This window comes from Pseudomonas sp. FW305-E2 (genome assembly GCF_058782925.1).
Window position 1 is genome coordinate 53,875 of sequence record NZ_JBYSYE010000008.1, and the last position, 114,403, is coordinate 168,277.

Sequence of the window (114,403 nt, forward strand, 5' to 3'; positions counted from 1 at the left end):
CGCTTTCCATTCAGCCAGATTGAAACTTCTCTGATTTGGGCGGGCGACTTGGTTATCCCTGACACGCTTTGCAAAAGTCATCGAAACTCCTTGATTCATGATCACGCTGTAGAGCAACGGCCTTAGCGATATGCAAATAGCCGTGATCAAGAATTCCCCACCTTGGGTAATGGCATTGATTTTAACCCCTGCCTAAGTCGAAACGGGAGCCTGCTTGGCGGGCTTACTGAAACAATCCGCGCACGACTTCCCTCAACCATCGATTTCCATTGTCCTGATGATAGCGGGCATGCCAATGCTGTTTGACCGTGAATCCCTCCACTTCGAACGGGCAGTCATGGACCTGTAGCCCATGCATATCGGCCAGTGTCTGCCCGATATGCCGCGGCAAGGTGCCCAGGAGATCGGTAGTCCCGATTATCATCCCTAACCCGAGAAACGCTGGCAGCTCGAGCATGATCCGCCGTTCGATCCCGGCCCGCGCCAACCCTGCTTCCAGCAGCTTCTGCCCGGTGCCGAAACTGATCTGCACATGCCCCTCGGCCCGATACCGCTCCAGGCTCATGCCATCGCCCAGGCGCGGATGCTGCGGGTTGCTCAGGCACACCCAGTCCTGCTCGAACAGCACCTGCTGATACATCCCCCCTCCCAGCCAGGGCACGAAGCCGATGGCCAGGTCCACTTCGCCCGACTCCAGCGCGCTCTCGGTATTGCCGTCGATCCGCGCCGCCTCCAGGCGGATACCCGGCGCATGGCTGCGCAGATGGTTGAGGATGCTTGGCAGCAAGGTGATGTGGCTGGCATCGCTGACACACAGGCGAAAACGCCGCTGCGCTGTGGCGGCGATGAACTGCGGCTCCCAGGCGGTCAGCCGGCGCAGCGATTCCAGCACCTCGCGGCACGGCCCTATCAGCTGATCGGCGCGGGGGGTAGGGGCCATGCCGCCCGGCGTACGCACGAACAGCGGGTCGTTCAATTGCTCGCGCAGGCGCGCCAGCCAGATGCTGATGGTCGGCTGGCTCTGCCCTAACTGTTCGGCGGCACGGGTCACGCTGCGGCATTGGTACAGCACGTCGAACAGCTGCAGCAGCTTGGGTTCGGGCAGGGGCTCCAGGGTAGTCATTATTGAAATACTCAATAGCTGTATTGAGGTCATTGTATAGCGCAAATAAACCCCGCTGCATAAGGTGATCGCAAATCACAGGAGGTCTGCGACGTGAAAATCTGCATTCTGGGCGCCGGTGCACTGGGGTGCGCCATTGGCGCAGCCCTGAGCGAGGCAGGGCATGAAACCTGGCTGCTGAACCGCGGCCGCGCGCACGTCGAGGCGATGAACCAGCATGGGCTGCGGGTACAGGACGAACGGGGCGAGCGCTATGTACCGGTCAACGCGGCCATCGAAGCCGAAGACGTTGGCGTGACCGATTTGGTGGTGGTGCTGGTGAAGTCGTTTCACACTGCCGAGGCCATCGCCGGTGCCCTCGCGCTGATAGGCCCACAGACGCTGGTGCTGTCGCTGCAGAACGGGCTCGGCCACGAGGACATCCTGGCCGAAGTGGTGGGTCGCGAGCGGGTGCTGGCTGGCAAGACCTATGTCGGCGGCGTGCTCCTCGCACCGGGCTCGATCCGCGCCGGTGTGGCCGGCAAACAGACTTTCATCGGTGAGCTCGACGGCCAGCTGACGCCCCGCGTGCAGGCCATCGCCGAAGCGTTCAACAATGCCGGGCTGGCCACCACGGTCAGCGACAACATCCTCGGCACCATGTGGGACAAGCTGCTGGTCAACGTCGCCACCGGTGCATTGAGCGGCATCACCATGCTCAGCTACGGCCAGCTGTACAGCGAGCCGCTGCTGGAAAGCACCGCCAAGGCCGCCGTGGCCGAGGCCATTGCCGTGGCCGAGCGCGCCGGCATTCGCTTGAGCCTGACCAGCCCCGAGGCTGCCTGGTCACTGGCCGCCGAGGGCCTGCCGGCGAGCTTCCGCACCTCGATGCTGCAGAGCCTGGAAAAAAACTCGATCACCGAAATCGACTTCATCAACGGCTCCGTCGTGCGCTGGGGTCAGCGCCATGGCGTGGCCACGCCGGTCAACGCGACCCTGGTGGCCTGCATCAAGGGTATCGAGCGCGCCATGGCCGATCACCAGAAGAGGGAAACCCCATGAGCCAGTCAAAAGCCTACCTCGAACACGTGGCGTTCTGGGTGCAGGACATTCAGTGGCATATCCGCTTTTTCAGCGAGGTGTGCGGCATGACCATGCGTGAAGTGCAGGGTGACGTCGAGCAGCCGGCACAGTACTGGACCCTCGGCGGCCTGCAGTTCATTCACCAGCCGGACTTCGCTGGCCCGGAAGGGCGCCTGGCGCACCTGGGCATCATGTGCGAAGACCTGGAAGCGGCACTGGCCGCTGCCCAGCGCTTTGGCGTCAGCGAAATGCCCCAGGGCCGTAACTGGTTACGCCTGCCTGATGGCCTGGCGGTGGAGTTCATCCAGGCGCTGCCGGCCAAATGCGTAGCCCAGGCACTGGCCATCGACCCGCGCGCGGAGGTGCAGGCATGAGCGTGATTGAAAAGTACTGGGACGATGCCCGCGAAGGCGATGAGTGCATCAGCCCGACCTACACCGTGACCCGCGAACGCATCCTGGCCTACGCCGACCTCACCGGCGACCACACCCCGGTGCATGTCGACGAGGCCTACGCCAACGCCAGCCACTTTGGCTGCCTGGTTGCCCACGGCCTGTTCGGGCTGTCGATCGCCGACGGCCTGAAGACCCAGTGCGAGTACCGCTTCCTACCGGGCATGTCGCTGGGCTGGACCTGGGACTTCGTGCTGCCGATCAAGGTCAACGACGTGCTCCACGTGCGCATGCGGGTGGGGGCGATGCGCCCAAGCAACAGCCGACCTGGCTGGGGCATCGTGGTGCTGCCTTCGGAACTGATCAACCAGCACGGCGAAGTCGTGCAACGTGGCGAGCACCGGTTGATGGTGCCGCGCAGGGCTGCAGCATGAGCCAGGCATTGCCATTGGCGGGTATCCGCGTCATTGACTACAGCCACTTCCTCGCCGGCCCCTATGTCGGCCGTTGCCTGGCGGCGCTCGGCGCAGAGGTGATCAAGGTCGAGCGGCCGGGTAGCGGCGACGCTGGCCGCCAGCATGCGTTCACCCTGGACGACCAGCAGAGCGGCTATTTCCTGCAGCTGAACATGGGCAAGCAGGGCGTCAGCGTCAACATGAAAGACCCGCGCGGCAAGGCGTTCATGCAGCGCCTGACCGATTCGGCCGACGTGTTCATCGAGAACTACCGCCCCGGCGCCCTGGACAAGCTGGGCCTGGGCTACGCCGAGCTGTCGGCGCGCAACCCGCGCCTGGTGTACTGCTCGATTTCCGCCTACGGCCATACCGGGCCGGACGCCCACCGCGCCGGCTTCGGCCTGATCGCCGAGGCCAAGAGCGGGATCATGCAGATGGTGGGCGTGCCGGGCGAGGCACCGCCGCTGCTGCGTATTTCCCTGGGCGACATGTACACCGGCATCCACGCGGTGGCGGCGATCAATGCCGCGCTGCTCGGCCGGGTGAGCAGTGGCCGAGGCCAGCACATCGACATGGCGCTGTACGACACCCTGGTGTCGATGCACGAATACGCGGTGCAGTGTTACACGCTGTCCGGTGGCACTGTGTTGCCCCAGCAGACCGGCCACGACATGCCCACTTCGACCCTGTACGGCGTGTTCCGCGCCACCGACGGCGACCTGGTGATCGCCGCCCAGGTCGACGATGCCTGGCAGCGCTTCGCGGCCATGCTCGAAGCCAACGGCGGCCCGCCCGGGTTCGGCAGCGACCGCCGCTACCACAGCCTCAACGGCCGCAATGCCCACCGCGAGGCGATCCTGGCGGTGGTCCGCGACTGGGTTGGCGCGCGTCGGGTGGCCGAGATCCTCGCGTTGCTCGATGGCATCGACATCCCCAGTGCCAAGGTTCAACGCATCGACGAAGTGCTGGCCGACCCGCAGATCCAGGCACGCAACATGGTCATCGAGCAGCAGCACCCACGCTACGGCACGCTGCGCCTGGCCAACCTGCCGTTCCGCTTTTCCGACTGCGATACCACGATTCACCAAGTAGCCCCGGACCTTGGTCAGCACAACGCCGAAGTGGCCGCCGGGCTTGGCTTCAGTACTGAAGAAATCATTGCCTTGCAGGCGGATGGCGTGTTGTTTACCCACGGAGATGCACGATGAGCGACCGCTACGCAGTGATCGGCCGACCGATCAACCACACCAAGTCCCCGCTGATTCATGGCCTGTTCGCCCAGGCCAGCAACCAGCAGCTGGAATACGGGGCTATCGAGGGCTCGCTGGACGACTTCGAAGCCCAGGTACTGCAGTTTCGTAGCGAAGGCGGGAAGGGCATGAACATCACTGCCCCGTTCAAGCTGCGTGCCTTCGAGCTGGCCGACCGGCGCAGCGAGCGGGCGCAATTGGCGCGGGCGGCCAATGCGCTGAAGTTCGAGGATGGCTGCATCGTCGCCGAGAACTTCGATGGCATCGGTTTGCTGCGGGACATCGAGGAGAACCTTGGCGAGCCGCTGCGCAACCGCCGTGTGCTGCTGCTGGGCGCTGGCGGCGCGGTGCGCGGGGCGTTGCTGCCGTTCCTGCAGGCGGGCCCACGCGAGCTGGTGATCGCCAACCGGGACATGGCCAAGGCGCTGGCGCTGCGTAACGAACTCGATCACCCGCGTCTGCGCATCAGCCGCTACGAAGCGCTGGAAGGGCAATCGTTCGACATCGTGGTCAACGCCACCTCGGCGAGCCTGACCGCTGACTTGCCGCCACTGCCGGCTGATGTGCTGGGTGAGGCGGCCTTGGCCTACGAGCTGGCCTATGGCAAAGGCCTCACGCCTTTCCTGCGCCTGGCCCGCGAGCAGGGCCAGGCGCGCCTGGCCGATGGCGTCGGCATGCTGGTGGAGCAGGCCGCCGAGGCGTTCGCCTGGTGGCGCGGGGTGCGGCCCGACACACGTGCCGTGATCAATCAGCTGACGATTCCCCTGGAGTAGGTCGATGGTCGCCAATGTACTGATGCTGCATGGCATCAACCACAACATGTTCGGCAAGCGCGACCCGCGCCAGTACGGCACAGCGACCCTGGCCGACATCGACCAGGCGTTGCAAGCCCTGGGCGAAGAGCTGGGGGCGCAGGTCGTGAGCTTCCAGAGCAACTTCGAGGGCGCCCTGTGCGAACGCATCCATCAGGCCCATGAGGACCGGGTGGATGCGGTGCTGATCAATGCCGGTGCCTGGACGCATTACAGCTACGGCATTCGTGATGCATTGGCCATTATCGAAGTGCCGGTGGTAGAAGTGCACATGTCCAACATCCATGCCAGGGAGCCGTTCCGCCATCACTCGGTATTTGCCGAGGTGGTGCGCGGGCAGATCTGCGGGTTTGGTGTCGAAACCTACCTGCTGGCGCTGCGTGCGGCGATGAGCATGGTCTGAGCAGGGGAGCGGGTTTACCCGCGAAGCAGGTGACGCGGGGCATGGCACCGGCTGCGCCGGTGTTCGCGGGTAAACCCGCTCCTACAATCGAGACTCTCCTTTTGCAGAAGGAACTGAACCCTTGGCCACCCCCGCAGTCCCCACCACCGGCATCGCCTTGCTGGTCGCCGTCACCTTCTTCATGGAAAACCTCGACGCCACCGTCATCGCCACCGCGCTGCCGCAGATGGCCCGTGACTTCGCCGAGAACCCGGTCAGCCTGAACATCGGCATCAGCGCCTACCTGCTGGCGGTGGCGGTGTTCATCCCGCTCAGCGGCTGGGTCGCCGACCGCTTCGGCGCGCGCCAGGTGTTCGCCGGGGCCATTGGCCTGTTCACCCTGGCCTCGTGGCTGTGCGGATTGGCACAAACTTTGGAAACCTTCGTCGCCGCACGGGTGCTGCAAGGCATCGGTGGCGCGCTGATGGTACCGGTCGGGCGTCTGGTGGTGCTGCGCACCACCGAGAAGCAGGACCTGGTGAAGGTGCTTGCGGTGATCACCTGGCCCGGGTTGGTGGCGCCGGTGCTCGGCCCACCGATTGGCGGGCTGATCGTCACCCACCTGTCGTGGCCGTGGATCTTCTACCTGAACATCCCGCTCGGCCTGCTGGCCATCGCAGCGGCGTGGTGGCTGGTCCCCAATACGCGTGCCAGTGAAGCGCGCCGTTTCGATTGGCTCGGCTTCGTCTTCCTCGCTTCGGCCTGCGCGACCTGGTTGCTGGGCCTGGAGATGCTCGGCTCGCTGTCGGGCGGCAGCCTCGGCACAGGCGCTACACTGGTGGCCGTGGGGGCTCTGCTGACCTGGCTGTCGATCCGCCATTGCCAGCGTCACCCGGCGCCACTGCTACCGCTGGCTACCCTAGGCATCGCCACGTTCCGCGCCAGCATCATCGGCGGCACGTTGTTCCGCCTGTCGATCAGCGCCTTGCCGTTCCTGATTCCGCTGTTGCTGCAGATCGGTTTCGGCTATTCGCCGGTGGATGCAGGGTTGCTGGTGCTGGCGATCTTCGTCGGCAACCTCGCGATGAAACCGTTTACCACCGGGCTGCTGCGCCGCCACGGCTTTCGTCGAGTGCTGCTGGTCAATGGCTTGATCGGCGTCGGTTGCATTCTCGCGTGCTTACTCCTTCAGCAAGACATGCCGTGGTACTGGGTGGCGCTGGTGCTGTTCATCGGCGGGCTGTCTCGTTCCATGCAGTTCACCACCTACAACGCCATCGGTTTTGCCGAGGTGCCAAAAGCACAGATGGGCCAGGCGTCGACGCTGTTCAGCATGTTCTTCCAACTGGCGATGGCGCTCGGGGTTGCGATTGCGGCCCTGCTGCTGAGGGTCTCGACGATGCTGCGTGGGGGTGAAAGCGAGATGACGGTGGGCGACTTTCGCTGGGCGCTTGTCGGTATCGGCCTGATTGCTTGCGCCGCGTTGGTTGATGCAGTACGCCTGCCGGCCAATGCTGGTGAACAGGTATTGCGTACTTAGCTATGTTGGGTTCACGGCCACGTCATCAGGGGGACAGGTGTTGGGATCGGGATCCTTTGGGCCATTAACGACCTACAGCGAACGGACAACCGATAACGGGTCGATAGCGGTCATTCACGATCGGCAGCTTTTCGCCCCAAAGCGCACGGGCGTAAAGGGCAGCGGGCACTGAACAGGACGACGCAGATCAAGGCCGTAAGCGTTCCGCCGCCAGCGACGGCTCTTGAAGTGACCGTAGGTGTGACGGCTGTCGTGCTGCCTACCCATCCAGCATGGATGGAAAGCCAGTAGCGACTTCCGTGACTGCATAGTACGGTCCGCCTTCAACAAGCCACCCGGTTCGTTGCCTTCACCCCCACGGACCGGGGCTCTCATGACCTGGGAGGTCGAATGGAAGTCGTTACAACGATCAGTCAACAAGAACTGGATAACGCATTGGTCGCGTTTGCACGCTACAAAATCGGAGAGATCAAGATCTTCGACCTGGAGCAGGCAATGCGCTTCGAAGCAGGCCAAGCCTTGTCCCAAAGCGGGCTGGTCCGGTTCTCAATTACCAAAATGGTGTCAGGACGTTATCGCATCAGCGATGAAGGGGAGAACGCCATCACAGAGGCTGGGCGGGATCGCCTTGAGGTGATCCGCGGCTGACCCTGGCTTCCAGCCTTGCGAAGGCCGCAGTCATGTTCTGCGGCCCTTTCGTGTCATATCACTTTCACCGCGCGACCAATGAACTTCACCGGCCCTGTCGGCAGACCGGTCGGCGAGCCACCGGCTTTCTCCAGCGTCAGCTCGAACAGTTGATTGGCCTCCAAGGGTGGCAAACTTTCCAGCGGAACTCGATAGGGTTCGCCCGGTTTGACCAGGCCAAGCGAAACCGGAGCACGCCATTGCTCGCCCTTGGTCCAGAACTGCAGGGCCATGCCGTCGGGGACCGTGTCCCGGCCCAGCGGCAGCAGTTCGATCATGTGGCTGTCGCTGGCCTGCACCACCCAGCCGGGGGCCTGGCTGTTCGGCGCCACCAGCACCACCAGGTATTGCGTGTTAGAGGGGGGCGTTGTCAGCAAGGTAAACGCCAGCAGCAGGCTTGCAGCCAGCCCTGCGGCGCTGAGCCCTTGCCACAGGCCGAGGCGTTGCCACCAGCGAGCCTGCGTGTGCGGTGCGGGCAGCTCGTCGAGGCTGCGCTGGATACGGCGCCACAGGCGGGGGCTTGGGGGCTGCGGGGTAGACAGCGCGGTCAGCTCCAGCAGCCGGGCCTCCCAGGCATCCACGGCGGCGCGAAGCGCGGGGTCGGTACGCAGGCGTTCGGCCGCCGCGGCATATTGCTCCGGCGACAAGGTCCCCAGCACATATTCCCCGGCGAGGCTGTCCAGTTCTTCGGCAGAATCGGGCTTCATTCCAGGCACTCCCGTAGCGCTTTGAGGCTGCGTTTGATCCAGGCCTTGACAGTGCCCAATGGCGCGCCCAATAAACCGGCTATCTCGGCGTGGCTGCAGCCGTCCACGTAGGCGTGCAGGATGCAGCGTTGCGGTGCGGGCTGCAGTTGTTCAAGGCAGCGGTAAATCTTTGCTGAGCCGGACCAGAGCTCAAGGTCATCAATCCTCCCGTGCAATGTTGACGCAGTTTCGGTGTCGGCATCGGTCAGTACAGTTTCACGGCGGGTATCACGTATCGAATTCAGCGCCAGGTGGCGGGTAATGCTGTAGATCCAGCCTCGAGCCGAGCCGCGCGCCGGGTCGTAGCTGGCAGCGCGGGTCCAGATGCGGATGATCGCATCGTGGACGATGTCTTCTGCGGTGGCGTCGTCACGTGCGATACGCCGGGCAACGCCCAGCAGGCGCGCGCTTTCGTGATCGTAGAGCGCCTGCAGGGCCCGCCGGTCACCCTGTGCACAGGCTAACAGGCAGCGGTGGAAGTCGAAGGGAGTGGCCGGCGAGTTCAACGTGTGTGGCTTCCTTGTGTAAGGCAAGTACCCCGGCCATCCAGCCGGGGGGCTTGCCATCGAGCGTAGATCATCACTCGCAGGGCGTTGGGTCAGGTGCGTGTCACTTGGCTGTCCAGAACACATAGTCAGCCTGGTACTGGACGACCTGCCTGGCACCTTTGTTCTGCGCCGTGCAGTCGACTGAAGGCGCCACACCGCCGCGGGTGGCCAGGCGCTGGATGTAGCTGACCCCCTGCATGGCGCCTTTGCCTTCGGCCGGGTTGGCCTTGACCAGTTGATAGGGGATGGCGCCTTTGTCCGCCGGTGCCACTGCCAACTGGGTGCCGGTGACTTTCGAGCCATCCTTGGCCTGCCAGGTAGCGGGTGGGCCAAAGTAGTCGCCCACCTGTTTACCGCCACGGTCATTGAGCACTGCCTTGGGGCCGACGAAAGTCCATTCGGTCTGACCGGGGGTGTTGGCCTTGTCGCGGCACTCGTAGGTGATCTCGCCGACGCCGACGGTTTCGAGCAGGACGCGATGGCCATCAGGGACTTTGACCGCTTCTGGCAGCGTGGTCTGGGCGTGGGCGGGCGGCAGCGCAAGGGCGAGGCTGCAGGCGAGCAGGCAGGCGGAGTATTTGAAGTTCATGGGCAGTGCTCCTGAAAGTCATTGGGCTGGGCAGTCAAAGGCCGCCCACTAGCAATACCCGCCAACGGGCGGACTGGATGCACTGAATGAAAAAAAATGCGTAGCGAGATGAGCCTGCATGTGCTTGCCTACCCTCTCGAACGCGCGATGAGCCTCTTTGCTATCGCAGGACTGCTTTAACGCGCGCACCCCCGACAACCCCACGAGGACACTGCAAATGAAGCGTTTGTTACTGGGCCTGTTGCTCGCCGCATCGGGCGCTGCCCACGCCGGTATTCCGCTGTTGAACGCAACATGCCCCGGCAATATCGAGGTCCATGCCGATAAAGGTGGGCCTGTCTATATCAATGGCAAGGAAGCCACGCTGAAAAAATTCAATGACAACTATTTCGAGGCCAAAGGTGGCGGGGTAACGGTATCGTTGTCGATCAACCCGGACGGCTCGCCTGACGTCTCGTATACCGGTAAGAACAAAGCCAATGGCGTATGCCAGATCAAGGACTGACTGCGCGATTGCGCTGTTTGGCTGGCGCGGTGTCAGCGGGCTGCACCTGGGCGCTGGAACGAGAATTGCTGTGACCCCTGAGACATTGATCATGCGGAGTACGCAGAGATGACTCAGGATGACCGCTATTACATGATTTTCAGCGTGGTTGCTGTGCTGGTACTGGATCTGGCGGCGACTTATGTGTTTCTCAATGCCATTCCCTGACCCCGGTTATGGGTCAGGCCTTACGCGTAATCGGGGCCAACGCAGGGTGTGAGGAAAACGCCCCGAACCCTATATAGCAAACAAACCTGATGCCCTGTTGTCGTTGAGCAGTAACATGGGCAGGACAAAAACCAAAAAAGGGCAGGCTGCTTGGCAACATTTCCCAGTTTTTGAGGGGGCTGCAGGAGCGTGTCGCGTGAAAAACTCAAGTTCGCGAGCAGGTGCAATACTGGTAATCGGGGCAGCCTCGTTGTTCGTCGCAGGCTGCGCACAAAACCCGGATGTGCGTGACAGCCACGATTATACCGCTGGCACTACCGTGAAAAGCCCACCCGCCTATCTGGGCTGCGTCAAAGGCGAGCTACAAGGGAATGTGAAAACCTATGAAGTCGAGGGTGATAACGCGGTCAGGCTTTTCGTCGAAAGCACTGACCCCGACAAGGCAGAGGGTCTTGTAGAGTTGCGGGGCACGGGAAGCGAGCGCCACTTCACGGCCTATCAACGTGATGCCTGGTACGACCATGGCAGGTTGCTGGATGCTGCACTGATGTGTTCAAAAGCGTAATCATCCAACCCAACACCAATAGCCCGCCGTCGAGAGCGGGCTTTTTGTCTGCCGATCGCCTGCCCGGCAACGTTCAAAAAGGGCGGGTGGAGCCGGTATGTCCTGAGCAGCGTTGCTTTGCATTTGCCGGCCCCGCCCGTAATAATCGTTGTATTTGGATGGAGAGTCGCAGGTGGAAGCAAGAAGCGTAGTCGCCGAAATGTTCATTGGGATGCCGACGCATTTCTGGGTTTTGCCTGTTGCCGGCCTGGTTGCCTACTACGGGCTGAAGTGGTCCGCCAGATCCAGTAATCGTGCCACCCTGCTACAAGCCTCGACATACCTGTTACTGCTGGCACTGGCAGTGCTGCCCAACGGCTTTTATGCACTGTTTCCTCCTGCGCCCGAGCCAGATGTGCTGTTGAATCAAACGCCGTTGCCCAACTATGCAGGGCGCTTCTACCTGGATGCGTTCTATGTCTTCAGTGGCTGGGCGCTGAGCAAAGTGGTCAAGTTGAAGTTCAGCTGAGTCGCAGCTCGCTACCTGATGCGCTGACGGGATCAGTAATTGCATACCCCATTGAAACCAGCGCATCTGGGGGAAACGGCAATGCTCTCTGAAGATCTGTACATCATGTTCCTGGTTGTCGGCAGTGTGTTGGCCCTGGATATAGCAGCCATCGTGTTGTACAGGGGAGCCAAGCCCTGACCCCGGGTTTGGCTCGCAATGGCGCCGGAGTGTCCTCAGGGCTTCAGCTTTTCTCCTGTACCTGCAGCACCGACCCCTTGTCGTCAGTTGCCAGCAATCCGCCGGCGTCGGTGTCGTCTGATTGTCGCTCGGCAAGGGGTACGTCCGGCGAGCGAAAGATACTATGGCCCTGTTCACCGGTTTTAAGGGTGACGAGTTTGCCGTTTTGATAGAAGAACTGAGTGTGGTTGGCGTTCGTTTGCATGGTATGAAGCCCCTGCCGAGTCATGGTGTGATGTGCCATGGGTAGTTTCACTGTTGCAGCGTGACCCTGCTACTGGCAGAAATATCAGGTGCGCTGAACGGATCCCGCTTTGGCGTCGTCCTGCAGCAAGACTTTGGTTGATTAGTAACGCGGCGTCACGCCCGTTAGAATGCAGCGTATCCATAACGGTCGATTGCAAATGCCTGACATTCGTATTTTTATCGCCACTGTGTTGGTTGCCAGCCTCGCCGGTTGCGCTACCCCCGGCAAACCCACTGCCAGCAAACTGACCCAAAAATCGCCGCAGCAGTACGCCGCCTGTGTCCTGCCAAAATGGCAGGCGCTGGCCCCACAGGCCACGCAGAAGTCGATAGCCCATGGCTACCGGCTCACGGCGCCAAGCGCCGTGGCAAGCGACGATGTGCTTGATGTGGTTGACGCTCACGAGGGCAGCCGCGCGACCTTCTACAAGGGCAGCTTTCTGTCTGGCGACAAATTACGCCAGGCTGCCAAGCAATGCCTGGATTGAACCCGTGCCCCGAGCGGGTTGAGCCGCCCCGATCTCCTGCAGTTACCCCAACTCATCCCGCTTGTTCAAATGCTCGCATTTCACCTGCGCCTCCGTGCGGCTCGGATAGCTCGGCTTGAGCCGCTCCTTTGCCTGATTGTCATAAATGTCGAACCCTCCACACACGGTAGCGGCGTAGTAGCGGCTGCCAACGCGGAACGATTCCTTTTCGATCGGCACAGCGGGAACGATAACGAATCTTGGTTGCATTTTTCGTGCCTCCCCAGGCAGAGATTTAAGTATTAGTCTCGCAAGAGGTAACCATCAAGCAGCCTCATGAATTAAGGCGCTGGTCCGAACACCGGTGCGTCGACACCTGCTGTCATCAAATGAAAACCCGCTGTCGTCCGATGCGAAGCACCCCGCAAGCCAAGGGCATACAGTCCAATCACCCAACACTGACGCCTGACGTCCAGATCGATGATTGGAGAGACAAGCATGTCCAAAGTGGTACGTTTCCATCAGACCGGTGGCCCCGAGGTATTGCGCTACGAGGACGCCGAGGTTGGCGAGCCCGGCCCCGGGCAGGTTCGTTTGCGCCAGGTGGCGGTGGGCCTGAACTATGCCGACACCTACTTTCGCAACGGCACTTACCCGATCGCGCTGCCCAATGGCATCGGCGTCGAAGCTGCCGGGGTGGTGGAGGCGGTGGGCGAAGGCGTGACCCAGGTGGTGGTCGGTGACCGGGTCACCTATACCGGTTTCCTCAATACCCTGGGAGCCTATTGCACCGAGCGCCTGATCCCCGCTGCGGCGCTGATCAAGCTGCCGGAAACCATTGCCTTCGAGACTGCTGCCGCCATGACCATGCGCGGCCTGACCTCGGCCTACCTGTTACGCCGGCTCTATGACTTCAAACCCGGAGACAGCGTGCTTCTGCATGCGGCTGCTGGCGGGGTGGGCCTGATTGTCGCGCAGTGGGCGCGGCTGCTTGGGCTGAACGTGATCGGCACAGTATCCACCGAGGCCAAGGCCGAGGTAGCCCGCGCCCATGGCTGCAACCACATCATCAACTACAGCGTCGAAGACGTCGCCAGCCGCGTGCGCGAACTGACCGACGGGGTAGGGGTGAACGTCGTGTTCGACAGTGTCGGCAAGACCACCTTCACCGGCTCGCTCGATTCGCTCAAGCGCCGCGGGCTGATGGTTTGCGTCGGCACGGCGTCGGGCACCATCCCGCCGTTCGACCCTCAGTTGCTGGCAATCAAGGGTTCGCTGCAGCTTACCCGCCCGGCACTGGCCGACTTCATCGCCGATCCGGCAGAAAAGGCTGACCTGGCCGGCGAATTGTTCGACCACGTCAGCAGCGGGCGCATTCGTATCGAAATCAATCAGCACTACGCCCTGCAGGACGCGGTACAGGCCCACCGTGACCTGGAAGCCCGCAAAACCACGGGCTCGTCGATCTTCGTCATCTGAAGAGGGCAACAGCATGCACATTGAACAACTGACCTGCGCGATCGGTGCTGAGGTGAGTGGCGTCAACCTGGCCGATGCGATTCACGATGACGAACTGTTCGCCCAGTTGCGCCAGCAGTTGCTCCAGCACCGTGTGCTGTTCCTGCGCGACCAGCACTTCAGCCGTGCCGAGCACGTGGCCTTCGCCCGTCGCTTCGGCGAGCTGGAGGACCACCCGGTGGCCGGGAGCGACCCGGAGCACCCGGGGCTGGTGCAGATCTACAAGCGCCCGGACCAGCCCAACGACCGCTATGAAAATGCCTGGCACACCGATGCCACCTGGCGTGAGGCTCCGCCCATGGGGTGTGTGCTGCGCTGTGTGGAATGCCCGCCGGTAGGCGGCGACACCTTGTGGGCGAACATGGTGCTGGCCTATGAGAACCTGCCAAACGATGTAAAGGCCAGAATCGAAGACCTGCGCGCCCGCCACAGCATCGAGGCCAGCTTCGGCGCTGCAATGCCGCTGGACAAACGGCTGGCACTCAAGGCGCAGTTCCCCGACGCCGAGCACCCGGTCGTACGCACCCACCCGGAAACGGGGGAGCAGGTGCTGTTCGTCAACGCCTTCACCACCCACTTCAGCAACTACCACACCCCGCAGCGGGTGCGTTTCGGCCAGGATGCAAACCCGGGCGCCGGCGACCTGCTGCGTTACCTGATCAGCCAGGCCTATCTGCCCGAATACCAGGTGCGCTGGCGCTGGAAGCCCAACAGCGTGGCGATTTGGGACAACCGCAGCACCCAGCACTACGCCGTCATGGACTACCCGCCATGCCATCGCAAGATGGAGCGTGCCGGGATCAGGGGCAGCCGCACGTTCTAAGCCTGCCGCCGTCCCTGGCGGTAACCCCACAATAACAATAGCGAGGACTACAGCATGCAATTCTTCGACGATTCGTTGCACCCGGAAAACATGGAAAAGGTGGTCATCACCGTCGCCCCTTATGGCCCGGAGTGGATGCCCGAAGACTTCCCTGAAGACATTCCGCTGACCATGGACGAGCAGGTGCAGAAGGCCGTCGACTGCTACGAGGCAGGTGCCACCGTGCTGCACTTGCATGTGCGTGAGCTGGACGGCAAAGGCTCCAAGCGCCTGTCCAAGTTCAACGAGCTGATCGCCGGGGTACGTGAAGCTGTGCCGGAGATGATCATTCAAGTTGGCGGTTCGATTTCCTTCGCCCCGGAAGGTGAAGGCGAGGCGGCCAAATGGCTGTCGGATGACACCCGGCACATGCTTGCCGAGCTGACGCCGCGGCCCGACCAGGTGACCGTGGCCATCAACACCACGCAGATGAACATCATGGAGTTGCTGTACCCCGAGTACCTTGAAGGCACCTCGCTGGCCAGCCCCGCAATCCATGCTGCCTACAGCGAAATGACCGTGCCGGCCGGCCCGGCCTGGGTCCGCGAGCACTTGCGTCGCCTGCAGGCCAGCCATATCCAGCCGCATTTCCAGCTGACCGGCATGCATGCCCTGGAAACCCTCGAACGCATCGTGCGCCGGGGTGACTACATGGGGCCGCTGAATTTGACCTGGATCGGCATTGGCGGCGGTTTCGACGGCCCCAACCCGTTCAACTTCTTCAACTTCATCCACCGCGCGCCGGACGGCTGCACCCTGACTGCCGAATCGTTGCTCAAGAACGTGCTGCCGTTCAACACCATGGCGCTGGCCATGGGCCTGCACCCGCGCTGCGGCAATGAAGACACCCTCATCGACCAGCACGGCAAACGCTTTACCTCGGTGCAGCAGATCCAGCAGACCGTGCGCGTGGCCCATGAGCTGGGGCGCGAGATTGCCAGCGGCAAGGAGGCCCGCGCCATTTACCGCATCGGGCAGCAGTACGACAGCATCGAGCAGACGCTGAAAGCCAATGGCATGGCGCCGAACCGCCAGGCGGGTGAGAAGGGCGTGCCGCAGCGCACTTGAGGCGGTTATGGCAGGCCCGGTCTCTTCGCGGGCATACCTGCGAAGAGGCCACAAAAAGCAACGTGAGTTCTGGCGGTTACCCATAACAACAAAAACAACACCCACGCTTCACACCCAAGGAGGCAACATGGCCACCTATCTCGTCAGCGCCGAAGACTCCGGCACCGACACTGCCAACAGCATTCCCCGGCGCTATGCCTGGGTCGTCTTTGCTTTGACCTTCGGCCTGTTGATCTCCGACTACATGTCGCGCCAGGTGCTCAATGCGGTGTTTCCGCTGCTCAAGGGCGAATGGGCATTGACCGACAGCCAGTTGGGCTTGCTCAGCGGCATCGTCGCGCTGATGGTCGGCCTGCTGACCTTCCCGTTGTCGCTGCTGGCCGACCGTTTCGGCAGGGTACGCAGCCTGGTGCTGATGGCCGTGCTGTGGAGCCTGGCCACGCTCGGCTGTGCCCTGGCGGAAAACTACCCGCAAATGTTCATTGCGCGCTTTCTGGTCGGGGTCGGCGAGGCCGCCTATGGCAGTGTCGGCATTGCCGTGGTGGTCGCGGTATTCCCCCGCGACATGCGGTCGACGCTGGCCGGGGCGTTCATGGCGGGCGGCATGTTCGGCTCGGTGCTGGGCATGGCCTTGGGCGGGGTGTTGGCTCAGCACCTGGGCTGGCGCTGGGCATTTGCCGGCATGGCATTGTTCGGCCTGGTGCTGGCGATGCTCTACCCCCTCATCGTTAAAGAGGGGCGCATTGCGCCCAAGTGCGCGCAGCAGGCGCTGGACAAGGCCAGCCACCCGCTGCGCACCCTGTACAACAGCCGTTCGGTCATCGCCGCCTATGTCGGCAGTGGCCTGCAGTTGTTTGTCGGCGGCACCCTGATCGTGTGGATGCCCAGCTACCTGAACCGCTATTACGCCATGGGCACCGACCGCGCGGGGGCGATCGCCGCCGTCATCGTGCTGTGCAGTGGTATCGGCATGATTCTCTGCGCCATGCTCTGCGATCGCCTTGGGCGGCAGCGCCCCGACCGCAAGATCAGCCTGGCCATCGGCTATTGCCTGGGCAGTTGCGCGCTGCTGAGCATAGCCTTTGCGTTGCCTGCCGGTACCGCGCAACTGGTGCTGATCTGCCTGGGCATGATGATAGCCGCCGGCACCAATGGCCCGTCCAGTGCCATGGTCGCCAACCTGACCCACGCCGCTGTGCATGGCACGGCATTCGCCACCCTGACCTTGGCCAACAACCTGCTGGGCCTGGCCACCGGGCCGCTGATCACCGGTCGGGTGTCTGACCTGATCGGGCTTCAGGCGGCGCTGCAGTGGGTGCCACTGACAAGCATTGCAGCGGCGGCCGTGTTCTGGGTTGCCAAACGTCACTACCACCGCGACATGGATCGTCTGCGCTGCAGGAGTTGAAACCGTGAAACAGCAATTGTCCGTCGAGGTGTTCTTCGATTTCGTCTGCCCCTGGTGCCTGATTGGCCAGCGGCACTTGCAAGCTGCGCTGTTGCTGTTGCAGCGTGAGCAGCCACACGTGCAAGTGCAGGTTCACAGGCAGGGCGTGCAGTTGCTGCCGGGGCTGCCAGCCAATGGGGTACCCTTCAAGCAGTTCTACCTTCAACGCCTGGGCAGCGAGCAGGCAGTGCGCGAGCGCCAGGCTCAGGTGCGCGCCGCTGCCCGTGTGGTGGGCGAGGACATCGACTTCTCGCGCATCTGCCGCATGCCAAACACCGGCAACGCCCACCGGTTGATGCAGCGCGCCGGCAGTCTGCTTGGCGCGTCGCAACAGCAAGCGTTGCTGGAGCGGCTGTTCATTGCCTATTTCCACCAAGGCCGCGACCTCGGCGATGGCCGCACGTTGCTCGGCATCGCCGCGAGTTGCGGGCTCAAGGCCGCGCAGGTAATCGATTGTTTGCGTGATGATGGCAGCCCGTTTCTCGACGGTGCAGGGCGTGCAGGCAGTGCCGTGCCACGTTATCGCTTCAACCTGGGCCCTCTGATTGCCGGGGTGCGGCCAGCCGAGGCGCTGTTTGCGGCGATGACCGACGCCTTGTCAGAGGGGGTGCAGGCATGAGCCTGCGTATCGCCCTGAATCCCAGCCAACTGCCGGAGCGCAATGGTCGGGCGCTGCTGGCCTGCGAGGGCCGCAGCATAGCCTTGTTCAATGTCGCCGGTGCGCTCTATGCCATTGACGATAGCTGCCCGCACCAAGGGGCGTCGCTGTGTGGTGGGCGCCTGGAAGGGCGGGTGATTCAGTGCTGTGCCCACGGCCTGCGCTTCGACCTGGCCAGCGGGTACCTGGTCAATTCCAAGGCGTTGAAAGTTACCTGCTACCCGGTGCAGCAGGAGGGTGATGCGGTGTTCATCACCCTCGATAGTGACGGGTTTGGGGAGCAGGGCTGACACTGCTTGCCCGCCAGCTGGCCGGCGGCATGCCGTACTGGGCGATGAACCAGCGGGTGAACGAACTGGGCATCGAGTAGCCGAGCATATCGGCAATGCGACCCAGCGAATAGCTGGGGTTCTCCAGGTAGCGCATCACCAGGTCACGTCGCACGCTGTTGATCAGGTCCTTGAAGGTCAAGCCGCTGTCTTCCAGCCGCCGCTGCAGGGTGCGTACGTTCATGCCCTGGGTTTGCGCCACTTGCTCGAGGGTGGCCCGCCCCATGGGCAGCAGCAGGTAGATGGTCTTGCGCAACTCCAGCTCCAGCGATGGTTCGCTGCCTGCTGGCAGCGTGTCCAGGTAGCGCCGCGCCAGGCGGGCCATGGCTTCGTTGGCTTGCGGGCTGGCACTGTCGAGGTCGGCGGCAGGGCAGACGATGCCGTTGAACTCGCTGCCAAACACCAGCGTGCAGCCGAAAATGCGCCGGTGAATGGCGGGGTCGGCGGGGGCCGCATGGGTGAAATTGGCGCTGATCGGGTGCCAGTGCGTGCCTAGCAGCGCCGCGCACAAGCGCATCATCACGCCGATAGCCAGCTCGGTGGCCTGGCGGCTACAGGGCGCGCGCTCGCTGATCACCTCTTCGCGAATGACCACGGTCTTGCCAGCTTCTTCGATATGAATGGCCAGCGCGTCATTGAGCAGATGGCGGTACTGCACGATCACCTGCAGCGCATCGCGCAGGTTGCGTTGGTGGCTGAGCAGCAGGCTGATTTCGCCGAAGTCCGACAACTGGCGCAGTTCGGCCATGCGCAAGCCGAAGCTCTCGCATTGGCTGGCGCTGGCGGAAGCTTCCAGCAGGTTGATCACGCTGGCCACCGGGATACGCCGGTTGGGGTCGTTAAGCAACGCCGCGCTGAGGCCCACCTGTGCCAGCAGTTTGTGGGGGTTCAGACCCAGGTGGCGAGACACCTCCAGGTAGTTGGTCAAGCTGGCGGCGCGGACGAGGGCAGGCATTTTTTATTGTTATCCCTATTGTTCAGGCAACCTGGCGCTTTCAGGCAGCAGCACAAGGCTGTTGCTACAAAAAGCACTTGGCTTGCAGGTGCACGGGTTTTATAGCCTGCGTGTCATCAATTGAAAAGCAAAGCCCTGTTCGAGCCATTGTCATCAAATGAAAAGTACCTGACGCCCAATGTGAAGCACCCGGGGGGAGGGCTGTTTACTGTGAACCTCAACAGCTACACCGCACACGAGGTTCACCGTGGAAAAACTGCAAACCACTGCCACCGTGTTGATCGTCCCTGGCCTGCGCGACCACGTTGCCGATCATTGGCAGACGCTCCTTGCCAGCCGCCTGACGAAGGTGCGCAGCGTACCGCCGCTGAAGGTTGACGGCCTTTGCTGCAACGCCCGGGTAGAGGCGATCCAGCGCGAACTGGAGCAGATCGACGGCCAGGTGCTGCTGGTGGCGCACAGTGCCGGCGTACTGATGGTCGCCCACTGGGCCGCACGTTACGGGTGGCCGATCAAGGGGGCTTTGCTGGCTGCACCGCCAGACCTCAACGCCCAATGGCCGGCGCACTACCCAAGCCCAGCCAGCCTGGCTGCTCAGGGCTGGTCGCCGTTGCCAACCACGGCGCTGCCGTTCCCGAGCATTGTCGCGGCCAGCAGCAATGACCACCTGGCCAGCTACGCCGCCGTTAGCGAACTTGCCCACCGTTGGGGCAGTGAACTGGTCAACCTGGGTGCCGTCGGCCATCTCAACCCGGCTTCCGGTTTCGGCCCTTGGCCGTTGGCCGAGGCCCTGATCCGCCGTCTGGACGCCGAAACCCTGTAGTAACGCATGGACGCCCCAGCCACGCCCGCAACAGACGGGCGGCGTAAAAAACAATAACAATACGTGGAGCCATCGTAATGCCAGAACACCGCATTCACCCTGCCGTGAAGCCACAGCGCTGCCTGCTCGCCTGCGCCGTCGCCCTGCTCACGCTGCCCGCCGCCCAGGCCGTCGAAGTCCAGACCGGCAATGAAGACTGGGCCGTGCGCTTGGACAATACCGTCAAATACAATTATGGCGTGCGCACGGAAAGCGCCGACAAGCGCATGCTGGGCACGCCCAACAGCAACGACGGTGACTACAACTTCCGCAAAGCCGGCACCAACATCACCAACCGGGTCGACCTGCTGACCGAGCTGGATGTGGTGTATCAGGGCAACACCGGTTTTCGCGTCAGCACTGCCAGCTGGTACGACAAGGCCTACGACAACACCGGTTCCAACAGCAACCCGTTCGTCAATGGCAACGGTGATCAGTCGGGCATCAGCCCCAGCCTCAATGGCCTGCCGGGTACTGGCATACCCCTGGGCAGCCCGCACCTGAGCAACTACGCCCAGCGATACTACAGCGGCCCATCAGGCGAAGTGCTGGATGCGTTCGTATTCATGAGCCGTGACGTGGGCGAAGCGTCGCAGGTCAGCGCCAAGCTGGGCCAGCACAACCTGTTCTGGGGGGAAACCTTGCTCAACCCCGTGCATTCGCTGAGCTATGGCCAGTCCGGCCTGGACCTGGCCAAGCTGGCGGCATCGCCAGGCACCGAGGCCAAGGAGCTGTTCGTCCCTCGCAACCAGCTGTCGACCTCGTTCCTGGTCAACTCCGAACTCACCCTCGGGGCCCAGTACTTCTTCGACTGGGATGCTGCCCGCTTGCCCGAAGCGGGTACCTACTATGGCGGCGCCGATGTGGTAGGCGAGGGCGCGCAGAGCTTCCTGCTCGGCCACACCGGCACCCCGGGCTTGATCCCGGTGCGCGGAGCGCTGACCACCCTCCGTCGCGGTCATGACCTGACACCCGGCAAGAGCGGCGACTGGGGCATCATGGCCAGGTGGTCGCCGCAATGGCTGGGCGGCACCCTCGGTTTCTACTACCGCAAGACGTCCGAGATTCTGCCCCAGGCCTGGCTTGATGCGCGCGGCATGACCGTGGCCAGTGGCCCTTTCGGCAACCCGCCGGGCAGCCGCCAAGGGGCGGTCGGTAACCTGTACAACTCGCTGCAAAGCACCACTTACCAGTTCGCCTACGCTGACAACATCGACATCTATGGCCTGAGCCTGTCCAAGGATGTGGCCGGCATCAGCGTCGGCAGCGACCTCAACATCCGCCACAACATGCCGCTGGCGAGTATCCCGGCAATCGTCAGTGCCCCCGGCCAAGGTGGCCTGGGTGGGGGCTTCGGTTTACTGCCGGCGCGCCTGCCCGGCAGCGGGGTGGTCTACGACGTGCCCAAGGATGGCGACAGCCTGAGCGCCACTGGCGACACCCTGCATTTCACGGTCAACGGCCTGATGACGATGGGGGACACGCCGCTGTTCGACTCGGCAACCCTGCTGGGTGAGCTGTTCTACAGCAACCTGCTCAAGCTCGATAGCCACAACGAGGCTTTGTACAAAGGCAAGGGCAGCTACCGCGGCATCGACAAGGCGACCCGCGACAACTGGGGTATCGCCGTCAACTTCACCCCCACCTGGTACCAGGTGTTGCCGGGCATGGACCTGAGCATGCCGTTGTCGGTCAACGTCGGCCTGGACGGTGTATCGCCGGTGCAAGGCGGCGGCGCCGAAAACACCGGCAATTACGCGGTGGGCTTGAGCGCTGCGATCTACAACCAGTACTTCGTCGACCTCAAGTACGTCGACAGCTTCGGTGAGACCAAGGGCTGCAAGGACGGCCAGACCGACGGCAGCACCCCCAATGCCCTGGACGGCGAACAGGATTACACCTGCTACGGCGGCGGCTACGCCTCCTTCTCCGGCGGTGGCGCCACCACCGAAGACCGTGGCGCGCTGTACCTGACCGTCAAGACGACCTTCTGAGCCCTGTTTCCTACCGCCTACACAGGAAGACAACCATCATGACCTTCGTACGTACCCTGCTGGCCTCGTGCCTGTCGCTGGCCGCGCTCAACGCCGCCCAGGCTGCCGTTTCCCCTGACCAGGCTGCACACCTGGGCACCAACCTGACCACCCTCGGCGCCGAAAAGGCCGGCAATGCCGACGGCTCCATCCCGGCCTACCAAGGCGGCCTGCTTACCCCGCCGGCCAGCTATCAGAGCGGCGCCAGCATGCGACCCGACCCGTTTGCCAGCGAGAAGCCGTTGCTGGTCATCGATGGCAGGAATGCCGATCAATACAAGGGGCAACTGACCGCCACTACCCTCGAACTGCTCAAGCGCTACCCCAGCTACCACGTTGACGTGTACCCGACGCACCGCAGCGTTGCGCTGCCGCAGGCGGTGCTGGACAACACCCGCAAGAACGCCACCGGCGCCAGAAGCCAGGAGGGCGGCACTGCCGTGGACAACGTGCTGCCGGGCATTCCGTTCCCCATTCCGCAGAACGGCGCCGAGGCCATGTGGAACTTCCTGCTGCGCTACCAGGGCGTGAGCATGACCGCCAAGTACGACTCCTGGAACGTCGATGCTGCCGGCAAACCGTCATTGTCGACCACCGGCCAGGCGCACATCAGTTACCCGATCTACGAGGACATGACCAAGCCGATCGGCGCCAAGGACACCTATTACCAGATGAAACTGGTGTACACCGGGCCCGCACGCCGTGCTGGTGAAGCAATGATGCTGCGCGACGCTGCCAACCCGCTGGTGCAACCGCGCAGCGCCTGGCAGTACCTGCCGGGCCAGCGCCGGGTCAAGCTGGCACCTAACCTGGCCTACGACACGCCCAACCCGGGCACCTCCGGCTCTGGCACTTACGATGACGTGTTCGTCTTCAACGGCGCGCTGGACCGCTACGACTGGACCCTGGTCGGCAAGCAGGAGATGTATGTGCCTTACAACACCTACCAGCTGACCTACAACACCGATGTCAAGCAGTTGATCACCCCCAACCACTTGGCGCCGCAGTTTGTACGTTGGGAAAAACACCGCGTGTGGGTGGTGGAAGGCAAGCTCAAGGACGGCGCGCGTCACATCTACCACAAGCGCCGCTTCTACCTCGATGAGGACAGCTGGATCGCGTTGGCCTCGGACCAGTACGACGCCCGTGGCCAGCTGTACCGGGGGTCGTTCGCCTTCCTCACCCAGAGCTATGACAAGCAGACCCCGGACGCCACGCCGTTCATGATCTACGACCTCATCGGCGGCACCTACAACCTCAACGGCGTGGTCGGTGCCTACGGCGGCATCCGTTACATCGACCCGTTGTCGAAAACCCAATGGTCGCCCGGTTCGCTGGCCGGCAACGGCATTCGCTGAACGCACGGAGCAGAGGTTCCAATGTCTGTCTTCAAACGATGCAGCGTGGTGATGCTGGCCCTGGTTGCGCTGCAGGGTGCAGCCTTGGCTGCGCCATTCACCGATGTGCTGGATGTGCCCGCCATGCCCAGCGCCCTTGCCAGCAGCAGTGCCCTGCGTGATGTGACCTTGGCCGGGCAGCGCCTGGTCGCGGTCGGCCCGCGCGGGCACATCCTGTATTCCGATGACCACGGCGGGCACTGGCAGCAAGCCCAGGTGCCGGTCAGCGCCGACCTGAATGCGGTGAGCTTCGCCACGCCCGAGCTGGGCTGGGCGGTGGGCCATGACGGTGTGGTCCTGCACAGCCGTGACGGTGGCATGCACTGGCAAAAACAGCTGGACGGCCGGGTACTGGCCGAACAGCTGCCAGGCGCGGACACCGACAATGCCTTGCTCGACGTGTGGTTCGGCGATGCCCGCACGGGCTACGCGGTGGGGGTGTTCAACCTGCTGCTTCGCACCACGGATGGCGGCAAGCACTGGCAGCCGTGGCTCGACCACAGCGATAACCCGCAAGGCCTGCACCTGACCAGCCTGGCCGCGGTGGGCGACGAGTTGTTCATCACGGGCGAGCAGGGCCTGTTGCTGAAGTGGGACGGCAAGCGCTTCGCTCGCGTTGGCACACCCTACGCCGGCACCCTGTTCGGTGCTGTCGGCAAGCCCGGCGTGCTGCTGATATACGGCCTGCGCGGCCACGTCTATCGCAGTACCGATGGCGGCCAGCAGTGGCAACTGATCGACACAGGGATCAACACCAGCCTCACCGCCGCCGGTATCGACCCTGATGGGCAGCTGTGGCTTGCCAGCCAGGCCGGTGACCTGCTGCTCAGCCGTGATGACGGCGCCAGCTTCAGCCCGGTAGCCCACAGCCCCCGCAGCCCAGTCACCGCACTCGTCAGCGATGCCGGTAACGGCCTGGTGCTGGTGGGCGAGCGTGGCGTGCGCAACCAGGCCGGTAACCCCACGCAGCACCCCTGACAAGAGAAGACCCTGATGGCCGCTACCCGCCAAGATACGCTTCCGGTAATCCGCAACCTCGCCGATTTCGACCCACGCTCGGGCAATTGCCTGGAACGCCTGGTGTTCAACCATCGCTGGCCATTTCTTCTGTGCATGCTGCTGGCAACCTTGGTGCTGGGCTTCATGGCGGCGACGCGCCTGGAGCTGCGCCCCAGCTTTGACAAGATGCTGCCGCAGAGCCACCCCTACATACAGAACTACCTGGAAAACCGCGCTTCGCTGCGCGGATTGGGCAATGCGGTCCGGGTGGTGGTAGAGAACACCCACGGCGATATCTTTGACCCGGGTTACCTGCAGACCCTGCGCCATATCAACGACGAACTGTTCCTCAGCCAAGGCGTGGACCGGGCATGGGTGAAGTCCTTGTGGAGCCCGGCGGTGCGATGGACCGAGGTAACCGAGGAGGGTTTCCAGGGCGGCCCGGTCATGCCTGACGGGTATCAAGGCGCAGCCGGTGATATCGAACAGCTAAGGCAGAACATCGAGCGTGCCAACATCGTCGGCAGCTTGGTAGCGCGCGACTTCAAGTCGAGCATGCTGGTGGTGCCGCTTCTCGACCAGGACTCAGCCACCGGCAAAGGCCTGGACTACCATGCCTTTTCGCAAAAGCTCGAACAGTTGCGCAGTCAGTACCAGGCCAGCGGCCAGTACCGCATTCATGTGATCGGCTTCGCCAAGCTGATGGGCGACCTGATCGACGGCCTGATCCAGGTGATGGCGTTCTTTGCGCTGGCTGTGCTGACCAGCCTGGTGATCATCTATTGCTATACCCGCTGTGTGCGTAGCACCTTGCTGGTGGTGGTGTGTTCGCTGACTGCGGTGGTATGGCAGCTGGGTATCGTCGCCTGGCTGGGCTATGCCATCGACCCGTATTCGATCCTGGTGCCGTTCCTGATCTTTGCCATCGGCGTGTCGCACGCGGCGCAGAAGATGAACGGCATCCTTCAGGACATAGGCCGCGGTACGCACCGGCAGATTGCCGCCCGCTACACCTTCCGTCGCCTGTTCGTGGCCGGGGTCACCGCATTGCTGGCCGATGCCGTGGGCTTTGCGGTGCTGATGCTGATCGATATTCCGGTGATCCAGGACCTGGCAATCACCGCCAGCATTGGTGTGGCGGTGCTGATTTTTACCTCGTTGCTGTTGATGCCGGTGGCGCTGTCCTATGTCGGTGTGGGCCGCAAGGCTGCCGAGCGAGCGCTACGTATCGATGCTCGCGCGGATCAGCACCGTGGCTTCGGCCGGCTGTGGGCGCTGCTTGACCGATTCACCGAACGCAAGTGGGCCAGTGCTGCACTGCTGGCTGCCCTGGCGTTGGCCGCCCTAGGCACCTGGGGTAGCCTCCAGCTGAAGATCGGCGACCTCGACAGTGGCGCCCCCGAGCTGCGTGCGGACTCGCGCTACAACCTCGACAACGCTTACATCACCCAGCACTACGCACTGTCCAGCGATACCTTCGCGGTCATGGTCAAGACGGCCCCCGAAGGCTGCCTGCAATACCAGACACTGATCCTCGCCGACCGCCTGGCCTGGGAGCTGCAGCAACTGCCGGGTGTGCAGACCACCGTGTCGCTGGCAAACGCGGTGCGCCAGATCACTGCGGGTACCTACGAAGGCAACGCGCGCCTGAACAGCCTGCAGCGCAACCAGGACGTGCTCAACTACGCCGCCCAGCAAGCCTCGGTCAACGCCCCGGAGCTGTTCAACAACGACTGTTCGCTGATGCCGGTGATCGCCTACCTCAAGGACCACCGCGCCGACACGCTGGCCCAGGTGGCTGTAGCGGCTGAGCGTTTCGCCCAGGCCAACAGCAATGCTGACCACCAGTTCCTGCTGGCCGCCGGCAGCGCGGGCATCGAGGCCGCCACCAACGAGGTGGTGCGCGAGGCCAACCACCGCATGCTGTTGCTGGTGTACCTGGCGGTGACCCTGTTCTGCCTGGTCACCTTCCGCAGCTGGCGAGCGACGCTGGTGGCAATCCTGCCGCTGATGCTTACCTCGGTGCTGTGCGAGGCGTTGATGGTGGCCATGGGCATCGGCGTCAAGGTCGCCACCTTGCCGGTGATCGCCCTGGGGGTGGGCATTGGCGTGGACTACGCGCTGTACCTGCTGAGCGCGCAGTTGCACTACCAGCGCGCGGGCCTGAGCCTGGCCCACGCCTACCAGAAAGCCCTGGCCTTCACCGGTCGGGTGGTGGGGCTGGTCGGTATCACCTTGGCCGCTGGCGTAGCCGGCTGGGCCTGGTCGCCAATCAAGTTCCAGGCCGACATGGGCCTGCTGCTGACCTTCATGTTCCTGTGGAACATGCTCGGCGCGCTGGTGCTGATACCCGCGTTGTCGCACTTCCTCCTGCGCGGCCAGGGCGCCCCGGCAGCTGCCGATGCCCAGGCGCCGGCGCTTTCGCAAACCCAAGAAACCGAGTGCTCGCCTCATGTCTGATTACCTTGCGCCACTGCGCGACATGGATTTTCTGTTCAACGAAGTGTTCGACATCCCGACCTGGTGGGCGCAAACGCCCATACTGGCCGAGGTGGTCGATGGTGACACTGCCCGGGCCATACTCGAGCAGGCCGGCAAGCTGATTGCCGAGCGAGTGGCGCCGCTCAACCGCAGTGGCGACGTGCAGGGCTGCCGCTGGGAGGCTGGCCAGGTAAGCACGCCCGACGGTTTCGCCGATGCCTACCGGGCATTTGCCGCTGACGGCTGGGTCGGTGTGGCCGGTGACCCGGCCTACGGCGGCATGGGCATGCCGAAGGTGATCGGCGCCCAACTCGAAGAGATGCTCAATGCCGCCAACCTGTCGTTTGGCCTGTACCCGATGCTGACCGCCGGGGCCTGCCTGGCACTGCTCAACCATGCCAGTGAGGCATTGCAGGCGCTGTACCTGCCACCCATGTACCAAGGGCGTTGGGCCGGTTCGATGTGCCTGACCGAGCCCCACGCCGGCACCGACCTGGGCCTGATCCGCACCCGGGCACAACCCCTCGCCGACGGCGGCTACCGCATCAGCGGCACCAAGGTCTTCATCACTGGCGGCGAGCAGGACCTGACCGAGAACATCATCCACCTGGTGCTGGCGCGGCTACCGGATGCACCGGCCGGCCCCAAAGGCATCTCGCTGTTCCTGGTGCCCAAGGTGCTGGTCGGCGCCGACGGCGTGCTTGGCGAGGCCAACGCAGTGAGCTGCGGCTCGATCGAGCACAAGATGGGCATCAAGGCCTCGGCCACCTGCGTGATGAACTTCGACGACGCCATCGGCTACCTGGTCGGCGAGCCGAACAAGGGCCTCAATGCCATGTTCACCATGATGAACTACGAGCGCCTGGGCGTGGGTATCCAGGGGTTGGCGCTGGGCGAGCGGTCTTATCAGGGAGCCATCGCTTATGCCCGTGATCGTCTGCAAGGCCGCGCGCCGTCGGGTGTTGAAGCGCCGTCGCAGTATGCCGACCCGATTATCGTTCACCCGGACGTACGCCGCATGCTGCTGACCATGAAAGCGCTGAACGAAGGCGGGCGGGCATTTTCCACCTACGTGGCGTTGCAGTTGGACATGGCCAAATACAGCGACGACCCGGCTACACGCGCCAATGCCGAGGCCAAGGTGGCGTTGCTTACGCCGGTCGCCAAAGCCTTCCTCACCGACATGGGACTGGAGACTACCCTGCACGGCCAGCAGGTGCTGGGTGGCCACGGCTATATCCGCGAGTGGGGCCAGGAGCAGTTGATTCGTGACTGCCGCATTACCCAGATCTACGAAGGCACCAATGGCATCCAGGCGCTCGACCTGGTAGGGCGCAAGCTGCTGGGTGATGGCGGCAAGGCCTACCGTGGCCTGTCTGACGAAATCGTCAGCTTTGCCCAGGCGCTGCCAGTGGCGCACGCCGAGTTCAGTGCGCCACTGCTGGCTGCCGTGCACAACCTTGACGAACTGAGTGCCTGGCTGCTCGACCGCAGCCAAGGCAACCCACGCGAGCTTGGCGCGGCGGCGGTGGAGTACCTGCACGTGTTTGGCTACACCTTCTACGCCTACCTGTGGGCGCGCATGGCCGTGGTGTGCCAGGGCCAGGCGGCACCAGAGCCGTTCCACCTCAGCAAGCTCGGTACCGCGCGCTTCTACTTTGCACGCCTGCTACCACGCATCCACTCGCTCAGCGCCAGTGTCAGGGCCGGCAGCGATAGCCTGTACCTGCTCAAGGCCGAGCAACTGTGATGGCCGCCAACATGCTCACCACTCGCGTCATGCCCCGGGCCGAGCAGGCCTATGCGTATCCGTTGCTGATCAAACGCCTGCTGCTGTCGGGTGTGCGCTACCAGCCCAACCAGGAAATCGTCTACGCCGACAAGCTGCGCTACAACTACACCACGTTGCTGGAACGCATCCAACGGCTGGCCAACGTGCTGACCACAGCCGGGGTCAAGCCTGGCGACACGGTGGCATTGCTCGACTGGGACAGCCACCGGGCACTGGAATGTTTCTTTGCCGTACCAATGCTGGGCGCGGTCTTGCATACGGTAAACGTGCGGCTGTCCAGCGAGCAGGTGCGCTACACCATGAACCACGCCGAGGATCGGTGGGTACTGGTGCATGACGACTTCCTGCCATTGATGCAGCAGCTATGCGCCGACCTGCCGGCAGTCGAGGGCATCATCCGCCTCAGCGACGGCGCTGCCGACGCGCAGACAGTGCCTTTGCTGGGCGAATACGAAGCCATGCTGGCAGCTGCAGCGCCGCAGTTCGAATTTGCCGACTTCGACGAAAACTCGCTGGCCACACTGTTCTACACCAGCGGTACCACCGGCAACCCCAAGGGGGTGTACTTCAGCCACCGGCAACTGGTGCTGCATACCCTGGTCGAGCAGGGCACCTTGGCCGCGTGTGGCGAGGTACCGCTGCTGCGCACCGGCGATGTGTACATGCCGATCACGCCCATGTTCCACGTGCATGCCTGGGGCGTGCCCTATGTGGCCACGGCGCTGGGCATCAAGCAGGTCTACCCCGGGCGCTACGAGCCCAACCGCCTGGTGCGCCTGTTCCATGACGAGGGGGTGACGTTCTCCCATTGCGTGCCGACGGTGCTGCAGATGATGCTCGACAGCGAGCAAGGACGCTGCACCGACCTGACCGGCTGGAAGATGCTGCTGGGCGGCAGCGCCCTGACGCTGAGCCTGGCCCAGCGTGCCAGCGGGCGCGGCATCAGTGTGCATTGTGGCTACGGCATGTCGGAAAGCTGCCCGCTGCTCAGCATCACCCACCTGAGCACCGACTTGCTGGCACAGCCCATGGCGCAGCAACTGCCGCTGCGCATCGATGCCGGTGTGCCGATTGCCTTGGTGGACCTGCGTATCGTCGATAGCGAGGGCAGGGAAGTACCGCACGATGGCGCAAGCCTGGGCGAAATCGTGGTGCGCGCGCCTTGGCTGACCCAGGGTTACCTGCACGAACCGGAGCAAGGCGCGGCGCTGTGGTTGGGGGGCTGGATGCACACCGGTGACCTGGCCTGTATCGACTCGCTGGGCGTGGTGCGCATCCGCGATCGCATCAAGGACGTGATCAAGACCGGTGGCGAGTGGGTCAGTTCGGTGGCGCTGGAGAACCTGATCAGCCAGCACCCGTCCGTCGCCTCGGTCGCGGTAATCGGTATTCCTGATCCACAGTGGGGGGAACAACCTTTGGCCTTGGTGGTCTGTCATGACGGTGTGCAGTTGGACCAGCCGGCATTGGCCAGGCACCTGCAGCCGTATGTTGACAGCGGGCACCTGGCCAAATGGGCGATACCGCGGCAGGTGCGGTGTGTGGACGAGATCCCCAAGACCAGTGTCGGCAAGATCGACAAGAAACGCATTCGCCAGACTGCAATATAGATGTGGCTTGCGATGCCTGGGGGCGCCTTGCGCCCCATCTTGTTGCTGGCGGGGGCTTTGCCCGCGCGCTCAGCAGCCCCAAAACCCCGCCAAACAAGGGAATGGCGGTTGACTTGAGTTCACCCAGGTAAAGTTAGGTAAAAGCGGCCACGGCATATACACGGATCAGTATTGTGGTTTGTACTGTCCAGTTAAAGATGCCATTGATGAACACACTTCCGTCGCAGCCAAGCGCTGAACGCGGGGCGTTCTCCGGTTTCGAGGCGTGTCGCAATTCCCAGCAGGGCCCCGTGGTGATCCTTGCCTCCGGCGCTTCTGCCAAACATTTTCCGCTGGGCGAGTTTGCGCACTTGCCCATCATCGCCATGAATGGGTCGGTCGCCATGACCGCCGAACACGGCATCAAACCCTTCTTCTACGTGTGCACCGACAAAAGCTTTTGCCAGCAACAGCCGGCCTTGTTCGCCACTGCCGTGCGCGACAGCGAACGCCTGGCCCTGTGGCCAGAGCAGTATGCGCGTGCCGATGTGCCAGCCCACACCCAGTGTTATGCCTTGCACAAAGCCGACATGCCGAGCCTGCTGGACGGTTTGCGCGGCCATGGTGACAGTTGCGTGTGCAACCGGGCACTGTGGAGCAAACGCAGCCGCTCGATTGCCTTCAGTAAAGACATGGCCCATGGCTTTTTCGATGCCCGCACGGTGGCTTATGTGGCCTTGCAGTTGGCCTATCACCTGGGCTTCGAGGAAGTGTTGCTGGTGGGGGTAGACCTCGACCAGAGCGTCGGGCGCTTTTACGAGGACGGCCAGGGCCCGTCTTCGCCGTGCGGACTCGACCAGCATTGGGACAGCCGCATCCTGCCGTCGTTGAAGCTGATGGCCAGGGAAGTGGTCAGCGAGCATTTCCACGTCTACAACCTGTCGGCAACATCACGCATTCCCGCTGAGCTGATACCCAAGGTCACGCTCAGCCAGGCGCGGCACATTGCCGGCTGCGCAATGAACTGAGCAAGAAAGCGGGTGCATGAAAGACTGTGGATGCGTACAGTGGGCCGATCGCAACTTGCAGGAGCCCGCTATGTCCAGCGCATTCACGATCATGCCATCGCCCGTCGGCATGCTGACCCTAGTGGCCCGTGGCAATTGCCTGGCAGCCGTATTGTGGGAAGAGGAGCGGGAAAACCGCGTACGCCTGGGCGCACTGCACCGGGACGACCAGTGCCCGGTATTGCGGGAAACCGCTCGCCAGCTGGGTGAGTACTTTGACGGCAAGCGCCAGCGTTTCGAGCTGGCGCTGGACTTTGCCGGTACTGAGTTCCAGCGCCAGGTGTGGGCCGCATTGCTGGCGATACCGTTCGGCGAAACCCGCAGCTACAGCGACATTGCCCGGCAGCTCGGCAACCCCAGGGCGGTACGCGCGGTTGGCGCTGCCAATGGCCGCAACCCGATTTCGATCATCGCTCCCTGTCACCGGGTAATCGGCGCGTCGGGCAGCCTGACCGGCTTTGCCGGTGGCCTGGCGGCCAAACAGTATCTGTTGGCGCTGGAAGGGCGGCAAAGCCTGGCACTGGACCTGTAAGGCGTCAACCGAACCCGCTGGCGATCAGGCACGCCAGCACAGCCAGCACCGAACCGGCGATCAGGGTGTATTGCCGCCGGGCCTGACGTGCGCGGGGGCCGACCTCACGCAGGTACTCGCCGGGCGTAGGCGCATCGGGCCGATGGCGCAATCCCTCGGCCACATCGGCAAGTTGGCCCTGAATCAGCAAGCCGACCAGGCAGTAGGTGCTGGCGTAACTCAGTAACGCTAGAAACAGATAGATCATGCAAGGTACGGGGCCAAGGGCAGGGTGATCGCGCTGGCACTGCGGGTGTCGAGTACGATCAGCCCTTCACTGTGGTCATCCAGGCTGGCCAGCAAGTGCCCCTGGCTGTCCCATGCTGCAGAACCGCCGGCACCGATGAAAGTGTCGGCCGGCCCCACGCAGTTGGCCATCAACACCGGCATGCCCAGCTCGCGTGCCACCTCTGGATAGTGCGCATATCCCTCGCGGATACCCTTGGCGGTTTTCGCAACGCTGACCAGGTACAGGTCTGCACCGCGCTCGCGGGCCACGGCGGCATGCGCCATGAACATCGATTCGTAGCAGATCGCTGGCGCCACCCGGTGCTCACCCACCTCCAGCAGCAATGCCTGATGACCTGGGGTGAAGTAAGGCAGCTCATCATCATGCAAGCGCTGCTTGGCATAGGCCTGGCGCGGCGCATCAGGGCAGAAGACGGGCATGCCGATACGTATGCCGTCGGGCGTTGGCAATGGCAGGCCCACGGCAACGGTAATGCCCAAGCGGTCGCAGGCTGCCTGCAGCGGGTCCAGGCGTGCGGAGGTGACGGGCAGGGCGGACTGGCGCGCCACACTCGGCTCATAGCCGGTCAGCGACAGTTCGGGGAACACCACCAGTTCGGCACCCAGGGCCGCAGCCTGCTCGATGCAAACCAGATGGCGCTGGAGGTTGCCTGGCAAATCGCCCTTTAGCGACGCCAGTTGTACGGCGCACAGTTTCATCAGAACCATTCCCTGGTGAAGATTGACGTGCCGAGCATACTATCGGCACCAACGCCTGTTCCAGTGAAGGGTTTTTCAGGAAGCCTGGGATGCGCAGCAAAACGCCCCCCGACCTGCGCAGCCACGGTACCTTGTGCCATGCTGTCCAGTGACAGCGCCATGCGCACGGCCCGCGCCAAGGTGGGCAGGGTGCTACCAGCGGAGGAACACTGTAATGGCACGGTTTCGGCGGATGATCGCCAATATCCGGGGACGGGATCTGGCCGTGGGCGATATCCATGGCCACTTCCAGCGCCTGCAACAATGCCTGGATGCGGTAGGGTTCGATCCGGCGGTGGACCGCCTGTTCAGCGTGGGTGACCTGGTCGACCGTGGGCCGCACAGCGAGGCAGCGCTGGACTGGCTGGCCCAGCCTTGGTTCCATGCCGTCCAGGGCAATCATGAGGCCTTGGCAATCACCCGCGTGCGCGGTGGGCGGCTCGACCTGGGCATGTACCGCGCCGCCGGGGGGGGCTGGTTCCTCGACTTGCCGCGGCGCGAGCAACTGCGTTTCGTGGAGCGTTTCGAGCAGTTGCCGATTGCCATGGAAGTGGAGAGTGCGGACGGGCTGGTAGGCCTGCTGCATGCCGACAGCCCGTTTGCCGACTGGGCAGTATTACGCTCCTGGCTGGAGCTGGATGACGACCCTGACGTGCGCCAAGTGTGCCAGTGGTCGCGTCGGCGCCTGAAAGAGGGTGACACCCAACCGGTGCAGGGCCTGCGGGCCCTGCTGGTCGGCCACACCCCGGTGCTGGAGGCCAAGCTGCTGGGCAATGTGTGGCATTTGGACACGGGGGGCTGGGCCAGCGGCCATTTCACCTTGGTCGACATGCGCACCTTGCAACGGGTCAGCCCAGAGCCAGATGCAGCAACAACGCCCCCGCCAACATCACCAGCATGACCCCCGAGGCCCGCTCCAGCCACGGCAGGCTGCGAGCGAATCGCCGCAGTACCCGCTGGTTGCCGATGGCCACGGCAACCAGCAAGTCCCAGAGCAGGACGATGCTGAACATCCATAGGGCGTAGGCCGCTTTCCAGCCGGGGCTGACGCTGGCGACCATGCTGGCCAGGCTGGCATAGAACAGCGCGTTCTTGGGGTTGAGGATGCCGGACAAGAAGCCCATGCCCAAACTGCGCCACCAGCCATGAACCCGCTGGCTACCGGTGACTGTGCCCAGGCTGGTTTGCCCGGCGTGGCGCAGGAACAGCACGCCGATGTACAGCAGGTAGCTGGCGCCGGCCAGTTGCAGGGTGGTGAACAGCAGGCTGCCCTGCTGCAGTACCGAAAGCCCGGTGAAGGCGATGACAATGAACGCGCCATTGGCCAGCGCTATGCCCAGGCAGGCGCCGCTGGCGATGCGCCAGCCGCTGTTGATCGCGTTGCGTGCGACCAGGAAAAAGTCCGGGCCAGGTGAGAGCAGGGCAAGAAAGTGGGCCAGGGCGATGATCATGAATTGTTGCATTGGGGGCGGCTCTGCGGAAAAACCGCAGTCTGCTGCCGGGCCCGTTCTGGCGTATTGAACAATATTGCACCTGCAGCGGCCTTCAGTTTCCGCGGTACTGCCCCGGCGTAACCCCCACATGGGCCTTGAACACCCGCTGGAAATGGCTTTGGTCAGCAAAGCCAAGCTGGTAGGCCACTTCCGCCAGGGCCAGCCCTTCACTCAACAGTTGCCGCCCGCGATTGACCCGGGCATTGAGCAGGTAGGCATGCGGGGTAAACCCGGTAGCCGCTCGAAACGCGCGGATCAGTTGATAGCGCCCAAGCCCGGCCTCCCGCGCCAATACCTCCAGGCTCAATTGCGCAGGGTCCTGGTGTTCGATGCGTGCAAGCAACCCGTTCAAGGTGGCGGCTTTCAGGACGGGGGCCGCTGCCAGCGGTGGGTGCGCGGCAACGTCCAGGTCCCCCAGAAAGGCAATCAGCGCCGCATCTTTCTCGCCGTTGCAGGCACTGGAAAACAGTAACCTGTTCAGTGCGCAGAACTGCCGATACACCTCAGCCTCCCTGCAGATGCGCACCGGTTCGCCGGCTTCGATACCGCCAAAGCCCGACTCCAGGCGTAACTGCGTCAGCCAGTCGGCATCCACATGCAGCATCTGATAGCTCCACGCCAGGCCGGGGGCCGGGTTGCAGGCATGCACGCGGTGGGCCGGGACCAGTACCAGCGTGCCGGGCGCCAAGTGATGCTGCCCGTCGGCAGCCCCGGTGAAATGGCTGCGGCCAGCATCCACCGCACCGATGGAAAACGTCGGGTGGCTGTGGGCCTTGTAGCAGGCCCGGCTGTGGCAGGCGCGCCGGCTTTCGACATGTGCCAGGGCCGGGTCGCGCCACAGGGCGGCGTGGGAACGGGGCATTACAGGCTCCTCGGTATTGTCGGCAGGGTAACAGGTGCCGCGCACCCGTACAGTTTTTATCGCTGGCTGTTACTTGACCGCAGGGCCCGGAACGCGCCGAAATAGAGGGCTGTTGTCAGAGGAAAACGAGAATGGACCTTTCAAGCCTGCTGCTTTTCATCCCTGCCTGCTTCGCCTTGAACATGGCGCCTGGACCCAACAACCTGTTGTCACTGCACAACGCCAGCCGTTACGGCCTGCGCACCGCCTGTGTGGCCGGCGCCGGCCGTATCCTTGCCTTCTGCGGCATGATCGCCCTGGCAGCGATGGGCCTGGCAGTGGTGTTGCATACCAGCGAATACCTGTTCCTGGCCATCAAGGTGGTGGGCGCGGCCTACCTGTTCTACATCGCCTGGCAACTGTGGCGCGCACCCGTGAGCGAGACCGTGGTGGCAAGCGATCACCCAGGCGGCACTTGGCGCCTGGCGCGCCAGGAGTTCTGGGTTGCGGCCGGTAACCCCAAGGCCATCCTGATCTTCACCGCCTTCCTGCCGCAGTTCGTCTCGGTCGGTAGCAGCACCCCGGTAAGTGAGCAGTTCCTTTGGCTGGGTGTGTTGTTCCTGCTGCTGGAATGGGCGGCCATTGCCATCTACTCAGGCCTGGGCGCCTACATGCAGCGCTGGTTCAGCCAGCCCGGCCCACGCCGGATGTTCAACCGGGTCAGCGCCTCCTTGCTGGGCTGCGCGGGCCTCGGTCTGCTGGCTGCGCGCCGCTAGAACTGCCAGCGCACGCCAAGGTTCACGCCGCTGGCTTCCTGCTGGCGGCTGTCCAGGTTGGCGGTGTACTGCACGCCGCCATGCAGGCTCAGTGCTTCGTTGACCTGCGCGACCACACCGCTTTCCAGTTGCATTGAGGTATAGCGGTAATCGGTCTTGATCTTGTCTGCGTCATCGAAGCTCAAGGTGTCGCGCCCACCGTCGCCGTGCCACAGGTTGACCTGCGCAAAGGGCTGCAACAGGCGCCCGCTGCTCCCCGTGAACGCACCCTCCAGGCGCAGGCCCAAGCGGCCGGTCAGCTCGACCTGGGCGTCATGACTGATACGCGAGACGCCGTCGCTGGCGCTGTCCAGCGCGACCTTTTGCGCAATCAGCTGAGCTTGCGGTTCCACGCGCCAGTGCTCGGACAGGGTGATGGGGTAGCCCGATTCCAGTGAAGCTGTCCAGGCGTGGCCGTCGAGGTTCAGCGTGTCGCCACGCTCGGAGCGGGCGCGGCCATCCAGGCGGGTGTACTGCAACACCGCGTCCAGGTACGCGCCCTGTGGCCCGACCAGCGTCCAGTAGGTGCCCACGCTATCGCCATCGAGCTTCAGGTCGCCCACGCTGCGGTCGTGAACGGCCAGGGCAAACCCTTTGACGTCGGCGTCCAGACGGCTATGGCTTACGTAGATACCGACATGCTGGCGGTAACCGTTGTCGCCAACCTTGGCATACAGGTCCTGGCCCACCTTGAAACCGTACAGGTCGCCATCCAGGCTCGGGCTGACCGTGCCGCTCCATTGCTGGCGCAGCGTGCCGCCGTAGGCTTGCCCCCAGCTGGCGGGCAGGGCGCTTTCACCCTGCAGTAACAGCTGGTCGCCCTGGCGTTGGTGGAAGGTGCCCAATGCCTGACGGGCGATGATCGCGGCACCCCGTGGCGCTGCGGCATAAACCGGGACCTCGGGGCGGTACAGTGGCAGGCTTTCGCCCTGCACTGGGGCAGGCAGCTCGGCCTGGCCGGGCGCTGGCGCAGCGACGGGTGGGGTGACGGCCGGGGCGATCACCGGCGGCTCGCCCGGCGCCGGCACAGGGGCTGGAGCGGGTGGCGCAACCAGCGTCGAGCGCAGGTACCAGCTGTTTTCACTGCCGGCAGTGACGCCCCCTTTGAACAGCCGATAGTCGTAGGCTCCGGCCGATAGCCTTTGGGTCTGTGCAAAGGCGGTGGCCGTGCTGGTGGCGCCGTCACGGGCTTCGACCACTTGGATGCCGTTCTGCGCCGTCGCCGCACCTGCGCCGTTGAAGTTGTTGATGAGCACCTGGGTAGAGCCGGCGATGGCGCCGCGGCTGATCACCAGGCGATCGGAAGCAGCGCCATCGCCGGCCAGCACGCTGTTCAGGCGCAGGGTGCCGTTGTGGCCGGTGTAATCGCCCTCGATGCGCAAGCGGCCCATGGCATCATTGCCGGCGGTGAGGTCAAGTGTACCTGCGTTGCTGATTGCGGCGCGCTGGCCTGGGGCAAACGCAGTGATCACCCCTTGGCGTGACGTGATGCGGCTGCTGGCGTCGAGGGCGAGGCTGCCCGTGCTGCTGTTGCTGTCGCCCAGTACCAGCGTGTCATCCAGTGCCAGCCGGCTGCCGTTGTTCAGCGCCACGCGCTCCCAGTTCACATAGTGGGCACCGCCTGCCGGCTGGCTGGCATCGAACGTCAGGCTGTCGTTACCTTCGCCGCCGTCCAACGTGATACTCAGCACCTCGGGCGTAAGGCCTTTGAGCAGTGCCGTGTCATCACCTGGGCCGGCATCCACGCGCCCGCCAATACGGCCACCGTCCCAGGTGAAGCGATCGTTGCCAGAGCTCAGCAACACATCGCCGCCAACCTGGCCACCGTGCACCAGCACCTGGTCGTCGCCACCGCTGACGCTGATGTTGCCGCCGATGTTGCCCTCGAAGACTTCGATGTAGTCCTTGTCGAAGGCCGCGATGACGTTCCGGTCGACGCTGCCGCCACGCATGATGAAGGTGTTCTCGTCCAGCCGCATGTTGACGTTGCCGATACGCCCGTCGTCCATTTCGGCATAGTCGCCGCTGTCGAACGTGCCCTTGATCCAGCCGCCGCTCATGTGAAAGGTGTCCAGGCCATCACCCTGGTTGAGGTTGCCTTCGATGACGCCGCCGCTCATGACGAAGTCATCGATGCCGGCGCCCTGGTTGACGTTGCCGCCGATGCTGCCAGAGCCCATGTCGATGCTGTCTGTGCCGGCGCCGAAGGTTACGTCGCCGGTAATGGCGCCGCTACCGGATGCCGGGAATACCAGGCGGTTATCGCCGCTGCTGTCCACCAACGCGGGTGCGGTGCCGCTGTCACAGGTGTAGGTGTCGTTACCCGGGCCGGGTGCGAAGGTGCAATTTGCTTGGGCGGGCGTGACCATGCCCAGCAGCGGGAGCGAACCCAGGGTCAGCATCAGGCGTAGACGCATCAGGAAAACCTCCATTCACCAGGGAAACCTGCGCACCACGCGTGGTGCACAGGGTTACCGGGGTTGTATAGAGGAGTGCGTCACCACCACAACTGGCAAAAATGTCAGGTGGCAAAGGGCTAGCGCGTTAGTCGCGGTAGAACGTTTGCACCAGGTGGTAGCCGAATTTGCTCTTGATCGGCCCGTGTACCACACGCAAAGGCTTCTTGAAGATCACCTGGTCGATGGCGCCGACCATCTGCCCGGGGCGAATTTCGCCCAGGTCACCACCGCGCTTGCCCGATGGGCAAAGAGAGCACTTTTTCGCGAGCACGTCGAAAGCCTCGCCGTTGGCGATGCGCTGCTTGAGCTTTTCGGCTTCGTCAGCGGTCTTGACCAGTATGTGGCGGGCTTGGGCTTTCATGGGCTACCTGTGCATCGGGAAAAAAGGCGGCATTATGCCTGATTGAGTCCTGTTGTAGCGATCGTGCCTAAATGGCCGCGATGAATGTCAGCTCTTCAGCTCTGCGCGATCGCGAAACTGATCCAGCGCCTCCGGGTTGGCCAGGGCATCGGTGTTTTTCACCGGCAACCCATGCACCACATCGCGAATCGCCAGTTCCACCAGCTTGCCACTGATGGTGCGCGGTATGTCGCTGACCTGGGCGATCACCGCCGGCACATGGCGGGGCGTGGTGTACTGGCGTATCACCTGGCGGATGTGCTGGCGCAAGGCTTCATCCAGCTGCAGGCCGTCTTGCAGGCGCACGAACAGCACCACCCGCACATCCCCGTTCCAGTCCTGGCCGATGGCCACGCTTTCCACGACCTGTTCGACTTTTTCCACCTGGCGGTAGATCTCCGCCGTGCCAATGCGCACGCCGCCCGGGTTGAGCACGGCGTCGGAGCGACCGTGGATCACCATGCCCCCGCTGGCACGCTGCTCGGCGTAGTCGCCTTGGGCCCACACCCCCGGAAACTGACTGAAGTAAGCATCGTGGTAACGGCGACCGTCCGGGTCGTTCCAGAAACCGAGTGGCATCGAGGGGAAGTTGCGCGTGCACACCAGCTCGCCTTTTTCGTCCACCACGGGCTGACCCTGCTCGTTCCACACCTCCACCGCCATACCCAGGCCCTTGCACTGGATTTCGCCACGACGCACAGGCAGGGTCGGGTTGCCCAGCACGAAGCAGGAGACAATGTCCGTGCCGCCCGACATGGACACGAGCCACAGGTCGGCCTTGATCTTGTCGTACACATAGTCATAGCTGTGCGGTGACAGCGGCGAACCGGTGGACAGCAGCAGCCGCAGGCTGCTCAGGCAGTGGCTGTTGGCAGGTTCCAGGCCTGCCTGCTCCAGTGCCGCCAGGTACTTGGCGCTGGTACCGAAAGCGTGGATACCCTCGGCCTCTATCAGGTCCAGAAGCCGCTCGGGGCCTGGGTGGAACGGCGAGCCGTCGTACAGCACCAGCGTGGCACCCACCGCCAGGCCGCTGGCCAGCCAGTTCCACATCATCCAGCCGCAGGTGGTGTAGTAGAACAGCACGTCATCGGCCTTCAGGTCGTTGTGCAAGCCGTGTTCCTTGAGGTGCTGCAACAGCACGCCTCCGGCGCGATGGACAATGCACTTGGGCACGCCAGTGGTGCCACTGGAATAGAGGATGTACAGCGGGTGGTCGAACGGCAGCGGGGTGAAACGGGGCTCGCCGCCGGGCTGGAAAAAGTCATCCCAGAGGCTGACGTTGGCTGCCTGGAATTCGTCGGCACGCGTGCCTTTGCGGGTATGGGGCACCACGATCAGTTGCTCCAGGCCAGGCAACTGCGCACACACTTGGTTGACCTTGGTCACCTGGTCGATGGCCTTGCCAGCATACTCGTAACCGGCGCAGACGATCAGCAGCTTGGGTTCGATCTGGCCGAAGCGGTCGATGATGCCGTGCACGCCGAACTCGGGCGAAGAGGTAGACCAGACCGCGCCAAGGCTGGTGCAGGCGAGCATGGCCACCAGTGTTTGCCAGGTATTGGGCATGATGGCGGCTACCCGGTCGCCCGGGACGATACCTGCAGCCTTGAACGCCGTTTGCAGCCCGGCCACCTGTGCGGCCAGTTCAGCATGGCTGAACACTTCGCGTTGGCCGTCTTCGCGTACGGCGACCACGGCTGGGCGGTCGTCACGGCGGCGCAGCAGGTGTTCGGCAAAGTTCAGGGTGGCATTGGCGAACCACTGCGCATCGGGCATTTGCGGCCCTTCGCTGAGCACCTGGCTGGGCGGCGTATGCCAATGAACGTGGAAATAATCGGCAAGGGTTTGCCAGAAGGCGGGGCGCTGTTCGATGCTCCAGCCGTGCAGGGCCTGGTAGTCGTTGAGTTGCAGGTTGTAGCGCAGGTTGACCCGGCGGCGGAAGGCATCCATCCGGCTGGCCTCGATCTGCGTTGTGGACGGGCGCCAGAGCACATCGTTCATGCCGAATCTCCTTTACCGGAACAAAGCAGGCTCAGGGCAGGATCAGCCCTGTGTTGCGAAGAGGCTGACCCTGCAGAGAAAGCGGTCCTGCTTACTCTACTTTAGCCTTCTGCACATCCTGCGATGCCGACCACACGCGGTAACGCACTTCGACATCCTTGGGCACATACACCACCACCGGCAGCTTGCTGTTGTAGCGCAGCAGGAAGCCATCGCCGACCACCGGCACGAAGGCCTCGGTCTTCTTGCCGTCCGGGCAGGCCATCAGCGTGCTGGCCGGGCCGCTGACGTTGTCCAGGCGGTAGTAATTGTAGCCCCAGCCTTCCAGGGTGCGTGCTTCCAGGTTGCCGCCCAGGCGCTGACGATTGCAGTCGACCTGCAGCGTCTTGCCAGCCAGGATTTCCAGTTTATAGGCCGACTCGTCGGCCTGGGCCGGCAGGTGGATAACCTGCCGGGTGAAGCCTTTTTCCGCCTCGGGGTAGGGCGCGATGTCCTTCAGGCTGGCGGCCATCGCAGGTGCGGCGGCGGCCAGGCTCAGGGCCAGAATCGCGGTCATCGGGGTAGGGCGCATAAGGCCTCCTTGCTGATAAACGAATGCGGGACCGTTGCCAGGCCCAGGCCGCCCGTCACTGGGCCAACCAGCCACCGTCGACGTTCCAGGCGGCGCCGCGAACCTGGCTACCGGCCTCGCTGCACAGGAAGAGTACCAGCTCACCGAGGTGTTCGGGGGTGACGAAGGCCAGCGATGGTTGTTTTTCTGCCAGCAGATCGTGCTGCGCTTGCAGCCGATCGCCACCCTGGGCCGCACGATCGTCGATCTGCTTTTGCACCAGCGGTGTCAGCACCCAGCCCGGGCAAATGGCATTGCAGGTGACATGACTGGTGGCGGTTTCCAGGCCGACCACCTTGGTCAGGCCGACCACACCATGCTTGGCTGCCACGTAGGCTGCCTTGCCCATCGAGCCGACCAGGCCATGCACCGAAGCGATATTGATGATGCGCCCCCAGTTGCGCGTGCGCATGCCCGGTAGCGCCAGGCGTGTGCCATGGAATACGGCCGACAGGTTCAGGGCGATGATCTTGTCCCAGCTTTCTGGCGGGAACTGCTCAACCGGTGCCACATGCTGGATACCGGCGTTGTTGACCAGGATGTCGACGCCGCCGAATTCACGTTCGGCCAGGTTGAACAAGGCCTCGATCTGGATCACCTCCGACAGGTCGGCCGGGTGATGCACAACCTTCACCCCGTGCCGGGCCATTTCCGCCATGGCGGGGCCCGGGTCGCCAAAGCCGTTGAGCACGATGTTGGCGCCAGCCCGGGCCAATACCTGGGCGATGCCCAGGCCAATGCCGCTGGTGGAACCGGTGACGAGTGCAGTTTTGCCTTCAAGGGTCATGCCATGCTCCTTAGACGATGCCAGTGGCGTAGAACGTGGCGATGACCACGAACACCGCCAGGGTCTTGATCAGGGTAATACCAAAAATGTCCTTGTAGGCCTCGCGGTGGGTGAGGCCAGTCACCGCCAGCAAGGTGATCACCGCGCCGTTGTGCGGCAGGGTGTCCATGCCGCCGCTGGCCATGGCGGCTACCCGGTGTAGCACTTCCAGCGGGATGTCGGCCGCGTGGGCGGCGGCAATGAAGGTGTCGCCCATGGCCGCCAGGGCGATGCTCATGCCGCCCGAAGCGGAGCCGGTGATGCCGGCCAGCAAGGTCACGGTGATGGCTTCGTTCACCAAGGGGTTGGGGATGCCGCGCAGGGCATCGGCCAGCACCAGAAAACCCGGCAGCGAGGCGATAACCGCGCCAAAGCCGTATTCCGAGGCGGTGTTCATGGCTGCCAGCAAGGCACCACCCACCGCGCTTTTGGTGCCTTCGGCCAGACGTGTACGAATGGCGCCAAAGGCGCACACCAGGACCATCAGGATGCCCACCAACAACGCGGCCTGCACAGCCCAGATGGCCGTCAGCTTGGCCACGTCGCTTTGTACCGGTGCGCTCATGCCTGGCAATTGCAGGCTGTGACTGGGGCCGTACCATTGTGGTATCCAGTGGGTGAACACCAGGTTCATCACCCCCACCAGTATCAGCGGCGACAGCGCCAGCCAGGGGTTGGGCAGGCTCAGGTCGGCAGCGGTTTCCGGTTCGTTGCGCAAGTCGGTGCCATAACCTTCACCGGCGCGCAGGGCCTTGTTGCGCTGGCGCTGCAGGTAGGCCATGCCGGTAAAGAACACGAACAGCGTGCCGATCAGGCCCAGCCACGGTGCGGCCCAGGCGGTGGTGTTGAAGAAGGTGCTGGGGATGATGTTCTGGATTTGTGGGGTGCCGGGCAGGGCGTCCATGGTGAACGAGAATGCGCCCAGGGCGATGGTGGCCGGGATCAGGCGTTTGGGGATGTTGCTCTGACGGAACATTTCGGCGGCGAACGGGTACACCGCGAACACCACCACGAACAGCGAAACACCGCCGTAAGTGAGCAGGGCACAGACCAGTACGATGACCAGCATCGCCTGGCGGGTGCCGAGCAGGCGGATGGCCGCGGCGACGATCGAGCGGGAGAAGCCGGACAGCTCGATCAGCTTGCCGAACACCGCGCCTAGCAGGAACACCGGGAAGTACAGTTTGATGAAACTGACCATTTTCTCCATGAACACCCCCGTGAACGCAGGGGCGACGGCAGCAGGCTCGGTGAGCAGCACAGCGCCGAGGGCGGCAATGGGGGCGAAGAGGATTACGCTGTAACCGCGGTAGGCGGCCAGCATCAGCAAGGCCAAAGCAGCGAGTGCGATGAGCACGGTCATCGGGGTGGGTCTCCTGGGTGAGTCTTGTTTTTATCGTTGAGCAGGAGATAGCGGGAATCGTGCCAACTATGTAACTGGCTGATTTGTAAGGGTTAAAGGGTTTTGTTAGAAGTCTGTGTCTACCTTCAGAGACGCCAGGGGCTGCATTGCAGCCCATCGCTGGCTTGCCTGTTATCGAGGACGGGCCCTCGCTGTAATCTCAAACAAGAAACAAAAGTCTCCAATTAGAGACCAAGTGCCGCCATCTTCTTGTACAGCGTCGACCGGCCCAGCCCTAACGCTGCTGCTGCCTCTGGCACGTTTCCTCCCTGTTCGGCCAGCGCCCCGGCAATCAGGCCGCGTTCAAAGGCCTCGCACGCGTCACGGTAGCGCTGCCGCACGGGCGCTTCAGCCAGCGGGCTCAATGGCCCCAATGCCGCACGCAGGTCCGCCACCCCCAACCGGGGCTGATCCGCCAGCAGGGTCGCGCGCTCCAGCACATTGCGCAGCTCGCGAATGTTCCCCGGCCACGCATGCCTGGCCAGCAGTTGCTGCGCTTCAGCTTCCAGCTCGTACTGGCTGCCCAGCTCAGCCAATATGGCCTCGCACAGCGCGGGCAGGTCCTCCAGCCGTTGTCGCAACGGCGGGACTTCGATCGGCAGCACATTCAGCCGGTAATACAGGTCGGCGCGGAAGGCCCCGCGGGCCATGGCAGCCTGCAGGTCGATGGAGGTGGCGGCAATGATGCGCACATCGCTGCGCAGCATCTGGTTCGACCCGACCGGTTCGTATTCCTTTTCCTGCAACACCCGCAGCAGCTTGCTCTGCAGGGCCAGCGGCATGTCGCCGATCTCGTCGAGGAACAGCGTGCCGCCTTCGGCCAGTTGCAGCTTGCCGCTGCGGCCTTTGCGGTCGGCGCCGGTAAAGGCACCCGGTGCGGTGCCGAAGAATTCGGCTTCCAGCAACGTCTCGGGGATGGCGGCGCTGTTGATGCTGACAAAAGCTTTGTGTGCCCGTGCTGACGCTGCGTGAATGGCGTGGGCCAGCAGCTCCTTGCCGGTGCCGGTTTCGCCCAGCAGCAACACGGGCGAATCACTGCCGGCGCCACGTCGGGCGCGTCGCTTGGCTTCCAGGCTGGGCGCGCTGCTGCCTACGAACTGGGCGAAGCTGTATTTGGCCTGGCGGGCGCGCAGTTGCGAGCGGGTCGAGGCCAGTTCCTGCTGCATGCTGGCGTAGCGCTTGAGCAGCGGCGACAGGCTGCGCAGTTCGTCGAACAGGGCAAAGCCAATGGCGCCGATCAGCGCGCCCTGGTCATCGTGGATGGGCAGGCGCATGACCACCAACGGCTCGTTCGGCGTGTCGAGCATGTCCAGCAGGATGGGGCGGCCATTGCTCACCACGTCGCGCATCAGGCTGCCGGGGATCACTGTTTCGCAAGGCTGGCCGATGGCACTGGCAGCGTCGGCCAGGCCAAAGCGCCGAGCGTAGCGTTCGTTCATCCAGACGATGCGCGCCTGGCGGTCGACGATCACCGTGCCTTCGCTGGACTGTTCGATGATCTCGAACAACGAGCGGATTGCCAGTTGCCGTACCTGGGGGTAGTCCTTGAGGCTATTGCTGTCGTGCATGGGTGAACATCCTGAATCATGTATTGGCACAAGCCTGCGAAAAGGCCTGGCCTGAAAACTCATCGTCGGGGGTCAAACGCCTCACGCAAGGCATCCCCGATAAACACCAGCAGTGACAGGATCACCGCCAGCGCAAAGAACGCGGTAAAGCCCAACCACGGCGCCTCCAGGTGCTGCTTGCCCTGGGTCACCAGCTCGCCCAGCGAGGCGCTGCCCGCTGGCATGCCAAAGCCCAGAAAGTCCAGCGCGGTCAGTGTGGTGATCGCCCCGGTCAGCATGAACGGCACATAGGTCAGCGTGGCATTCATGGCATTGGGCAAGATATGCCGCACCATTACCTGACTGTCCGGTAACCCCAACGCCCGCGCAGCCTTTACATACTCCAGGTTGCGCCCACGCAGGAACTCGGCGCGCACGACGTCGACCAGGGTCAGCCAGGAGAACAGCGCCATGATCCCCAGCAGCCACCAGAAATCCGGTTCGACGAAACCGCTGAGGATGATCAACAGATACAACACTGGCAACCCCGACCATACCTCCAGCAAGCGCTGGCCGAACAGGTCGACCCAGCCCCCGTGGTAGCCTTGCAGGGCGCCCGCCGCCACGCCAATGAGCACACTGACCGCGGTCAGGGCAAAGGCGAACAGCAGCGATACCCGTGTGCCATAAAGCACCCGCGCCAGCACGTCACGGCCTTGGTCGTCGGTGCCTAGCCAGTTGCTGGCACTGGGCGGGCTGGGGGTGGGCACCTGCAGGTCGTAATTGGGTGTGTCGGCACTGAACGGGATCGGTGCGAACAGCATCCAGCCACCCTGTTCCGCGATCAGTTGGCGCACATAGGCGCTGCGGTAGTCGGGCTGAAACGGCAGTTGCCCGCCGAACTGTTGCTCGGTGTAGCGTTTGAGCGCCGGAACGTACAGCTCGCCCTTGTAGCCCAGCAGCAGTGGCTTGTCGTTGGCCACCAGTTCGGCACCAAGGCTCAGCAGCAGAAGGCCGGCAAACAACCACAGCGACACCCAGCCCAGGCGGTGGCGGCGAAAACGTTGCAGGCGACGGCGCGACAGGGGCGATAGCATCAGTGCGCCCTCGTATCGAAGTCGATGCGCGGGTCGAGCAACGTGTAAGACAGGTCACCGAGCAGGCGAATCAGCAGGCCCGCCAGGGTGAAGATGAACAGCGTACCGAACACCACCGGGTAGTCCCGCGACACCGCGGCCTCATAGCTCATGCGGCCCAGGCCATCGAGCGAGAAGATCACCTCGATCAGCAACGAGCCGGCAAAAAACACCGTGATCAGCGCCTGTGGCAGCCCGGCCACTACCAGCAGCATGGCGTTGCGCAACACGTGGCCATACAGCACGCGGCGTTCGCTAAGGCCCTTGGCCCGGGCAGTGACCACGTATTGGCGGGAAACCTCGTCGAGGAAGGCATTCTTGGTCAACAGCGTGAGGGTGGCGAACCCACCGATCACCAGGGCCGCGACCGGCAGCACCAGGTGCCAGAAGTAGTCGGCGACCTTGCCCAGCAGGCTGAGCTCGTCGAAATTGTCCGAGACCAGGCCGCGCACCGGGAACCAGTTGAGCGAAGTGCCGCCGGCAAACAGGACGATCAGCAGCAATGCGAACAGGAACGAAGGCAGGGCGTAACCGATCACGATCAACGCGCTGCTCCAGGCATCGAAGCGGCTGCCGTGGCGCATCGCCTTGCGGATGCCCAGCGGAATCGACACCAGGTAGGTGATCAGCGTGGCCCAGAAGCCCAGCGACAGGGTGACCGGCAACTTGTCGAGAATCAGGTCGGTGACTTTGGCGCCGCGGAAGAAGCTGTTGCCAAAGTCCAGCCGGGCATATTGGCCGAGCATCAACCAAAGCCGCTCGGGGGCGGATTTGTCGAAGCCATACTGGCGCTTGATCTCTTCGATCAGTTTCGGGTCCAGGCCGCGTGTGGCCCGGGATTCGCCATGGACCACTTCAGCTCGCGCGCCGGGTGCGCCGCCACCGAGGCCCTGCAGGCGCGCCACGGCTTGCTCCACCGGCCCACCCGGCGCGGCCTGGACGATGGCGAAATTGACCAGCAGGATTGCCAGCAGCGTCGGGATGATCAGCAACAGACGGCGCAGGATATAAGCGGTCATGGCGAGGCCTTCTGGCGTTCGGCCATCTGCGCGTTGGTCAGCGGGGTAGGGCTGACCTCCCACCAGGTGTCCAGGCCCTCGTCATAGGTGGCCTGGACCTTGGGCAGGCCGAAGCGGTTCCACCAGGCGGTGGAGCTGCCTGGCGGGTAGTAGTTGGGGATCCAGTAATAATTCCATTGCAGCACGCGGTCCAGGGCATGGGCGTGGCGCAGCATGTCGGCCTGGGTGTCGGCGCGGACCAGGCCGTCGATCAGGTGGTCTACGGCCGGGTCCTGCAAAACCATCAGGTTGTTCGAGCCGGGGTCGTGAGCGGCCGCCGAACCAAAGTAGTTGTACAACTCGGCACCGGGCGACAGGGTGACCGGGTAGCCGGTGACGATCATGTCGTAATCGCGCGCCATCAGCCGGTTGACGTACTGGGCTGAGTCGACGTTGCGGATGTTCAGGGTCACGCCGATCTGGGCCAGGTTGCGCTTCCACGGCAGCAGCAGGCGTTCAAGGCCCGCCTGGCCATTGAGGAACGTGAACGCCAGCGGCGTGCCCTGGCTATTGACCAGGCGGTCGCCTTCGGGGTGCCAGCCGGCTTGTTCGAGCAGGGCCAGGGCCTGCAACTGCTGTTTACGGATGATCCCCGAGCCGTCGGTGACCGGGGCGGTGAACACCGTGGTGAACACTTCATCTGGCACTTGGCCGCGCAAGGGGGCGAGCAGCTTCAACTCGCCCGCATCCGGCAACTGGCGAGCGGCCAACGGCGTATTGGAGAACACGCTTTGCTGGCGGATGTACAGGTTGCGCATCATCTGCCGGTTGCTCCACTCGAAGTCCCATAACATACCCAGCGCCTGCCGCACACGGCGGTCCTTGAACTGCGGCTGGTCGAGGTTGAACACAAAACCCTGAGCCACTTGCGGTTTGGCCGGGCCCAGGTGGGCGCGCTGCAGGCGGCCGTCGTCCAGTTGCGCACCGTTGTAGCCCAAGGTGTAGGCCGTGGCGGAGAACTCACGGTTGTAGTCGTAGCCACCGCCTTTGAGTACCTGGCGCGCCACTTCGGTGTCGCCGAAGTACTCGATGCGCAGCTTGTCGAAATTGTAGCGGCCACGGCTGGCCGGCAGGTCACGCGCCCACCATGTCGGGTCGCGTTCGAAGGTGATGCTGCGGCCGTTGTCGATGCGCCCGATGCGGTATGGCCCGCTGCCAACCGGCTTGTCGAAGCCGGCACCGTTGGCAAAATCGCGGTGCTGCCAGTCGTGCTCGGGCATTACCGGCAGGCTGGCGAGGTCCAGCGCCAGGGTGCGGCCGTGCTCGGGCTTCAAGTCGAATCGCACGCTGTGCAGGCTTTCTACGGTCACGCGGGCCACGTCGGCGAACTGGGTCCGGTACTTCAGGCTGCCCTTGCTCATCAGCAGTTCGAAGGTGAAACGCACGTCTTCGGCGCGCACCGGCCTGCCATCGGCGAAGGTGGCGCGTGGGTCGATGTCGAAACGCAGCCACTCATCATTGGGGCCGCGCTCCATGCGCCGGGCGATCAGGCCGTAAACGGTATAGGGTTCATCGTAAGAGCGTACCGCCAGTGGCGCGTACAGCAGGCCATCGACTTCGCTGACACCGATGCCTTTGTCGATGTAGGGGAGGATATGGTCGAACTGGCCGATCTCGATGGCCGAACGGCGCAAGATGCCGCCCTTGGGGGCGTCGGGGTTTACATAGTCGAAATGCCGGAAGCTGGCGGCGTAGCGGGGGGCTTCACCGTAGACCGTGAGGGCGTGGGTGGGCGCGGCCTGGACCGTAAAGCCCATGCACGAAAATACAAGCCCCCACAATAGTTGTGGGAGCGGGTTTACCCGCGAATGCGTCGGAGCAGGCAACGAGGTTGTCTGGTCTGGCCTCTTCGCGGGCAAACCCGCTCCCACAGGGGGGCTGATCACCGGGAGGGGTGAATCAGTCCTGGCGGCTGGTCACTTCCAGCAGGTGGTAGCCAAACTGGGTCTTCACCGGGCCTTGCACGGTGTTGACCGGGGCGCTGAAGACCACGGTGTCGAATTCCTTGACCATCTGGCCTGGGCCGAACGAGCCCAGGTCACCGCCCTGACGGCTGGACGGGCAGGTGGAGTTGGCTTTGGCGATTTCAGCGAAGTCGGCGCCTGCTTCGATCTGGGCTTTGAGTTCGTTGCACTTGTCTTCGCTGCTGACCAGAATGTGGCGGGCGGTTGCACGGGCCATGGGTACTGCTCCTTGGGGGTAAAAAGGCAAGCCTAGCGCACTTGTCCGGGGTATGTCTCGCCAGGCTTGCAACCTTCGGCCTACAGTTTTTGTGCCGCCTCACGCAACAGGGTTTCGGTCGAGGCCCAGCCCAGGCAGCCGTCGGTAATCGACACACCGTATTTCAGCGTGCCCTTGCCCAGCGCCTGGCAGCCATCGAACAAGTGCCCTTCGATCATGACGCCGACCAACGAACGGTCGCCGGCCAGGCGCTGTTCCAGCACATCATTGAAGACCGCTGGCTGGCGCGCCGGGTCCTTGCCGCTGTTGGCGTGGCTGCAATCGACCATGATCCGTGCCGGCAGACCGGCCTTGGCCAACGCCTGACGGGCCATGGCAATGCTGTTGGCATCGTGGTTCGGGCCTTTGTGGCCGCCACGCAGTACAAGGTGTGTGTCCGGGTTGCCCAAGGTCTCGATGATCGCCGGGTGGCCCTGGGCATCCATACCGAAGTGGCGGTGTGGGTGGGCCGCGCTGCGCATGGCGTCGCTGGCGATGGCGATGCCGCCGTCCGTACCGTTCTTGAAGCCGACCGGCAGTTCCAGGCCACTGACCATTTCGCGGTGGATTTGCGATTCGGTGGTGCGTGCGCCGATCGCGGCCCAAGCCAACAAGTCGTCGAAGTAGCCGGCGGCCATCGGTTGCAGCAACTCGGTAGCAATCGGCAGGCCGCGTTCGATCATGTTCAGCATGAGCCCGCGGGACAAGGCGATACCCGAGTGCATGTCGTCACTGCCATCGAGGTGCGGGTCGTAGGCCAGGCCTTTCCAGCCTACTGTAGTACGCGGTTTTTCGACGTAGGCGCGCATCACCAGCAGCAGCTTGTCGTTGACTTCGCGGCCAAGGGCGGCCAGGCGGTCGGCGTATTCCAGGGCCGAGCGTGGGTCATGAATCGAGCAGGGGCCGACGATGACCAGCAGGCGCGGGTCGCGGCCTTCGAGGATGTTGCGGATGGCCTGGCGATGGGCCTGGACTTGCTGGGCCAGTTCGCTGGGCAGTGGCATCTGTTGCTTGAGCAGGTGCGGGCTGGGCAGGCGTTTGCTGACAGTGGTGTTGGCCGCTTGCGGCTGGGTCAGGGGCAGGGCGAGGCTGGAAGCGTGCATGGCGTTTTTCCCTGGGCGGACAGCGGGTTCAAGCCCGCATGGTCGGCCCTATCGAGGTGTTCGACAGATCGTTGAATTCGTATTGGCTGCTGCATTGCCACCTGTAGAAGACCGATCGGAGGCGGCTGGCTGGCCCGAACGGGATTGGCTAAATCGCCAGGCGGAGGTGTTTGCGTAGTAATAAGTGGCGTAGTTCATGAATCTGTCCTCAAGGTGAATCGGTGTTGGTCAAAGGCCTGAAAAGCAAAACCCCCGGTCGGGAAGCCGACCGGGGGTTTGAGTATTCTCATGTTCGGCGGCCCCTCGAAGGTGGACGCCGGGTGGGTATCGGCGCCTAGTGGCTAAACCAATACCCAAAGTAATAGCTGGCAGGTGCCACGCAGCCGGCAACGGCCAGCACAGGGCGCAGGCTGCGACCGGTGTGGTTGGCGGGGTTGCGGGTGTGTTTCGGCATGTTGCTCTCCAGTGAATGAGCCCGAGCTTACTTCAGTTCGTGCGGGCCATTCAATGGATAAATGCTATAGGGCCGATCATTTATTTTTGTACTGACTGGTTCAATGGCCGTAGCGCCCGACCAGGCTCTGCGCCCCCAGGGCGTGGCCTTGCAGCAGTTGCAGCAGGCCGCTGCGGTCCAGCCCCTCGGGCAAGGTACCCAAGGGCAGGTCGGTGGCAATCAGGGTCAGGGCGTAATGATGGGGGTTGTCGCCGGCGGGTGGACAGGGGCCGCGGTAGCTCTGGGTGCCACGGGAGTTGCGGCCCACTGTCACGTAGGGCCCGCTCAACCCCGCCATGCCTTCCTTGAGCCCATCCTGTTCGGGATCGATGTTGTACGCCACCCAGTGCACCACACCCACGCCCTTGCCACCGTCCGGGTCGAACATGATCAGGGCCAATGATCGCGTACCTGCGGGCAGGTTGTCCCAGCTCAGTTGCGGGGTCCGCTCTTCACCGGCACCGCATGCCGGGTCCTGGCCGACCTGTTGCAGGGCGATGACGCCGCCATCGGTGAACGACGAGGAACTGACCGACATCGCGCCTTGGCCGCCTGCGGCGGCTAACGCTGTGCAGGGCAGCAACGCAGCGAACAGCCAGTGTCTGAGGTGCATGGTCAATCCTTGGCAGGGCGTCAAGGGCTTAGTCTAGTCCAGGTCTGCCTCAGCGGCTGTCCTGGTCCTCGGCAGTGCCTCCGCTGGCTCCGGCACCAGAGCCGGTGGCTTCGCCGGTGCTGTTGGAGCCGCCAGAGGCACCGTCGGCGGCATCGGCGTTGCTGCCGGTGTCACTGCTGTCGTTACCTTTGCTGCTACCGGGGCTGTTGACGCTGCTGCCTTCACCGGCAGTCTTGCCGCCGGACTGGTCAGTTTGCGGATGGCTGTCGGTATGGGTGTCGGTGGCGGCGAAGGCAGCGCCGGTGAGGCTGGTCAGGGCCAGCGCCAGGCACAGGGACAGCGGGCGAATGCGGATCATGGGACTTCTCCTTTGTGCAAGATCTGTCATTCGTTTGGCTGGCAGCGGCTGGCGGGGTGCCTTCTGGGCGACGAGTGGCAATCAACAAGATTCCGAGCGCTGTGCGGGTGCCGGTGTTTCGACCGGCTCCAGCGGCGGATGCTCCTGCGCCGCATGCATCAGGTCTTCGGTCACCCGCAACTCGGCACCGGTTGGCGAGAAGGTGGTCGAAGCGGTGAACGGCGCCGGGTGCTCTGCCGCCGGGCGCTTGCCGCGGCGCCACATGAAGAAGCACACCATGGCCAGGTTGACCACGGCAAACGCCCAGAACAGCCCAGCCTCGCCAAACTCGGTCATCATCGGCGAAATGGCCACCGGTGCCATGGCCGACCCCAGCGAGTTGATCAGCAGCAGGCCCTGGATCATCGGCACCAGCGCATCGGACGGCGCGCGGTCGGCCGCATGGCTGACCGCCACCGGGTACAGGGTGAACACGCCACCACCCAGCAGGAACAGCATGGCCGGCAGCAGGAACGAGTCCGATGGCAGGAACACCGTGACAAGCGACAGGACAACGCACAACGCGGCCAGCGCGAGCAGCACATCGAGGCGGTCCTTGCGGTCGGACCAGCGCCCGACCGGGTATTGCAGCAGCATCGCGCCAAGGATCACCCAAGCCATCATGTTGCCGACCTCACCCACCTCCAGGCCGATGCGCTGCAAGTACAGTGGCAGCAGGGCATAGATGCCGGCAATCGCTACGCCCGAACCGAAGCAGCCGACCAGGCCCGACGGTGCCACGCCCAGCAACTGGCGGGGTTTGAGGGGTTCGACCTGGTCCAGCAGCGGCGACACCCGCGGCAGGATCACGATCGGCAACACCGACAGGGCGGCCAGCACGCCGGCCAGCATGAACGGGGCGGTATCGCCTAGCTGGGTGATTTCGCCAAGGCCGGCCTGGGCGATTACCCCGGCGCCGTAGAAGGCGATCATGTACAGCGCCAGTAGGCGGCCGCGGATTTTCGCGTCGCCGGCCAGCAGCAGCCAGCTTTCGATCACCAGGAACACGCCCACTGCGGCCCAGCCGTTGATCAGGCGTAGCACCGACCACCAGGTGACCTCGTAGAACAACCCTTGCAGCAGGATGGTCACGGCGATCAGCGAGGCGAAGCTGGTATAGGCGCGAATGTGGCCGATGCGCAGGATCAGCCGGTCGTTGAAGATGGCGCCGAGGGTCAGGCCGATGAAGTAAGTCGACGAGACGATACCAATGGTAGTGGCAGACTCACCGGCGGCGCCCAGGCGCAGGGTGGTCAGGGAAGACATGAAGCCGTTGCCCAGGGCAATGATGAACAGCCCGAGCAGGGGCGCCAGCGCCATGGCCAGCAAACGCGGAGACATACGTACCTCTAGTTGGATGAGCGGAATGAGCACCTTCTCGGCGCGCACACCGGCTCGACCCGGCAAGGGGCGAGTGGCGACACGGATGCGACCTGGGCAAGACTCAACCGCTGGGCGTTATGGGAGATGGGCCGGGCGGGGAGGGTTGAGCCTACTTCACATGTGCGTTCATGTGTTCAGGCGCTGACTCTGTCATTGCTACTGGTTGCCACCGTTCAAGGCGACGGGCGAAAAGGAAGCGGGATTCTACGGGCTTGGACGCGTTTGCCCAAGGGGCCTGGGTGTGCGACGAGACGCCGCAGTCTCAGCGCGACATGAACTTGTCTTCCACAGACATTTTCGATGGCGGCGCCTGCGTGCGGTGAGATCGGCCCGGTACTCTCACTGAGTGCGGCATAATGCTGAACCCCACCAAGGAAGGCCCCCCATGTTCGCGTCGCTGTTCGCAGTCCTGGCCCCGGTTTTCATCGTCGCCGGCATTGGTTTTGCCTGGGCCCGCAAGGGCCTGGATTACCCCACTGATTTCATCGCCCGGGTGGTGATGACCGTCGGCACACCTTCGCTGGTACTGTCCACCCTCAGTCGTACCGACCTGGACCCGAATGCCTTTACCAGCATGGCCGTGGCCTGCTTGCTGTGCACCTTGGGGATGGCCTTGGCCGCTTTGCTGGTGTGTCGCGCGTCGGGCATGCACTGGCGGGTACTGCTGCCGGCGTTCATGTTCCCTAACACCGGCAACATGGGCCTGCCGATCAGTCTGTATGCCTTCGGTGAGCATGGCCTGGCCCTGGCCGTGGCATTTTTCCTGACCCTGTCGATCGTGCAGTTCACCATCGGCATGGCCATCTCCGGCACGGCGGCTTCGCTCAAGGCGTTGCTGCGCAACCCTATCGTCATCAGCCTGGCCGGCGGCATGCCCATCATTTTTCTCGATTTCGAACTGCCGCGTTGGCTGGCCAACACCGCAGACCTGCTGGGCGGCATGACCATTCCGCTCATGCTGCTGACCCTGGGGGTATCACTGGCCAGCATTCGCCTGCGTCACGTGGGCAGCGGCATGCTGCTGGGCGGTTTGCGCATTGGCCTGGGGGCTGCGGTGGGCTGGGCAGTGGGCGCGGTACTGGGTATGGACAGCCTGGAGCGTGCGGTGCTGATGGTGCAGTCGGCGATGCCGGTAGCCGTGTTCAACTACCTGATGGCGGTGCGGGCCAACCGTGAGCCAGAGCAGGTGGCGAACCTGGTGATGTGCTCGACGGTGCTGTCGTTTGCCTGGTTACCGGTGGTCCTGGCCTGGTGGATGTAGGCCTTTACCGACGATAGTGCCGGTACAGGCTTCGGGCTACTGGACCGACAACTGGTCATCCACCCAGCCTTGGCTGGTCAGCACCAGGGTTCGGGTTTCCTTGAGCGGGGCAGCATGGCTGGCCACCGCCTGGCCCAAGCCGGCGATGCTGGCTTTCACCTGATCATTGGCGGCCCACGCCGGCAACTCGATGATCTTGTAGGCATAGGTCACATTCGACAGCTTCTGTCCGGTTGCCTCGCTCGGCTCACTGAACTGCTCGATTGCCGTCACTTGTGCCTTGCCGAAACACAGCCCGGCGCCCGCCTTGTAGTATTTGCGGCCTTCATCGGTCAGGTCGTAGGCGTAGTAGATATCCGTGCGTGCCGGCGACCACAGCCGGGCCGGTATTTCGGTGCGCGAAATTTCCTTCTCGCTGACCACGCCTACCTGCGCCAGGGCGTGCAACGCCTTGTTGGTGCCGTGCACGTCGAAGTCCTGGGTCTTGGTAGGGAACGAACTGATGACGAAACAGTGTGGGTACCGGGTATCCAGGGAGGCCTGGACAGCCTTGTGGAAACGGGCCTTGATGGTGTCCTGGCTGTCGGAGCAACCGGCCAGTGTTGCCAGCAATGCCAGTGGCACGATCTTCCTGTACATGGTGAAACTTCCTTGGCGACGGATCGTGCGCGATTAAAACCCACGGGTTAGAGCGGCGCAATCGTGGCACGACGGCATCCCTGCAGGGGCTGCCGGGGTTACATCACTGTTCGCCCCGGGTGTCGATACTGACCACCACCGACATCCCTGGGCGCAGATGCCTGGCAGTCGGCTGGTCGGCATCCACCGTGATGCGCACCGGTATGCGCTGGGCGATCTTGACGAAGTTGCCAGTGGCGTTGTCCGCCTGCAGCAAGGCGAATTCAGAGCCGGTGGCCGGCGAAATCTGCTGCACATGGCCCCGTAGCTTCCGGTGGTTCAGCGCGTCTACGGTAAAGCTCACGGGCTGGCCGATACGCACATTGGCCATCTGGGTTTCCTTCATGTTGGCAATCACCCAAAGGGTGTCGGGCACCAGCGCCATGAGCTGCGCGCCGGAGTTGACATAAGCACCCAGGCGGGTGCCGATCTGCCCCAGCTGGCCATCGCGCGGGGCCGTGACGCGGGTGTTGTCGAGGTCGATGCGTGCCAGCTCCACGGCGGCCTTGGCGTTCTCCACCGAGGCCTCGAGTGCGGCCCGGTTGACCACCACGGTCTCACGGTCCTGGCGGGCGATTTCCAGCGCCGCCCTGGCCTGGGCCAGGCTGGCGACGGCAGCGGCCTCGCTGGCACGGGCCAGGTCCAGGTCGCGGCGCGACACCGATCCATCGTTGACCAGCGCCTGGTTGCGGCCGAGGTCAGCCTTGGCTTTGGCCGCCTGGGCCGCAGCATCGCCGATGGCGGCCTGGCGCTGGGCAATGGTCGCTTCGGCGCTTTTGCGCTGCTGCTGGTTGTTGGCCAGGGCCGCCAACTGCTGTTGCAGCTGGGCGCTGGCTTGGGCAAGGCGTTGTTTGTAGATACGGTCGTCCAGTTGCACCAGCAAGTCGCCGGCCTTGACGAACTGGAAGTCATGCACCGGTACATCGATGACGTAGCCGCTGAGCTGCGGGCCGATGATGGTCACCTGGCCCCGCACCAGGGCGTTCTCGGTGCTTTCGATGGCGCTGCTGAATGGCGGCAGGCGCCAGGCATACAGCACCAACAGGATGCCGGCCAACGCCACCGCGGCGAAGCTGATGGATGACAGGATGCGCACCCGCCGCGTGCGTACCGGGCTGGTTGGTTCACTGGGCGGTGTGACGCCCTCCGGGGTTTCGGCGATGGCGGTGGTGGTCGTGGTGCGGGTGTCGTCGGTCATCGGGTGGGCGCGCCGGGGGTAGAGTCGGTAAGGGTGGCCTGACGTTTCACATGCCAGAGCCAGGTACTGCGGATACAGATCCAGATCATGGTCAGGATGGCGATGCTGCCGATCAGCACGAACACATCGTTGTAGGCCATGACGTTCGCTTCACGGGTAGCAGCGCTGGCCAGCAGGCGCATGCCGGCTTCACTGCGCAAGGCAGGGTCGGCAATGATGCCGCCGTAACCGGCACCCCCACTTTGAACGCGGGCATTGACCAGGGGTTCCAGGTAGCTGAGGCGATCCATCAGGTGGCTGGAGTGAAACTTTTCCCGCCAGGTCTGGAAGGTGCCCAACAACGCCGCACCAATCAGGCCGCCGAGGTTGTTGCAGATGCCGAACAACACCGAAAAACTGACCAGGTTGCGCGGGTTGGCGCGCACATGGCTGATGCCCAGGGCCATCGACGGGCCGAGGAAGAACGTGCTGCCGAACGCCAGCAGGAACTGGCTCAAGTACATTTGAGCCGGGCGTGTGAGGTTGCTGGAACTGCTGTCCATGAAGGCGCCGGCGGCCATGGCCAGCAGCGAGACGAACAGCGGGATCACCAAATGGTTGGTGTTGATGGTGAGGGCGCTGCTGGCCAGGCCCGTGACAGCGCCTAACAGCATGATCCAGTACAGCGTGCGCATCTGCTCGCTGCCCATGTTCAGCGCCTGCAGGAAACCGACCGCGCCGGTGGACTGTTCCGAGGTCACCATGCGGATCAGCACCACGCACAGGGCCAGACGTATGATGGCGCCACTACCCAACCAGTGGGTCATCAACAAGGGGTTGCGGCGATTGTGCTCGATGGCCAGGCCGCTGAAGACCAGCGCGATCGACGCCGCCAGTGCCACGCCGATCCACGGCGTCTCCAGCCACCAGTCGATGCGCCCCAGTGACAGTACGGCGCAGAGCAGTGCGGTACCGCTGGCGATCAAGGTGAAGGTCAGGAAGTCGAGGGGTTCGAACGTTTTAAAACGGTCACCGGGCGGCAATTTCAGCAGCAGTACGCAACCCAGTGCGGTGAGTGCCAGGCCCAGCTCGAACAGGTACAACCCGCGCCATTCGGCAATTTGCAGAAGGTCTTCAGAAAAGATCCGTGCCAGCGGTAGCGCCAGCTGCGAGGCACCCAGGCCCAGTACCATGGCCTTGAGCCGCCATTGCGCCGGGAAGGCCTGAATCATGTAGTACAGCCCCAGCGAGCTGAGCGCCGCGCCGACCATGCCGTGGGCCGCGCGTACGGCGATGGCAGAGTTCAGGTCGTTGACCAGCAGGTGGGCGAAGGTGACCACCACGTACAGCACCAGGAACACTTCGGTGAAGGCTCGCAGGCCGAACTGTTGGCGGAACTTCACCAACAGCAGGTTGATGGAGACGTTGGTCATCACATAGGCGGCCGGCAGCCAGGCCATTTCCGCGGTGGTTGCACCCAGGGCGCCTTGCAGGAACACCAGGTTGGCGGTGACCAGCGCGTTGCCCAGGCCACCGGTGATTGCCACCAGCAGGCCGACCACGCCGTAGGCCAGACGCTTGGCTGGCGAATGCAGGGGCGTGGAAGGGGAGCCTGGCAGGCTGGGCTTTTCGTGGGGGAGCCACTGGCGGGGGGCGTATTTATCCATCGGCAGACTTTACTTTAGCGGCGCTTGATGCTGCTAGGCGCCTCCTTTGGTTTTTGGGGTGGTGTCGAGATTTAGCGCCGCCCGCTACAACGCTTTGGCCAGAAACTCGGCCGTGCGGCTTGCCTTACACCCGGCCACCACCTGCGGGGTGCCGCTGACCACCACCTTGCCCCCGGAATCCCCGGCCCCCGGGCCAATATCGATCACCCAGTCGCTCTGCGCCACCACTCGCATGTCATGTTCGACCACCACCACGCTATGCCCGCTTTCTACCAGGCGGTTCAGCTGTACAAGCAGCCGGTCGATGTCCTGCGGGTGCAAGCCGTTGGTGGGCTCATCCAGCACATACAGGGTCGCCCCGCGGGCCATGCGCTGCAGTTCGGTCGCCAGCTTGATCCGCTGCGCTTCACCACCGGACAGCTCGGTGGCAGGCTGGCCAAGACGCAAGTAGCCCAGGCCGATATCCTGTAGCACCTGCAGGCAACGGCGGGCAGGCGGTTGCTCGGCAAAAACCTGCAGGGCCTGGTCGACGGTCAACTGCAGCACTTGCGCGATGTTCATGCCTTGCCAGCTCACCGCGAGGGTTTCGGGGTTGTAGCGGGCACCCTGGCAGGTCGGGCAGGGCGCGTACACGCTGGGCATGAACAGCAACTCGACGCTGACGAAACCCTCTCCCTCGCAGTTGGCGCAGCGGCCCTTGGCAACGTTGAAGGAAAAGCGCCCGGCGTCGAAGCCCTGTGCCTTGGCCTGCTCGGTAGCCGCGAAGCATTTGCGCACGTGGTCGAACAGGCCTGTGTAGGTGGCCAGGTTGGAGCGCGGCGTACGGCCGATCGGTTTCTGGTCAACCTGCACCAACCGCTTGATGCTGCCAAGCCCGGCGCTTACGTGGCCGCTGCTGGTCTGTTCAGGTTCGTCTTCCAGGCTCTGCGCTTCGGGCTCGCTACGTTGCTCGGCATGGCCCAGGTGTGCCCCCACCAGTTCCAGCAGGGCCTGGCTGACCAGGCTGGATTTGCCCGAGCCTGAAATACCGGTAACGGCGGTAAAGCAGCCCAACGGAAATGCGGCGCTCAGGTTATCGAGGTTATTGCGCGTGATGCCTTCAAGCTTCAGCCAGTCGCGTGCTTGGCGGGGGGCGCGTGTGGCCTGTACCGGGGCATCGAACAGGTAGGTGCGGGTGCATGACTGTTGCACCTCGGCCAGGCCGGCGGGCGGCCCGCTGTAGAGGATGGTGCCGCCGTGTTCGCCGGCAGCTGGCCCTACATCCACCAGCCAGTCGGCGCGGCGCATGGTGTCCAGGTCGTGCTCCACCACATACACCGAGTTGCCAGCCTGTTTCAGGCGCTGCAGGGCTTCGAACAGCGCTTCACTGTCGGCCGGGTGCAAGCCGGCCGACGGCTCGTCGAGTACGTAAACCACTCCAAACAGCTGCGAATTCAGCTGGGTGGCCAGGCGCAGGCGTTGCAGTTCACCAGAAGACAAGGTCGGGGTGCTGCGCTCCAGGGCCAGGTAACCGAGGCCGAGGTCAAGCAGCGTGTCAATGCGTTCGAGCAGTTCTTTGGCGATGCGTTGGGCCGCCAGGCGTTTTTCCAGTGTCAGCTCGTCCTGCTGCTGGGTCAGGTAGTCGGCTGCCGCCACCTTGCGGAACACCTCAGCCAGCGCCTGCAACGACAGGTGCGACAGTTCGGCGATGTCCAGCCCGGCGAAGGTCACGGCCAGCGCTTCGCGCTTCAGGCGTTTGCCCTGGCACAGCGGGCAGGGGCTGGGGCGCATGTACTGGGCCACACGCTTGCGCATCTGCGCGCTCTGCGAGTGCATGAAGGTATGCAGCACGTAACGCCGGGCACCCATGAACGTGCCTTGATAGCTGGGCTCCAGCTTGCGCTTGAGCGCTTCGCGGGTCTGCGCCGGGGTCAGGCCGGCATACACGGGGGCGGTGGGCGTCTCTTCAGTGAACAGGATCCAGTCGCGCTGCGCCTGAGGCAGGTCGCGCCAAGGGATATCGACGTCATAGCCCAGCGTGACCAGGATGTCGCGCAGGTTTTGCCCTTGCCACGCCATTGGCCACGCCGCCACCGCACGCTCACGGATGGTCAGCGACGGGTCGGGGACCATGGTCGCTTCGGTCACCTCGTAGACACGGCCCAGGCCATGGCACTGCGGGCAAGCGCCCTGGGGCGTGTTCGGAGAAAAGTCTTCGGCGTACAGCATCGCTTGCCCGGCCGGATAGTGGCCTGCGCGTGAATAGAGCATGCGGATCGAACTGGACAAGGTGGTCACGCTACCCACCGAGGAGCGTGCACTCGGCGTGCCGCGTTGCTGCTGCAGCGCCACCGCCGGCGGTAGCCCGTCGATGGCATCGACATCCGGCACGCCAACCTGGTCGATCAGGCGCCGGGCATAGGGCGCCACCGATTCGAAATAACGCCGCTGGGCTTCGGCATACAGCGTGGAGAACGCCAACGAGGACTTGCCCGAGCCAGACACGCCGGTGAACACCACCAAGGCATCGCGGGGAATATCGACATCAATGTTCTTCAGGTTGTGCTCGCGGGCGCCACGGACGCGGATGAAACCGCTTGGGGTGGTCGGGCGTTGTGGCATGAAGCAGTCCTTGTCTGAAGCTGGGCAGGAAGCTCAAGTTAACAGCATTTGCAGCGCCCTTGCGTGGGCAACAGTCAGGGGATCTACCCGATGGAGCCGGAGGGGTGGCAGGGCGCCGGCTGTCTTCGCCTTACCTGACGTTCGTCTCAAGGCTTTTATTGCAGCCCCTAGCGGGTGCCCAGCACATCGCGGATGTTGTCCACCACATTGTTGTCCTTGATCACGTCACTCAACCAGCCTTCCAACGGCATGTTGCCCCACTTGATCGCACGTTCGATCAGGTAGGGTACCGGGCTTTGCGGTTCGCTCTGTTTGAAGTACTGGGCGATGCCCGCAAGCATGGTGAATGCCTCGTCGCGGGTCAGCGGGGTGGTGCGCAGGGCTGCAGGTGCGGTCGTCGGGGGCGTGGCATTCATCGCTTCACCTGCTTCGTGGAGGTTGGCACCCGTGGCCTGTGGCTGTGCTTCTTCCGGGATGGTGGGGTGTAGCTCGACGCCGCGGTCCTTGAGCAGTTTTTCCGCCAGCTGGCTGGCACGCGAAAGCATGTCGGCAAGGCTGGCAAAGCTGGGCGCCTCGTGGCCGAACAGGCGGTCGGCGCTGGCCTGCAGGCGTTTGCATGCATTCAGGCTGGTAGCGATCTGCTGGGCCTTGGCGCGCAGGTAATCGGTGTCGGTAAGCGCTACCGAGCGCTGGAAGATCTCGGCGTTGATCTTGCCTTCGTTCAGCGCTGTCTGCATCGCCTTGGGGTTTTGCAAGGCGAGGTTTTCTACATGGCGTGATTCGTCATAGCGCAACACGCCAAAATGCTGCCCTTGGATAATGGGCAAGCCACCGGCAATGTCGGTGAGCGTGGTCTTCAACCAGGACAGTCGCGCCGCGCGCTCGTCCAGGCCGTCTTCGAGGGTGGGGTACAGCGTTTCCCAGAACGCAACCAGGAGCTGTTCGGTCAGCTCGAGGCCAAAGGTGATGCCTTCGAAGTGTTCACGTTGGGCCAGCCCCTCGCAGAGCCAGGCCACCAGCATCAGGTCTTTGCTTTGCTGCGCAAGCCCTTGAGCCGACAGGTTGATCACCTGCTCCCAGTCGGCAGTCTTCAAGTCAGTTTGCCAGTCCCCCTGGGTCAGGTAGTCTGGGTCCGCCCGGCGTGCCTCCTTGATCTGGTCGAACAAGGCAGAGAAGCTCAAGTCTTCGCCACTGCCCCCCTCGATAGGGGCGGCCAGTGTGGCCCGCGAGAGGTCATTGAGAATTTCAGGCATAGAACACTCTGGACATGGCTAGTGAACAGCGCGCCGGAAAACCCGGCGCGCTGCAGAACACAGGCCGCCGAAGCGGCCCATGGTTCGGTACGTGCTTAGGCAAACACTTTGTTCGCGGTGCGGTCCCAGCCACCTACGATGTTGCCGCCGGCCTGGCCGTCGGTGCGGTTCTGCTGGGTGTAAGTGGTCTTGATGCGGGCAAAGTTGAAGCTGATTTCTTCAACGGGCAGGTCGCTGACCGCCTTGTCTTCACCATTCTGATTGCCACCGGCGACAAACTTGACCGAAGAGACCACCACTTCTTCCATGTCGATGGTCAGGTAGGTGACCTTGTCGCCACCGGCGCGGTTCACGTTCAGCTTCAGCTTGGCGATGTGCTTGCCAGTGCAGCAGTGTTCGAACAGTTTGGCCGATGCCTTGTCGACTGCCTTGCGGATCTTGAAGTCGCTCAGGGCAACGCGCTCGGAGGACGCACCGCCCGAAGAGCTGGCGGTTGCCGACGTAGCCTGGGTGGCGCCGTACTCGTAGCCCAGCACTTCGATCCAGTCCTTGTGTTTTTCATCCAGTACTTCGCCTGGGATGCCGTCGATTTGGATATACGCGTCAAATGCCATTGTGAAACTCTCCATTAACAACATGTAAAGGGTTGCTCATGCGCCCCTTGGTTTTGACCTCGCCGGGCGTGCCGGCAGAGGTAGCTTGCCGCCGCCCGGGCCTCATCCTGTGAGGCCCCGGCGACCGGTTATTGCGGCGTGGCTCAGTTAAGCCCACGCACTTCGATTTCCACCCGGCGGTTGGGCTCCAGGCACTTGATCAACTGCGTTCGCGGTTGTTGCATGTCGCAGTTGACCAATGGCTTGCGGCTGCCTTCGCCCTGCGCGACCACCAGCTCGGCAGGTACGCCCTTGCCAACCAGATAGGTGCGGATGGTTTGCGCCCGTTGTTTCGAAACCTGCAGGTTGCCCTGGCTGTCACCCAGTTGGTCGGCGTGCCCCGAGATGATGATCTTGCCGATATTCGGGGTGTTCAGCAGCTTGCTGGCAATTGCGCTCAGCTGATGCTGGCCTTCGTTTTTCAGGCTCTGGAAGTCGGCGCGGCCGAAGGCGAACAGGGTGTCGGACTCCAGCGTGATGGTCTCGATGGCACGCAGTGACTGGGCCCGCAGGCTGTCGATGTAGTTGCGCGAACTGGACATCAGGAAGGCGTTGTCGAGGATGCGCGGTACATCTGGCTCACGGATCTGGTCGCTGTAGAACGTGATCTGGCGGCTGGCATACAGGTAGTCCTGGTTGCCACCGGCCTCGCTGCCAGCGGCGGCCATGCTCTTGCCGGTATGGCGGGCGATGGCCGGGTACCAGTAGTCCGGCAGGTGCGCCTTGAGAAACGCCGGGTCGGCATGCTCGCGCTGGCCCGGAGAAAGCATCACGTAAGTGTCCAGGGCCGCCTTTCCGAAATTGGCGATCGACTGGGCGCGGTTGTCATGGGGCAGCGCCTCGGCCTCTACGCTGTCAATGCCGCTCACTGGCTGCAGCTCACGGGTGTTGCGCTGGTAGACCTTGAGCGTGGTCAGCAGGTACAGGGTACGGGTCAGATTATCGGCCGTGGGCTTTAGCATCACATTCTGCAACGTGGCGAAGTAGCGGTCGCGCAGCAGCGGCTCCACCTCATGGCCCTGGTACAGGCCCAGGCGCATGCCGAGGGGCACGCCCTTAGCGTGGTGTTGCTCATGGTAGTGAGCAGCCCAGAAGCGCAAGCGGTCGAGGCTTCGCCAGGCGGTGTACTGGCCGCTGGCCGCCTGGTCGTCGGCCTTGGCCTGGGCCAGTTCGTCGGCAATGCTGGCCAGGGTGGCGCGGTTGTTCAGGTACGACCAGCCCCACAGGCTGCACAGCACCAGTGCCGCCAGGCCGGCAGCGCCCACCCACCCGGCCTTGCGCCGGCGTTCACGGTGGTTGCTGGTGTACAGCGCCACCAAATGCTGGTCGGGAATGATCACTTTGCGGAACAGGCTGTTGATGAACAGCGGCGCCGGCTGGCTGCCGGCAGTGCCCGTTCCTTCTGCGTGTTCGAGCGCGAAGCGTTCGGCCACATGCTGGCCGTGGCAGCCCCACTGAGCCTCGTCGGCCTGCAGCGCCGCGGTGAAATAGAAACCGCGCAGCATTTCGGCATTCTGGTAAGGGTTGGCACGCAGCAGGCTGTCGACGAACTGATGCAGGCGCGGCTTGAGCGCGGCCAGCTCCAGCGGGAAGCGGTAGGCAGCGTCGTTCCGCCGGGTGACTTGTATGTCCTGCTGCACCAGCTGCTGGCTCGCCATCTGCCCCCAGTAACGCGTCAGCTCGTCCATCGCATTGCTGAAGCGCTGGCCCCAGTCGGCTTGCTCGTAACCCTTGTGAGAGAAGGTTTTACCCATCACTTCACCACGAGCCGCGTCGTCCAGTTGGCGATAGAACGCGGTGAAACCAGGGATCAGGTCGCATTTGGTGAAAACCAGGTAGATTGGCAGACGCACTTCCAGCAGCGCGCAGCTTTCCTGAATGCGTTCGCGCAGGCGCTTGGCCACGCGCTCCTGGTCTTCGACCGAACCATGCAGGATATCGGCGATGCTGACGCTGACAATCAAGCCATTAAGGGGACGGCGCTGGCGGTGCTGGCGCAGCATTTGCAAAAAGCCGCGCCACTTGCCGGCTTCCTCGGGGCTGTTCATGTAGCGCCCGGCAGTGTCCAGCAGTACCGCTTCAGAGCTGAAGAACCAGTCGCAGTTGCGCGTGCCGCCCAGGCCCGCGACACGCACGCCTTCGCGCTCGGCATAGGGGAAGTTAAGGCCCGACTGCAGGATCATCGTGCTCTTGCCGGCGGCAGGCTGGCCAATGACCAGGTACCAGGGCAGGGCATACAGGGCATCCTTGTTCGAAGTACCGCGCGGCTTGTTGCTGTGCAGGCGCTCGATGCCCTGCAGCAGGCGCTCGCGCAACAGGCTGACTTCTTCCCGGTCGGCCGGGGCTGCACTGAGTACGGCCTGGTCGGCGTCGTCGCGCAGCAGGCCTTCAAGGTTGTGGTGCTGACCCACGCCGCGGTACAGCAGCAGTACATAGCCCGCCGACAGCAGCAGAAACACGCCGATCCCGGCCAGCAGGCTGTGCAGCGAGGCGAAGCCGAAGGCTCGGCCGATGGCCCAGACCAGGAAGATCGCCAGGAAGAATGCCACGCCCAGCAGGTAGGGTTGGTAGCGCAGGCAGTAGTACTTGAGCTTGTTCATACAGGCGTCGCATCCAGTGCATCGACGAACTGGTCGATGACATGTTCAAGGGGGCGGTCGTAATCGTGCAGCCGTGGCACCGTTGTCAGCGGGCTGAGCAACTCCAGGTGCTGGCACGGGTCGGCACAGCCAGTGAGCAGGCGGTAGGCACAGCTGGCGTGGCGCGCCGGGAAGCAATACAGCTGCGGGTGCATGAAGTCGTCGGCCACCAGGCTCACTGCCGGCAGCGCTCGGTGTTCGCTCATGCGGGCCAGCCAGGTCAGCCACAGGTCGGCAGTGGGGTTTTTAAGGCCACGTTCGGCCGGCAACGGCAATTCGATGCCGCCTGCAAAGTCGCCCTGCAGCGAGGCACGGCCGAGCTGCAGGTGGGCGAGGGCAGTGGCACTGTCGAAACCTGGCCAGGACCCATGAAGGGCACGGGCCACATCCGCGAAGCTGAAATCATGCAGGAACTTGGCGTGCACCCGGCGGAACAGGTCCAGGTCCTGGCCCTGCAGCGGGCGCAAGGCCTTGATCCGTTCGAACAGGCGGGTGCAGTCGGCGCCTTGCACGGCCTGGTGCAGCATCGGCTTGATCTGCGCGCTGAACAGCTCGCCAAGCGTGAACGGGTTGACCAGCCCAGTACTGTCATCGCCCTTGAGCAACTGGAAGATGAAGAACGGGTAGCGCCGCTGGCTGGCATCGCGCGAGCTGAGCAGGCCACCCAGTAGCCAGTTGCCGTTGCGTGCGCGGTAGGTGAAAAAACACATCGGCAGCGCGTCGAACAACGCCTGCCAGTCATCGCGGTAGCGCATGGCTGCCAGCGATGACTGCAACCAGGCGTCGAACTCGCAGACTTCTTCCGCCGCCCCATGCAGGCTGACGAAATCTGCGCTCGACGGCAGCTTGCCGAAGCAACCGATCATTGCGCGCCCCTGCTGTTGAGGGCGCTCAGGGCCTTGACGTCACCCAGATCGGTCAGCTTGACCCCACCGAAGTTGCGCACGACAAGGCTTACGCGGCCACTGGCGGTGTTCCAGCTAAAGCGTTGCTGAATGCCGTCCAGGTCGTCGACGCGAGCGCTCTCGTTCATGCGCAGCAGGCCCCACCGCCCTGGGAAATCGAACACGGTGACCCGTGTGCCGCTCAGGGTGACGACGTCCAGGCGCGCGCCCGGCGCGGTGCTGGTGCCCGGCCAGGCGAAGCGGTTCCAGCTGCTGCGGCCGTTGCGGTAGTGCTGCTCCTGGCCATCGAGGGTGAAGACGATGTCGGTGAAGTTGGCTGAAGGCTCCAGCATGATTTCGAAGCCGTTGTCACGGTCCGACAGGCTGGCGATCACCTGGCCCACGGAGCTGGCCTTGTCGATGCTGTTGAGCATGCCAGGGTTGACCAGCGCCGGCCCCTTGCCATCGCCCACACCCAGACCTTCACCACCGGCCAGGTTGCCGATTTCGTTGCGCTTGAAGGCCGGCAGCAGGCCGCTGTCGGGATCTACGAAGCGTTGCAGGTCTTTCACCGAAGCCTCGTTGCGGCTGCTGCCGGCAATCGGGTAACGGTGTGCCATGACCTGCTCCCAGGGCTTGGCGATCTGCTGCGCCCAGGCCTTGGCGATCTGCTCGCCGGCCGGGTCGCGCAGGGTCGCCCAGGCATACTGGATGGGCAGGCTGAACAGCCCCTGCAGCGAGCGCGACAGGCCATCCTGGCTGGTGTCGACGCTGCTTTCCACGTAGTTGCGCACGGTGGTGATCTCGCTCGGCTGGCCTTCCAGGGTCTCGCTGATCAACTGTTTGCTGCTCTTGCCCACATCCTGCGAGCGCTGGATGTTGTTCATGCGCACCTTGAGTTTGCGCAAGGCGGCCAGGTAGCGGTCCATGATGGTGCTGTCGGCACCTTCGGCGTTGTTTTCAGCGAACACCCGCGCCACCGGCTCGAAGCGCTTGGCCAGGCTGCCGTCGTCCACCGCCGGCAGGGCCGGGGCGACGTTGGCAGGCAGGGTGTCGTTGGCGTCGAACAGACCGGTGACCTTGCTCCAGAAACCGTCATCGCGGCTGGTGCCGGGGGCCGGGATGGCTTGCTTGACCGGCAGGTCCCACTGGGTATTGTCGTTGACGGCCTGCAGCAGGTTCTTCACTGGCGAGTTCTGCACGTCGCTCAACAGCCCCAGTTCCCGGGTCGCCGAGGCCAGGTCGGCGAAGTGGCGCACGCCAACGCTGCTGACCATCTTGTACCAGGCCTGGGTGTAGTCGCGCTTGTAGCGGGTCATGAACTCGCGTACGAAGTTGGCCTTCTGCACGATGGCATCGCCGCCTTCGCCGTCCAGCACCCAGTCCGACTCGTTGCGCAGGTTGCCCGACACCAGCTTGATCAGCTCGGGCTTGACGAAGGTGTCCCAGCCCTGGCGGGTGTAGATCGCCGGCACACCCGCGGTTCCGTACAGCAGCGTGCGGCCTGGTTGCGGGACCAGGTCGTTGAGGCTCAGCGCCGGGAACTGCCGGCTCGACTCGAGCTGCAGGCGCAGGTACTCGCGATCGACCAGCGAGCTGGAGATCATGAACGACTTGAGGTTCTGCCGGGTTTCGTTGATCAGCTGTTCGTTGCGCGGCAACGACGGCGCCTGGCCCTGCTCCAGCAACTGCACGTACAGCGGGGCATTTTCCGCGATCACGCCAGCGTCGGCCGGGGTGCCTTCGGCGGCGGCGCTGGCCCAGGCCTGGGGCAGGCTGGCAGCGACGAAGGCCGGGTCTGGATGGGCCTGGGGCTCGGTCAGCAACAGGTACAGCTTGAGGGTGTTGTAGGCCTCGATGATCGAGGCCACCTGCTGCTCGTCCAGGCGCCCGAGCATTTCTTCGGACAGTGACAGCCCACCGGTGGCGGCGGACAGCTCGGCGCCATCGCTGGCAGTGGCCAGGTTGACCTTGGCGGCATAGGCGCCAGCGCGGGTGTTGCCCAGCGCGGCCTGGGCCCTGGCCGCAATGGCAGGGGCCAGCGGCTTGCCATTGCGCTTCTTCGGCTGCGGGGCCGGGGTGAATTCCAGCTCCTGATTGATACCGTTGGCGAAGGTGTTGAACGCCCGCATCTGCACCTGCAGGCTGCGTGCGATCGGTTCCAGCGCCTGGCTGCGCAGCTGCGCCAGGTAGGCGCTGCGGGTCACCTGGTGAATCGCCTCGCCCTGGTACAGGCCGCCACCCAACTGCAAGGGCACTCCCTGCAGGCGATGGGCCTCGACGTTGGCCATCTGTTCACGCAGCACTTCCAGGCCCTTGCCTGCGGCCAGCTGCTGCTCGCGGTCTGCTGCCTGTTCGATGTGCGCCAGCTGCCCGCGCAGGCTGTCCAGCCACTGGCGGTTATTGGCGAACGACAGCGCTTGCCAACCGATGAACAGCAACCCGGTGGCGGCGGCCAGGCCCAGTAGCAGCGGGCTGAACGCAGCCTGGCGGCCCAGGCGCGACTGGTAAAGGATCAGGTCGCGGTCGGGGAAGATCACCTGGCGGAAGGTGTCGGTGATGAAGTAGCTGCGGTTGCCCAGGGCCTTGCCGACGTGCCCGGCCTGTTCATCGTAGGCGGCCTGCAGGGCGAATTCGTCGGCGATGACGTCTTCATAGACCTGCCCCAGTTGCTGCCCGTTCTGCAGTGCACTGGTGAAGTACAGGCCACGTAGCAGCAGCGGGGCACCGCCGCGATGGCCGCGGGTGAAGTGGTCGAGGAATTGCTCGAGCACACCGCTGAGGGCGGCGAAGTACTGCGGGAAATTCAGCAGGGTGCTGTCGGCTTCGGCACCGAGGGCGATCATCTGCGCGTCGACGTGCTGGCGAATATGAGCCTGCAGCTTCTTCAGGCGTGTCTGCAGCACGGCGTGCAGGCCGTTGGTGCGGATTTCCGAAAGGCCAAAGGTCATGCCCAGCGGCTGCTGGCGTTCGTGCAGGTCGAGGCCGTCGAAAGCCTGGCTGAAACCCGGCAACTGGTCGGTCTTGCTCAGCATCAGGTAAACCGGCGGGTTGGCATCGAGGCATTCGGCGTATTCTTCCACCCGTGCCACCAGCTGGGCCGCCAGGGCATTGCGCTCATCGCTGTTGGCCGCCAGCAGCTCGGGCAGGCTGACCACAAGCACCAGGCCATTGATCGCCGCTTTGCCGCGCTGCTTTCGCAGCATGCGCAGAAAGGCCGAGAACTCGCTGGCCGACTGGTCGTCGCGCAGGTAGCGCCCGGCGGTGTCGATCATCACGGCGTCGGGGCTGAAGTACCAGTCGCAGTGCTGGGTGCCGCTTTCGCTGTCGTTGGCCGTAGCGATGCTGGCCGACAGGCCGGAATGGGTCAGCAGCGAGGTCTTGCCGGCCGCCGACATGCCGACCACCAGGTACCAGGGCAGGTCGGACAGGGCCGCCTTGCCGCCGCCACCCGCGGAGCGGTCGGTGCGCAGCATGGCGATGGCGTGCTTCAGGCGCTCACGCAGCACCTGCTGGTCACGGAACTCGCCAGTGGCATTCCACGAGCGGTCGACCTCGATCTGCAGCAGGTTCTCCAGGTTGTGTTCGGCGCGAATGCGCTGGTATTGGCGCAGCACGATTACCAGCAGGAAGCAGGCACTGATGATTGCCAGCGCTTCAGGCACGTGATGACGCAGCCACGGCACCAGCGGCGCGGCCAGCCAGCAAATCAACAGGCTAGCCAGCCACAGCAATGGCAGCAGCACCCAGAAACTTTTCAACAGACGCAGTAATGTTTTCATGTCTTCCTGACTCGGCTACCTGGTATGTGCTCAGGCACTGAACAGCTGGCGGATTTGTTCGGACAGGGCGGCGACGTCCTTGTCCAGCAACCAGTCCAGCGTCAGGTACACGGCGACGCAGACCAACGCGATCAGCGCCAGATACACCCACAGCGGTACTTCATGGCGCAGCATCTGCGACACCTGGTCGGGCAGTGCCCAGTCCGGTGACAGGGCTTTGGGCGCCTTGCGGTAGCGGGCGATATCCTGGCCCAGTGTATTGGCCAGGTAACGCAACTGGTCCTTTTGGCCGAGGCTGAACTTGCCCTCGAAGCCCAGTGCCAGGCACAGGTGGTAGACCTCGAGCACGTCGATGTTCTGCTTGACGTCGGCGCGCAGCGCATCGACCTTCTCGAAGAACCCTTCGCCGGCCAGGTGCACGCCGAAATAGCGGAACTGCAACGGCTGCAGCTCAAAGTGCCGACGCAGCGCATTGTCGTCCGAGCGCAGTACGCTTTCGTCGAGGAAGGCGCACAACGCGTATTGGGTGTCCTTGACCTGCTCGACGCTATAGTTGGCGGCACGGGCATCACGTTCCAGGTTGGCGAAGAAGCGTTCGACGCTACCTTCGAAGGCCTGCACCGAGGTCACCTGGCGGCCGCGACGTACGATCAACGCCATGCTGATGAAGTCCTGGACCAGGTCCTTGAGCGTCGGTTTGTCGCTGGCGGCCGGGACGGCGCCCTGTTGCAGTACGGCTTCGGTCATTTGAGCACCGCCATCAGTTCAAGCTTGAGGTTGGTAAAGGCGCTGGGCGCATAGAAGCAGATGGCCTGGGCGCTGATCATTCGCTCATACACAGTGCCGTGTGGCTCGATGGCGAAGTACTGGTTGTCCAGGCGCACCGGAATTGCGTTCGGCAGCCGCGCGGCATGATTGAGGGTGACACCCGGCATGGCGCTGTTGACCACCACTTCAATGTCTTCCGGCGAACCGACCTTGAAGGCACGGGGCACCAGTTCCAGCAGGCTGGCGCCGGGCATGTCGGCGTGCACGGCGATATAGAAGTCGGCTTCGGCCAGGCGCGGGTCGTGCAGTTGGCCTTGCCAGTGCGATGGCTTGGTCTGGGTCAGGTTGATGACAATGCACTGGTTGGGCACAACGTTGTCGAGCATCACCCGGATCATTTCGTCGAGCTTGACCAGCGACGCGGCCGGGTCGTGGTGGTCGTACTCGGGGATGTCGCTGAGCTGGGTGTCCAGGGTGAAGGTCAGCAGGCCGCCGGCAAGGTCCGCCAGGAACAGGTACAGGCGCTCCGGGTGCAGGCGCGGGTGGGCCAGTAGATGCGCCAGCTGCGGGTGGGCACGGTTGACCGTGTTCAGCAGCCAGAACAGGGTCACATCGCTGGAGCCGAACTCGGCGATCTGGTCGGCGCGCTCGCGGCGCCGGCCGGAAAGCGCTTTGCTCTTGGCCTGCAGGGCACCGAGCAGGCGCTTGCCGATGCCGGCAATGGTCTCGTGGCTGCCCAGGTGCAAGGTGGGGTGGACGAAATGCGGGTCAACGTTGAAACCGCCCATGCTGTTGCGTGTCAGCTTGGCCAGTGGGCAGTGGCTGTAACCGTCGAGGCTGTCACCGTCGACCAGCAGTACGACGTTCAGGCGCAAGCTGGTGATTTCGTTTTCCAGCTCGCCTTCATTAAGGTCGGGCAGGGTGTCGAACTGCTTGCGGAAACGCCGTGCGGCCTTGTGTTCGTGGCCATCCTCGACGTAGTTGAGGCCGAATGGCTCGGGCAGTTTGAGCGCGGCATACACCTTCAGGTCGTTGGCCTTGAGCAGGTCCTTGAGGTCGCGCGCGGCCGGCAGCGGATCGTGCTGCGGCGCGTCGTAGAGGCTGCCATCGGGGAACACCAGCTTCAGGCGCTTGAGCTGCAGTGAACCATTGGCCAGGGCGTCCTCGTCCACCTGCAGCGCCTGAACCCCCCAATGGAAAGGGGTGCTGCGCAGGGTCGCCTCAGCCAACTGGTGCTGATGGAATTCGTCCTGATACTGGAAGTGCTGGGGCAGCAGGAACATGCCTTCCGACCACATCACCCGGCTCTGCTTGCTCATTTGACGCTATCCACTAAAGAATTGAAGGTTGAATCCATGGCGTTGCTGGCCGACTGGCTGGCGGCGTCGGTGGCTTTGTCGATGGCCGCGTCCTGCACCTTGTCGGTGAGGGTCGCGTCGGCATCCTTGGCCTTCTGCGCAGCGGCAAGCTGGTCGGCGGTCGGTGGTTTGTTCAGTACGTCCACGCCACGCATGGCGCTGATTTCGGTGTTGTCCACCAGCACCCGCAGGCCGTCGGAGGAGAACCAGATACCGTCCTTGCGCAGCGAGTTGGCGTCGAAGGCGACTTTCCAGCGCGCGTCCTGCTCATCGCGGAAGAACGCCGCCACGCCGACGTAGCGCGCGTTCTTGGCCAGCGGCCACTGGTCGATCTGGCCAATGCCGGGCAGCAGGGTGATCTCGCGGGTTTCCACCAGGGTGTTGCCCAAGGCTTTTTGCGGGGCGTCCCACAGGGTCTCGGCATCGGTAGCCGCGAAGCGCTCGAGGTCGGTCAGCTGATACACACGCATCACCACCGACAGCGGCTTGCCCTCGGCGTCGGGGTTGAGCTGGTTGCCGCCGTCGGAGGTCAGGATGACCTTTTCGCTGTCGGCCAGCATGTCGGCCGCCCAGCTGTCTTCCATGCGCTTGCCGATACGGTCGGTGACCCCGCAGCCGGCCAGCGCTACCAGCAAGGCGGCTGCGGTCAGGCGTTTGAGGACGATGTGCTTGTGTTGCATGACGGCAAAACCTCCGGGTACTGGTCAGGCCAGGCGATAGGCGAAATCGCCATCGCTGCCCAGCTCGATCGCAAGGTGCTGGATCGGCGCGTCCTGGGCCATGCGCTCGAGCACGCGCTGGGCGAGTTCGGGCATCAGGGTCTGGGACAGGATGTTGTCGATGTTGCGTGCGCCGCTGTCGACCTCGGTGCAGCGCGCGGCGATGGCCTTGACCAGCGCCTGGTCATAGCTGAGCTCGGCCTGGTGGTTGCGGGCGAAGCGCTTGGCGATGCGTTCGAGCTTGAGGGCGACGATGCGCTCGAGGATCTGGTCCTGCACCGGGTAGAACGGCACGATGCTCAGGCGACCGAGGAAGGCTGGCTTGAACACATGGTTGAGCTGGTCGCGCAGGTCTTCGACGATCGCCTCGGGCGTCGGCAGCTCGGTGGCGTTCAGGCAGGTCTGCATGATGCGCTCGGTGCCGGTGTTGGAGGTGAGGATGATCACCGTGTTGCGGAAATTGATCTCGCGGCCTTCGCCATCGTCCAGCACGCCCTTGTCGAACACCTGGAAGAACAGTTCGAGCACGTCGGGGTGGGCTTTTTCCACCTCGTCGAGCAGCACCACACTGTACGGCTTGCGGCGCACCGCTTCAGTCAGCACGCCGCCTTCGCCGTAGCCGACGTAGCCGGGTGGCGAGCCCTTGAGGCTCGACACGGTGTGGGCCTCCTGGTACTCGGACATGTTGATGGTGATCAGGTTGCGCTCGCCGCCGTACAAGGTGTCGGCCAGGGCCAGGGCGGTTTCGGTCTTGCCGACGCCGCTGGGGCCGAGCAGCAGGAACACGCCAATCGGTTTGTTCGGGTCTTCCATGCGCGCTCGGGAAATCTTGATGCGCTTGCCGATCTCATGCAGGGCGTGGTCCTGGCCCAGCACGCGTTCACCAAGCAGGGCCGGCAGGCGCTGCACGGTATCGATTTCGTCACGCAGCATCTTGCCCAGCGGGATGCCGGTCCAGCCGCTGATGACCTGGGCGATGGCGCCGCTGTCGACCAGCGCGTGGACCAGTGGCTGGTCGCCTTGCACGCGCGCCAGCTCGGCACGCAGGGTATTGAGCTGTTGGGCGTCGGCATCGTTGGCGGCGTCCAGCGCCTTGAGCTGTTCGACCAGTTCCAGCTCCTGCTGCCACTGGGCATTGAGTTGCTGTTCCTGCTGCTGCTCGGCCTGCAGGGCAGCCTGCAGCGCTTCCAGGCGGCGGGCATGGTCGTGCCCCTTGCCGGCTTCGTGGCCGAGCACGCCGATTTCTGCTCGCAGGTTGTCGATCTGCCGGCGGCAGTCTTCCAGTGCGCCGGGCAGCGAAGATTGCGCCAGGGCAATGCGCGCGCAGGCTGTGTCGAGCACGCTGACCGCCTTGTCGGGCAGCTGGCGGCCGGTGATGTAGCGGTTGGACAGGCGTACCGCCTGCACCAGCGCTTCGTCCATCACCGCCACCTTGTGGTGCTCGCGCATCTTGCCGAGCAGGCCGCGCAGCATGTGAATGGCCTTGTCTTCGTCGGGCTCTTCCACTTTGACCACCTGGAAGCGGCGGGCGAGGGCGGCGTCCTTCTCGAAGTACTTCTTGTATTCGGCCCAGGTAGTGGCAGCGATGGTGCGCAACTCGCCACGGGCCAGGGCCGGCTTGAGCAGGTTGGCGGCATCGTTCTGCCCAGCCTGGCCGCCGGAGCCGATCAGGGTGTGGGCTTCGTCGATGAACAGAATGATCGGGTGCAGGCTGCGCTTGACCTCTTCGATCACAGCCTTGAGGCGGTTCTCGAACTCGCCCTTGACCCCGGCGCCGGCCTGCAACAGGCCCAGGTCGAGGGTGTGCAGGGCAACGTCCTTGAGCACCGCCGGCACGTCACCCTGGGCGATGCGCAGCGCCAGGCCTTCGACCACGGCGGTTTTGCCGACCCCGGCTTCGCCCGTGAGGATCGGGTTGTTCTGTCGGCGGCGGGTGAGGATGTCGACCATCTGCCGTACTTCGAACTCACGGCCCAGCACCGGGTCGATGCGGCCTTCGCGGGCGCTTTGGGTAAGGTTGACCGTGTACTGGTCAAGTGCCGGGGTCTTGCCGCTGGCCTTGCTCGACGTGCTCACTGGCGCCGCTGGGCTGGCCAGTGGGCTGGCCTGCCTGGACTCGGCGCTACCCTCCACCAGCGCGGCAAGGTTCAGGCGCAGGTCATCGGCGTTGATTTTTTCCAGCTCCGGCGCCGAGGCGATCACCACGCGACGCAGTTCAGCATCGTCAAGCAGAGCCTGCAGCAGGTGAGCGCTGCGCACCTGGCCTACGCCGTATTCGATCGAGGCCAGCAACCAGGCTTGCTCGATCATGCGGGTAATGTGTGGCGACAGCGCCGGGGTGCGGGTATTGCCTTTCTTGAAGGTGCCCAAGGCGGTGACCAGCTGCGCCTGCAGGCGTTCGGCGACGACCTCGTAGTGGCGCAGGATCGGGGCCAGGTCGCTGTCGTTGTTGTCGAGCAACTGCAGCAGCAGGTGCTCCACTTCCACGTCGTAATGGTGCTCCGACAGGCACAGGGCCGCCGCGCTTTCGGTGGCCGTGCGGCTGGTTTCGTTGAGCTTGGCGAACAGAGACTTCAGGTTCACAAGGCGACCCCATCGTAAGGAATGTGGAAAACGGCGCAACGCGAAGGCTCCGCGTCACGACCCGGGCGTTTGAGCCAACCCAGCCAGCCCAGGGCGACATTGCCGCTGCGGCCCAGTTGGGCGCGTGGCACCGCCTCGCGCTTGAGGCGCGGGGCAATTTCGAAATCCAGTTCGGCACCTATATAGAAGCGCACCAGCTCGACCAGCTTGCGGTAGCAGGCGGTGCCCGGCTGGAAGCGCTGGTAGTCGGCCAGGTTCAGCGGGCCCAGCTCGATACGGATGCACGACTGATAGTCCCAGACCCGGTTGCCGGCGACGGCGCTGTGGCCGAGCTGGGCATTGCGGCGGCCAAGCTGGGTGCATTGTTCGGGCTGCAGGTGCAGCCAGCGCCCGGCGAACGGCTGGACCTTGATCGGCAGCGAGAAATAGAAACCGAGCATGCGTTCAAGGTTCAGCGCATTGCGCGGCTTCTGGCTGAGCAGGCCGGCAAAATAGCTGAACAGCTCACGACGCAATGCTGACGGTTGCTCTTCGAACTTCAGCTTCTGGGCGCGCGGCCCGAGGCCAACCAGGTTGAGCAGGTAGCCGTCGAAGCCCGAAGTGCCATTGCGCTCGTGCTCGATGTGGAATTTGTATTTTTGCCAGGCCTCGTAGAACAGCGTGGTCATGCGGTGCGAGAAGATGTCGAGAAACGCATGGGCGGCATCGTCGCGATACTGCACGTGGCGCTCGAGCAGCAGCTCGGTGTACGGGCGTGGCAGCACGCCCGACGGCCCGACCAGGCCCATGAAGGTGACCTGCACTTCCGACAGCGGCAAGCCGGCCGGCGACACCTTGCCTTCGCGCTCGAAGTGCAGGTCGCTGACCTCGCTGGCCGGGAACGCCAGCGACAGCTGGGTACGAAAACGCAGCGGGTCTTCGTGCGGCCGGGTTGCCAGGTCCATGCGCCCGGTGCGGCTGTAGTGCAGGCGGAGCAGGCGCACCAATTGGAAGAATTCGAATCGGTGCGGCTCGGCTCGGGCCTGATCGATCAGACCAGGGGCTGATCGCCGGTGCGTGCTGGCCATTGTACGACTCTCTTTTCTCGTTGTTGGGTGCGCAGGGTCAGTTGGGTGAAACTGTTCATCGAGCAGTACTGGCCGAAGAAGTGGTCCAGCACTTTGCCGAACAGAAACACGCCGCTGCCGATGAACTGGCTTTCGTCCAGGGTCAGGGTGATGCCGACGCCGCGCACGAAATTTGGCCGCGGGTGGCCAATGCGCGCGACCACCGGTTCGCTGCTGATCGCCTTGATGCCGTTGATCTGTTTGCGAATGGCGGAGACATTGCGGTAGTTGTACAGCGACAACAGCTCCAGCAGCACTTCGCGGCCCTGGCTGACCAGCGACAGATGGTTCAGCGACAAGTGAGCGATCAACCGCCAGATCAGGCCCTTGCCCAAGGGCACACGCACCGTGGCGGTGGGCTTGCGCAGGCAGCGGATGTCCTTGATCACCGAGTTGGCGGGAATGGTGAAATCGCCCCGTTCGCCACCGAACGGCAGCAGCAGCGGCACGTCGCGGTTGCTGCAGGTAAGGCCGATGCTGAGGGTGTCGCTGCTGGCGTCGATCAATTCCAGATCGCGGTCGACCACGCGGATGCTCATGGCAGTGGCGTCACCCTGGTTTCGCCGGCGCGCGACCCAGAAGCTGCTGTGTGGGTCTTGCTCACCCCGGGGTTCGAAAAACGGCTGGCAGGTGGCGACCTGGTCGATACCGCCGAGTTTGCGCACCCGCTTTACCCGGTCGATCGATACCACTTCTGCAGCGTTGTGCAGCCGTGTGTCAGGGATGACCGGGTATTCGTGCTGGGTGTGGGTCAGCTTGATCGGCTCGGCCTGCTGGCGGAACAGGTTGATGATCGGCGTGCAGTTGAGCTTGAAGTTGTTGCGCCCGATGTTCTGGGTCAGCCGCGCCAGGCGCTCGCTGAGGTCGTAGTCGGAGAAATAGAAGTTGACCTCTACCTGTTCGATGGCCTTGCCCTGCAGGATGCGGGCAAATCCACTGAGGTCGAAGAACATGAACTTGTCGGGGAAGGTGAAATACTCGTGCAGCAGGCGGTAGCCCAGGAATGAGCGCTCGGAGTAGTCCACCAGGCCTTCGTCACGGGCGTAGCCCACGGTATTCAGGGCATCGGCCGGCAGCGCCACTTCGCGGCGGCGGCCCTGGTCGTCGAAGCTCAGCGTGGCCTTGGCCAGGTTGTTGAACAGCAGCTCGTACAGCTGCAGCATCAGGGTTGCTTCGCCGTCGAGGAAGAACCGCAGGCGGTTCATGTCCATCTGCCCGAACAGGGCATCGCCCGTGGCAGCCAAGCGAATGCGCAGATGAGCGACCAGGTCGGCGCTGTGCCCGTTGAAGGCCGAACGTTCCATTTCTGTGAACGAGGCCTGCTGCACGGCAATCGGCCACAGCTCTACCGGGTAGCAGGTGCGGAACTTGCACACCACGCCCTCCACGGGATTGGCATGCATCTCGGTATGGCGCGCCACGCGGTAGGCTTCGGTGACTTTCTCGTGCCTGCCCAGGCTCAGTTCGACAATCGACATCGACGGAGTAGGGCGCAGGTAGTGGGGGTACAGCACCTCGAGGAAGGATTCGACGATTTCCGGAAACTCGTCATCGAGCTTCTTGTGCACCCGCGCAGACAGGAACGAGAACGCCTCGATCAGGCGCTCGGTGTGCGGGTCTTCGCAGTTGTCGCCCTCGATCAGCAACCGCGAAGCGATCTTCGGGTACTGCGCGGCAAACTCCTGGCCGAGAAAGCGCAGGTGCGACAGTTCCTTTTCGTAGTAGGGCAGCAGTTCGTCGAGCATCAGTTGAGGTTCTGCACTTTGTATTCCTGGGTGTTGACCTGCAGCACGGCGTCGAATGACACCTGGCGGCTGATGTCCTGCAGACGCAATACGGCGTCCACGCGGAAGGTCAACATGCGATGGCCGTTCTGCTGGGCCAACAGCTGAACACGGACCCGGCGAAAGCGCCGGTCTCCGGTGCTGATCGCCCGTTCCAGCTGTTGCTGGATCAGGCGACGATCGTACGGGTCGAGCACGCTGCGGCTGATGAAGTCCGGCATGCCGTATTCAAGGATGGAACCACCGAGCTGGCTGAAGCCGTCGAGCTCTTCGGCGACCAGGGACTGGCGGGTGTTCACCAGGACTTCGAGGTCGCGGACGATGCTGGCCTTGTACTCGGCCAGCGAGCAGGTGCGCTGCGCTGCGGGCTCGGCCGACTGGTAGGGACGGTCGTCCAGCAGTCGGTCGAGCAGCGAGGGCAGCAGGCGGGCCTGGTTACTCATGTGTCATCCCTGTACACAACGGCCTGTCAGCCGCGCGCGCCCTGTGGCAGCTCGGCAACCAGCCGCAGCGAGGCGGTCAGTTCATCCAGCTGGTAGTGCGGGCGCAAGTAGGTCACGGCCTTGTACACGCCTGGCTTGCCGGGCACTTCGAACACCTCGGCGCGCGCTTCGCGCAGCGGGAACTTGGCCTTGGCCTCCTGGCTGGCGGTGTCGTCGAGCAGCACATAGCTGGCCAGCCACTGGTTGAGGAAGCGCTCGACATCCATGCGCGAGGCAAAGCTGCCGATCTTGTCGCGCATGATCGCCTTCATGTAGTGGGCGATGCGCGAAGTGGCGAAGATGTATTGCAGCTGGGCCGACAGGCGTGCGTTGGCGTTGGCGATGTCGGTGTTGTACTGCTTCTGTTTCTGCGCCGACTGGGTGCCGAAGAACGCGGCATAGTCGGTGCCCTTGCAGTGCACCAAGGGGATGAAGCCCAGGTCCGACAGCTCTTTTTCGCGGCGATCGGTGATGGCGATTTCCGTCGGGCACTTCAGGGCGATTTCGCCGTCGTCGGTCTTGAAGGTATGGGTCGGCAGGCCTTCGACCAGGCCGCCACCTTCCACGCCGCGGATGGCCACGCACCAGCCGTAGCGGGCGAAGGCGTCGGTGACGCGGGTGCCGAGGGCGTAGGCGGCGTTCATCCACAGGTACTTGTTGTGGTCGCGGCCATCGACGCTTTCGACGAAGTTGAATTCTTCCACCGGCGTGGTATCCGGGCCATACGGCAGGCGACCGAGCACGTGGGGCAGGGTGAGGCCGACGTAGCGCGAGTCTTCCGAGGCGCGGAACGACTTCCACTTGGCGTATTCCACGGTGTCGAAGATCTTCGCCAGGTCACGCGGGCCGGACATCTCGGTGAACGAGTCCCAGCCGAACAGCTCGGACGAAGCGGCCGAGATGAACGGCGCGTGCGCCGCCGCCGCGACATGCGAGATCTCTTCGAGCAGGTACATGTCTTCGGGGTTGCGGTTGAACTCGTAGTCACCGATCAACATGCCGAAAGGCGCGCCACCGAAGGTGCCGTACTCTTCTTCGTAGACCTTCTTGAACAGCGCGCTCTGGTCGAATTCGCTGGCGGCCTTCAGGTCGCGCACCAGGTCTTTCTTCGAGGCATTGAGCAGGTGGATCTTCAGCGTGGTGCTGGTCTCGGTCTGGTCTACCTGGTATTTCAGGCCGCGCCAGGAGGCTTCCAACTGCTGGAACTCGCGGGCGTGCATGATCTCGTTCATCTGCTCGGAGAGCATCGCGTCGATTTCGGCGATACGCGAATCGAGCACGGCGATCAGGTCCTTGCTCGGGGTCATCTCACCCTCGAGCACCTGGTTCACCAGTTCGCCAATCAGGTCGCGGGTGCGGTTGCGCTCGGTGTCGGAGCGGGCCACGCGGCTTTGCGAAATGATGCTGTCGAGCAGCGAGGGCTGTGGTGCGAAGTTTTCCACTTCGACCAGGTCGCCGGCCTGTTGCGGTGCGGTTTGCTTGTCGGTCATGTTCGGGCTCCTGCTCAGGCGCGATCGTCGCTGGACGGGTCTTTCACTTCGGCTTCACGGCCGAATTCCTTGCCCAAGGTCTTGAGCTTTTCGGTGTTCTGCAGCACGTCCATCAGCAGCTCTTCGAGCTTGTCGTTGCCGCCCATCTTGTTGCGCAGGTCGGCCAACTTGTTGCGCACTTCCAGCAGCTTGCGCAGCGGCTCGACCTGCTTGACCACGTTCTGTGGCTCGAAGTCTTCGAGGCTGTTGAAGTTCAGCTCCACGCCCAGCTGGGTACCGTTCTTGGCCAGGGTGTTGTCGACGCGGTAGGTCAGGCGTGGCTTGATGCCCTTGAGCACACCGTTGAAGTTGTCGCGGTCGATGTACACGAACTTGCGGTCCTTGAGCTTGGGCAGCGGCTCCAGCGGGTTGCCGGAGAAATCACCCAGTACGCCGACGACGAAGGGCAGCTCCTTTTTCTCGATGGCATCGCCGATGTCCACGTCGTAGGTGATATGGACCCGAGGCGCGCGAACGCGGTCGAGTTTGTGCTGAGTGCTTTCCTTCTTCGCCATCGTGTTCTCCAGTGCGAGCAATTCGCTGCGAATCATTGCGCGGCCCGGTGCCGGGCGCTGCGCGTTACAGTCCTTCGATCGTCAGCAGCAGGCGCTGACGGATTTCGTCGTTCATTTCCAGGATGTTGTCCCGGCCTACCAGTTCTTCGAAGCTGGTGTTGCCGGCAATCTGCGTGCTGCTGCGGATGACCGAGTCGTCGGGAAGTTCCGAGCGCACCGGCGAGCTGATGACGCAGAACGGCAGGTCGCCAAAGCCCTTCAGGCGCTCGAAGCTCAGGCCGTAGCGCAAGCCCTCGAACAGCCGCCCAAGGCCAGGCGACTTGCTCAGGCAGTAGAACAGCACCAGGTAGTGCACCACGAAGCGGTACAGCTCGGCGCTGCTGCGGTTGGGGTCTTTGATGACATTGCGAAACCGCGCCAGGTCGAAGGCGTGGAAGCCCACTACCCAGCGGGTCGGGCTGGTGATGCGGATGACCTGGCCGCTGTGTTCCAGGGTCTTGTCGTATTCCAGCGGGAACAGTTCGGGGGTGGTGCTGATCAGGTTGAGCGGTACTTCCAGCTCGGTGACCAGCTGGAACGGCGCGGCCGAGCCGATACGTTCGTAGAGTTCGACCAGGGCCTGGAAGTGGCCCTGGGTTTCGCGCCCGCTGCTGCGCTGTGCGCCTTGCAGGTATTCGCCAAACAGGGTTTGCGGACGGATCAGCGGTGCCACGGTGGCAAGGTAATCCGCCGCCTGCGCCTTCAGCGCATCGGAGATCGCCCGCGTCTGGCTACGCAGCTTGATCAGTGCTTCGACATCGAATGTCTGTGTCATTGGTGCATCGTCCATGTGCCTGCTTGATCGTCCTGAAACGCCGGTGGCGTGGACTTGAAAAATCGCCTTTCGGCTGCAGCGAATTTGAGTGCTGGCATATGAATATTGTGTTGCCAGCAATGCCGAGTAGGGCACCTCGCTGCGGAAGAAGTTCCGGCGAGGGGGGTGATTTTTTCCCCGTTTTGAGACGCGACGCAATAATGGCGCGATGATATTGACAGCGTGTCTTGGGCGCAGAATATGGGGGGTCAAGCCCTAAAGACTGGGTACGAAAGGGGCTGGAAAGCGATGAAAATCGTTGGCAAAAGATTTTTTCAAAAAGTGAATCCGGTCTCATTTTTTGCGCTGACCGCTTTCTCGCGGAGGTGTTGGCGAGGCGCCTCAGGATGATGGCAATGCGACGGAATGTGCCGCGCGGAAAGAGTGTTATCAGGCGTGATTCATCCGTTTGGATGGTGACTTTTGAAAGCTCGCGCGCTCCCTCGGAAATAGCGTCGACCCCCGGGCCTGTGCCGCACCTGCACAGGCAACGGTCTTACCGAAAACCTTGAAAACGTGCGCGATCACTGTGGGAGAGGGCACGCCCGTTCCCACAGGAACAGCGCCGGCCCCAGGGTTTGTGCCCTACCTGCAGCAACAATTGCCTCAGCCAAAACCGTGAAACCTGCACGGCCCCTGTGGGAGCGGGTTCACCCGCGAACACCGGCGTAGCCGGTGCCATCCTCATGGTCGGCGGCCTGCTCGGGTCATTGCCGGAGTAGTGCAGGTCAAGCAAAATGAGCGCATGGACGAGAGCAACCTACTGCAAGGAATCAGCATGATCGACCTGAGAAGCCCGGATGCAATCCTGAGCGACTACGCAAAGCGTTACGCCCATTTGCTCCCCGAACTATCGCCGCAGTTGCAACAGCGCATGGCCTACATGCCGGAGCCCGACGCACCAAGGCTGCCGCTGACAAAGCCCGCCTGGCTGAGCGACCGATCCTGCACGTTGACACCAGGCCAGGCGATAGACCGCGCGCAGGGTGCATTGCTGGGCCTGGCGATTGGTGATGCGGTAGGCACCACCCTGGAGTTCCGGCGCCGCGATCAGGGGCAGGTCAGCGACATGGTCGGCGGTGGGCCGTTCCGCCTCGCGCCAGGTGAGTGGACCGACGATACCAGCATGGCGCTGTGCCTGGCAGACACCTACGCAAGCCAAGGCAAGTTCGATTTCGCGACCTTTGCCGATGCCATGGTGCGCTGGTACCGGCAGGGCGAAAACAGCGCCAATGGCCGCTGCTTCGACATCGGCAATGTCACCCGCCGAGCCCTGGAAGGGTGGGAGGCCCAAGGGCTTGCGTGGATGGGCAATCTCGAGGCCTCGACAGCGGGCAACGGTTCGTTGATACGGCTCGCGCCTACGGCCATTTTCCGACGCCACTCGCTGTCGGCAACCTGGTGGGAGAGTGTGACGCAGAGCAGCGTGACCCATCGCGCGATTGAGGTCTCGGAGTGCTGCAAGTTGTTCGGTGCACAGCTGCATTTGGCGCTCAATGGCGCGGACAAGGAAGAGGCGTTGTCGCCGAAGGTGCGCCCCCTGCAGCCCCGGGCCTTGATCATCAATGCCGGGGAGTACAAGCACAAAACCCGTGAGCAGATTCGCTCGTCAGGGTATGTGGTCGATACCTTGGAAGCAGCGCTCTGGGCTGTGTGGAATACGGACAATTTCAGGGATGCGATTCTGTTGGCTGCCAACCTTGCCGATGATGCCGACAGCGTGGCGGCGACGGCAGGGCAGATTGCGGGCGCCTTGTATGGGGTGTCGGGCATGCCGCCGGAATGGGTGGCCAAGGTTGCCTGGTCGCGGCACATTTGTGAACTGGCAAGCCGGTTGTTTGAACTCGCGCCTCAGGGGGATGAAATGGACGAGCTGCTATCTGGCAGTGAGTGATAGCACCTTTGATCAGGTAATGGCTCTCAACGCGTCAACTGCAGCCCGGCAAAATCGCAGTAGGTCGAACGTTAACAGGTCAGTTTATGCTCAGTGGCTTTTAGCCTGGAATTTTTTAAATGAACTCCATTCTTGTCCATTGATTAACGCCATATAGAATTTGGCAAAAGCCTCGCTAAGTTCATGGTCGTCTTGTAAGTTTGTTTCCTGTAGATAACGATACCAGGAGATGTCTCGCGCCTCTAAAGGTGCGTGGATTTCACCGTTCTCAGATTTCAACAGAAGGTCGCGAAGTAGGTTGAGCATGGTCATGGCGTCAGGATTCTGGTCCTTGATAGTTTCAAGCTTTTCGCGAAGCGCTCTGGCTGTAATTTTCAGTGTGTGCTTGTCCATTTAATGCCCGAGTATGCATAGTCCAGAGGGGCGCCGCTGTAAGTCCACGTCGCCCCGTCTCCAAGTTGCTGCGGCTTATCAACTGTCACCTTGTCGGTTTTCTCCGCCGTACTCGCTTTGAGCCTGACCAAGGTAGGCAACTCACCGCCCATCGACCTGGACGCAAATGTCCTTGCCGTCGATGACCTTGCATGGCCAGTTGTCGTTGATGTAGTGATCCGGCTTGAAGCACACCCGATCATCATTGACCCAGAACAACTGCCAGGCAGAACCCGATATCAGCAGCTTCGAGCAGGGCGTATAACCCCTGGCCAGCAAAGCCCCCGTAGTCAGAATCATCACCGCAGGGACGACATGGATCAGCGTTTTAATCGATATCCCGAACATCAACGCCTGGAAGCGGTGCAGCCGGGATGCAGGGGGTGGGTCGAACTTCTTGCCGGTCCAGGCGCAGATCGCGCTGCCAACGAGCAGGATGGCGAGTGCCGGTGGCGCCATGAGCAGGCCGAACGCGAGGTACGGTGTTTCCACGACCGGAGCGCCACGAAGCAGCCTGCCGTACAGCGGGAACAGGTAGTTGGTATAGGCATAAAGCGAGACGGCCCCTACCAGGAGCAATGCGATGAACATGGCGACGGCCAGCAGCCTCATCTTGAGAGGCGTAAGCCCGGGTGACATTTGTGAGGAGCGTGTATTCATTCGCAGAGCTTGGGCAGGTTGAACGTGGGGGCGATGGCAGTGAGGGCATCGATGGCAGCCTGAGGGCGCTTGGCCAGGTAGGCAAGTCTATTCCGTCGGGGCGCAGCTTGCGGATGACCCACCACTTGGCTTCATCGTAAAGCTCGTCGGCAATTCTACCCGCGATGTTTTTGGATGCCATAGCGTGGCGCATTGAGAGTCCTGCGCGCTCGACCTCGATTGGCGCTTGGCGGGTAGATCAACTCATGTCCATCTGGCGTTTCCGGCCCTTGCTGACCATCGCAGGGGCGATGCTCGGCCGCTGCCGCTAGGCAACGAACGGTGCCTGTTCGGTCCAATAGTACTCTTCGTAATCAACCAAGGTATGAACTCGCGAGTGGCCGAGTTCAATCAGGTAGTTGAATCGTCAAGCCGCGGGCCGACTGAATGGCCACGTAGTAAGCGTCCTTCAATACCCTGGCCAGCTCCGGGTCATTTTCCTCGAATTCCTTCGATGCAACAGCTCCAATCGTTAGCCTGTGCAGCTTGGATTTATCCTTTTCGGTACCGTCGAAAACTGCCCTGATGTACTTTAACTGGTCGACTATAGTCGCGTAAACCGTAAAGCCAGGAATGCGCTTTTGTCGGTCAATCGCCAGCGCAATTGCGTTATCTACATACTCCAGTGGTGTGGCTGGTTTCATCTCTCACCTGCTCATATTAGTTTGAAAGGTTATTTCCGATACAGGTTATTTGCATCGTTCCACGGAATGGATTTCGGTCCACGTGATGTGCATGAGTTGTATCGATATGTGTACGATTCTTGGCCGTTTTCACTTGGAGGCATGGGGCTAATGGCCTGCGGCTTTCAGCAGTGGCTCCAGTTCGACGCTCAGCTTCATCGCGGCAGGGTCTTGCGCCATCAGGCTGTCGATGATCAAGCGAAGCTTGAGTAATTTTTGCTTGAGTGTTTCGGTGTTCATGGTCAGTCCTGATTGGGGTAAGGAAATGCACCACTTCACCGCAACGTAAGAGGGCGCCACTCATTTGTTGGCAGGGTCAAACGTTCATGCAATGTCGGATTTAGTCAGCATTTATCTATGTGGCACTAGATGGCCGTGCCCCGATTTTTTCCTGGCTTGATGATTAGTAATTCATCGAGTTGTCTTTTGCGGCATTTTATCACGAAAGCCAGCGCCGCATCAGGATCATCCATGAAGGCATCAAATGTAGCTGGAGCGATGGCGTAATATTCTTCGTAGTCAACCATGCCGTTGCTGACGGGGAACGAAACGTAATACTGGCCAGCGTCTTCTTCGATGCCGATTGAGTACATGTGTTGACGACTGATGAAAAGATCTTTGAATTTCATAGGGGGCCTTCAAAAAAGGGGAGAGGTGCTGAACATCTTGGCGGAAATACCCGCCGCGTCTATGACGGCTTCACTGTTGCCGTCAGGTAGCTTGCCACCAGGGATCCAGAATTCGTTTGCACCGGCTTCATTTCCTGATGGAATCCGTAGATTCAACTGCTTCGGATCAGGGATGTCTACCCGGACCAGTGCATTGGTATCAAGAAAATTCTCAGGCAAGCCAAGGGCTTGCTCCAACGCGCGCTTGTCACCTGCTGTCTTGGCAAGTAGTTCGGTTGCTTCGTGGCCTGGCATGATGAACGACGTACCATCTCTCTGTGCGATGCCGTATTTCTCAAGGTTGGTCTGGGTCATGAAGCGTGAGGCGCCATTTTCGAATTGGGCCAAGTGTTGCGCGACATAATCTGGGTCTAGATAAGTGGTGGGGTCGGGCCTTTCGCCTTTGGCGATTGCAAGGATATCTTCTTCGGTGAATCCAGGTTTGTATTTGGGTTTTGGCGGCTCAACAGCCTTCTGCGATAGCTCGCGAGAGCGTCCGTTGGCAGGTAGTGGTTCAGTCTCTGCACGCTTGAATGGTGTGGCGTCACGTGCTTGAAGTTCAGCATGTGCCAGCAGCTTTTGCTCGTTCTTTGCCAGCCAGGCGGCCAGTTGCTTGTTGGACATTTCCGCCTGCAGCCGGGCACTGCGTATGGCGGGCGTTTCCATATTCCTCTGAATGCCCGCCTTTATCTGCCCGCGGGTCAGGTAGGTTACAATGGCCGTCAGCAGCAGCAACACCAGTTGCTCCTGGCCGCGGGCCAGTTGGCGCGCCGCACGCTCGACACGCTCCTGGGCCTGCGCCGCGGAACCGCCGCTCGGGTCCAGGCCAGCGGGCTTGAGGCCATCCTCGGCGAACCAGGCCGTGGCCATGCCTTGCTGAAGGGTCGACAGGCAGGCAGGCCCTGATAAAAATACTCGGCGATGGCGGACAGCCCCAGGCCCATGAGGATCAGGTTGCCGACCTGCAGGCCAATGCCGGCGCCGGCCACCGCGCCCGGCGCCGCGCCGACGCCAAAGGCGAACGCCCCGGCCACGCCACCGGCGAGCGAGCCAACCGCCACACTGCCACCGAGGATCATCGACACCTCTTTGACCAGTTGCAGCAGCACCGGCAGGATTTGCTCGATACCTATCGAGGACCACTTGCGCTTGAGGTTGTCCTGAATGATCGGGTAGGACAGGGCCATGGCCTGGCGCACGTTGTCGATACGCTGGCCACCGAGGTAGCCATAGGCCTGGTTGGCGCCATTGCTCACTCGTCGGCTGAAACCGTCCCAGGCCTCATGGGCGCTGTTCAGGCCGCTGTCGACGCTCTGGTTGAGCTCGCTGAATTTCTGCTCGAGATTGCGTTCGATGTCTCCCCAACTGGGGATGTTGGCTAAAAGATCCATTTTCGCTTCACTGTCCATGGAAGTGGCGGCGCTCGGCGGCGAGCGCAGCATGTCGCTTCAGACCTCAGGATGGGGGCGAAGTCCCGCGGAGCGCCCATTGTTCTCATGACAGGCGTGCGCGGCAATGATGGCAATTGAGCATCGCTGCACGGCTTTGTGGCTGACCGCATCCCGCAAGTGCCATTACGGCCGCGTTCGCAATGGCCATTTGCCGGAATTGGCCAGTGGCAAAAAATTTGAACCAATCCACGTTATGAAACATTTTTCTCCGCCAGTGGAGCTGATGCGTCAGGTAGCGCGACAGTTGGAGTGGGAGCTGTCAGGCATGGGCGCTGATCGACACCTCAAGAACCTTCTGCGACGGGCCGTTCGGCGATAGCTGGGGGCGCTTCCGGGCGCCAGTGAGGAAGATGAGGGATGGCGATATGATATTGCCTTGCAGGGCGGTATTGCCCGGTTTTCCTAGGCCTGTAGTGAGTTGACAGGGCAGCTTTTGCCGGTGTTTCCTTTGGGCCTTTCTGCCTGCCTGGCATTCGGAAATGTGAACCCTGTCGCATTTATTTCAATGCATGATGGCACTTTCCTTTCTGCAGGCAGTCGCATGATTCCGCAAGCACGCGCGTTATGCGCGCATGCAGAATACGCCCGCAAGATCAGGGTTGCAGCTGAGCATCGCAAGCGCGTGCTGGCCGTGTTTTCAAGGAGATTTCGCATGATCATGGACTTGGCCTCCGCGCTGCTGTCGCCACAGAACCGCCGCCTGTTCAAGTTTCACAACCTCGCCAACCCCGAGCAGGAGCTGCTGCTGGAAACCTTCAAGGGCACCGAAGCCCTGTCGCGGGCGTTCAACTACGAACTGCTGCTGGTCTGCGAAGACTCCGGCGTGCCGCTCAAATCCATGATGGGCCAGCACGTCAGCATCGAGATCGAACTGGCCGAAGGCGGCCCGCGGTACATAACCGGCTACCTCACACGCTTTGCCAGCATCGGCAGCGACGGCGGCATGGCACGCTATACCGCCACCCTCAACCCGTGGTTCTCGATGCTGAAGAACCGCTTCGACACGCGGATCTTCCAGGGCAACACGGTCGAGGAAGTGGTTACCGAAGTGTTCGCCCTGTGCCCGGCGTTTTCCCGCCACGAGTTTCGCCTGACCCGGCCACAGAAGCGCTACACCTACATCACCCAGTACCGCGAAACCGACTTCAACTTCGTCCAGCGCCTGCTGGAGGAAGAGGGGATGTTCTACTACTTCGAGCACACCGCCGAAGGCCACACCATGATCATCTGCGATGACTCCAGCACGCTGGTGGCCATCCCCGAGCAACCGCAAATCCGCTTCCACAGCGCCTCGGTCACCGAGACCGCCGACTCCATCACCCAGTGGAGCGGCAACCGTCAACTGCAATCCGGCAAGATGGCCACGCAAACCTTTGACTACCGCCAACCGAACAACCGCCTGCCGGTGGCGCTGAACAGCGTGAACAAGCAGGGCGATGTCGAGAACTTCGAGATCTACGACTTCCCCGGCCAGTACACCCACGGTACCTATGACGAAGGCGAAACCCTGCTGCGCCTGCGCATTGAGGCGCTGGAGCTGCGCGGCAAAAAGTTCGAAGGCGCCAGCAACTGCCGGGCCATGAAGCCGGGCTACACCTTCGAACTGCTGCAGCACTACATCCACGACCAGGGGCCGGTAGAAGACCGTCAGTTCCTGCTGATGAGCGTGGAAAGCGAAGGCCACAACAACTACCTTACCGGCCAGCAGGCCAGCTACTTCAACACCTTCAGTTGCGTGCGCAAGAAGATCCCGTTCCGCCCGCAACTGAGTACGCCCAAACCGACCATTGCCGGCCCGCAGACCGCGATCATCGTCGGCCCACCGGGTGAGGAGATCTTCACCGACGAACTGGGCCGGGTGAAAATCCAGTTCCACTGGGACCGCAATGGCAAGTACAACGACCACAGCTCGTGCTGGGTACGTGTCGCCCAATCCGGTGCCAGCGGTGGCTTCGGTAGCATCCAGATTCCGCGCGTAGGCGACGAAGTGGTGGTGGTGTTCCTTGATGGCAACCCGGACCGGCCGCTGATCATGGGCAGCCTGTACAACAGCACCAACACCCCGCCATGGTCGCTGCCGGCGAACAAGACCCAGAGTGGGTTCCTGACGCGGTCGATGAAGGGCAAAGGGTCGAATGCCAACTTCTTCCGCTTCGAAGACAAGGCTGGTGCTGAGCAGATCATCATGCACGCCGAGCGCAATCTGGATACGGAGGTTGAGGCAGATGACAGTCTCAAGGTGGGCGGGAATCGAACGATCAACGTCGAAGGCAAACATTCCGAAACGATCAAGCTGGAAACCAGTATTGCGGTGGAGGAGGGTTCGTACTTTGTGACGGTGGATCAAGGGGCAGTGAAAATTAAGGCTGCGACGTCCATCACGTTGGAGGTCGGAAGCAGCAAGCTGGAAATGAAATCGGATGGCACGATTACCCTGTCAGGCATCTCCGTGGACGTTGCAGGCAGCAAAATAATCAATTTGAACAAGTCTTGATTAGCGACAAGGAAAAGTCCCATGCGTAGAAACATCTACGACCGATTATCTGAACGGCGCGAACGCGAAGAATGCCTTGAGCGTGAGCGTCTAGAAGAGGAGGCTCGCAATGCGGAGCCCCCTCCACCAGAGCGTTTTCTTACAAATGAATTGAGTTTCGTTCGTCCAGAAAATTTAAAAGACAAGACGTTTCACGTCTTCACGCTGACGGACATCGGACCTAGCCCCTTCTCGTTCGTCGTGGGGCGTTCGCCAGTGGAACCGGGTACGGACTTGGAGACGCTTGCGCAACAACTGCTTGGTGAGTTGAAAAAGACGTTGTCCCATGTTCAGTGGATCGAGCCGGTTTCCCCGGTAGAAGTAGCTGGATTGGAGGCCCGACGTGTCGAGTTTCGTTGGCGACAACAAGGCCAACCGGTTCATCAAGTACAGCTGATTTTTCTGCATCAGGATGAGTACAAGCGGCCTTTGCTCATGCAAATTACTGGTACGAGCAACAGTCCCAAAGGCATGACGGCGGAGGAGCGTAGTGCTTTCGATACGTTGGTTGAAAGTCTTCAACTGCGCTATCTGCCCGCGAACGAGGGGGATGCTGAACAGGCCGAATCAGCATGACTGCGGCTGCTGCGAGATTAGATGATCCAATCGAGCACTCCAGCGCTTTAGGTGGATTGCTTGCTGGCTTAGCAATTGGTGCAGGCGCGGTACTCATAGGTATTGCCGTTATCGGGACCGGCGGGCTTGGGGCTGTAGCGCTAGCCGCGATGGTTGGCGCGGGAGCAGCTACTGGCGCTGGAATCGGTCAACTGATTGGTAGCCTATCTTTCGCTTGTAGTGAAACAGGGCAAATACGATCAGGCTCAAGTAACGTTTATATAAATGGGAAGCCTGCTGCGAGGGCTCATCTGGATAATGCCGAGTGTTCGGATCATCCAGGGGGGCCTAAGATATTGGCCCAGGGCAGTGACTCGGTTTATATCAATGGTCAGCCTGCGGCTCGAGTCGGTGACCGGACAGTTTGTGATGCAAAAATAAGTGCTGGCTCCCCTAATGTGTGTATAGGAGGGGGGACAGCGACGACTGATGCAATTGACCCGGAAGTTCCTGTTTGGCTTGAGCGTTCGGTGATGGCGTTGGGGCTGGCTAGTGCTTTTGTACTGGCAAGTCCAGTGTTGGTGATGGCGGGGTTGGCAGGTGGTATTGCTGGCGGAATGGCTGGACATTGGGCTGGCGGCGAGCTTTTTGGTGAGGGCTCTGATGGCCAGAAGCTGATGGCGTTTGGTGGTGCTCTGCTTGGGGGGGGCATCGGCGCGAAAGGCGGAAGAGCATTTGACGCCCGATATGAGATCCGGTCTCATGGTTTCGGTTCTAACCTCGGGAATGTTAAAGTTGTTAGACGGGCTGCACCTCCACTTACACCTAAGAAAGGAATATCTCCACAGCTTTACCAGAAGTTGCGAGCGAAGACGCCCAGCAGAGAAATCCAGGCGATGGTGAATAAGGATGTTGTATTACCCATGAAGGATCCAGCGCTGCCGGGGCTGGAAGTTACAAAGCCGTTGCATGCTGATCATATCGTCCCGATGAAGACGATTACAGAAATGAAAGGATTTGATAAATTGACATTTGAACAGCAAGTCGAGATATTGAATTACAAGCCTAATTTTCATGGGTTGAGTGAAACTGCTAATACCTCGCGCGGCGCTAAAACCTACTCAGAATGGACTCGGTATAAAAAAGGTGGAGTAGATGTTGACGCTGGTTTCAGAAGTAGTATGATGGAGCGAGCGATGAAATTGGAAGTTGAGTTGCAAGAAATGATATCTGGTGTCTTGTAGGAAAAATTAGATGATTACTCTTGATGATATTTTGCAAGATCTCAGTGTTGAATTTTCTGGCCGTAAGTTGTGCTTCGATCTCAAAGACATCCCTCAAGATGTCGTCTTGCCCGCAAGTTGGGAGGGTTTTGGGCTTGGTCTTGATCTTGCGCCTGTATATCCTGAAGGTTGGGATTCATTTTTAAATGAGTTTCCAACAACGCTCGCGCTATTCAAGGACTGCTTGCTGGGCACCGTATTATTGATAGATGCTGAGATTGAAATGGTGTATGTCTTTCATGATGGCGCCAGTTTCTACTATTATGTAGGGGGGAGGCCTGTGGAAAGGACTGAGGCTGGGGAATTCAAGCACCTTCCCAGTAGGCTTCAAGATTTTTATCGTGAAGTGCATGATGGGTACACTTTCTTTCCGGCGCGCTCAATGGGGCCGCAATGCCTTAGTGACCAGTCACGTGTTTCCGACTTAGTTGATGAGGAGGACGACTCTTTTGCTGATAAGTGGATTACGGTATTCTCGAATGGCGCCGGAGACTATGTCGCGGTAGAGGCCGACAAGCAAGATGATACGGAAGGCTTGATATGGTGGCATGAAGATCCTGTGACTCCAGAAATGGGGATTGATATTTTTGAAGTTATGGATGCATGGATGGCAATATTCCTAGAGGATACTAAGTCTCGCAATGAGTTGATAGTTAAATTTCATTGATTATTGTTAATTATGGCGATGCTGAGATGTTTATTAAACTACTGGCTTCGCTCCGTTTTCAATGTGCCGTGATTTTTCTTGCTTGCCGAAGCCAGGGGTGACATTGGCTACGGCTCGAACAGAGAGTGCCGTAAGGCCGCAGTCTGTTCGCGCGCGCCACCATTGGTCGTTTTATTATCAAGCTCAATCTGGAAACCCATTAGCAATTCACCTGCGACGATGGCTTCGTGCTGTTGTTTTGACATAAGGTTTAATTGGTTCGTATGCTGTGTGGTTTTGTTTTTTAAAAATTGTTAGTGTGTTATCGCTTGGGGAGAGCTATCATTTTCTTGCAAATTCTTAGTTTTTACGTCATTTGACTAACTTAACTAATGCACTGAACAAGACCACCACGCTGGAGCGCAAGCCCGACGGCGAAGTGCTGCGCATCAGCCACCCGGACGGCACCACGGAAAGCTTCACCTACAACGTCTACGGTCAGGTGCTCAGCCACACCGACGGCAAGGGCCAGACCACCCGCCTGATGCGCACGGCCCGCGGCCTGCCGAGCAGCCGCCAGGATGCCAAGGGCCAGCGGGTTCGCTACGAGTACGACAAGGCCATGCGCCTGACCGCGCTGGTCAACGAAAACAACGCCACGTACCGCTTTGCCTACGACGCTTCGGACCGGCTGAGCGAAGAAGTGCGGGTGGATAACCTGACCCGGCGTTTCAGCTACGACGTCGGTGGCCATCTCACACGACTGGATGAGATTGGCTATGGCGAAAGTGCCGAGCGGCCCGAGCGCCATACGCTGTTCGAGCGTGATGCCATTGGCCGTTTGGTCGCCAAGATCAACCGTGATGCGAGCCAGACATTCGCATACGACGACGGTGACCGGTTGCTGAGCATCGAGCGGCAACCGACCGGGATCGGCAAGCAGCTTGGGATCACGGAAGAAAAGCTGGAATACACCTACGATCTGCTCGGCCGGCTGACCAAAGAAATCACCCCTGACGGCACGCTCGGCTACGAGTACGACCCGCTCAGCAACCTGACCACGCTGACCCTGCCGGATGGGCGTAAGGTCAATCACCTGTACTACGGCAGCGGTCACCTGCACCAGCTGAACCTGGATGGTCAGGTGATCAGCGACATGGAGCGCGATGACCTGCACCGCGAGGTGTACCGGACCCAGGGCAAGCTCACCAGTTGCTTCGGTTATGACGCCATGGGGCGCAAGGCCTGGCAGTTTGCCTCGACCTTGCCGGCCGACAAGCTTTCGCAGGTGCACAACACCGGCATCAATACCTCGTTGCTGGTCGAGCACGCCTACAACCCGATCCACCGCCGTTACCAGTACGACCCGGCCGGTGAACTGGTGCGTACCCTTGACAAGCTACGCGGCGAGATCAAGTACGAGTACGAAGCCAATGGCCAATTGCGCAGTCGCGATACCGGCTCGCTGATCGGCAGCGAGGAGTTCCGCTACGACCCGGCAGCCAACCGCCTGGACTTCAATGCGCGGCAGTTCGACAAGGTCAAGGACAACCGGATCAAACAGTGGCGGGATCAGGAGTATCGCTACGACCCGTGGGGCAACCTGATCGAGAAGCGCTCGGGGCACAGCAAGCTGCAGTACTTCAGCTATGACTGCGAGAACCAGCTGGTGCGGGCGGAGACGTTGGTCAATGGCAAGCTGGAAAGCCAAGGCGAGTATCGTTACGACAGCTTGGGGAGGCGAATAGCCAAGCAGGCTGAAATCAATGGCGAGGTCGAGCAGAAGCGCTTCCTCTGGCAGGGGCTGAGGATGCTGCGTGAGGAGACACCTACGCAGAGCATCTTGTACCTGTACGAGCCGGGTAGCTATGCGCCGTTGGCGCGGGTTGATCAGGTTGAAGGGGAAGGGCAGAAGGTCTATTACTTCCATACGGACCAGATTGGTACGCCGCTGGAACTGACGGACAGTGACGGGCAGATCGTTTGGCAGGCGACGTATCGGTCTTGGGGTTCGATAGAGCAATTGGTTGTCGATGATGTCGAACAAAATTTACGCTTCCAGGGGCAGTACTCAGATAATGAAACTGGACTGCAATATAATACTTTCAGGTACTACGACCCTGAAATAGGCCGTTTCAATAGCCAAGATCCCATCGGTATATTAGGTGGTTGCAATTTTTACGGCTACGCTAGCAACCCCATCAGTTGGGTAGATCCATGGGGGCTTTGTGCTGACAAGGACTGGGGCGCTTATTACTCGAGCAGGACGGGTACTCGCCCACCAGTTACCATGGAGAGACCTCATGCTCACCACATAGTATTCAAAGGTGAGTTCGCCCGCTCTCCTGCAATGCAGAAGGCGCTTGAGCGTAGTAGGGCTGTTCTCTCGAAGTATAAGATTGATCCCGTACATGATACATCTGCGATGATGTGGGCTGAAAACCAAGGCCACACCATTGCAAATGCAAGAATGGTAGCTAGTAAGCTGGAGGCTGCAGATAAAGTAATCATGGCGCAAGATATGTCTTTTAGTAAAGCTGTTGCTGCCATGAAAGGCGAGTTGCAAAAAATTGGTGTAGAAGTTTTTGGTGGATGAACAGGAGAGCGCAATGAATTGGCATGCATTAGAGAGCACAGCTTTAACCTTAGTTACGAAAGCTCTGCAAGATTTGAGTGCGGAACATCCGGATGAGCAGTTCTACGCTTGCGCGCTTTATACGGATAGTAGCGCTATGACCATGGCGGTCGCGGTTAATTCCGTTGAGGCACTCGAGGAGAAACTTGAGGGGGAAGGTGAAGAGGAGCGTGAAGAGCTGATGCCCTACTATAAGTGGGCTTCTTCGGAATGGAAATACGAGGGGTGGAAGGGGGAGTATTTCAAAGATGTTTGTAAGGACCTGAGAGAGGCAAGTGATCGAAGCGATATCTCACGTTTTAAAGAAAAGCTGCACTCACTCATGGTCAATATTTTAAGTTCTCTGCGGAAGGAAGGTTTCTTCACATCCTTCAAGATTCAGGAGCCAATTCTCTTTGTCACCGTTACGGATGATGATAATGCAGAAGAGCTTGAAAATAAAACAGCTGAACTTCTCAATTCTTCAGAAAAATATAACTATTTTATCAGAAGGTTTGATGGTTGAGCGCTGTTGCTGGGGCGCATAATGGCGGGCGGGCTTCACAAAATCGGGAACATAGTATCGAGCATTAACATTCGGCTTTGAATTTAGTGAGAGCGCTCACGGCCAGCTGAGCGCGGTGATCAACTGCAACGGCGACACCGTGCGCAGCTTCAGCTACGCCGACGGCTTGACGGTGACCCACAGCGACGCGCTGGGGCTGGGCTGCCACTACCGTTGTCAAACCCAGGGCGGCAAGCCGGCGGCAAGCCGTGAGCCCACCACCGCGTGGTCGCCTGCCGCGACTACGGTGGCGAACTTTACGCCATCGAGCTGGGGGGCGCGACCGACTTCCATAACCTATGACGTGTATCGTCAAGGTGAGAAAATCCTTGACGGTATTTTTGCGAATTAAAATGACTAAGGGAAAATGTAGTTATGAATCCTCCTAGTGAACTAGTAGCGTTCATGAGGGAAATGAACTGCTGGGAGACTGAGTTCTTTGACCAGCGTAAAAAAAACCTGGCTCATGGGATAGAAGATTCTCAGCTAAAAGAAAAGTATGCAAAACAACTTGAAGAGATACTTGATAAATATGCCGTTAAGGATAAGTCTAACTATGGGCGACTTGTAGATCTTGGGTGCACTAAACCTGCCGCTTATGATCCTGCCACTGATGAGTTAGAGGTTTTGGATGGGGGTGGAAAAACGCTGACAATTCAAGTGCAGCAAACTAAAGGTGCTGAAACATGCTCCAAGATGTATTTAGTGTCTAAAGATGGTGCCTGGAGAATAAAGAAAAAAGAAGTTTTAAGTTTTGATGATAAATGGCGCCGCTCACCGCTGTAAAGTTTCGTGTTTTTGGTTTGGTAATAAGGTTAATTGGTTTTTTGCTGCAAGCTTTTGTTTTTTAACAATTAATATTATGTAGTCGCTTGGAGAGAGCTATCATCTTCTTGCAAATTCTTATTTTGTATGTGATCAGACTTCCGTAACTAATGCGCTGAACCAAACCACGTCGCTGGAGCGCAAACCCGACGGCGAAGTGCTGCGCATCAACCACCCGGATGGCACTGCAGAAACGTTCACCTACAATACCCTTGGTCAGGTACTGAGCCACACCGACGGCAGAGGCCAGACTACCCGTTTGCAGCGTACCTCGCGCGGGCTGCCAAGCAGGCGCCAGGACGCCAAGGGCGAGTGGATCCGCAAGGCCCTGCGCCTGGCCGCACTGGTCAACGAGAACAGCGCGGTTTACCGCTTTGCCTATGACGCGGCGGACCGGCTAAGCGAAGAAGTGCGGGTAGATAACCTGACCCGGCGCTTCAGTTACGACGCCGGTGGCCACCTGCTGCGCCTGGACGAAATCGGCTACGGCGAAACCGGTGAGCGACCAGAGCGCAGCACGCTGCCGACACCATCATCGATGCGACCTACAAGTCCAAGTACCTGTGGTGGAACACCCTGGCCCAGGTCGAGCGCAACCAGGACTGCTCGGGCAAGAGTACGTACTACCGCTATGACGAACGCCAGCACCTGGTGGCGGTGACCGATGCGCTGAACCAGACCACCACACTGGCGCGCAAGCCCGACGGCGAAGTGCTGCGTATCAGCCACCCGGACGGCACCACGGAAAGCTTCACCTACAACGTCTACGGGCAGGTGCTCAGCCACACCGACGGCAAGGGCCAGACCACCCGCCTGATGCGCACGGCCCGTGGCCTGCCGAGCAGCCGCCAGGATGCCAAGGGCCAGCGGGTTCGCTACGAGTACGACAAGGCCATTCGCCTGACCGCGCTGGTCAACGAAAACAACGCCACGTACAGCTTTGGCTACGACGCTTCGGACCGGCTGAGCGAAGAAGTGCGGGTAGATAACCTGACCCGACGTTTCAGCTACAACGTCGGTGGCCATCTCACACGACTGGATGAGATTGGCTATGGCGACAATGCCGAACGGCCAGAGCGCCATACGCTGTTCGAGCGTGATGCCATTGGCCGCTTGGTCGCCAAGATCAATCGTGATGCGAGCCAGACATTCGCATACGACGACGGTGACCGCTTGCTGAGCATCGAGCGGCAACCAACCGAGATCGGCAAGCAGCTTGGGATCACGGAAGAAAAGCTTGAGTACACCTACGATCTGCTCGGCCGGCTGACCCAAGAAATCACCCCCGATGGGACGCTAGCCTACGAGTACGACCCACTCAGCAACCTAACCACGCTGACCCTGCCGGATGGCCGCAAGGTCAACCACCTGTACTACGGCAGTGGGCACCTGCACCAGTTGAACCTGGACGGCCAGGTCATCAGTGACATGGAGCGCGATGACCTGCACCGTGAGGTGTACCGCACTCAAGGCAAGCTCACCAGTTGCTTCGGTTATGACGCCATGGGGCGCAAGGCCTGGCAGTTTGCCTCGACCTTGCCGGCCGACAAGCTTTCGCAGGTGCACAACACCGGCATCAATACCTCGTTGCTGGTCGAGCACGCCTACAACCCGATCCACCGCCGTTACCAGTACGACCCGGCCGGTGAACTGGTGCGTACGCTGGACAAGCTACGTGGCGAGATCAAGTACGAGTATGAAGCCAATGGCCAGTTGCGCAGCCGTGATACGGGCTCGCTGGTGGGCAGCGAAGAGTTTCGTTATGACCCGGCGGCCAACCGGTTGGACTTCAATGCGCGTCAGTTTGACAAGGTCAAGGACAACCGCATCAAACAGTGGCGGGATCAGGAGTATCGCTACGACCCGTGGGGCAACCTGATCGAGAAGCGCTCGGGGCACAGCAAGCTGCAGTACTTCAGCTATGACTGCGAGAACCGGCTGGTGCGGGCGGAGACGTTGGTCAATGGCAAGCTGGAAAGCCAAGGCGAGTATCGTTACGACAGCTTGGGGAGGCGAATAGCCAAGCAGGCTGAAATCAATGGCGAGGTCGAGCAGAGGCGCTTCCTCTGGCAGGGGCTGAGGATGCTGCGGGAGGAATCGCCTGCGAAGAGCATCTTGTACCTGTACGAGCCGGGTAGCTATGCGCCGCTGGCGCGAGTCGATCAGGCTGAAGGGGAGGAGCAAAAGCTTTATTACTTCCATACCGATCAGATCGGTACGCCGATCGAGCTGACCAATAGCGAGGGCGAGATCGTTTGGCAGGCGACCTATCGCTCGTGGGGCTCGGTAGAGCAGCTAGTAGTTAGTGAGGTGGAGCAGAATATACGATTCCAAGGTCAATATTTTGATTGCGAATCGAGCCTGCACTACAATACTTTTCGATTCTACGATCCAGAAGTTGGACGATTTGTGAATCAAGACCCAATTGGATTATTGGGAGGAGCTAACCTGTATAGCTATGGAGTCAATCCGATATCTTGGATTGATCCTTGGGGATGGAGTGCAAAGCCTTCACATTCCCCTGATGTTGCCAAATGGCTAGATAAAGGTGGTTCTGTGCATATGGAGATTGACGGACGAACATGGGTTTATAAAGATTGGGAGGGTAATGTAGTAAGGTATCCCGACGGCCATCCTGACTTTACTCCTTTTGAACGACAGCAAGTTGATGTTCCTGACTTGAAGGGGAATCACGGTAAAAATCCTGGTGGTGATTTTGGCAAGGCAGATGCACTTGCACCTCAGGGTAAGGCAGACTATTCGAAAAATACTTGGCATCATCATGAGAATATGAAGACGATGCAGGAAGTTCCTAAAAAAATTCACAACAGGTTCACCCCATTCGGGTGGTGTTAAGAATATGAAATCAAGCTGTTAATAGGGTCGAAAAATGCCTATAGTTTACAAAGCTGGTTTGACTGATGCTGAGATAAACTCACTTGAGGCAGCAGTTAATGTTACTTTGCCTAGTGCGTATAGAAACATACTGGCACGCATGAATGGTTTTTATTTGACTGATCCTGATTTTGGGCAGTTGCCGTTGAAGTCTGTTCAAGACGGGGAGGTGAGTTTTGATCGTTTGTTTGGGGTTATACCGGGAGAGGAATGCAACGATATTATTAGCTTTAATCAAGAATTTATTTCTGAGTTGGCATTTGTTAATGGCGTTTTGGCGATTGGGGAAGATGGGGGAGGGAACCCTTATGTGATAGTTACTGAGCCTGGGCGAGAAGGGGTTTATTATTGGGATAGAACCCACTTGCACGAATCTGACTCCATTAATAAATATGATATAGCGGAGCAAGGTGATAGCGGTCATCTTTATAAAATAGCAGAAGGTTTCGATGATTTTTATTCTTTGATTTTAGCGTCGCTGCCCGATGACGTTGAAATGATTGAAGAAAACTGAGGTGGGTGGTGATGGGGTGGCATCGATTCAATCGAAATATGGCGAATATTGAAGGGTGCGATTTTTTTGATCTTGACCATAATAATGTTTCGAACGTTGCCTTTCGGGTGGTCGTTTCGTCAGTGTCGGCTGTTTAATAGAATGCAGGTTTATCTGGCTCTGCTAGATGTTGGTAGAGCCAGCCTCTTGTTAACATGGAGTCCCTAGGTTGTGCTTAAGAGTATTGTATAAGTGCAGTCAGCTCGGAGGGCAGCCACTACACCCCCAAAACCGCGACAGCCTGTTCTTCCTCTTTTTCTACTTCGGTGAAGTACCGGACACCAACAGCGAAGTGCCGCTGCAATGAATCACCGGCTGTACCCGCGTGCACCTGCACTACGACAACCCGCTGGGGCGCCTGACCGGCATCAAACGTGTGGTGAACAACGAAGCGGTGGAAACGCTTACCCAGTACCGCTACGACGAACACGGCCAGCTGAGCGCGGTGATCAACCGCAACGGCGACACCGTGCGCAGCTTCAGCTACGCCGACGGTCTGATGGTGACCCACAGCAACGCGCTGGGGCTGGGCTGCCACTACCGTTGGCAAACCCTGGGCGACAAGCCGCGCGTGGTCGAGCACTGGACCAGCGACGGCGAGCAATACCATTTCCGCTACGACCCGTGGGGCAACCTGATCGAGAAGCGCTCGGGGCACAGCAAGCTACAGAACTTCGCCTATGACTGTGAGAACCGGCTGGTTAAAGCTGAAACGTATGTTGGTGACAGACTGGAAAGCACCGGTAGTACCGGTATGACAGCCTGGGACGGCGGGTGGCCAAACAGGCTGAAATCAATGGCGAAGCCGAGCAGAAGCGCTTTCTCTGGCAAGGCTTGCGAATGCTGCGGGAGGAAACGCCTGGGCAGAGCATCTTGTACCTGTACGAGCCGGGTAGCTATGCACCGTTGGCGCGGGTTGATCAGGTTGAAGGGGAAGGGCAGAAGGTCTATTACTTCCATACGGATCAGATTGGAACCCCACTGGAGCTGACCGATAGCGAGGGTGAGATTGTCTGGCAGGCGACATATCGCTCGTGGGGTGAGATAGAGCAGCTAACGGTCAATGGGGTAGAGCAAAATCTAAGATTCCAGGGGCAATACTTCGACCGCGAGACTGCGCTGCATTACAACACTTTTCGTTATTATGATCCGGCATTGGGGAGATTTGTAACACAAGATCCTGTTGGTTTGTTTGGTGGTGATAATCTTTATCAGTATGCGAAAAACACTCAGTCCTGGATAGACTCATTAGGGCTAGCGTGTGATAAGTGGGATGTTAGTACCCATCAGGCAAACAAAAATGCAGTTAAAGGGAAGAATCTAGGCCTGGACTCACATCATGTTGGGCAGAAAAATTTGATGAAAGACCTTGTCGAGGGCTACGATCCTGCTACAGGGCCTGCTATGCTGGTACTCCGAGTAGGACATACAGTTTCTAAAGAAGGTGTGGGAATTGTGTCTAGAAGTAGTATAAATCCCAGGACAGGACTCCCTTTTACTAGTGCTCCTGATGTGGTTGCGCGCGACATTAGAGAACTTAGGCGTGTTTATCCAGAAGTGCCAAATGAAAAGCTGCAGCAGCTAATCGCTCTGAATAAATCTATGTATCCAGAAATGCGGAAGTAAAGGGAGGAATTTATGGGTGATAATAAATTTGTTGATGCTATTTATTCCGAATTGTTTGAGAAAAATTTCCCTCAATATAAAAATTCTCTTACTAAACCCGTCAACGGAGATAAGGACTCATATGCTCGTGCGCGTAATGCTCTAGCATCGCTAGATGATACTCAAAGGTATGATATCATTAACTTTTTTAAAGTTGTTATCGCAGACAGCGCTTCTGTAGTGCTTGGGACGTTGGATGGTGTCCATTTTCCGGATGACCTCGAGGGCGATTTTGTTGTAAAATTAGATGGTGAAGATATTCAGGGTGACTTGCAGGATATATTTATCGAAAAATCTCAGCAAGATGGTATTTATGATTGATTTTTTGAGGCATTTTTAGTCTGGATTCGGTTTTGTTTTTATGTGGCATTGTTGAAAGATAGATATTGAAAAAGCTATTGAAAATAGTTGGGGTGCCAGCTTCAACTATTTTTCCGTTAGCCGATACTGTCGAGCGGCTGGAATGAAGCTGCCTTAGCTAATATAATTATTTTGTGTCATTGTCAAAAGTCACGTTCGCTAAACGTGTATAGGTGATTGTGCGGGCCTGTATCCAAGGTGGCTCATTACCTCCTGCAAACCCTCGACAATCTAGAGAAGTGCCAGACACCAACACCGAAGTGCCGCTGCAGCGTATCGAGAACGTCCTCGGCCACTTCCTGCACTTCACCCGCACGCCCGACGGCAGACTGACCGACATCAGCGCCACCGGCGGCACCCGCGTGCACCTGCACTACGACAACCCGCTGGGTCGCCTGACCGACATCAAGCGCGTGGTGAACAACGAAGCGGTGGAAACGCTTACCCAGTACCGCTACGACGAACACGGCCAGCTGAGCACGGTGATCAACCGCAACGGCGACACCGTGCGCAGCTTCAGCTACGCCGACGGCCTGATGGTGACCCACAGCAACGCGCTGGGGCTGGGCTGCCACTACCGTTGGCAAACCCTGGGCGACAAGCCACGTGTGGTCGAGCACTGGACCAGCGACGGCGAGCACTACCACTTCCGCTACGACCTCGATAGCCGCACCAGCTGGGCCACCGACGTACTTGGCCGCGAGTTGGAAGTGCAGTACAACGCCGACCACCGCGTGGTCGCCAGCCGCGATTATGGCGGCGAGCGTTACGCCATCGAGCTGGACGAAAACGGCAATATGGTTGGCCTGACCTTGCCGGACGGTAACCGCCTGCAATTCAAGTACGACGAATTCTCCCGCTTGCTCGAAGAGACCGACCCGCTCGGCCGCAGGACCACCTACGAGTATCACCACCTGACCACACTGGTGACCCAGGTCAGCTACCCGGATGGCAGCACCTGGCGAGCGCGCTACGACGACAAGGGCAACCTGCTCGCCGAATTCGATGCCCTCGGCCAGATGACCGAGTACCTGAACAGCGATGACGGCCTGCCGCACACCATCATCGATGCGACCTACAAGTCCAAGTACCTGTGGTGGAACACCCTGGCCCAGGTCGAGCGCTACCAGGACTGCTCGGGCAAGAGTACGTACTACCGCTATGACGAGCGCCAGCACCTGGTCGCGGTAACAGACGCGCTGAACCAGACCACCACGCTGGCGCGCAAGCCCGACGGTGAAGTGCTGCGCATCAGCCACCCGGACGGCACCACGGAAACCTTTACCTACAACGTCTACGGTCAGGTGCTCAGCCACACCGACGGCAAGGGCCAGACCACCCGCCTGATGCGCACGGCCCGTGGCCTGCCGAGCAGCCGCCAGGATGCCAAGGGCCAACGGGTTCGCTACGAGTACGACAAGGCTATTCGCCTGACCGCGCTGGTCAACGAGAACAACGCCACGTACAGCTTTGCCTACGACGCTTCGGACCGGCTGAGCGAAGAAGTGCGGGTGGATAACCTGACCCGGCGTTTCAGCTACGACGTCGGTGGCCATCTCACACGACTGGATGAGATTGGCTATGGCGAGAATGCCGAACGGCCGGAGCGCCATACGCTGTTCGAGCGTGATGCCATTGGGCGTTTGGTTGCCAAGATCAACCGTGATGCGAGCCAGACATTCGCATACGACGACGGTGACCGGTTGCTGAGCATCGAGCGGCAACCGACCGGGATCGGCAAGCAACTCGGGGTGACCGAGGAAAAACTGGAGTACACCTATGATCTGTTGGGCCGGCTGACCAAAGAGATCACACCCGCTGGCACCTTGGGCTATGAGTACGACCCACTCAGCAACCTGACCACGCTGACCCTGCCGGATGGGCGCAAGGTCAATCACCTGTACTACGGCAGCGGCCACCTGCACCAGTTGAACCTGGACGGGCTGGTGATCAGCGACATGGAGCGCGATGACCTGCACCGTGAGGTGTACCGGACCCAGGGCAAGCTCACCAGCTGCTTCGGTTATGACGCCATGGGGCGCAAGGCCTGGCAGTTTGCCTCGACCTTGCCGGCCGACAAGCTTTCGCAGGTGCATAACACTGGCATCAATACCTCGTTGCTGGTCGACCACGCCTACAACCCGATCCACCGCCGTTACCAGTACGACCCGGCCGGTGAACTGGTGCGCACCCTCGACAAGCTACGCGGCGAGATCAAGTACGAATACGAAGCCAACGGCCAGTTGCGCAGTCGTGATACCGGCTCGTTGATCGGCAGTGAGGAGTTCCGCTACGACCCGGCAGCCAACCGCCTGGACTTCAATGCGCGGCAGTTCGACAAGGTCAAGGACAACCGGATCAAACAGTGGCGGGATCAGGAGTACCGCTACGACCCGTGGGGCAACCTGATCGAGAAGCGCTCGGGGCATAGCAAGCTGCAGAGCTTTAGCTATGACTGCGAGAACCGGCTGGTTAAAGCTGAAACGTATGTCGGTGACAGACTGGAAAGCACCGGGCAGTACCGGTATGACAGCTTGGGGCGGCGCGTGGCCAAGCGGGCTGAGATCGATGGTGAGATCGAGCAGAAGCGCTTCCTCTGGCAAGGCTTGCGGATGCTGCGCGAGGAGACACCTGCGCAGAGCATCTTGTACCTGTACGAGCCGGGTAGCTATGCGCCGTTAGCGCGGGTCGATCAGGTGGAAGGGGAGGAGCAGAAGGTTTACTACTTCCATACGGATCAGATTGGAACCCCGCTTGAGCTGACGGATAGCAGGGGTGAGATTGTCTGGCAGGCGACGTATCGCTCGTGGGGCTCGGTAGAGCAGCTATTAGTGAGTGAGGTGGAGCAGAATATACGATTCCAAGGTCAATATTTTGATTATGAATCAGGTCTGCACTACAATACATTTCGTTGTTACGATCCAGAAGTTGGCCGATTCGCAACTCAGGACCCAATCGGGCTAACAGGCGGTATCCATCTATATCAATATGCCCTGAATCCAAGTGCCTATGTTGACCCGCTCGGGCTTTCATTTGGATCCGGAAAGGGAACACATAATGCAATTGCAACTTTGTACGACAGCAGCGGAAATGTGAAAGCTACTGGTATTTGGCAAAGTGGAAATATGACGCCGGATGAGGCAGCATTAGGGTTTCCAAAGAGCACCCTTGCTACTCATACAGAGGCGCGCATTACCCGTGAATTGAGCCCCCAAGCAGTTCCCGGTGACAGACTTGTTATTGAGGGTGAATATCCGCCGTGCAATAGCTGTAAAGGTAAGATGAATGCATTTAAGGGCTCCACCGGTGCTGATGTCGAGTACAGATGGGCGTCAGGCGATGGCACAACAACAGAGGTTTGGAGTGCAAAAAGTAAGAGAACACAAAAAATATCTGGCTCTGGGTGTGGTTAAGAATGGAGGTTTCTATGAATAATTTCGTCGCATCAAACATCGAGTGTTATGAAGAAAACGATGTTTTAGTAGTTGCTATTGGTGATGATGGTGCTGATCCTGTAAATTATGTAATAATCACTCGTTTAGACGACGAAGATAATTTGAGTGTTGATGAAGGTATTGGGTTGCAGGTTTCTGGTTTAAGCTATGAAGTGGCGGGAGCTATAAAAAAAATAGTGTTGGCGGAGAGTGGTCTTAGGGTTGAGATCAAGCCACAGTTCATTAAGGATTTTGGTGGCTCAGCTGTTAATGTTAAATTTAATGATGGAGTTTTAGATCTGGCAGGTGGGATCTCTTCTTTGCGAAAATCCCTGCAGGAGCTTTTTAATGGTAGTGCAGTTGAGTTAGTTATTTAGATTTGATCGTTTAATATGTGCGAGCTATGTAAGGCTAGAGTTATGGGATTGAATGTATTTCTAAATATATATTTTCTGACGGCATGGCCGCGAAGTCCCGTTCGTGACCCTGCAACCGGGGCAGCGCATCTACAACCCGCACGAGCAGGTGTACCTGGTGTGTACCGAGGGTGGCCACTACATCCTGCAGACCCTCGATAACCTGTTCTTCTACTTCGGCGAAGTGCCAGACACCAACACCGAAGTGCCGCTGCAGCGTATCGAGAACGTCCTCGGCCACTTCCTGCACTTCACCCGCACGCCCGACGGCACACTGACCGACATCAGCGCCACCGGCGGCACCCGCGTGCACCTGCACTACGACAACCCGCTGGGCCGCCTGACCGACATCAAGCGCGTGGTGAACAACGAAGCGGTGGAAACGCTTACCCAGTACCGCTACGACGAACACGGCCAGCTGAGCGCGGTGATCAACCGCAACGGCGACACCGTGCGCAGCTTCAGCTACGCCGACGGCCTGATGGTGACCCACAGCAACGCGCTGGGGCTGGGCTGCCACTACCGTTGGCAAACCCTGGGCGACAAGCCACGTGTGGTCGAGCACTGGACCAGCGACGGCGAGCACTACCACTTCCGCTACGACCTCGATAGCCGCACCAGCTGGGCCACCGACGTACTTGGCCGCGAGTTGGAAGTGCAGTACAACGCCGACCACCGCGTGGTCGCCAGCCGCGATTATGGCGGCGAGCGTTACGCCATCGAGCTGGACGAACACGGCAATATGGTTGGCCTGACCTTGCCGGACGGTAACCGCCTGCAATTCAAGTACGACGAATTCTCCCGCTTGCTAGAAGAGACCGACCCGCTGGGCCGCAAGACCACCTACGAATATCACCACCTGACCACGCTGGTGACCCAGGTCAGCTACCCGGATGGCAGCACCTGGCGAGCGCGTTACGACGACAAGGGCAACCTGCTCGCCGAATTCGATGCCCTCGGCCAGATGACCGAGTACCTGAACAGCGATGACGGCCTGCCGCACACCATCATCGATGCGACCTACAAGTCCAAGTACCTGTGGTGGAACACCCTGGCCCAGGTCGAGCGCTACCAGGACTGCTCGGGCAAGAGTACGTACTACCGCTATGACGAACGCCAGCACCTGGTCGCAGTAACGGACGCGCTAAACCAGACCACCACGCTGGCGCGCAAGCCCGACGGCGAAGTGCTGCGCATCAGCCACCCGGACGGCACGACGGAAAGCTTCACCTACAACGTCTACGGTCAGGTGCTCAGCCACACCAACGGCAAGGGCCAGACCACCCGTCTGATGCGCACGGCCCGCGGCCTGCCGAGCAGCCGCCAGGATGCCAAGGGCCAGCGAGTTCGTTACGAGTATGACAAAGCGCAGCGCCTGACCGCACTATTCAACGAAAACAACGCCACGTACAGCTTTGCCTACGACTCCAGCTCCACACCCATTCCGCTTCTCCCCCCCGACTGGTTCCGCTGGGCGGAACCACATTCGTTTGTGATCCCGCGTCACTCGCGCTTATCTGTGAGCCAAGCACGACCTGCCTCACCTGTCGTGACCTGAAGGCGAACAACAAGAACGGGAAACCACCCGCGCGAGGAGACTCCACATGTCCCGACATCAGCATATCCAGGCCTGGCTCGCCGACGTGGCCAGCGACCTGCACGCGATCCGTCACGATATCCACGCTCACCCGGAACTGGGCTTTGAAGAAAGCCGCACCTCGGCATTGGTCGCCCGACTGCTGGAGGAATGGGGCTATGAAGTGCACACCGGTATCGGCAAGACCGGCGTGGTCGGCGTGCTGCGCAATGGCAGCAGCCCCCGCCGGCTGGGCCTGCGCGCCGACATGGACGCGCTGCCCATCCACGAAGCAACGGGTGCGGCATACAGCAGCCAGCACCCAGGCTGCATGCACGCCTGTGGTCATGACGGGCACACCACCATGCTGCTTGGCGCCGCGCGCTACCTGGCGGCCACCCGGCAGTTCGACGGCACGCTGACACTGATCTTCCAGCCGGCCGAGGAGGGCCAGGGCGGGGCCGAGGCGATGCTGGCCGACGGCCTGTTGGAGCGATTCCCATGTGATGCGCTATTCGGCATGCACAACATGCCAGGGCTGCCGGCCGGGCACCTGGGGTTTCGTGAAGGGCCGATGATGGCTTCGCAAGACCTGCTGACGGTGACCCTGGACGGGGTGGGTGGCCATGGCTCGATGCCGCACCTAGCCGTCGACCCGCTGGTGGCGGCCGCCAGTGTGGTGATGGCGCTGCAAACCGTGGTGGCGCGCAATATCGATGCGCAGGAGGCGGCAGTGGTCACCGTCGGCGCGTTGCAGGCCGGCGAAGCGGCCAACGTGATCCCGCAACAGGCGCTGTTGCGCCTTAGCCTGCGCGCGCTGAACGCCGAGGTGCGGGCGCAGGCCCTTGAGCGGGTGCGGGCAATCATCGTCAGTCAGGCCGAGAGCTTTGGCTGCCGCGCCAGCATCGAGCACCGCCCGGCCTACCCGGTGCTGGTCAACCATGCCGCTGAAAACGCCTTTGCCACCCAAGTAGGGGTCGAGTTGCTGGGCGCCCAGGCGGTGGATGGCAACACCCGCAAGCTGATGGGTAGCGAAGACTTCGCCTGGATGCTGCAGCGCTGCCCAGGGGCCTACCTGTTCATCGGCAATGGTGTATCGCGGCCGATGGTGCACAACCCGGCCTACGACTTCAACGACGACATCCTGCTGACCGGCGCCGCCTATTGGGGCGCGCTGGCAGAGCGCTGGTTGGCACCTGCCTGATTGTCCCTTTTTGACCACTGCCGCTGGAACCCGGGCGCGACTGCGCCTGGGCGATCACCCAATCATTGTGTGGAGTGTTCCCTATGCAGACTTCGAGCACCGGCGTGTCGCGTACCCGGCAAGTGGTGGCCGCCGTTATCGGCAACGCCCTGGAATGGTATGACTTTATCGTGTATGGCTTTCTGGCCAGCATCATCGCCCGGCAGTTCTTCCCGTCCGACGACGCGTACGCCTCGCTGCTGATGGCCCTTGCCACCTTCGGCGTCGGGTTTTTCATGCGCCCGGTGGGCGGCGTGCTGCTGGGCATGTATTCCGACCGCAAGGGCCGCAAGGCGGCCATGCAGATGATCATCCGCCTGATGACCGTGTCCATCGCCATGATCGCCTTCGCACCCGACTACCTGGCCATCGGCATGGCTGCGCCGCTGCTGATCGTGGTGGCGCGCATGCTGCAGGGCTTTGCCACCGGTGGTGAATACGCCAGCGCCACGGCGTTTCTGGTGGAAAGCGCGCCTGCCCACCGCAAGGGCCTGTATGGTTCGTGGCAATTGGTAGGGCAGTGCCTGGCGGTGTTTTCCGGGGCGGCAATGGTGGCGTTGGTTACCCACCTGTGCTCGCCTGAGGCGCTGGACAGCTGGGGCTGGCGCATCCCGTTCGTGCTGGGCCTGCTGATCGGGCCGGTCGGGCTGTGGATTCGCAAGCATATGGAGGAGCCTGAGGCGTTTGTCGAGGCGCGTCGCCATGCCAAGGGCCAGTCGCCCAGCCTGTGGCAGGTGCTGCGTGAACACCGGCGCAGCCTGCTGGTGTCGATGGGGTTGGCCTGCGGCGCGACGGTATCGTTCTACGTGGTGCTGGTGAACATGCCGACCTTCGCCCACAAAAGCCTGGGCCTGCCGCTGGACCAGGTGCTGCTGGTGCAGATGCTCGCCGTGGGGCTGATGACCCTCGTGATTCCGTTGTCCGGGGCGCTGTCTGACCGGCTGGGGCGGCGCCCGGTGCTGATGGCCTTCACCCTGACGTTCTTCGTGATGGTCTACCCACTGTATGTGTGGGTGGCCGCTGCGCCTTCCCTGGAGCGCCTGTTGGTCATGCAACTGCTGTTGTGCACGGCCATCGGTGGTTTCTTCGGCCCGGCGCCTACTGCCCTGGCCGAACAGTTCCCGGTCCAGGTGCGTTCCACCGGCGTGTCGGTGGCCTACAACGTGGCGGTGATGGTGTTCGGTGGCTTTGCCCCGTTGATCGTGACCTGGCTCACCCAGGTGCTCGGCACCCCAGTGGCGCCGGCGTTCTACGTGCTGTTTGCCTGCCTGCTGACATTGCTGGGCACCTATTGCCTGAAAGAAGCACCGCGGGCAGTCAAGCCTGCCGCCTTCAACCTTGGAGTAAAACCGTGAAGCCGCTAGCCATCGACCCCATTGTTGCCCTCGATGCCGAAGCACTGTCCCAGGCCATCCATGCCCGCCAGTTGTCATGCCGGGAAGTGATGCAGGCTTACCTGGGGCATGTCGAGCGCTTCAATCGGCAGGTCAATGCACTGGTCTCGCTGCGCCCGGCCGAAGTGCTGCTGGCCGAGGCCGAGACGCGTGACCGCGAACTGGCCTGTGGCCATTCGCGCGGCTGGATGCATGGCATGCCGCAGGCAATCAAGGACCTCGCCGCCACGGCCGGGCTGCGTACCACGCTCGGCTCGCCGCTGTTTGCCGAGCAGGTACCCGAACAGGATGCGATCAGCGTGGCGCGGGTGCGGGCGAGCGGGGCATTGATCATGGGCAAGAGCAATGTGCCTGAGTTTGGCCTGGGCTCGCAAAGCTACAACCCCTTGTTTGGCACCACTACCAACGCCTACGACCCGTCGCGGGTGGCGGGTGGCAGCAGCGGTGGGGCTGCAGCGGCGCTGGCCATGCGCTTGCTGCCGGTGGCCGACGGCAGCGACATGATGGGCTCGCTGCGCAACCCGGCGGCGTTCAATAACCTGTTCGGCCTGCGCCCATCGCAGGGCCGCGTGCCGCATGGGCCGGCGCCCGAGCTGTTCGTGCAGCAGCTGGCCACAGAAGGGCCGATGGGCCGCAGTGTGGTCGACGTGGCGCGGCTGCTGTCGATACAGGCGGGTGTTGATGCCCGGGCGCCGCTGTCGCTAAGCGAAGGCTGGCGCGATTTTACCGTTGGCTTGCCGCGCGATTTTCGCGGTGTACGGGTGGGCTGGCTGGGCGACTACAACGGCTATCTGCCGATGGATGACGGGGTAATGAGCCTGTGCGAGTCGGCGCTGGCCGACTTTGCCGAGCTGGGCTGCCGGGTCGAGGCCTGCCAGCCGGCATTCGACCTGGCGCGCTTGTGGCAATGCTGGCTGACCCACCGCCACTTCCTGGTGCATGGCAACCTCGGCGCAGCCTATGCCGACCCTGGCAAGCGCGCATTGCTCAAGCCCGAAGCACAGTGGGAGGTGGAAGGTGGCTTGCAGCTGAGTGCGGCGGCGCTGTACCAGGCTTCGTTGGACCGCAGCGACTGGTACCGCGCCATGGGCAAGCTGTTCGAGCGTTACGACTTCCTGCTGTTGCCCTCGGCCCAGGTGTTCCCTTTCGATGCACGCCAGCCATGGCCGGCGGTGGTCGGGGGGCGGGCAATGGACACCTACCACCGCTGGATGGAAGTGGTGATCGGGCCGACCTTGGCCGGCTTGCCGAGCATCAGCGTGCCGGTGGGGTTCAATGCCGCCGGGTTGCCCATGGGCCTGCAAATCATCGGCCCGGCGCAGGCCGACCATGCCGTGCTGCAGTTGGCATATGCCCATGAACAGCTCACCCGCTGGGTGGCGCGCTGCCCGCCACAACGCCTGCTTGCGCCATGAAAGCATGGGCAGGCGCGGATCTTGCTGGCTATCCTGACCATCCCGCTACAAGGAGGTCATACCCATGGGCATCACGGCAGACAGCGGCGGCGTGCGTTCGGTGGAGCGGGCGCTGGCCATTGTCGACCTGCTGGGCGAACACCAGGCGTTGGGCCTGGAAGAACTGCACTACCTGACGGCGCTGCCCAAGGCCACGGTGTCGCGCATGATCGCCACCTTGCAGGCGCAAGGCTGGGTGTACCGCGGCCTTGCCGACCGGCGCTACCGGCTGTGCGCGCGACGCCTGTTCGGTGACCGCCAGTTGCGTTTCAAGCGGCGCCTGGTGGAAAGCGCAGCGCCCATGCTGCTGGAGCTGAGTGAGCGCACCGGGCTGGTCGCTGACCTGTCGTGTTTCGACGGCCAGCGGCTGGAGGTGATGGAAAGCGCCATCCCCCAGGTGCTGCGCAAGCGCTATCCGCTCACCAGTCAGATCGTTGGGCAGCATGCCAGCCTGTTTCATTCGGCGATGGGGCGGGCGTGCCTCGGGGAGCTGGCGGTGGACGAAGTGCAGCGCCTGGCGGCCCATGAGCGGCTGGGTGACGACGGGTTGTTGCGCGATATCGAAGAACAAGCGCACAAGGGCTTTGGTCAGCGCACCGAAGGCTACTGGGAATACCCGGTGCGCCTGCCGTTCCTGATCCGCGCCATTGCCTTGCCAGTACATGCCGAAGGGCGCCTGGTCGGCAGCATTGCCTTGCAATGGCCGCTGGATCAGGCGCCGGTGGAGCGGGTGTCGAGCCTGCACCTGAGCAGTTTGGCGACCACGGTGGGGGAAGTGCAGCGGGCCTTGGCTGTTTGATGTTTCCTGCACGGGTTTCTTCGCGGGTAAGCCACAGACGCGTGCATTGCCAGTACCGCCCACAGAACCTGCGGGCGTTACTGGCCCTCCCGAAATCCGCTAGGGCTCACCCCCGCCTGCTTGCGAAAGAACCGGCTGAAATACCCCACATCGGCAAACCCCAGCTCATGGGCGATCTCTTTCACGCTCAGGCTCGAATGCCCGAGCATGCGCTTGGCCTCCAGCACCAGTCGGGCATTGATCACATTCATCGGCGTCATGCCCAGGTGTTCCTGGCACAACCGCCCCAACGTCACCAGGGTCATGCCCAATTCGGCGGCGTATTCCGCCAGTGGCCAGTGCGCGCGGTAGTGCATGTCTACCAGCTCGCGAAAAGCCGTCAGTTGCTGGCTGCGTCTTGATACTGGGCGCTGCTCACCTGCGGGCATGTACGGCTCATGGCGCAGGACATGGATCATCAGTGCCAGCAATAGCGCCATGCTGCTGGCCACATGCTCGCGGGCGCGGTTGTGGTATTCCTCGCGCAGGGCCCGAAACAGGGGCAACAACGGGTCTTCATCGGCGGCCCAGTGGGGCAGGGCAATCACCTGTGGTTTGCGCAGTTGCACCAGCACGCTGGGTGCCAGCACCTGGGCGATGCTATCCAGCGGGTGCTGCGCAGCCGTGATTACCTGGCCTTCTACCTGGCTGGCCCAATGAAAACCATGCACCACCTGCGCCGGGACGTACACCACGCAGGGCGCATGAACCTGAAACCGGTCACTGTCGAACAGCACCTCGCCGCCACCGCTTTGCAGGTACAACAGCTGCAGCAAGCCTTCGTGACGGTGTGCGGCAATCTCCCAGTTGTGCGCGCCAGAGCGCTGGGATATCTGCTCCACATGCAAGGCTTCGTGCCACACCGGCTGCGCGGTTTCACCGTACAGGGCGTAATTGGGGATCTTGTTCATGGTGTTGTAATTGTTCTGTTCACTGCCCGCTACTGTGCCATAGCTGCACGCAGGCTTCAGGGCGCAGTGGGCAAATTGACGGGAATGTGGGGCTGGTTGCAGGTTTTGTCCATTCTGCCGGTGGGCCTGCCGGCCATAGCCTGTTGCCCAGAACAAGCAACGCTCTGGAGAGCAGCATGCACAACAACAAGATCCTTTCTCAGTGGCTAGGCCTGGAGTCGGCCGTATGCGTGGTGACCGGCGCGGCCGGCGGCATTGGCGCAGCGTTGGCCGCAGCCTTGGTGGAGCAGCAGGCCCACGTGGTGCTGCTTGACCGCGACCTGGACAAATGCCGCGAACTGGCGGCCACCCTGGGGGAACACAGTGCAGGCGAAGTCAGTGCCCTGGCCTGCGACATTGCCGACCCGGCCAGCGTGGAGCAGGCTGCGGCCCAGGTACAGGCGCTGCATGGGCGCTGCGATGTACTGGTCAACAATGCCAGCGTGCTGCGCCCCGGTGCGCTGGACACGCTAAGCCTGGAACAATGGAACCAGGTGCTGGCGGTCAACCTCAGTGGCTACCTTTTGTGTGCCCAGGCCTTTGGCCGTTCCATGCTGGACTGCGGCCAGGGCCGTATCGTGCATGTGGCCTCGATTGCAGCCCATTACCCGCAACCCAACAGTGGCGCTTACAGCGCGGCGAAGGCAGGCGTTAGCATGTTGTCGCGGCAGATCGCCGTGGAATGGGGGCCGCGCGGTGTGCGCAGCAACGCCGTATGCCCGGGTTTGATCCGCACGCCATTGTCGGCGGCGTTCTATGCCGACCCACAG

General features: G+C 61.8%; 100 protein-coding genes and 6 pseudogenes (2 of these 106 running past the window's edge). 53 read left to right on the top strand and 53 right to left on the bottom strand.

The window, feature by feature from the left end:
* Both AC3WLP_RS09820 and AC3WLP_RS09825 read right to left on the bottom strand, forming a co-directional pair.
* Positions 1-81, bottom strand: the beginning of a protein-coding gene (locus tag AC3WLP_RS09820) for a hypothetical protein (RefSeq protein WP_017147634.1). 1,923 nt of this gene lie to the left of the window's left edge; only the first 81 of its 2,004 coding nucleotides appear in the window; it begins with the start codon at positions 79-81; its stop codon lies beyond the left edge, outside the window.
* Positions 82-223: 142 nt separating this feature from the next.
* Entirely contained in the window at positions 224-1,123 is a 900-nt protein-coding gene (locus tag AC3WLP_RS09825) for a LysR family transcriptional regulator (RefSeq protein ID WP_017147633.1), read from the bottom strand.
* Between the two features lie 93 nt (positions 1,124-1,216).
* Here AC3WLP_RS09825 and AC3WLP_RS09830 point away from each other — a divergent pair, with 93 nt between their 5' ends.
* From AC3WLP_RS09830 to AC3WLP_RS09865, 8 genes are all read left to right on the top strand, one after another.
* Entirely contained in the window at positions 1,217-2,164 is a 948-nt protein-coding gene (locus tag AC3WLP_RS09830; protein ID WP_003248236.1) for a ketopantoate reductase family protein, read from the top strand.
* Positions 2,161-2,559 carry a VOC family protein gene (locus AC3WLP_RS09835; protein WP_003248238.1) on the top strand — a complete coding sequence of 133 codons (399 nt, stop codon included), beginning with the start codon at positions 2,161-2,163 and terminating at the stop codon, positions 2,557-2,559. Before AC3WLP_RS09830 ends, AC3WLP_RS09835 begins: the two co-directional genes overlap by 4 nt.
* On the top strand, positions 2,556-3,011 hold the full coding sequence (locus tag AC3WLP_RS09840; protein WP_004576665.1) for a MaoC family dehydratase: 456 nt from the start codon (positions 2,556-2,558) through the stop codon (positions 3,009-3,011). Before AC3WLP_RS09835 ends, AC3WLP_RS09840 begins: the two co-directional genes overlap by 4 nt.
* The gene (locus tag AC3WLP_RS09845) at positions 3,008-4,240 is read left to right on the top strand and encodes a CaiB/BaiF CoA transferase family protein (RefSeq protein ID WP_014756511.1); all 1,233 of its coding nucleotides are present in this window, start codon (positions 3,008-3,010) and stop codon (positions 4,238-4,240) included. The genes AC3WLP_RS09840 and AC3WLP_RS09845 overlap by 4 nt, the downstream gene beginning before the upstream one ends.
* Positions 4,237-5,055, top strand: coding sequence for a shikimate dehydrogenase (gene aroE, locus AC3WLP_RS09850; RefSeq protein WP_014756512.1), 819 nt, complete (start codon positions 4,237-4,239; stop codon positions 5,053-5,055). Before AC3WLP_RS09845 ends, aroE begins: the two co-directional genes overlap by 4 nt.
* Before the next feature lie 4 nt (positions 5,056-5,059).
* Complete coding sequence (gene aroQ, locus AC3WLP_RS09855; RefSeq protein WP_014756513.1) at positions 5,060-5,497, top strand: type II 3-dehydroquinate dehydratase; 438 nt, start codon at positions 5,060-5,062, stop codon at positions 5,495-5,497.
* 121 nt (positions 5,498-5,618) lie between these two features.
* Positions 5,619-7,016, top strand: coding sequence for an MFS transporter (locus AC3WLP_RS09860; protein WP_014756514.1), 1,398 nt, complete (start codon positions 5,619-5,621; stop codon positions 7,014-7,016).
* Between the two features lie 390 nt (positions 7,017-7,406).
* The gene (locus AC3WLP_RS09865) at positions 7,407-7,664 is read left to right on the top strand and encodes a hypothetical protein (RefSeq protein ID WP_012052461.1); all 258 of its coding nucleotides are present in this window, start codon (positions 7,407-7,409) and stop codon (positions 7,662-7,664) included.
* Between the two features lie 53 nt (positions 7,665-7,717).
* Here AC3WLP_RS09865 and AC3WLP_RS09870 read toward each other — a convergent pair whose 3' ends face one another.
* From AC3WLP_RS09870 to AC3WLP_RS09880, 3 genes are all read right to left on the bottom strand, one after another.
* Positions 7,718-8,410, bottom strand: coding sequence for an anti-sigma factor (locus AC3WLP_RS09870; RefSeq protein WP_012052460.1), 693 nt, complete (start codon positions 8,408-8,410; stop codon positions 7,718-7,720).
* On the bottom strand, positions 8,407-8,955 hold the full coding sequence (locus tag AC3WLP_RS09875; RefSeq protein WP_017147632.1) for a sigma-70 family RNA polymerase sigma factor: 549 nt from the start codon (positions 8,953-8,955) through the stop codon (positions 8,407-8,409). The genes AC3WLP_RS09870 and AC3WLP_RS09875 overlap by 4 nt, the downstream gene beginning before the upstream one ends.
* A 103-nt stretch (positions 8,956-9,058) precedes the next feature.
* Entirely contained in the window at positions 9,059-9,586 is a 528-nt protein-coding gene (locus AC3WLP_RS09880; protein WP_012052458.1) for a DUF3455 domain-containing protein, read from the bottom strand.
* A 217-nt stretch (positions 9,587-9,803) separates the two neighbouring features.
* On the opposite strand from AC3WLP_RS09880, the gene AC3WLP_RS09885 reads away from it, so the two are divergent.
* From AC3WLP_RS09885 to AC3WLP_RS09895, 3 genes are all read left to right on the top strand, one after another.
* A complete protein-coding gene (locus AC3WLP_RS09885) occupies positions 9,804-10,091 on the top strand; it encodes a hypothetical protein (protein ID WP_012052457.1) in 288 nt (95 codons plus the stop codon).
* A gap of 403 nt (positions 10,092-10,494) precedes the next feature.
* A complete protein-coding gene (locus AC3WLP_RS09890) occupies positions 10,495-10,863 on the top strand; it encodes a hypothetical protein (RefSeq protein WP_017147631.1) in 369 nt (122 codons plus the stop codon).
* A 199-nt stretch (positions 10,864-11,062) separates the two neighbouring features.
* Positions 11,063-11,371 (top strand): hypothetical protein, encoded by a 309-nt coding sequence (locus AC3WLP_RS09895; RefSeq protein ID WP_003248263.1) that lies wholly within the window; start codon positions 11,063-11,065, stop codon positions 11,369-11,371.
* Between the two features lie 223 nt (positions 11,372-11,594).
* On the opposite strand, the gene AC3WLP_RS09900 is transcribed toward AC3WLP_RS09895, so the two are convergent.
* Positions 11,595-11,795: a hypothetical protein gene (locus AC3WLP_RS09900; RefSeq protein ID WP_014756518.1), complete on the bottom strand. Its 201-nt coding sequence runs from the start codon at positions 11,793-11,795 to the stop codon at positions 11,595-11,597.
* Between the two features lie 169 nt (positions 11,796-11,964).
* On the opposite strand from AC3WLP_RS09900, the gene AC3WLP_RS09905 reads away from it, so the two are divergent.
* Entirely contained in the window at positions 11,965-12,324 is a 360-nt protein-coding gene (locus AC3WLP_RS09905; RefSeq protein ID WP_012052453.1) for a hypothetical protein, read from the top strand.
* 42 nt (positions 12,325-12,366) lie between these two features.
* On the opposite strand, the gene AC3WLP_RS09910 is transcribed toward AC3WLP_RS09905, so the two are convergent.
* On the bottom strand, positions 12,367-12,573 hold the full coding sequence (locus AC3WLP_RS09910; protein ID WP_003248274.1) for a hypothetical protein: 207 nt from the start codon (positions 12,571-12,573) through the stop codon (positions 12,367-12,369).
* Between the two features lie 228 nt (positions 12,574-12,801).
* Between AC3WLP_RS09910 and AC3WLP_RS09915 the strand changes: the two genes are divergently transcribed.
* From AC3WLP_RS09915 to AC3WLP_RS09940, 6 genes are all read left to right on the top strand, one after another.
* Positions 12,802-13,782, top strand: coding sequence for a quinone oxidoreductase family protein (locus tag AC3WLP_RS09915; RefSeq protein ID WP_012052452.1), 981 nt, complete (start codon positions 12,802-12,804; stop codon positions 13,780-13,782).
* Between the two features lie 13 nt (positions 13,783-13,795).
* Positions 13,796-14,644, top strand: coding sequence for a TauD/TfdA dioxygenase family protein (locus AC3WLP_RS09920; protein WP_014860241.1), 849 nt, complete (start codon positions 13,796-13,798; stop codon positions 14,642-14,644).
* Between the two features lie 54 nt (positions 14,645-14,698).
* On the top strand, positions 14,699-15,751 hold the full coding sequence (locus AC3WLP_RS09925; protein ID WP_088512149.1) for a beta-keto acid cleavage family enzyme: 1,053 nt from the start codon (positions 14,699-14,701) through the stop codon (positions 15,749-15,751).
* A 127-nt stretch (positions 15,752-15,878) separates the two neighbouring features.
* Positions 15,879-17,159, top strand: coding sequence for an MFS transporter (locus AC3WLP_RS09930; protein ID WP_088512148.1), 1,281 nt, complete (start codon positions 15,879-15,881; stop codon positions 17,157-17,159).
* 4 nt (positions 17,160-17,163) lie between these two features.
* Complete coding sequence (locus tag AC3WLP_RS09935; RefSeq protein WP_088512147.1) at positions 17,164-17,817, top strand: DsbA family protein; 654 nt, start codon at positions 17,164-17,166, stop codon at positions 17,815-17,817.
* The gene (locus tag AC3WLP_RS09940; RefSeq protein WP_088512146.1) at positions 17,814-18,146 is read left to right on the top strand and encodes a Rieske (2Fe-2S) protein; all 333 of its coding nucleotides are present in this window, start codon (positions 17,814-17,816) and stop codon (positions 18,144-18,146) included. Before AC3WLP_RS09935 ends, AC3WLP_RS09940 begins: the two co-directional genes overlap by 4 nt.
* On the opposite strand, the gene AC3WLP_RS09945 is transcribed toward AC3WLP_RS09940, so the two are convergent.
* Positions 18,109-19,140, bottom strand: coding sequence for an AraC family transcriptional regulator (locus AC3WLP_RS09945; RefSeq protein ID WP_088512145.1), 1,032 nt, complete (start codon positions 19,138-19,140; stop codon positions 18,109-18,111). The genes AC3WLP_RS09940 and AC3WLP_RS09945 overlap by 38 nt on opposite strands.
* 247 nt (positions 19,141-19,387) lie before the next feature.
* Between AC3WLP_RS09945 and AC3WLP_RS09950 the strand changes: the two genes are divergently transcribed.
* The 9 genes from AC3WLP_RS09950 (at position 19,388) to AC3WLP_RS09990 (ending at position 31,892) form a co-directional block, all read left to right on the top strand.
* The gene (locus AC3WLP_RS09950; RefSeq protein WP_012052445.1) at positions 19,388-19,963 is read left to right on the top strand and encodes an RBBP9/YdeN family alpha/beta hydrolase; all 576 of its coding nucleotides are present in this window, start codon (positions 19,388-19,390) and stop codon (positions 19,961-19,963) included.
* Positions 19,964-20,040: 77 nt separating this feature from the next.
* Complete coding sequence (locus tag AC3WLP_RS09955; protein ID WP_088512144.1) at positions 20,041-21,996, top strand: DUF1302 domain-containing protein; 1,956 nt, start codon at positions 20,041-20,043, stop codon at positions 21,994-21,996.
* Between the two features lie 38 nt (positions 21,997-22,034).
* Entirely contained in the window at positions 22,035-23,393 is a 1,359-nt protein-coding gene (locus AC3WLP_RS09960) for a DUF1329 domain-containing protein (RefSeq protein WP_088512143.1), read from the top strand.
* Between the two features lie 21 nt (positions 23,394-23,414).
* Entirely contained in the window at positions 23,415-24,410 is a 996-nt protein-coding gene (locus tag AC3WLP_RS09965) for a WD40/YVTN/BNR-like repeat-containing protein (protein ID WP_088512142.1), read from the top strand.
* A 15-nt stretch (positions 24,411-24,425) separates the two neighbouring features.
* The gene (locus AC3WLP_RS09970; protein WP_088512141.1) at positions 24,426-26,891 is read left to right on the top strand and encodes an efflux RND transporter permease subunit; all 2,466 of its coding nucleotides are present in this window, start codon (positions 24,426-24,428) and stop codon (positions 26,889-26,891) included.
* On the top strand, positions 26,884-28,662 hold the full coding sequence (locus AC3WLP_RS09975; RefSeq protein ID WP_088512140.1) for an acyl-CoA dehydrogenase C-terminal domain-containing protein: 1,779 nt from the start codon (positions 26,884-26,886) through the stop codon (positions 28,660-28,662). The genes AC3WLP_RS09970 and AC3WLP_RS09975 overlap by 8 nt, the downstream gene beginning before the upstream one ends.
* 11 nt (positions 28,663-28,673) lie before the next feature.
* Entirely contained in the window at positions 28,674-30,314 is a 1,641-nt protein-coding gene (locus AC3WLP_RS09980; RefSeq protein ID WP_256596055.1) for a fatty acid--CoA ligase, read from the top strand.
* 206 nt (positions 30,315-30,520) lie between these two features.
* Positions 30,521-31,321, top strand: a complete 801-nt coding sequence (locus AC3WLP_RS09985; protein WP_064490583.1) for a WaaZ-like lipopolysaccharide core biosynthesis protein — start codon at positions 30,521-30,523, stop codon at positions 31,319-31,321.
* 70 nt (positions 31,322-31,391) lie between these two features.
* Positions 31,392-31,892 carry a methylated-DNA--[protein]-cysteine S-methyltransferase gene (locus tag AC3WLP_RS09990; protein ID WP_004576657.1) on the top strand — a complete coding sequence of 167 codons (501 nt, stop codon included), beginning with the start codon at positions 31,392-31,394 and terminating at the stop codon, positions 31,890-31,892.
* A 4-nt stretch (positions 31,893-31,896) separates the two neighbouring features.
* On the opposite strand, the gene AC3WLP_RS09995 is transcribed toward AC3WLP_RS09990, so the two are convergent.
* Both AC3WLP_RS09995 and AC3WLP_RS10000 read right to left on the bottom strand, forming a co-directional pair.
* Entirely contained in the window at positions 31,897-32,139 is a 243-nt protein-coding gene (locus tag AC3WLP_RS09995) for a hypothetical protein (protein WP_012052437.1), read from the bottom strand.
* Positions 32,136-32,879 (bottom strand): carbon-nitrogen hydrolase family protein, encoded by a 744-nt coding sequence (locus AC3WLP_RS10000; protein WP_054888826.1) that lies wholly within the window; start codon positions 32,877-32,879, stop codon positions 32,136-32,138. Before AC3WLP_RS10000 ends, AC3WLP_RS09995 begins: the two co-directional genes overlap by 4 nt.
* Before the next feature lie 214 nt (positions 32,880-33,093).
* On the opposite strand from AC3WLP_RS10000, the gene AC3WLP_RS10005 reads away from it, so the two are divergent.
* Complete coding sequence (locus tag AC3WLP_RS10005; RefSeq protein WP_088512138.1) at positions 33,094-33,819, top strand: serine/threonine protein phosphatase; 726 nt, start codon at positions 33,094-33,096, stop codon at positions 33,817-33,819.
* On the opposite strand, the gene AC3WLP_RS10010 is transcribed toward AC3WLP_RS10005, so the two are convergent.
* The gene (locus AC3WLP_RS10010; protein ID WP_088512137.1) at positions 33,767-34,381 is read right to left on the bottom strand and encodes a LysE family translocator; all 615 of its coding nucleotides are present in this window, start codon (positions 34,379-34,381) and stop codon (positions 33,767-33,769) included. The genes AC3WLP_RS10005 and AC3WLP_RS10010 overlap by 53 nt on opposite strands.
* 82 nt (positions 34,382-34,463) lie before the next feature.
* Positions 34,464-35,273, bottom strand: a complete 810-nt coding sequence (locus AC3WLP_RS10015; protein ID WP_012052433.1) for a helix-turn-helix transcriptional regulator — start codon at positions 35,271-35,273, stop codon at positions 34,464-34,466.
* A gap of 131 nt (positions 35,274-35,404) precedes the next feature.
* Between AC3WLP_RS10015 and AC3WLP_RS10020 the strand changes: the two genes are divergently transcribed.
* Positions 35,405-36,028 carry a LysE family translocator gene (locus AC3WLP_RS10020; RefSeq protein WP_012052432.1) on the top strand — a complete coding sequence of 208 codons (624 nt, stop codon included), beginning with the start codon at positions 35,405-35,407 and terminating at the stop codon, positions 36,026-36,028.
* Here AC3WLP_RS10020 and AC3WLP_RS10025 read toward each other — a convergent pair.
* From AC3WLP_RS10025 to AC3WLP_RS10095, 15 genes are all read right to left on the bottom strand, one after another.
* The gene (locus AC3WLP_RS10025; protein WP_088512136.1) at positions 36,025-38,499 is read right to left on the bottom strand and encodes an autotransporter family protein; all 2,475 of its coding nucleotides are present in this window, start codon (positions 38,497-38,499) and stop codon (positions 36,025-36,027) included. The two genes, AC3WLP_RS10020 and AC3WLP_RS10025, sit on opposite strands and share 4 nt — an antisense overlap.
* 112 nt (positions 38,500-38,611) lie before the next feature.
* The gene (locus AC3WLP_RS10030) at positions 38,612-38,887 is read right to left on the bottom strand and encodes a peptidylprolyl isomerase (protein WP_004576651.1); all 276 of its coding nucleotides are present in this window, start codon (positions 38,885-38,887) and stop codon (positions 38,612-38,614) included.
* A gap of 87 nt (positions 38,888-38,974) precedes the next feature.
* Positions 38,975-40,927, bottom strand: coding sequence for an acetoacetate--CoA ligase (locus tag AC3WLP_RS10035; protein ID WP_088512135.1), 1,953 nt, complete (start codon positions 40,925-40,927; stop codon positions 38,975-38,977).
* Between the two features lie 91 nt (positions 40,928-41,018).
* Positions 41,019-41,498 carry a serine protease inhibitor ecotin gene (gene eco, locus AC3WLP_RS10040; protein WP_012052429.1) on the bottom strand — a complete coding sequence of 160 codons (480 nt, stop codon included), beginning with the start codon at positions 41,496-41,498 and terminating at the stop codon, positions 41,019-41,021.
* A gap of 55 nt (positions 41,499-41,553) precedes the next feature.
* Positions 41,554-42,324 (bottom strand): 3-hydroxybutyrate dehydrogenase, encoded by a 771-nt coding sequence (gene hbdH, locus AC3WLP_RS10045; RefSeq protein WP_060544984.1) that lies wholly within the window; start codon positions 42,322-42,324, stop codon positions 41,554-41,556.
* Positions 42,325-42,334: 10 nt separating this feature from the next.
* Positions 42,335-43,726, bottom strand: a complete 1,392-nt coding sequence (locus AC3WLP_RS10050; protein ID WP_088512134.1) for a GntP family permease — start codon at positions 43,724-43,726, stop codon at positions 42,335-42,337.
* A 224-nt stretch (positions 43,727-43,950) separates the two neighbouring features.
* Positions 43,951-45,333 carry a sigma-54 interaction domain-containing protein gene (locus AC3WLP_RS10055; RefSeq protein ID WP_014756594.1) on the bottom strand — a complete coding sequence of 461 codons (1,383 nt, stop codon included), beginning with the start codon at positions 45,331-45,333 and terminating at the stop codon, positions 43,951-43,953.
* A 59-nt stretch (positions 45,334-45,392) separates the two neighbouring features.
* Positions 45,393-46,409 carry an ABC transporter permease gene (locus AC3WLP_RS10060; RefSeq protein ID WP_088512133.1) on the bottom strand — a complete coding sequence of 339 codons (1,017 nt, stop codon included), beginning with the start codon at positions 46,407-46,409 and terminating at the stop codon, positions 45,393-45,395.
* On the bottom strand, positions 46,409-47,467 hold the full coding sequence (locus AC3WLP_RS10065) for a microcin C ABC transporter permease YejB (RefSeq protein ID WP_088512132.1): 1,059 nt from the start codon (positions 47,465-47,467) through the stop codon (positions 46,409-46,411). Before AC3WLP_RS10065 ends, AC3WLP_RS10060 begins: the two co-directional genes overlap by 1 nt.
* Positions 47,464-49,263 (bottom strand): extracellular solute-binding protein, encoded by a 1,800-nt coding sequence (locus AC3WLP_RS10070; RefSeq protein WP_088512131.1) that lies wholly within the window; start codon positions 49,261-49,263, stop codon positions 47,464-47,466. The genes AC3WLP_RS10065 and AC3WLP_RS10070 overlap by 4 nt, the downstream gene beginning before the upstream one ends.
* 142 nt (positions 49,264-49,405) lie before the next feature.
* A complete protein-coding gene (locus AC3WLP_RS10075) occupies positions 49,406-49,687 on the bottom strand; it encodes a peptidylprolyl isomerase (RefSeq protein WP_003248318.1) in 282 nt (93 codons plus the stop codon).
* An 80-nt stretch (positions 49,688-49,767) separates the two neighbouring features.
* Positions 49,768-50,829 (bottom strand): 3-deoxy-7-phosphoheptulonate synthase, encoded by a 1,062-nt coding sequence (locus AC3WLP_RS10080; RefSeq protein ID WP_014756596.1) that lies wholly within the window; start codon positions 50,827-50,829, stop codon positions 49,768-49,770.
* A 554-nt stretch (positions 50,830-51,383) separates the two neighbouring features.
* Positions 51,384-51,935, bottom strand: coding sequence for a YbhB/YbcL family Raf kinase inhibitor-like protein (locus tag AC3WLP_RS10085; protein WP_003248323.1), 552 nt, complete (start codon positions 51,933-51,935; stop codon positions 51,384-51,386).
* Positions 51,936-51,984: 49 nt separating this feature from the next.
* Positions 51,985-52,293 carry a hypothetical protein gene (locus AC3WLP_RS10090; protein WP_003248325.1) on the bottom strand — a complete coding sequence of 103 codons (309 nt, stop codon included), beginning with the start codon at positions 52,291-52,293 and terminating at the stop codon, positions 51,985-51,987.
* Positions 52,294-52,374: 81 nt separating this feature from the next.
* A complete protein-coding gene (locus tag AC3WLP_RS10095) occupies positions 52,375-53,673 on the bottom strand; it encodes an MFS transporter (RefSeq protein WP_003248327.1) in 1,299 nt (432 codons plus the stop codon).
* A gap of 427 nt (positions 53,674-54,100) precedes the next feature.
* Between AC3WLP_RS10095 and AC3WLP_RS10100 the strand changes: the two genes are divergently transcribed.
* Positions 54,101-54,976: an AEC family transporter gene (locus AC3WLP_RS10100; protein WP_003248329.1), complete on the top strand. Its 876-nt coding sequence runs from the start codon at positions 54,101-54,103 to the stop codon at positions 54,974-54,976.
* A gap of 36 nt (positions 54,977-55,012) precedes the next feature.
* Here the strand turns inward: AC3WLP_RS10100 and AC3WLP_RS10105 are convergent, their stop codons facing one another.
* The 19 genes from AC3WLP_RS10105 to AC3WLP_RS10195 form a co-directional block, all read right to left on the bottom strand.
* Positions 55,013-55,615: a hypothetical protein gene (locus AC3WLP_RS10105; RefSeq protein WP_012052422.1), complete on the bottom strand. Its 603-nt coding sequence runs from the start codon at positions 55,613-55,615 to the stop codon at positions 55,013-55,015.
* A gap of 103 nt (positions 55,616-55,718) precedes the next feature.
* Positions 55,719-56,852: an HlyD family secretion protein gene (locus tag AC3WLP_RS10110; protein WP_014756600.1), complete on the bottom strand. Its 1,134-nt coding sequence runs from the start codon at positions 56,850-56,852 to the stop codon at positions 55,719-55,721.
* Complete coding sequence (locus AC3WLP_RS10115; protein ID WP_088512130.1) at positions 56,849-58,498, bottom strand: MFS transporter; 1,650 nt, start codon at positions 58,496-58,498, stop codon at positions 56,849-56,851. Before AC3WLP_RS10115 ends, AC3WLP_RS10110 begins: the two co-directional genes overlap by 4 nt.
* A gap of 84 nt (positions 58,499-58,582) precedes the next feature.
* Positions 58,583-61,099 (bottom strand): excinuclease ABC subunit UvrA, encoded by a 2,517-nt coding sequence (locus AC3WLP_RS10120; protein ID WP_088512129.1) that lies wholly within the window; start codon positions 61,097-61,099, stop codon positions 58,583-58,585.
* A gap of 167 nt (positions 61,100-61,266) precedes the next feature.
* Positions 61,267-62,352 carry a type VI secretion system protein TssA gene (gene tssA, locus AC3WLP_RS10125; RefSeq protein WP_088512128.1) on the bottom strand — a complete coding sequence of 362 codons (1,086 nt, stop codon included), beginning with the start codon at positions 62,350-62,352 and terminating at the stop codon, positions 61,267-61,269.
* Positions 62,353-62,447: 95 nt separating this feature from the next.
* Positions 62,448-62,966 (bottom strand): Hcp family type VI secretion system effector, encoded by a 519-nt coding sequence (locus AC3WLP_RS10130; protein WP_012052417.1) that lies wholly within the window; start codon positions 62,964-62,966, stop codon positions 62,448-62,450.
* 143 nt (positions 62,967-63,109) lie between these two features.
* Positions 63,110-65,605: a type VI secretion system membrane subunit TssM gene (gene tssM / locus AC3WLP_RS10135; RefSeq protein ID WP_088512127.1), complete on the bottom strand. Its 2,496-nt coding sequence runs from the start codon at positions 65,603-65,605 to the stop codon at positions 63,110-63,112.
* The gene (gene tagF / locus AC3WLP_RS10140; RefSeq protein ID WP_088512126.1) at positions 65,602-66,510 is read right to left on the bottom strand and encodes a type VI secretion system-associated protein TagF; all 909 of its coding nucleotides are present in this window, start codon (positions 66,508-66,510) and stop codon (positions 65,602-65,604) included. The genes tssM and tagF overlap by 4 nt, the downstream gene beginning before the upstream one ends.
* Positions 66,507-70,310: a type VI secretion protein IcmF/TssM N-terminal domain-containing protein gene (locus tag AC3WLP_RS10145; protein ID WP_088512125.1), complete on the bottom strand. Its 3,804-nt coding sequence runs from the start codon at positions 70,308-70,310 to the stop codon at positions 66,507-66,509. Before AC3WLP_RS10145 ends, tagF begins: the two co-directional genes overlap by 4 nt.
* A 30-nt stretch (positions 70,311-70,340) precedes the next feature.
* The gene (gene icmH, locus AC3WLP_RS10150; RefSeq protein ID WP_004576640.1) at positions 70,341-71,057 is read right to left on the bottom strand and encodes a type IVB secretion system protein IcmH/DotU; all 717 of its coding nucleotides are present in this window, start codon (positions 71,055-71,057) and stop codon (positions 70,341-70,343) included.
* Entirely contained in the window at positions 71,054-72,397 is a 1,344-nt protein-coding gene (tssK, locus tag AC3WLP_RS10155; protein WP_003248343.1) for a type VI secretion system baseplate subunit TssK, read from the bottom strand. Before tssK ends, icmH begins: the two co-directional genes overlap by 4 nt.
* Positions 72,394-73,116, bottom strand: coding sequence for a type VI secretion system lipoprotein TssJ (tssJ, locus tag AC3WLP_RS10160; protein WP_004576638.1), 723 nt, complete (start codon positions 73,114-73,116; stop codon positions 72,394-72,396). The genes tssK and tssJ overlap by 4 nt, the downstream gene beginning before the upstream one ends.
* 24 nt (positions 73,117-73,140) lie before the next feature.
* Positions 73,141-75,738 carry a type VI secretion system ATPase TssH gene (gene tssH, locus AC3WLP_RS10165; RefSeq protein WP_088512124.1) on the bottom strand — a complete coding sequence of 866 codons (2,598 nt, stop codon included), beginning with the start codon at positions 75,736-75,738 and terminating at the stop codon, positions 73,141-73,143.
* On the bottom strand, positions 75,735-76,805 hold the full coding sequence (gene tssG / locus AC3WLP_RS10170; RefSeq protein ID WP_012052411.1) for a type VI secretion system baseplate subunit TssG: 1,071 nt from the start codon (positions 76,803-76,805) through the stop codon (positions 75,735-75,737). Before tssG ends, tssH begins: the two co-directional genes overlap by 4 nt.
* On the bottom strand, positions 76,769-78,589 hold the full coding sequence (gene tssF / locus AC3WLP_RS10175) for a type VI secretion system baseplate subunit TssF (RefSeq protein WP_088512123.1): 1,821 nt from the start codon (positions 78,587-78,589) through the stop codon (positions 76,769-76,771). Before tssF ends, tssG begins: the two co-directional genes overlap by 37 nt.
* Positions 78,589-79,071, bottom strand: coding sequence for a type VI secretion system baseplate subunit TssE (tssE, locus tag AC3WLP_RS10180; protein ID WP_088512122.1), 483 nt, complete (start codon positions 79,069-79,071; stop codon positions 78,589-78,591). Before tssE ends, tssF begins: the two co-directional genes overlap by 1 nt.
* 26 nt (positions 79,072-79,097) lie before the next feature.
* A complete protein-coding gene (tssC, locus tag AC3WLP_RS10185) occupies positions 79,098-80,600 on the bottom strand; it encodes a type VI secretion system contractile sheath large subunit (RefSeq protein ID WP_003248356.1) in 1,503 nt (500 codons plus the stop codon).
* 14 nt (positions 80,601-80,614) lie between these two features.
* Positions 80,615-81,154 (bottom strand): type VI secretion system contractile sheath small subunit, encoded by a 540-nt coding sequence (gene tssB / locus AC3WLP_RS10190; protein WP_003248358.1) that lies wholly within the window; start codon positions 81,152-81,154, stop codon positions 80,615-80,617.
* A 64-nt stretch (positions 81,155-81,218) separates the two neighbouring features.
* Entirely contained in the window at positions 81,219-81,968 is a 750-nt protein-coding gene (locus tag AC3WLP_RS10195; protein ID WP_028697263.1) for a hypothetical protein, read from the bottom strand.
* Between the two features lie 817 nt (positions 81,969-82,785).
* Between AC3WLP_RS10195 and tri1 the strand changes: the two genes are divergently transcribed.
* Positions 82,786-83,901 (top strand): ADP-ribosylarginine hydrolase Tri1, encoded by a 1,116-nt coding sequence (gene tri1 / locus AC3WLP_RS10200; protein WP_029380649.1) that lies wholly within the window; start codon positions 82,786-82,788, stop codon positions 83,899-83,901.
* A 90-nt stretch (positions 83,902-83,991) separates the two neighbouring features.
* On the opposite strand, the gene AC3WLP_RS10205 is transcribed toward tri1, so the two are convergent.
* The 6 genes and pseudogenes from AC3WLP_RS10205 to AC3WLP_RS10230 all read right to left on the bottom strand — a co-directional run bounded on the left by AC3WLP_RS10205 (position 83,992) and on the right by AC3WLP_RS10230 (position 87,774).
* Positions 83,992-84,294: a hypothetical protein gene (locus AC3WLP_RS10205; RefSeq protein WP_019751691.1), complete on the bottom strand. Its 303-nt coding sequence runs from the start codon at positions 84,292-84,294 to the stop codon at positions 83,992-83,994.
* A gap of 141 nt (positions 84,295-84,435) precedes the next feature.
* A complete protein-coding gene (locus AC3WLP_RS10210; protein WP_014860353.1) occupies positions 84,436-84,945 on the bottom strand; it encodes a hypothetical protein in 510 nt (169 codons plus the stop codon).
* A gap of 434 nt (positions 84,946-85,379) precedes the next feature.
* A complete protein-coding gene (locus AC3WLP_RS10215) occupies positions 85,380-85,676 on the bottom strand; it encodes an immunity protein Tsi6 family protein (RefSeq protein WP_014860355.1) in 297 nt (98 codons plus the stop codon).
* Between the two features lie 147 nt (positions 85,677-85,823).
* Positions 85,824-85,955 carry a hypothetical protein gene (locus tag AC3WLP_RS10220; RefSeq protein ID WP_014860356.1) on the bottom strand — a complete coding sequence of 44 codons (132 nt, stop codon included), beginning with the start codon at positions 85,953-85,955 and terminating at the stop codon, positions 85,824-85,826.
* 125 nt (positions 85,956-86,080) lie between these two features.
* Positions 86,081-86,344: a hypothetical protein gene (locus tag AC3WLP_RS10225; protein WP_014860357.1), complete on the bottom strand. Its 264-nt coding sequence runs from the start codon at positions 86,342-86,344 to the stop codon at positions 86,081-86,083.
* Positions 86,345-86,353: 9 nt separating this feature from the next.
* Positions 86,354-87,774 (bottom strand): annotated as a pseudogene (locus AC3WLP_RS10230) (DUF6861 domain-containing protein).
* A 712-nt stretch (positions 87,775-88,486) separates the two neighbouring features.
* On the opposite strand from AC3WLP_RS10230, the gene AC3WLP_RS10235 reads away from it, so the two are divergent.
* The 21 genes and pseudogenes from AC3WLP_RS10235 (at position 88,487) to AC3WLP_RS10335 (ending at position 112,644) form a co-directional block, all read left to right on the top strand.
* Positions 88,487-90,328: a type VI secretion system Vgr family protein gene (locus AC3WLP_RS10235; RefSeq protein ID WP_088512119.1), complete on the top strand. Its 1,842-nt coding sequence runs from the start codon at positions 88,487-88,489 to the stop codon at positions 90,326-90,328.
* A 21-nt stretch (positions 90,329-90,349) separates the two neighbouring features.
* The gene (locus AC3WLP_RS10240; RefSeq protein ID WP_088512118.1) at positions 90,350-90,943 is read left to right on the top strand and encodes a DcrB-related protein; all 594 of its coding nucleotides are present in this window, start codon (positions 90,350-90,352) and stop codon (positions 90,941-90,943) included.
* The gene (locus AC3WLP_RS10245) at positions 90,940-92,166 is read left to right on the top strand and encodes a PAAR domain-containing protein (protein ID WP_088512117.1); all 1,227 of its coding nucleotides are present in this window, start codon (positions 90,940-90,942) and stop codon (positions 92,164-92,166) included. The genes AC3WLP_RS10240 and AC3WLP_RS10245 overlap by 4 nt, the downstream gene beginning before the upstream one ends.
* Positions 92,167-92,176: 10 nt before the next feature.
* Entirely contained in the window at positions 92,177-92,872 is a 696-nt protein-coding gene (locus AC3WLP_RS10250) for a hypothetical protein (protein ID WP_088512116.1), read from the top strand.
* A 523-nt stretch (positions 92,873-93,395) separates the two neighbouring features.
* A complete protein-coding gene (locus tag AC3WLP_RS10255) occupies positions 93,396-95,447 on the top strand; it encodes an RHS repeat-associated core domain-containing protein (protein ID WP_404940830.1) in 2,052 nt (683 codons plus the stop codon).
* Positions 95,448-95,460: 13 nt separating this feature from the next.
* Positions 95,461-95,991: a DUF4303 domain-containing protein gene (locus tag AC3WLP_RS10260; protein WP_202607837.1), complete on the top strand. Its 531-nt coding sequence runs from the start codon at positions 95,461-95,463 to the stop codon at positions 95,989-95,991.
* Positions 95,992-96,106: 115 nt separating this feature from the next.
* Positions 96,107-96,382, top strand: coding sequence for a hypothetical protein (locus AC3WLP_RS10265; RefSeq protein ID WP_256596104.1), 276 nt, complete (start codon positions 96,107-96,109; stop codon positions 96,380-96,382).
* A gap of 23 nt (positions 96,383-96,405) precedes the next feature.
* Positions 96,406-96,816 carry an NTF2 fold immunity protein gene (locus AC3WLP_RS10270; RefSeq protein WP_256596105.1) on the top strand — a complete coding sequence of 137 codons (411 nt, stop codon included), beginning with the start codon at positions 96,406-96,408 and terminating at the stop codon, positions 96,814-96,816.
* Between the two features lie 481 nt (positions 96,817-97,297).
* A pseudogene (locus tag AC3WLP_RS10275) lies at positions 97,298-99,357 on the top strand (RHS repeat-associated core domain-containing protein); the annotation flags it as partial.
* Between the two features lie 288 nt (positions 99,358-99,645).
* The gene (locus AC3WLP_RS10280) at positions 99,646-99,711 is read left to right on the top strand and encodes a hypothetical protein (RefSeq protein ID WP_492576156.1); all 66 of its coding nucleotides are present in this window, start codon (positions 99,646-99,648) and stop codon (positions 99,709-99,711) included.
* 34 nt (positions 99,712-99,745) lie between these two features.
* Positions 99,746-100,264, top strand: a complete 519-nt coding sequence (locus AC3WLP_RS10285) for an SMI1/KNR4 family protein (RefSeq protein WP_080635003.1) — start codon at positions 99,746-99,748, stop codon at positions 100,262-100,264.
* A gap of 649 nt (positions 100,265-100,913) precedes the next feature.
* Positions 100,914-101,929: pseudogene (locus tag AC3WLP_RS10290) on the top strand (RHS repeat domain-containing protein); the annotation flags it as partial.
* A 12-nt stretch (positions 101,930-101,941) separates the two neighbouring features.
* Positions 101,942-102,289 carry a hypothetical protein gene (locus AC3WLP_RS10295; protein WP_004577243.1) on the top strand — a complete coding sequence of 116 codons (348 nt, stop codon included), beginning with the start codon at positions 101,942-101,944 and terminating at the stop codon, positions 102,287-102,289.
* Between the two features lie 243 nt (positions 102,290-102,532).
* Positions 102,533-105,360, top strand: a pseudogene (locus AC3WLP_RS10300) (RHS repeat-associated core domain-containing protein); the annotation flags it as partial.
* A gap of 57 nt (positions 105,361-105,417) precedes the next feature.
* Positions 105,418-105,741: pseudogene (locus tag AC3WLP_RS10305) on the top strand (hypothetical protein); the annotation flags it as partial.
* Between the two features lie 14 nt (positions 105,742-105,755).
* Positions 105,756-106,139, top strand: a complete 384-nt coding sequence (locus tag AC3WLP_RS10310; RefSeq protein ID WP_103340344.1) for a hypothetical protein — start codon at positions 105,756-105,758, stop codon at positions 106,137-106,139.
* A gap of 85 nt (positions 106,140-106,224) precedes the next feature.
* Positions 106,225-107,610 (top strand): annotated as a pseudogene (locus tag AC3WLP_RS10315) (type IV secretion protein Rhs); the annotation flags it as partial.
* A 172-nt stretch (positions 107,611-107,782) separates the two neighbouring features.
* Positions 107,783-108,958 (top strand): M20 aminoacylase family protein, encoded by a 1,176-nt coding sequence (locus AC3WLP_RS10320; RefSeq protein ID WP_088513227.1) that lies wholly within the window; start codon positions 107,783-107,785, stop codon positions 108,956-108,958.
* A gap of 83 nt (positions 108,959-109,041) precedes the next feature.
* Complete coding sequence (locus tag AC3WLP_RS10325) at positions 109,042-110,352, top strand: citrate-proton symporter (RefSeq protein WP_088513226.1); 1,311 nt, start codon at positions 109,042-109,044, stop codon at positions 110,350-110,352.
* Positions 110,349-111,806, top strand: a complete 1,458-nt coding sequence (locus AC3WLP_RS10330) for an amidase (RefSeq protein ID WP_088513225.1) — start codon at positions 110,349-110,351, stop codon at positions 111,804-111,806. The genes AC3WLP_RS10325 and AC3WLP_RS10330 overlap by 4 nt, the downstream gene beginning before the upstream one ends.
* A 64-nt stretch (positions 111,807-111,870) precedes the next feature.
* Positions 111,871-112,644 (top strand): IclR family transcriptional regulator, encoded by a 774-nt coding sequence (locus tag AC3WLP_RS10335; protein ID WP_004576295.1) that lies wholly within the window; start codon positions 111,871-111,873, stop codon positions 112,642-112,644.
* A 77-nt stretch (positions 112,645-112,721) separates the two neighbouring features.
* Here the strand turns inward: AC3WLP_RS10335 and AC3WLP_RS10340 are convergent, their stop codons facing one another.
* Positions 112,722-113,594, bottom strand: a complete 873-nt coding sequence (locus AC3WLP_RS10340; RefSeq protein ID WP_012052399.1) for a helix-turn-helix domain-containing protein — start codon at positions 113,592-113,594, stop codon at positions 112,722-112,724.
* Positions 113,595-113,770: 176 nt separating this feature from the next.
* On the opposite strand from AC3WLP_RS10340, the gene AC3WLP_RS10345 reads away from it, so the two are divergent.
* Positions 113,771-114,403, top strand: the 5' portion of a protein-coding gene (locus AC3WLP_RS10345) for an SDR family NAD(P)-dependent oxidoreductase (RefSeq protein WP_012052398.1). 195 nt of this gene lie beyond the right edge of the window; 633 of the gene's 828 nt are visible here — the first part of the coding sequence; it begins with the start codon at positions 113,771-113,773; its stop codon lies off the right edge, out of view.

Excerpts from the sequence above, each read along its gene's own strand:
- tri1 (WP_029380649.1), top strand. The coding sequence starts at position 82,786 with ATGATCGACCTGAGAAGCCCGGATGCAATCCTGAGCGACTACGCAAAG.
- AC3WLP_RS10070 (WP_088512131.1), bottom strand. The coding sequence starts at position 49,263 with ATGGGCTTTACGGTCCAGGCCGCGCCCACCCACGCCCTCACGGTCTAC.
- AC3WLP_RS09955 (WP_088512144.1), top strand. The coding sequence starts at position 20,041 with ATGCCAGAACACCGCATTCACCCTGCCGTGAAGCCACAGCGCTGCCTG.
- AC3WLP_RS10205 (WP_019751691.1), bottom strand. The coding sequence starts at position 84,294 with ATGGACAAGCACACACTGAAAATTACAGCCAGAGCGCTTCGCGAAAAG.
- AC3WLP_RS10080 (WP_014756596.1), bottom strand. The coding sequence starts at position 50,829 with ATGCACGCTTCCAGCCTCGCCCTGCCCCTGACCCAGCCGCAAGCGGCC.
- AC3WLP_RS10105 (WP_012052422.1), bottom strand. The coding sequence starts at position 55,615 with ATGTACAGGAAGATCGTGCCACTGGCATTGCTGGCAACACTGGCCGGT.
- AC3WLP_RS09825 (WP_017147633.1), bottom strand. The coding sequence starts at position 1,123 with ATGACTACCCTGGAGCCCCTGCCCGAACCCAAGCTGCTGCAGCTGTTC.
- AC3WLP_RS09975 (WP_088512140.1), top strand. The coding sequence starts at position 26,884 with ATGTCTGATTACCTTGCGCCACTGCGCGACATGGATTTTCTGTTCAAC.
- eco (WP_012052429.1), bottom strand. The coding sequence starts at position 41,498 with ATGCGCCCTACCCCGATGACCGCGATTCTGGCCCTGAGCCTGGCCGCC.
- AC3WLP_RS10220 (WP_014860356.1), bottom strand. The coding sequence starts at position 85,955 with ATGAACACCGAAACACTCAAGCAAAAATTACTCAAGCTTCGCTTGATC.
- tssG (WP_012052411.1), bottom strand. The coding sequence starts at position 76,805 with ATGGCCAGCACGCACCGGCGATCAGCCCCTGGTCTGATCGATCAGGCC.
- AC3WLP_RS10100 (WP_003248329.1), top strand. The coding sequence starts at position 54,101 with ATGTTCGCGTCGCTGTTCGCAGTCCTGGCCCCGGTTTTCATCGTCGCC.
- AC3WLP_RS09900 (WP_014756518.1), bottom strand. The coding sequence starts at position 11,795 with ATGCAAACGAACGCCAACCACACTCAGTTCTTCTATCAAAACGGCAAA.
- tssC (WP_003248356.1), bottom strand. The coding sequence starts at position 80,600 with ATGACCGACAAGCAAACCGCACCGCAACAGGCCGGCGACCTGGTCGAA.
- AC3WLP_RS09885 (WP_012052457.1), top strand. The coding sequence starts at position 9,804 with ATGAAGCGTTTGTTACTGGGCCTGTTGCTCGCCGCATCGGGCGCTGCC.
- tssB (WP_003248358.1), bottom strand. The coding sequence starts at position 81,154 with ATGGCGAAGAAGGAAAGCACTCAGCACAAACTCGACCGCGTTCGCGCG.
- AC3WLP_RS10020 (WP_012052432.1), top strand. The coding sequence starts at position 35,405 with ATGGACCTTTCAAGCCTGCTGCTTTTCATCCCTGCCTGCTTCGCCTTG.
- AC3WLP_RS10260 (WP_202607837.1), top strand. The coding sequence starts at position 95,461 with ATGAATTGGCATGCATTAGAGAGCACAGCTTTAACCTTAGTTACGAAA.
- AC3WLP_RS09960 (WP_088512143.1), top strand. The coding sequence starts at position 22,035 with ATGACCTTCGTACGTACCCTGCTGGCCTCGTGCCTGTCGCTGGCCGCG.
- tssK (WP_003248343.1), bottom strand. The coding sequence starts at position 72,397 with ATGAGCAAGCAGAGCCGGGTGATGTGGTCGGAAGGCATGTTCCTGCTG.
- AC3WLP_RS10095 (WP_003248327.1), bottom strand. The coding sequence starts at position 53,673 with ATGTCTCCGCGTTTGCTGGCCATGGCGCTGGCGCCCCTGCTCGGGCTG.
- AC3WLP_RS10030 (WP_004576651.1), bottom strand. The coding sequence starts at position 38,887 with ATGAAAGCCCAAGCCCGCCACATACTGGTCAAGACCGCTGACGAAGCC.
- AC3WLP_RS09880 (WP_012052458.1), bottom strand. The coding sequence starts at position 9,586 with ATGAACTTCAAATACTCCGCCTGCCTGCTCGCCTGCAGCCTCGCCCTT.
- AC3WLP_RS09915 (WP_012052452.1), top strand. The coding sequence starts at position 12,802 with ATGTCCAAAGTGGTACGTTTCCATCAGACCGGTGGCCCCGAGGTATTG.
- AC3WLP_RS10000 (WP_054888826.1), bottom strand. The coding sequence starts at position 32,879 with ATGAAACTGTGCGCCGTACAACTGGCGTCGCTAAAGGGCGATTTGCCA.
- AC3WLP_RS10250 (WP_088512116.1), top strand. The coding sequence starts at position 92,177 with ATGATTACTCTTGATGATATTTTGCAAGATCTCAGTGTTGAATTTTCT.
- AC3WLP_RS10325 (WP_088513226.1), top strand. The coding sequence starts at position 109,042 with ATGCAGACTTCGAGCACCGGCGTGTCGCGTACCCGGCAAGTGGTGGCC.
- AC3WLP_RS10215 (WP_014860355.1), bottom strand. The coding sequence starts at position 85,676 with ATGAAACCAGCCACACCACTGGAGTATGTAGATAACGCAATTGCGCTG.
- AC3WLP_RS10320 (WP_088513227.1), top strand. The coding sequence starts at position 107,783 with ATGTCCCGACATCAGCATATCCAGGCCTGGCTCGCCGACGTGGCCAGC.
- AC3WLP_RS09870 (WP_012052460.1), bottom strand. The coding sequence starts at position 8,410 with ATGAAGCCCGATTCTGCCGAAGAACTGGACAGCCTCGCCGGGGAATAT.
- icmH (WP_004576640.1), bottom strand. The coding sequence starts at position 71,057 with ATGACCGAAGCCGTACTGCAACAGGGCGCCGTCCCGGCCGCCAGCGAC.
- AC3WLP_RS09965 (WP_088512142.1), top strand. The coding sequence starts at position 23,415 with ATGTCTGTCTTCAAACGATGCAGCGTGGTGATGCTGGCCCTGGTTGCG.
- AC3WLP_RS10285 (WP_080635003.1), top strand. The coding sequence starts at position 99,746 with ATGCCTATAGTTTACAAAGCTGGTTTGACTGATGCTGAGATAAACTCA.
- AC3WLP_RS09940 (WP_088512146.1), top strand. The coding sequence starts at position 17,814 with ATGAGCCTGCGTATCGCCCTGAATCCCAGCCAACTGCCGGAGCGCAAT.
- AC3WLP_RS10340 (WP_012052399.1), bottom strand. The coding sequence starts at position 113,594 with ATGAACAAGATCCCCAATTACGCCCTGTACGGTGAAACCGCGCAGCCG.
- AC3WLP_RS09920 (WP_014860241.1), top strand. The coding sequence starts at position 13,796 with ATGCACATTGAACAACTGACCTGCGCGATCGGTGCTGAGGTGAGTGGC.
- AC3WLP_RS10225 (WP_014860357.1), bottom strand. The coding sequence starts at position 86,344 with ATGAAATTCAAAGATCTTTTCATCAGTCGTCAACACATGTACTCAATC.
- AC3WLP_RS10010 (WP_088512137.1), bottom strand. The coding sequence starts at position 34,381 with ATGCAACAATTCATGATCATCGCCCTGGCCCACTTTCTTGCCCTGCTC.
- AC3WLP_RS09905 (WP_012052453.1), top strand. The coding sequence starts at position 11,965 with ATGCAGCGTATCCATAACGGTCGATTGCAAATGCCTGACATTCGTATT.
- AC3WLP_RS10050 (WP_088512134.1), bottom strand. The coding sequence starts at position 43,726 with ATGACCGTGCTCATCGCACTCGCTGCTTTGGCCTTGCTGATGCTGGCC.
- AC3WLP_RS10210 (WP_014860353.1), bottom strand. The coding sequence starts at position 84,945 with ATGAGGCTGCTGGCCGTCGCCATGTTCATCGCATTGCTCCTGGTAGGG.
- tssF (WP_088512123.1), bottom strand. The coding sequence starts at position 78,589 with ATGCTCGACGAACTGCTGCCCTACTACGAAAAGGAACTGTCGCACCTG.
- AC3WLP_RS10060 (WP_088512133.1), bottom strand. The coding sequence starts at position 46,409 with ATGCTATCGCCCCTGTCGCGCCGTCGCCTGCAACGTTTTCGCCGCCAC.
- AC3WLP_RS10130 (WP_012052417.1), bottom strand. The coding sequence starts at position 62,966 with ATGGCATTTGACGCGTATATCCAAATCGACGGCATCCCAGGCGAAGTA.
- AC3WLP_RS10085 (WP_003248323.1), bottom strand. The coding sequence starts at position 51,935 with ATGCACCTCAGACACTGGCTGTTCGCTGCGTTGCTGCCCTGCACAGCG.
- tssM (WP_088512127.1), bottom strand. The coding sequence starts at position 65,605 with ATGAACAAGCTCAAGTACTACTGCCTGCGCTACCAACCCTACCTGCTG.
- AC3WLP_RS09835 (WP_003248238.1), top strand. The coding sequence starts at position 2,161 with ATGAGCCAGTCAAAAGCCTACCTCGAACACGTGGCGTTCTGGGTGCAG.
- AC3WLP_RS09970 (WP_088512141.1), top strand. The coding sequence starts at position 24,426 with ATGGCCGCTACCCGCCAAGATACGCTTCCGGTAATCCGCAACCTCGCC.
- AC3WLP_RS10005 (WP_088512138.1), top strand. The coding sequence starts at position 33,094 with ATGGCACGGTTTCGGCGGATGATCGCCAATATCCGGGGACGGGATCTG.
- tssA (WP_088512128.1), bottom strand. The coding sequence starts at position 62,352 with ATGCCTGAAATTCTCAATGACCTCTCGCGGGCCACACTGGCCGCCCCT.
- AC3WLP_RS10255 (WP_404940830.1), top strand. The coding sequence starts at position 93,396 with ATGCGCACGGCCCGCGGCCTGCCGAGCAGCCGCCAGGATGCCAAGGGC.
- AC3WLP_RS10245 (WP_088512117.1), top strand. The coding sequence starts at position 90,940 with ATGACTGCGGCTGCTGCGAGATTAGATGATCCAATCGAGCACTCCAGC.
- hbdH (WP_060544984.1), bottom strand. The coding sequence starts at position 42,324 with ATGACCCTTGAAGGCAAAACTGCACTCGTCACCGGTTCCACCAGCGGC.
- AC3WLP_RS09925 (WP_088512149.1), top strand. The coding sequence starts at position 14,699 with ATGCAATTCTTCGACGATTCGTTGCACCCGGAAAACATGGAAAAGGTG.
- AC3WLP_RS10235 (WP_088512119.1), top strand. The coding sequence starts at position 88,487 with ATGATCATGGACTTGGCCTCCGCGCTGCTGTCGCCACAGAACCGCCGC.
- AC3WLP_RS09840 (WP_004576665.1), top strand. The coding sequence starts at position 2,556 with ATGAGCGTGATTGAAAAGTACTGGGACGATGCCCGCGAAGGCGATGAG.
- AC3WLP_RS09910 (WP_003248274.1), bottom strand. The coding sequence starts at position 12,573 with ATGCAACCAAGATTCGTTATCGTTCCCGCTGTGCCGATCGAAAAGGAA.
- AC3WLP_RS09995 (WP_012052437.1), bottom strand. The coding sequence starts at position 32,139 with ATGATCTATCTGTTTCTAGCGTTACTGAGTTACGCCAGCACCTACTGC.
- AC3WLP_RS09945 (WP_088512145.1), bottom strand. The coding sequence starts at position 19,140 with ATGCCTGCCCTCGTCCGCGCCGCCAGCTTGACCAACTACCTGGAGGTG.
- AC3WLP_RS09845 (WP_014756511.1), top strand. The coding sequence starts at position 3,008 with ATGAGCCAGGCATTGCCATTGGCGGGTATCCGCGTCATTGACTACAGC.
- aroQ (WP_014756513.1), top strand. The coding sequence starts at position 5,060 with ATGGTCGCCAATGTACTGATGCTGCATGGCATCAACCACAACATGTTC.
- tssJ (WP_004576638.1), bottom strand. The coding sequence starts at position 73,116 with ATGCAACACAAGCACATCGTCCTCAAACGCCTGACCGCAGCCGCCTTG.
- AC3WLP_RS10310 (WP_103340344.1), top strand. The coding sequence starts at position 105,756 with ATGAATAATTTCGTCGCATCAAACATCGAGTGTTATGAAGAAAACGAT.
- AC3WLP_RS09985 (WP_064490583.1), top strand. The coding sequence starts at position 30,521 with ATGAACACACTTCCGTCGCAGCCAAGCGCTGAACGCGGGGCGTTCTCC.
- AC3WLP_RS09980 (WP_256596055.1), top strand. The coding sequence starts at position 28,674 with ATGCTCACCACTCGCGTCATGCCCCGGGCCGAGCAGGCCTATGCGTAT.
- tagF (WP_088512126.1), bottom strand. The coding sequence starts at position 66,510 with ATGATCGGTTGCTTCGGCAAGCTGCCGTCGAGCGCAGATTTCGTCAGC.
- AC3WLP_RS09990 (WP_004576657.1), top strand. The coding sequence starts at position 31,392 with ATGTCCAGCGCATTCACGATCATGCCATCGCCCGTCGGCATGCTGACC.
- AC3WLP_RS10335 (WP_004576295.1), top strand. The coding sequence starts at position 111,871 with ATGGGCATCACGGCAGACAGCGGCGGCGTGCGTTCGGTGGAGCGGGCG.
- aroE (WP_014756512.1), top strand. The coding sequence starts at position 4,237 with ATGAGCGACCGCTACGCAGTGATCGGCCGACCGATCAACCACACCAAG.
- AC3WLP_RS10115 (WP_088512130.1), bottom strand. The coding sequence starts at position 58,498 with ATGGATAAATACGCCCCCCGCCAGTGGCTCCCCCACGAAAAGCCCAGC.
- AC3WLP_RS09865 (WP_012052461.1), top strand. The coding sequence starts at position 7,407 with ATGGAAGTCGTTACAACGATCAGTCAACAAGAACTGGATAACGCATTG.
- AC3WLP_RS10120 (WP_088512129.1), bottom strand. The coding sequence starts at position 61,099 with ATGCCACAACGCCCGACCACCCCAAGCGGTTTCATCCGCGTCCGTGGC.
- AC3WLP_RS10035 (WP_088512135.1), bottom strand. The coding sequence starts at position 40,927 with ATGAACGATGTGCTCTGGCGCCCGTCCACAACGCAGATCGAGGCCAGC.
- AC3WLP_RS10145 (WP_088512125.1), bottom strand. The coding sequence starts at position 70,310 with ATGAAAACATTACTGCGTCTGTTGAAAAGTTTCTGGGTGCTGCTGCCA.
- AC3WLP_RS09895 (WP_003248263.1), top strand. The coding sequence starts at position 11,063 with ATGTTCATTGGGATGCCGACGCATTTCTGGGTTTTGCCTGTTGCCGGC.
- AC3WLP_RS10055 (WP_014756594.1), bottom strand. The coding sequence starts at position 45,333 with ATGCACGACAGCAATAGCCTCAAGGACTACCCCCAGGTACGGCAACTG.
- AC3WLP_RS09930 (WP_088512148.1), top strand. The coding sequence starts at position 15,879 with ATGGCCACCTATCTCGTCAGCGCCGAAGACTCCGGCACCGACACTGCC.
- AC3WLP_RS10295 (WP_004577243.1), top strand. The coding sequence starts at position 101,942 with ATGGGTGATAATAAATTTGTTGATGCTATTTATTCCGAATTGTTTGAG.
- AC3WLP_RS10240 (WP_088512118.1), top strand. The coding sequence starts at position 90,350 with ATGCGTAGAAACATCTACGACCGATTATCTGAACGGCGCGAACGCGAA.
- AC3WLP_RS10270 (WP_256596105.1), top strand. The coding sequence starts at position 96,406 with ATGAATCCTCCTAGTGAACTAGTAGCGTTCATGAGGGAAATGAACTGC.
- AC3WLP_RS10195 (WP_028697263.1), bottom strand. The coding sequence starts at position 81,968 with ATGACACAGACATTCGATGTCGAAGCACTGATCAAGCTGCGTAGCCAG.
- AC3WLP_RS10015 (WP_012052433.1), bottom strand. The coding sequence starts at position 35,273 with ATGCCCCGTTCCCACGCCGCCCTGTGGCGCGACCCGGCCCTGGCACAT.
- AC3WLP_RS10065 (WP_088512132.1), bottom strand. The coding sequence starts at position 47,467 with ATGACCGCTTATATCCTGCGCCGTCTGTTGCTGATCATCCCGACGCTG.
- AC3WLP_RS10075 (WP_003248318.1), bottom strand. The coding sequence starts at position 49,687 with ATGGCCCGTGCAACCGCCCGCCACATTCTGGTCAGCAGCGAAGACAAG.
- AC3WLP_RS10110 (WP_014756600.1), bottom strand. The coding sequence starts at position 56,852 with ATGACCGACGACACCCGCACCACGACCACCACCGCCATCGCCGAAACC.
- tssE (WP_088512122.1), bottom strand. The coding sequence starts at position 79,071 with ATGAGTAACCAGGCCCGCCTGCTGCCCTCGCTGCTCGACCGACTGCTG.
- AC3WLP_RS10025 (WP_088512136.1), bottom strand. The coding sequence starts at position 38,499 with ATGGAGGTTTTCCTGATGCGTCTACGCCTGATGCTGACCCTGGGTTCG.
- AC3WLP_RS10090 (WP_003248325.1), bottom strand. The coding sequence starts at position 52,293 with ATGATCCGCATTCGCCCGCTGTCCCTGTGCCTGGCGCTGGCCCTGACC.